Annotated in this window: 114 protein-coding genes, 1 tRNA gene and 1 pseudogene (1 of these 116 cut by a window edge); 46 read left to right on the forward strand and 70 right to left on the reverse strand. The window is 66.9% G+C overall.

The annotated features are described in order from the left end of the window. On the reverse strand, positions 1-16 hold the beginning of the coding sequence (locus ACZYVJ_RS11320; RefSeq protein WP_463831074.1) for a VOC family protein. 383 nt of this gene lie to the left of the window's left edge; only the first 16 of its 399 coding nucleotides appear in the window; its start codon is at positions 14-16; the stop codon falls past the left edge of the window. Between the two features lie 155 nt (positions 17-171). On the opposite strand from ACZYVJ_RS11320, the gene ACZYVJ_RS11325 reads away from it, so the two are divergent. Then, complete coding sequence (locus ACZYVJ_RS11325; RefSeq protein WP_463831075.1) at positions 172-993, forward strand: Rv0792c family HTH-type transcriptional regulator; 822 nt, start codon at positions 172-174, stop codon at positions 991-993. Positions 994-1,086: 93 nt separating this feature from the next. Further along, complete coding sequence (locus ACZYVJ_RS11330; RefSeq protein ID WP_463831076.1) at positions 1,087-1,554, forward strand: hypothetical protein; 468 nt, start codon at positions 1,087-1,089, stop codon at positions 1,552-1,554. A gap of 12 nt (positions 1,555-1,566) precedes the next feature. Here the strand turns inward: ACZYVJ_RS11330 and ACZYVJ_RS11335 are convergent, their stop codons facing one another. Continuing rightward, positions 1,567-2,640, reverse strand: coding sequence for an NAD-dependent epimerase/dehydratase family protein (locus ACZYVJ_RS11335; RefSeq protein WP_463831077.1), 1,074 nt, complete (start codon positions 2,638-2,640; stop codon positions 1,567-1,569). A gap of 148 nt (positions 2,641-2,788) precedes the next feature. On the opposite strand from ACZYVJ_RS11335, the gene ACZYVJ_RS11340 reads away from it, so the two are divergent. Both ACZYVJ_RS11340 and ACZYVJ_RS11345 read left to right on the forward strand, forming a co-directional pair. Then, positions 2,789-3,604 (forward strand): lysophospholipid acyltransferase family protein, encoded by an 816-nt coding sequence (locus ACZYVJ_RS11340; RefSeq protein ID WP_463831078.1) that lies wholly within the window; start codon positions 2,789-2,791, stop codon positions 3,602-3,604. A 27-nt stretch (positions 3,605-3,631) separates the two neighbouring features. Beyond that, positions 3,632-5,047 (forward strand): WS/DGAT/MGAT family O-acyltransferase, encoded by a 1,416-nt coding sequence (locus tag ACZYVJ_RS11345; protein ID WP_463831079.1) that lies wholly within the window; start codon positions 3,632-3,634, stop codon positions 5,045-5,047. Here ACZYVJ_RS11345 and purQ read toward each other — a convergent pair. The 3 genes from purQ to ACZYVJ_RS11360 all read right to left on the reverse strand — a co-directional run bounded on the left by purQ (position 5,014) and on the right by ACZYVJ_RS11360 (position 6,721). After that, the gene (gene purQ, locus ACZYVJ_RS11350; RefSeq protein ID WP_463831080.1) at positions 5,014-5,688 is read right to left on the reverse strand and encodes a phosphoribosylformylglycinamidine synthase subunit PurQ; all 675 of its coding nucleotides are present in this window, start codon (positions 5,686-5,688) and stop codon (positions 5,014-5,016) included. The two genes, ACZYVJ_RS11345 and purQ, sit on opposite strands and share 34 nt — an antisense overlap. Further along, positions 5,685-5,924 (reverse strand): phosphoribosylformylglycinamidine synthase subunit PurS, encoded by a 240-nt coding sequence (gene purS, locus ACZYVJ_RS11355; protein ID WP_044487430.1) that lies wholly within the window; start codon positions 5,922-5,924, stop codon positions 5,685-5,687. The genes purQ and purS overlap by 4 nt, the downstream gene beginning before the upstream one ends. 62 nt (positions 5,925-5,986) lie before the next feature. After that, positions 5,987-6,721 carry an ATPase gene (locus ACZYVJ_RS11360; protein WP_463831081.1) on the reverse strand — a complete coding sequence of 245 codons (735 nt, stop codon included), beginning with the start codon at positions 6,719-6,721 and terminating at the stop codon, positions 5,987-5,989. Here ACZYVJ_RS11360 and ACZYVJ_RS11365 point away from each other — a divergent pair. Continuing rightward, positions 6,698-7,336: an MBL fold metallo-hydrolase gene (locus ACZYVJ_RS11365; protein ID WP_463831082.1), complete on the forward strand. Its 639-nt coding sequence runs from the start codon at positions 6,698-6,700 to the stop codon at positions 7,334-7,336. The two genes, ACZYVJ_RS11360 and ACZYVJ_RS11365, sit on opposite strands and share 24 nt — an antisense overlap. A 22-nt stretch (positions 7,337-7,358) precedes the next feature. Here the strand turns inward: ACZYVJ_RS11365 and ACZYVJ_RS11370 are convergent, their stop codons facing one another. Both ACZYVJ_RS11370 and ACZYVJ_RS11375 read right to left on the reverse strand, forming a co-directional pair. Further along, positions 7,359-9,026 carry an FAD-binding dehydrogenase gene (locus ACZYVJ_RS11370; RefSeq protein WP_463831083.1) on the reverse strand — a complete coding sequence of 556 codons (1,668 nt, stop codon included), beginning with the start codon at positions 9,024-9,026 and terminating at the stop codon, positions 7,359-7,361. 47 nt (positions 9,027-9,073) lie between these two features. Continuing rightward, positions 9,074-9,778 carry a DUF2334 domain-containing protein gene (locus ACZYVJ_RS11375; protein ID WP_463831084.1) on the reverse strand — a complete coding sequence of 235 codons (705 nt, stop codon included), beginning with the start codon at positions 9,776-9,778 and terminating at the stop codon, positions 9,074-9,076. Between the two features lie 157 nt (positions 9,779-9,935). On the opposite strand from ACZYVJ_RS11375, the gene ACZYVJ_RS11380 reads away from it, so the two are divergent. Together ACZYVJ_RS11380 and ACZYVJ_RS11385 are read left to right on the forward strand one after the other, a co-directional pair. After that, positions 9,936-11,555, forward strand: coding sequence for a DHA2 family efflux MFS transporter permease subunit (locus ACZYVJ_RS11380; RefSeq protein ID WP_463831085.1), 1,620 nt, complete (start codon positions 9,936-9,938; stop codon positions 11,553-11,555). 139 nt (positions 11,556-11,694) lie between these two features. Next, positions 11,695-13,308 (forward strand): DHA2 family efflux MFS transporter permease subunit, encoded by a 1,614-nt coding sequence (locus tag ACZYVJ_RS11385; protein WP_463831086.1) that lies wholly within the window; start codon positions 11,695-11,697, stop codon positions 13,306-13,308. A 41-nt stretch (positions 13,309-13,349) separates the two neighbouring features. On the opposite strand, the gene ACZYVJ_RS11390 is transcribed toward ACZYVJ_RS11385, so the two are convergent. Both ACZYVJ_RS11390 and ACZYVJ_RS11395 read right to left on the reverse strand, forming a co-directional pair. Then, positions 13,350-15,473, reverse strand: a complete 2,124-nt coding sequence (locus ACZYVJ_RS11390) for a S9 family peptidase (protein WP_463831087.1) — start codon at positions 15,471-15,473, stop codon at positions 13,350-13,352. Then, a complete protein-coding gene (locus ACZYVJ_RS11395; RefSeq protein ID WP_463831088.1) occupies positions 15,470-16,360 on the reverse strand; it encodes a phosphoribosylaminoimidazolesuccinocarboxamide synthase in 891 nt (296 codons plus the stop codon). The genes ACZYVJ_RS11390 and ACZYVJ_RS11395 overlap by 4 nt, the downstream gene beginning before the upstream one ends. A gap of 52 nt (positions 16,361-16,412) precedes the next feature. Between ACZYVJ_RS11395 and ACZYVJ_RS11400 the strand changes: the two genes are divergently transcribed. Continuing rightward, positions 16,413-17,033, forward strand: coding sequence for a hypothetical protein (locus tag ACZYVJ_RS11400; protein WP_463831089.1), 621 nt, complete (start codon positions 16,413-16,415; stop codon positions 17,031-17,033). Here the strand turns inward: ACZYVJ_RS11400 and ACZYVJ_RS11405 are convergent. From ACZYVJ_RS11405 to purB, 3 genes are read right to left on the reverse strand one after another with little or no spacing between them, the layout of a single operon-like run. Further along, positions 16,998-18,020 carry a tellurite resistance/C4-dicarboxylate transporter family protein gene (locus tag ACZYVJ_RS11405; protein ID WP_463831090.1) on the reverse strand — a complete coding sequence of 341 codons (1,023 nt, stop codon included), beginning with the start codon at positions 18,018-18,020 and terminating at the stop codon, positions 16,998-17,000. The two genes, ACZYVJ_RS11400 and ACZYVJ_RS11405, sit on opposite strands and share 36 nt — an antisense overlap. Further along, on the reverse strand, positions 18,017-19,285 hold the full coding sequence (locus tag ACZYVJ_RS11410; RefSeq protein WP_463831091.1) for a cytochrome P450: 1,269 nt from the start codon (positions 19,283-19,285) through the stop codon (positions 18,017-18,019). The genes ACZYVJ_RS11405 and ACZYVJ_RS11410 overlap by 4 nt, the downstream gene beginning before the upstream one ends. After that, a complete protein-coding gene (purB, locus tag ACZYVJ_RS11415; RefSeq protein ID WP_463831092.1) occupies positions 19,282-20,700 on the reverse strand; it encodes an adenylosuccinate lyase in 1,419 nt (472 codons plus the stop codon). Before purB ends, ACZYVJ_RS11410 begins: the two co-directional genes overlap by 4 nt. Before the next feature lie 49 nt (positions 20,701-20,749). Here purB and ACZYVJ_RS11420 point away from each other — a divergent pair, with 49 nt between their 5' ends. Beyond that, entirely contained in the window at positions 20,750-21,496 is a 747-nt protein-coding gene (locus tag ACZYVJ_RS11420; RefSeq protein ID WP_463831093.1) for a DUF429 domain-containing protein, read from the forward strand. Between the two features lie 7 nt (positions 21,497-21,503). On the opposite strand, the gene ACZYVJ_RS11425 is transcribed toward ACZYVJ_RS11420, so the two are convergent. Continuing rightward, positions 21,504-22,121 carry a TetR/AcrR family transcriptional regulator gene (locus ACZYVJ_RS11425; RefSeq protein WP_463831094.1) on the reverse strand — a complete coding sequence of 206 codons (618 nt, stop codon included), beginning with the start codon at positions 22,119-22,121 and terminating at the stop codon, positions 21,504-21,506. A 61-nt stretch (positions 22,122-22,182) separates the two neighbouring features. Here ACZYVJ_RS11425 and ACZYVJ_RS11430 point away from each other — a divergent pair, with 61 nt between their 5' ends. Together ACZYVJ_RS11430 and ACZYVJ_RS11435 are read left to right on the forward strand one after the other, a co-directional pair. Continuing rightward, a complete protein-coding gene (locus tag ACZYVJ_RS11430; RefSeq protein ID WP_463832957.1) occupies positions 22,183-23,100 on the forward strand; it encodes an alpha/beta hydrolase-fold protein in 918 nt (305 codons plus the stop codon). An 18-nt stretch (positions 23,101-23,118) separates the two neighbouring features. After that, positions 23,119-24,702 carry a gamma-glutamyltransferase family protein gene (locus tag ACZYVJ_RS11435; RefSeq protein ID WP_463831095.1) on the forward strand — a complete coding sequence of 528 codons (1,584 nt, stop codon included), beginning with the start codon at positions 23,119-23,121 and terminating at the stop codon, positions 24,700-24,702. On the opposite strand, the gene purD is transcribed toward ACZYVJ_RS11435, so the two are convergent. Then, complete coding sequence (gene purD / locus ACZYVJ_RS11440; protein WP_463831096.1) at positions 24,699-25,967, reverse strand: phosphoribosylamine--glycine ligase; 1,269 nt, start codon at positions 25,965-25,967, stop codon at positions 24,699-24,701. The genes ACZYVJ_RS11435 and purD overlap by 4 nt on opposite strands. A 53-nt stretch (positions 25,968-26,020) precedes the next feature. Next, positions 26,021-26,428: a MarR family winged helix-turn-helix transcriptional regulator gene (locus ACZYVJ_RS11445; protein ID WP_463831097.1), complete on the reverse strand. Its 408-nt coding sequence runs from the start codon at positions 26,426-26,428 to the stop codon at positions 26,021-26,023. Positions 26,429-26,502: 74 nt separating this feature from the next. On the opposite strand from ACZYVJ_RS11445, the gene ACZYVJ_RS11450 reads away from it, so the two are divergent. Further along, entirely contained in the window at positions 26,503-27,594 is a 1,092-nt protein-coding gene (locus tag ACZYVJ_RS11450) for an aldo/keto reductase (RefSeq protein WP_463831098.1), read from the forward strand. Between the two features lie 13 nt (positions 27,595-27,607). On the opposite strand, the gene ACZYVJ_RS11455 is transcribed toward ACZYVJ_RS11450, so the two are convergent. From ACZYVJ_RS11455 to ACZYVJ_RS11470, 4 genes are all read right to left on the reverse strand, one after another. Further along, complete coding sequence (locus tag ACZYVJ_RS11455; RefSeq protein WP_044487447.1) at positions 27,608-28,036, reverse strand: carboxymuconolactone decarboxylase family protein; 429 nt, start codon at positions 28,034-28,036, stop codon at positions 27,608-27,610. Continuing rightward, on the reverse strand, positions 28,036-28,893 hold the full coding sequence (locus tag ACZYVJ_RS11460; protein WP_463831099.1) for an NAD(P)-dependent oxidoreductase: 858 nt from the start codon (positions 28,891-28,893) through the stop codon (positions 28,036-28,038). Before ACZYVJ_RS11460 ends, ACZYVJ_RS11455 begins: the two co-directional genes overlap by 1 nt. A 99-nt stretch (positions 28,894-28,992) precedes the next feature. Next, on the reverse strand, positions 28,993-29,742 hold the full coding sequence (locus ACZYVJ_RS11465) for an SDR family oxidoreductase (RefSeq protein WP_463831100.1): 750 nt from the start codon (positions 29,740-29,742) through the stop codon (positions 28,993-28,995). A gap of 29 nt (positions 29,743-29,771) precedes the next feature. Beyond that, positions 29,772-31,241 carry an aldehyde dehydrogenase gene (locus ACZYVJ_RS11470; protein WP_463831101.1) on the reverse strand — a complete coding sequence of 490 codons (1,470 nt, stop codon included), beginning with the start codon at positions 31,239-31,241 and terminating at the stop codon, positions 29,772-29,774. Positions 31,242-31,451: 210 nt separating this feature from the next. Here ACZYVJ_RS11470 and ACZYVJ_RS11475 point away from each other — a divergent pair, with 210 nt between their 5' ends. From ACZYVJ_RS11475 to ACZYVJ_RS11515, 9 genes are all read left to right on the forward strand, one after another. Next, positions 31,452-32,087: a TetR family transcriptional regulator gene (locus tag ACZYVJ_RS11475; RefSeq protein ID WP_463831102.1), complete on the forward strand. Its 636-nt coding sequence runs from the start codon at positions 31,452-31,454 to the stop codon at positions 32,085-32,087. Further along, positions 32,087-33,304: a cytochrome P450 gene (locus ACZYVJ_RS11480; RefSeq protein WP_463831103.1), complete on the forward strand. Its 1,218-nt coding sequence runs from the start codon at positions 32,087-32,089 to the stop codon at positions 33,302-33,304. The genes ACZYVJ_RS11475 and ACZYVJ_RS11480 overlap by 1 nt, the downstream gene beginning before the upstream one ends. Next, positions 33,305-34,120 carry an SDR family oxidoreductase gene (locus ACZYVJ_RS11485; protein ID WP_463831104.1) on the forward strand — a complete coding sequence of 272 codons (816 nt, stop codon included), beginning with the start codon at positions 33,305-33,307 and terminating at the stop codon, positions 34,118-34,120. Between the two features lie 4 nt (positions 34,121-34,124). Beyond that, positions 34,125-35,477, forward strand: coding sequence for a cytochrome P450 (locus ACZYVJ_RS11490; protein WP_463831105.1), 1,353 nt, complete (start codon positions 34,125-34,127; stop codon positions 35,475-35,477). A 12-nt stretch (positions 35,478-35,489) separates the two neighbouring features. Next, the gene (locus ACZYVJ_RS11495; RefSeq protein WP_463831106.1) at positions 35,490-35,711 is read left to right on the forward strand and encodes a ferredoxin; all 222 of its coding nucleotides are present in this window, start codon (positions 35,490-35,492) and stop codon (positions 35,709-35,711) included. Beyond that, positions 35,708-36,262, forward strand: coding sequence for a nuclear transport factor 2-like protein (locus ACZYVJ_RS11500; RefSeq protein ID WP_463831107.1), 555 nt, complete (start codon positions 35,708-35,710; stop codon positions 36,260-36,262). Before ACZYVJ_RS11495 ends, ACZYVJ_RS11500 begins: the two co-directional genes overlap by 4 nt. Before the next feature lie 146 nt (positions 36,263-36,408). Beyond that, a complete protein-coding gene (locus tag ACZYVJ_RS11505) occupies positions 36,409-37,536 on the forward strand; it encodes an NDMA-dependent alcohol dehydrogenase (protein WP_463831108.1) in 1,128 nt (375 codons plus the stop codon). Between the two features lie 24 nt (positions 37,537-37,560). Next, the gene (locus ACZYVJ_RS11510) at positions 37,561-39,615 is read left to right on the forward strand and encodes an oxidoreductase (RefSeq protein WP_463831109.1); all 2,055 of its coding nucleotides are present in this window, start codon (positions 37,561-37,563) and stop codon (positions 39,613-39,615) included. Between the two features lie 19 nt (positions 39,616-39,634). Then, the gene (locus ACZYVJ_RS11515) at positions 39,635-40,054 is read left to right on the forward strand and encodes a ketosteroid isomerase family protein (protein WP_463831110.1); all 420 of its coding nucleotides are present in this window, start codon (positions 39,635-39,637) and stop codon (positions 40,052-40,054) included. A 27-nt stretch (positions 40,055-40,081) separates the two neighbouring features. Here ACZYVJ_RS11515 and ACZYVJ_RS11520 read toward each other — a convergent pair whose 3' ends face one another. Next, positions 40,082-40,741 (reverse strand): dihydrofolate reductase family protein, encoded by a 660-nt coding sequence (locus ACZYVJ_RS11520; protein WP_463831111.1) that lies wholly within the window; start codon positions 40,739-40,741, stop codon positions 40,082-40,084. A 158-nt stretch (positions 40,742-40,899) separates the two neighbouring features. Between ACZYVJ_RS11520 and ACZYVJ_RS11525 the strand changes: the two genes are divergently transcribed. Next, positions 40,900-41,304, forward strand: coding sequence for an HIT family protein (locus ACZYVJ_RS11525; protein ID WP_459966699.1), 405 nt, complete (start codon positions 40,900-40,902; stop codon positions 41,302-41,304). Here ACZYVJ_RS11525 and ACZYVJ_RS11530 read toward each other — a convergent pair. Both ACZYVJ_RS11530 and phoP read right to left on the reverse strand, forming a co-directional pair. Continuing rightward, positions 41,292-42,734 carry a sensor histidine kinase gene (locus tag ACZYVJ_RS11530; RefSeq protein ID WP_463831112.1) on the reverse strand — a complete coding sequence of 481 codons (1,443 nt, stop codon included), beginning with the start codon at positions 42,732-42,734 and terminating at the stop codon, positions 41,292-41,294. The genes ACZYVJ_RS11525 and ACZYVJ_RS11530 overlap by 13 nt on opposite strands. 26 nt (positions 42,735-42,760) lie before the next feature. Continuing rightward, on the reverse strand, positions 42,761-43,480 hold the full coding sequence (gene phoP, locus ACZYVJ_RS11535) for a two-component system response regulator PhoP (RefSeq protein WP_463831113.1): 720 nt from the start codon (positions 43,478-43,480) through the stop codon (positions 42,761-42,763). A gap of 158 nt (positions 43,481-43,638) precedes the next feature. Between phoP and ACZYVJ_RS11540 the strand changes: the two genes are divergently transcribed. After that, positions 43,639-44,355 carry a hypothetical protein gene (locus tag ACZYVJ_RS11540; RefSeq protein WP_463831114.1) on the forward strand — a complete coding sequence of 239 codons (717 nt, stop codon included), beginning with the start codon at positions 43,639-43,641 and terminating at the stop codon, positions 44,353-44,355. Between the two features lie 27 nt (positions 44,356-44,382). Continuing rightward, positions 44,383-44,454 (forward strand) — tRNA-Thr (locus tag ACZYVJ_RS11545). Positions 44,455-44,586: 132 nt separating this feature from the next. On the opposite strand, the gene ACZYVJ_RS11550 is transcribed toward ACZYVJ_RS11545, so the two are convergent. From ACZYVJ_RS11550 to ACZYVJ_RS11560, 3 genes are all read right to left on the reverse strand, one after another. Next, positions 44,587-45,087, reverse strand: coding sequence for a DUF309 domain-containing protein (locus tag ACZYVJ_RS11550; protein ID WP_463831115.1), 501 nt, complete (start codon positions 45,085-45,087; stop codon positions 44,587-44,589). Positions 45,088-45,157: 70 nt separating this feature from the next. After that, on the reverse strand, positions 45,158-45,421 hold the full coding sequence (locus ACZYVJ_RS11555) for a hypothetical protein (RefSeq protein WP_463831116.1): 264 nt from the start codon (positions 45,419-45,421) through the stop codon (positions 45,158-45,160). Between the two features lie 164 nt (positions 45,422-45,585). Next, a complete protein-coding gene (locus ACZYVJ_RS11560; RefSeq protein WP_463831117.1) occupies positions 45,586-46,380 on the reverse strand; it encodes a DUF732 domain-containing protein in 795 nt (264 codons plus the stop codon). Positions 46,381-46,535: 155 nt separating this feature from the next. On the opposite strand from ACZYVJ_RS11560, the gene ACZYVJ_RS11565 reads away from it, so the two are divergent. Continuing rightward, entirely contained in the window at positions 46,536-47,480 is a 945-nt protein-coding gene (locus ACZYVJ_RS11565) for a lytic transglycosylase domain-containing protein (protein WP_463831118.1), read from the forward strand. 8 nt (positions 47,481-47,488) lie between these two features. On the opposite strand, the gene ACZYVJ_RS11570 is transcribed toward ACZYVJ_RS11565, so the two are convergent. The 5 genes from ACZYVJ_RS11570 to ACZYVJ_RS11590 all read right to left on the reverse strand — a co-directional run bounded on the left by ACZYVJ_RS11570 (position 47,489) and on the right by ACZYVJ_RS11590 (position 51,192). After that, a complete protein-coding gene (locus ACZYVJ_RS11570) occupies positions 47,489-47,728 on the reverse strand; it encodes a hypothetical protein (RefSeq protein WP_463831119.1) in 240 nt (79 codons plus the stop codon). A 111-nt stretch (positions 47,729-47,839) separates the two neighbouring features. Next, on the reverse strand, positions 47,840-48,862 hold the full coding sequence (locus ACZYVJ_RS11575; RefSeq protein ID WP_463832959.1) for an MAP_0585 family protein: 1,023 nt from the start codon (positions 48,860-48,862) through the stop codon (positions 47,840-47,842). A gap of 40 nt (positions 48,863-48,902) precedes the next feature. Then, on the reverse strand, positions 48,903-49,376 hold the full coding sequence (locus ACZYVJ_RS11580; RefSeq protein WP_463831120.1) for a lipoprotein LpqH: 474 nt from the start codon (positions 49,374-49,376) through the stop codon (positions 48,903-48,905). Between the two features lie 183 nt (positions 49,377-49,559). After that, positions 49,560-50,228: a S1 family peptidase gene (locus tag ACZYVJ_RS11585; protein WP_463831121.1), complete on the reverse strand. Its 669-nt coding sequence runs from the start codon at positions 50,226-50,228 to the stop codon at positions 49,560-49,562. Positions 50,229-50,316: 88 nt separating this feature from the next. Continuing rightward, positions 50,317-51,192 carry an alpha/beta fold hydrolase gene (locus ACZYVJ_RS11590; protein ID WP_463831122.1) on the reverse strand — a complete coding sequence of 292 codons (876 nt, stop codon included), beginning with the start codon at positions 51,190-51,192 and terminating at the stop codon, positions 50,317-50,319. A gap of 119 nt (positions 51,193-51,311) precedes the next feature. Here ACZYVJ_RS11590 and ACZYVJ_RS11595 point away from each other — a divergent pair, with 119 nt between their 5' ends. After that, positions 51,312-52,805: an amidase gene (locus ACZYVJ_RS11595; RefSeq protein WP_463831123.1), complete on the forward strand. Its 1,494-nt coding sequence runs from the start codon at positions 51,312-51,314 to the stop codon at positions 52,803-52,805. Positions 52,806-52,822: 17 nt separating this feature from the next. Here the strand turns inward: ACZYVJ_RS11595 and ACZYVJ_RS11600 are convergent, their stop codons facing one another. Then, positions 52,823-52,999: a hypothetical protein gene (locus tag ACZYVJ_RS11600; RefSeq protein WP_463831124.1), complete on the reverse strand. Its 177-nt coding sequence runs from the start codon at positions 52,997-52,999 to the stop codon at positions 52,823-52,825. Between the two features lie 304 nt (positions 53,000-53,303). Then, positions 53,304-53,468 (reverse strand): annotated as a pseudogene (locus ACZYVJ_RS11605) (C4-dicarboxylate ABC transporter); the annotation flags it as partial. Between the two features lie 61 nt (positions 53,469-53,529). Here ACZYVJ_RS11605 and ACZYVJ_RS11610 point away from each other — a divergent pair. Both ACZYVJ_RS11610 and ACZYVJ_RS11615 read left to right on the forward strand, forming a co-directional pair. Beyond that, entirely contained in the window at positions 53,530-53,772 is a 243-nt protein-coding gene (locus ACZYVJ_RS11610) for a hypothetical protein (RefSeq protein WP_463831125.1), read from the forward strand. A 346-nt stretch (positions 53,773-54,118) separates the two neighbouring features. Then, positions 54,119-55,699 (forward strand): LCP family protein, encoded by a 1,581-nt coding sequence (locus ACZYVJ_RS11615; RefSeq protein ID WP_463831126.1) that lies wholly within the window; start codon positions 54,119-54,121, stop codon positions 55,697-55,699. Between the two features lie 7 nt (positions 55,700-55,706). Here the strand turns inward: ACZYVJ_RS11615 and ACZYVJ_RS11620 are convergent, their stop codons facing one another. The 5 genes from ACZYVJ_RS11620 to ACZYVJ_RS11640 all read right to left on the reverse strand — a co-directional run bounded on the left by ACZYVJ_RS11620 (position 55,707) and on the right by ACZYVJ_RS11640 (position 60,041). Further along, the gene (locus ACZYVJ_RS11620; RefSeq protein WP_463831127.1) at positions 55,707-56,498 is read right to left on the reverse strand and encodes an SDR family NAD(P)-dependent oxidoreductase; all 792 of its coding nucleotides are present in this window, start codon (positions 56,496-56,498) and stop codon (positions 55,707-55,709) included. Between the two features lie 14 nt (positions 56,499-56,512). Beyond that, on the reverse strand, positions 56,513-57,343 hold the full coding sequence (locus tag ACZYVJ_RS11625; RefSeq protein ID WP_007772518.1) for an SDR family oxidoreductase: 831 nt from the start codon (positions 57,341-57,343) through the stop codon (positions 56,513-56,515). A gap of 101 nt (positions 57,344-57,444) precedes the next feature. Next, the gene (locus ACZYVJ_RS11630; protein ID WP_463831128.1) at positions 57,445-58,380 is read right to left on the reverse strand and encodes an enoyl-CoA hydratase; all 936 of its coding nucleotides are present in this window, start codon (positions 58,378-58,380) and stop codon (positions 57,445-57,447) included. A 108-nt stretch (positions 58,381-58,488) separates the two neighbouring features. After that, positions 58,489-59,277: an ABC transporter permease gene (locus ACZYVJ_RS11635; RefSeq protein WP_463831129.1), complete on the reverse strand. Its 789-nt coding sequence runs from the start codon at positions 59,275-59,277 to the stop codon at positions 58,489-58,491. After that, entirely contained in the window at positions 59,277-60,041 is a 765-nt protein-coding gene (locus ACZYVJ_RS11640; RefSeq protein WP_463832960.1) for an ABC transporter ATP-binding protein, read from the reverse strand. Before ACZYVJ_RS11640 ends, ACZYVJ_RS11635 begins: the two co-directional genes overlap by 1 nt. 80 nt (positions 60,042-60,121) lie before the next feature. On the opposite strand from ACZYVJ_RS11640, the gene ACZYVJ_RS11645 reads away from it, so the two are divergent. The 3 genes from ACZYVJ_RS11645 to ACZYVJ_RS11655 all read left to right on the forward strand — a co-directional run bounded on the left by ACZYVJ_RS11645 (position 60,122) and on the right by ACZYVJ_RS11655 (position 62,432). Further along, positions 60,122-60,286 carry a hypothetical protein gene (locus ACZYVJ_RS11645; RefSeq protein ID WP_007772513.1) on the forward strand — a complete coding sequence of 55 codons (165 nt, stop codon included), beginning with the start codon at positions 60,122-60,124 and terminating at the stop codon, positions 60,284-60,286. Further along, positions 60,287-61,759: an alpha,alpha-trehalose-phosphate synthase (UDP-forming) gene (locus ACZYVJ_RS11650; protein ID WP_463831130.1), complete on the forward strand. Its 1,473-nt coding sequence runs from the start codon at positions 60,287-60,289 to the stop codon at positions 61,757-61,759. A gap of 94 nt (positions 61,760-61,853) precedes the next feature. Then, complete coding sequence (locus ACZYVJ_RS11655; protein ID WP_463831131.1) at positions 61,854-62,432, forward strand: hypothetical protein; 579 nt, start codon at positions 61,854-61,856, stop codon at positions 62,430-62,432. Between the two features lie 15 nt (positions 62,433-62,447). Here ACZYVJ_RS11655 and ACZYVJ_RS11660 read toward each other — a convergent pair whose 3' ends face one another. The 12 genes from ACZYVJ_RS11660 to ACZYVJ_RS11715 form a co-directional block, all read right to left on the reverse strand. Next, positions 62,448-62,939 (reverse strand): mammalian cell entry protein, encoded by a 492-nt coding sequence (locus ACZYVJ_RS11660; protein ID WP_463831132.1) that lies wholly within the window; start codon positions 62,937-62,939, stop codon positions 62,448-62,450. Next, positions 62,939-63,646 carry a mammalian cell entry protein gene (locus ACZYVJ_RS11665; protein ID WP_463831133.1) on the reverse strand — a complete coding sequence of 236 codons (708 nt, stop codon included), beginning with the start codon at positions 63,644-63,646 and terminating at the stop codon, positions 62,939-62,941. Before ACZYVJ_RS11665 ends, ACZYVJ_RS11660 begins: the two co-directional genes overlap by 1 nt. Continuing rightward, positions 63,646-65,373 carry a virulence factor Mce family protein gene (locus ACZYVJ_RS11670; RefSeq protein ID WP_463831134.1) on the reverse strand — a complete coding sequence of 576 codons (1,728 nt, stop codon included), beginning with the start codon at positions 65,371-65,373 and terminating at the stop codon, positions 63,646-63,648. Before ACZYVJ_RS11670 ends, ACZYVJ_RS11665 begins: the two co-directional genes overlap by 1 nt. Before the next feature lie 13 nt (positions 65,374-65,386). Beyond that, entirely contained in the window at positions 65,387-66,541 is a 1,155-nt protein-coding gene (locus ACZYVJ_RS11675) for a virulence factor Mce family protein (protein ID WP_463831135.1), read from the reverse strand. After that, positions 66,538-67,980, reverse strand: coding sequence for a virulence factor Mce family protein (locus tag ACZYVJ_RS11680; RefSeq protein ID WP_463831136.1), 1,443 nt, complete (start codon positions 67,978-67,980; stop codon positions 66,538-66,540). The genes ACZYVJ_RS11675 and ACZYVJ_RS11680 overlap by 4 nt, the downstream gene beginning before the upstream one ends. Beyond that, entirely contained in the window at positions 67,977-69,041 is a 1,065-nt protein-coding gene (locus tag ACZYVJ_RS11685) for a virulence factor Mce family protein (protein WP_463831137.1), read from the reverse strand. Before ACZYVJ_RS11685 ends, ACZYVJ_RS11680 begins: the two co-directional genes overlap by 4 nt. Continuing rightward, positions 69,031-70,083, reverse strand: a complete 1,053-nt coding sequence (locus tag ACZYVJ_RS11690) for a virulence factor Mce family protein (protein WP_463831138.1) — start codon at positions 70,081-70,083, stop codon at positions 69,031-69,033. The genes ACZYVJ_RS11685 and ACZYVJ_RS11690 overlap by 11 nt, the downstream gene beginning before the upstream one ends. Beyond that, complete coding sequence (locus tag ACZYVJ_RS11695; RefSeq protein ID WP_463831139.1) at positions 70,083-71,285, reverse strand: virulence factor Mce family protein; 1,203 nt, start codon at positions 71,283-71,285, stop codon at positions 70,083-70,085. The genes ACZYVJ_RS11690 and ACZYVJ_RS11695 overlap by 1 nt, the downstream gene beginning before the upstream one ends. A 20-nt stretch (positions 71,286-71,305) precedes the next feature. Then, positions 71,306-72,148 carry an MlaE family ABC transporter permease gene (locus ACZYVJ_RS11700; protein ID WP_064951958.1) on the reverse strand — a complete coding sequence of 281 codons (843 nt, stop codon included), beginning with the start codon at positions 72,146-72,148 and terminating at the stop codon, positions 71,306-71,308. A gap of 19 nt (positions 72,149-72,167) precedes the next feature. Beyond that, on the reverse strand, positions 72,168-72,932 hold the full coding sequence (locus ACZYVJ_RS11705) for an MlaE family ABC transporter permease (RefSeq protein WP_463831140.1): 765 nt from the start codon (positions 72,930-72,932) through the stop codon (positions 72,168-72,170). 235 nt (positions 72,933-73,167) lie between these two features. Continuing rightward, the gene (locus ACZYVJ_RS11710) at positions 73,168-74,082 is read right to left on the reverse strand and encodes a 3-oxoacyl-ACP reductase (protein WP_463831141.1); all 915 of its coding nucleotides are present in this window, start codon (positions 74,080-74,082) and stop codon (positions 73,168-73,170) included. Positions 74,083-74,126: 44 nt separating this feature from the next. After that, complete coding sequence (locus tag ACZYVJ_RS11715; protein WP_463832961.1) at positions 74,127-74,318, reverse strand: ferredoxin; 192 nt, start codon at positions 74,316-74,318, stop codon at positions 74,127-74,129. Between the two features lie 212 nt (positions 74,319-74,530). On the opposite strand from ACZYVJ_RS11715, the gene ACZYVJ_RS11720 reads away from it, so the two are divergent. The 5 genes from ACZYVJ_RS11720 (at position 74,531) to ACZYVJ_RS11740 (ending at position 79,492) form a co-directional block, all read left to right on the forward strand. After that, positions 74,531-75,712: an acyl-CoA dehydrogenase gene (locus tag ACZYVJ_RS11720; RefSeq protein WP_463831142.1), complete on the forward strand. Its 1,182-nt coding sequence runs from the start codon at positions 74,531-74,533 to the stop codon at positions 75,710-75,712. Between the two features lie 29 nt (positions 75,713-75,741). Beyond that, positions 75,742-76,839 carry an acyl-CoA dehydrogenase family protein gene (locus ACZYVJ_RS11725; RefSeq protein WP_463831143.1) on the forward strand — a complete coding sequence of 366 codons (1,098 nt, stop codon included), beginning with the start codon at positions 75,742-75,744 and terminating at the stop codon, positions 76,837-76,839. Between the two features lie 5 nt (positions 76,840-76,844). Then, on the forward strand, positions 76,845-78,356 hold the full coding sequence (gene fadD17 / locus ACZYVJ_RS11730; RefSeq protein WP_463831144.1) for a long-chain-fatty-acid--CoA ligase FadD17: 1,512 nt from the start codon (positions 76,845-76,847) through the stop codon (positions 78,354-78,356). Positions 78,357-78,416: 60 nt separating this feature from the next. Next, the gene (locus ACZYVJ_RS11735) at positions 78,417-78,647 is read left to right on the forward strand and encodes a hypothetical protein (RefSeq protein ID WP_463831145.1); all 231 of its coding nucleotides are present in this window, start codon (positions 78,417-78,419) and stop codon (positions 78,645-78,647) included. A 131-nt stretch (positions 78,648-78,778) separates the two neighbouring features. After that, positions 78,779-79,492 carry a serine hydrolase gene (locus ACZYVJ_RS11740; RefSeq protein WP_463831146.1) on the forward strand — a complete coding sequence of 238 codons (714 nt, stop codon included), beginning with the start codon at positions 78,779-78,781 and terminating at the stop codon, positions 79,490-79,492. Here the strand turns inward: ACZYVJ_RS11740 and ACZYVJ_RS11745 are convergent. From ACZYVJ_RS11745 to ACZYVJ_RS11760, 4 genes are read right to left on the reverse strand one after another with little or no spacing between them, the layout of a single operon-like run. After that, a complete protein-coding gene (locus ACZYVJ_RS11745; protein WP_463831147.1) occupies positions 79,478-81,028 on the reverse strand; it encodes an acetolactate synthase large subunit in 1,551 nt (516 codons plus the stop codon). The genes ACZYVJ_RS11740 and ACZYVJ_RS11745 overlap by 15 nt on opposite strands. Continuing rightward, positions 81,025-81,852, reverse strand: coding sequence for an amidohydrolase family protein (locus ACZYVJ_RS11750; RefSeq protein ID WP_463831148.1), 828 nt, complete (start codon positions 81,850-81,852; stop codon positions 81,025-81,027). Before ACZYVJ_RS11750 ends, ACZYVJ_RS11745 begins: the two co-directional genes overlap by 4 nt. Before the next feature lie 35 nt (positions 81,853-81,887). Next, complete coding sequence (locus ACZYVJ_RS11755; protein WP_463831149.1) at positions 81,888-82,655, reverse strand: fructosamine kinase family protein; 768 nt, start codon at positions 82,653-82,655, stop codon at positions 81,888-81,890. Positions 82,656-82,685: 30 nt separating this feature from the next. Beyond that, positions 82,686-84,338 carry an acyl-CoA synthetase gene (locus ACZYVJ_RS11760; RefSeq protein WP_463831150.1) on the reverse strand — a complete coding sequence of 551 codons (1,653 nt, stop codon included), beginning with the start codon at positions 84,336-84,338 and terminating at the stop codon, positions 82,686-82,688. 64 nt (positions 84,339-84,402) lie between these two features. On the opposite strand from ACZYVJ_RS11760, the gene ACZYVJ_RS11765 reads away from it, so the two are divergent. Beyond that, on the forward strand, positions 84,403-85,245 hold the full coding sequence (locus ACZYVJ_RS11765; RefSeq protein WP_463831151.1) for a crotonase/enoyl-CoA hydratase family protein: 843 nt from the start codon (positions 84,403-84,405) through the stop codon (positions 85,243-85,245). 79 nt (positions 85,246-85,324) lie between these two features. Here ACZYVJ_RS11765 and ACZYVJ_RS11770 read toward each other — a convergent pair whose 3' ends face one another. After that, positions 85,325-86,548, reverse strand: coding sequence for a cytochrome P450 (locus ACZYVJ_RS11770; RefSeq protein ID WP_463831152.1), 1,224 nt, complete (start codon positions 86,546-86,548; stop codon positions 85,325-85,327). A gap of 42 nt (positions 86,549-86,590) precedes the next feature. Between ACZYVJ_RS11770 and ACZYVJ_RS11775 the strand changes: the two genes are divergently transcribed. Further along, positions 86,591-87,313 (forward strand): acetoacetate decarboxylase family protein, encoded by a 723-nt coding sequence (locus ACZYVJ_RS11775; protein ID WP_463831153.1) that lies wholly within the window; start codon positions 86,591-86,593, stop codon positions 87,311-87,313. A 146-nt stretch (positions 87,314-87,459) separates the two neighbouring features. Here ACZYVJ_RS11775 and ACZYVJ_RS11780 read toward each other — a convergent pair whose 3' ends face one another. Beyond that, positions 87,460-88,491: an LLM class F420-dependent oxidoreductase gene (locus ACZYVJ_RS11780; RefSeq protein ID WP_463831154.1), complete on the reverse strand. Its 1,032-nt coding sequence runs from the start codon at positions 88,489-88,491 to the stop codon at positions 87,460-87,462. 77 nt (positions 88,492-88,568) lie between these two features. Here ACZYVJ_RS11780 and ACZYVJ_RS11785 point away from each other — a divergent pair, with 77 nt between their 5' ends. From ACZYVJ_RS11785 to ACZYVJ_RS11800, 4 genes are all read left to right on the forward strand, one after another. Next, positions 88,569-89,564, forward strand: a complete 996-nt coding sequence (locus tag ACZYVJ_RS11785; protein ID WP_463831155.1) for a Zn-ribbon domain-containing OB-fold protein — start codon at positions 88,569-88,571, stop codon at positions 89,562-89,564. 15 nt (positions 89,565-89,579) lie between these two features. Next, positions 89,580-90,644, forward strand: a complete 1,065-nt coding sequence (locus ACZYVJ_RS11790; RefSeq protein ID WP_463831156.1) for a thiolase domain-containing protein — start codon at positions 89,580-89,582, stop codon at positions 90,642-90,644. Then, entirely contained in the window at positions 90,644-91,843 is a 1,200-nt protein-coding gene (locus ACZYVJ_RS11795; RefSeq protein ID WP_463831157.1) for a thiolase domain-containing protein, read from the forward strand. The genes ACZYVJ_RS11790 and ACZYVJ_RS11795 overlap by 1 nt, the downstream gene beginning before the upstream one ends. A 72-nt stretch (positions 91,844-91,915) precedes the next feature. Beyond that, positions 91,916-92,323, forward strand: a complete 408-nt coding sequence (locus ACZYVJ_RS11800; RefSeq protein ID WP_463831158.1) for a nuclear transport factor 2 family protein — start codon at positions 91,916-91,918, stop codon at positions 92,321-92,323. Here ACZYVJ_RS11800 and ACZYVJ_RS11805 read toward each other — a convergent pair. Beyond that, positions 92,320-92,844 (reverse strand): gamma carbonic anhydrase family protein, encoded by a 525-nt coding sequence (locus ACZYVJ_RS11805; RefSeq protein ID WP_085289001.1) that lies wholly within the window; start codon positions 92,842-92,844, stop codon positions 92,320-92,322. The genes ACZYVJ_RS11800 and ACZYVJ_RS11805 overlap by 4 nt on opposite strands. A gap of 114 nt (positions 92,845-92,958) precedes the next feature. Between ACZYVJ_RS11805 and ACZYVJ_RS11810 the strand changes: the two genes are divergently transcribed. Both ACZYVJ_RS11810 and ACZYVJ_RS11815 read left to right on the forward strand, forming a co-directional pair. Beyond that, on the forward strand, positions 92,959-94,137 hold the full coding sequence (locus ACZYVJ_RS11810; RefSeq protein ID WP_463831159.1) for a Rieske 2Fe-2S domain-containing protein: 1,179 nt from the start codon (positions 92,959-92,961) through the stop codon (positions 94,135-94,137). Positions 94,138-94,142: 5 nt separating this feature from the next. Continuing rightward, positions 94,143-94,595 carry a hypothetical protein gene (locus ACZYVJ_RS11815; protein ID WP_463831160.1) on the forward strand — a complete coding sequence of 151 codons (453 nt, stop codon included), beginning with the start codon at positions 94,143-94,145 and terminating at the stop codon, positions 94,593-94,595. Positions 94,596-94,699: 104 nt separating this feature from the next. Here ACZYVJ_RS11815 and ACZYVJ_RS11820 read toward each other — a convergent pair whose 3' ends face one another. The 7 genes from ACZYVJ_RS11820 to ACZYVJ_RS11850 form a co-directional block, all read right to left on the reverse strand. After that, positions 94,700-95,845, reverse strand: coding sequence for a sulfotransferase family protein (locus ACZYVJ_RS11820; protein WP_463831161.1), 1,146 nt, complete (start codon positions 95,843-95,845; stop codon positions 94,700-94,702). After that, positions 95,845-96,627: an SDR family oxidoreductase gene (locus tag ACZYVJ_RS11825; RefSeq protein ID WP_463831162.1), complete on the reverse strand. Its 783-nt coding sequence runs from the start codon at positions 96,625-96,627 to the stop codon at positions 95,845-95,847. The genes ACZYVJ_RS11820 and ACZYVJ_RS11825 overlap by 1 nt, the downstream gene beginning before the upstream one ends. After that, positions 96,624-97,751 carry a hypothetical protein gene (locus tag ACZYVJ_RS11830; RefSeq protein ID WP_463831163.1) on the reverse strand — a complete coding sequence of 376 codons (1,128 nt, stop codon included), beginning with the start codon at positions 97,749-97,751 and terminating at the stop codon, positions 96,624-96,626. Before ACZYVJ_RS11830 ends, ACZYVJ_RS11825 begins: the two co-directional genes overlap by 4 nt. A gap of 88 nt (positions 97,752-97,839) precedes the next feature. Beyond that, entirely contained in the window at positions 97,840-98,151 is a 312-nt protein-coding gene (locus ACZYVJ_RS11835) for a hypothetical protein (protein WP_463831164.1), read from the reverse strand. A 62-nt stretch (positions 98,152-98,213) separates the two neighbouring features. Continuing rightward, positions 98,214-99,272: a 4-hydroxy-2-oxovalerate aldolase gene (gene dmpG, locus ACZYVJ_RS11840; RefSeq protein ID WP_463831165.1), complete on the reverse strand. Its 1,059-nt coding sequence runs from the start codon at positions 99,270-99,272 to the stop codon at positions 98,214-98,216. Further along, positions 99,269-100,201, reverse strand: coding sequence for an acetaldehyde dehydrogenase (acetylating) (locus ACZYVJ_RS11845; protein WP_064951985.1), 933 nt, complete (start codon positions 100,199-100,201; stop codon positions 99,269-99,271). Before ACZYVJ_RS11845 ends, dmpG begins: the two co-directional genes overlap by 4 nt. Positions 100,202-100,253: 52 nt before the next feature. Beyond that, positions 100,254-101,039, reverse strand: a complete 786-nt coding sequence (locus ACZYVJ_RS11850) for a 2-keto-4-pentenoate hydratase (protein ID WP_463831166.1) — start codon at positions 101,037-101,039, stop codon at positions 100,254-100,256. A gap of 72 nt (positions 101,040-101,111) precedes the next feature. Here ACZYVJ_RS11850 and kstD point away from each other — a divergent pair, with 72 nt between their 5' ends. Together kstD and ACZYVJ_RS11860 are read left to right on the forward strand one after the other, a co-directional pair. Next, positions 101,112-102,803, forward strand: a complete 1,692-nt coding sequence (gene kstD, locus ACZYVJ_RS11855) for a 3-oxosteroid 1-dehydrogenase (RefSeq protein ID WP_463831167.1) — start codon at positions 101,112-101,114, stop codon at positions 102,801-102,803. 5 nt (positions 102,804-102,808) lie between these two features. Next, on the forward strand, positions 102,809-103,669 hold the full coding sequence (locus ACZYVJ_RS11860; protein ID WP_463831168.1) for a MaoC family dehydratase: 861 nt from the start codon (positions 102,809-102,811) through the stop codon (positions 103,667-103,669). A gap of 65 nt (positions 103,670-103,734) precedes the next feature. Here ACZYVJ_RS11860 and ACZYVJ_RS11865 read toward each other — a convergent pair whose 3' ends face one another. The 7 genes from ACZYVJ_RS11865 to ACZYVJ_RS11895 form a co-directional block, all read right to left on the reverse strand. Then, complete coding sequence (locus ACZYVJ_RS11865) at positions 103,735-104,574, reverse strand: hypothetical protein (protein ID WP_463831169.1); 840 nt, start codon at positions 104,572-104,574, stop codon at positions 103,735-103,737. A 130-nt stretch (positions 104,575-104,704) separates the two neighbouring features. Next, a complete protein-coding gene (locus ACZYVJ_RS11870; RefSeq protein ID WP_463832962.1) occupies positions 104,705-105,874 on the reverse strand; it encodes a lipid-transfer protein in 1,170 nt (389 codons plus the stop codon). Then, entirely contained in the window at positions 105,874-106,275 is a 402-nt protein-coding gene (locus ACZYVJ_RS11875; RefSeq protein WP_463831170.1) for a MaoC family dehydratase, read from the reverse strand. Before ACZYVJ_RS11875 ends, ACZYVJ_RS11870 begins: the two co-directional genes overlap by 1 nt. Beyond that, positions 106,272-107,234 carry a bifunctional MaoC family dehydratase N-terminal/OB-fold nucleic acid binding domain-containing protein gene (locus tag ACZYVJ_RS11880; RefSeq protein ID WP_463831171.1) on the reverse strand — a complete coding sequence of 321 codons (963 nt, stop codon included), beginning with the start codon at positions 107,232-107,234 and terminating at the stop codon, positions 106,272-106,274. The genes ACZYVJ_RS11875 and ACZYVJ_RS11880 overlap by 4 nt, the downstream gene beginning before the upstream one ends. Further along, complete coding sequence (gene fadE29 / locus ACZYVJ_RS11885) at positions 107,231-108,394, reverse strand: acyl-CoA dehydrogenase FadE29 (RefSeq protein WP_064882143.1); 1,164 nt, start codon at positions 108,392-108,394, stop codon at positions 107,231-107,233. Before fadE29 ends, ACZYVJ_RS11880 begins: the two co-directional genes overlap by 4 nt. Further along, on the reverse strand, positions 108,385-109,410 hold the full coding sequence (locus tag ACZYVJ_RS11890; protein WP_463831172.1) for an acyl-CoA dehydrogenase family protein: 1,026 nt from the start codon (positions 109,408-109,410) through the stop codon (positions 108,385-108,387). The genes fadE29 and ACZYVJ_RS11890 overlap by 10 nt, the downstream gene beginning before the upstream one ends. Continuing rightward, on the reverse strand, positions 109,410-110,660 hold the full coding sequence (locus tag ACZYVJ_RS11895) for a cytochrome P450 (RefSeq protein WP_463831173.1): 1,251 nt from the start codon (positions 110,658-110,660) through the stop codon (positions 109,410-109,412). Before ACZYVJ_RS11895 ends, ACZYVJ_RS11890 begins: the two co-directional genes overlap by 1 nt. Positions 110,661-110,708 lie beyond the last annotated feature (48 nt).

The raw sequence follows: 110,708 nt of genomic DNA on the forward strand, positions 1-110,708 counted from the left end.
CCACGGCGATCGACACCTTCGACCCTCCTGACCCGCGCAAAACCGTACCCACCTGCGCTCGGGCAGCTTGCGCGCGAAAACCATTCGCTACCAGAGTAATCCGTCCATGAGGGTCGCCGGGCCCAGGGCCATTGCTTTACGGCCGGCGAATAGAACGTTTTAATACATCTCGTGGCCCCCGATCAGCTGGATCTCGACGTCGCCGACCTCCGGATATCCCGCGGGAGCGTGCCGGCCAGCACTCAGCTCGCCGAAGCCCTCAAGGCGGCCATCGTCAAACAGCGGCTGCCCCGCGGCGCGCGATTGCCCACCGAGCGAGAACTCATCGATCGCACCCGCGTGAGCCGGGTGACCGTGCGCGCGGCCGTCGGGTTGCTCGAACGCCAAGGATGGCTGGTACGAAAGCAAGGACTGGGCACCTTCGTGGCCAACCCGGTCAAACAAGAACTCGGGCCCGGCGTGCGTACCATCACCGAGGTGCTGGCCGGCTCCGGGATCACGCCGAATGTCGACGTCCTGTCGCATCGCGTCGAAGACGCGCCGCAGCGAATCGCCGAAACACTCGGCCTGTCGAAAGTTCTCTGTGTGCACCGACGCTTCCGCGATGGCGACCAGCCGCTGGCCCTGATGATCGCTTACCTGCCACCGGGATTGGGCGAGGCCGTCGAGCCGCTGCTGAAGAGCGCGACCGACGAGCAGACCGCGCAGGCGATGGAAAGCACCTACACCATGTGGGAACTGCGACTGCAGGTTCCCATCTCCCGCGCCAACTATGAGATTCATGCGGCCGGCGCGTCACTGGAAGTGGCCGGCGCGCTGAACCTGCCGCTGGGGTCTCCCGTCCTGGTCCTCGAACGCACCAGCTACGGCCATGACGACAAGCCGCTCGAGGTCGTGGAATTCCACTATCGCCCGGAGAGGTACAGGTTTTCGGTCACGTTGCCGCGCACCGTGCCCAGTCCCGGCGCCGGCATCGTGGAACGGCGAGATTAGGCGACGGCCACTCAGCGAATTCTCAACGAATTCTTCGGTGCCGCATCGCTTGGCTCCAAGCATCTGCAAAGCCATCGGCTGCAACATTTATTCATGACGAATGAGCAGCTGTGCGTGAATCTGGTCGAACGCTACCTGCGCACCCGTGGGCGGCGCTATTTTCGCGGCCACAACGACGGCGAATACTTCTTCGTCACCAGCGGCCCGCGGCGCTTGCACATTCACTTCGAGGTTTCACCCGCGCATGACGACGTGTTGATCATCCGCGTCAACCCGGGGTGCTACTTCCCGGCAGCCGACCGCTCCTGGCTGACATACTTCTCCGACAGGTGGAATCGTCTTGATCGCCAAGTCACCGCGATCGTGCACGGTTCTTCGGATCCGCAGCGCATCGGCGTGATGGCCCGCAAGTCGCAATGGGTCCGCAACGACGTCTCGTTCAGTGACTTCGCGTCCTTCGTCGACCGAACCATCGCAGACGCCACCGAGCTCTTCGATGAATTGGGCCCCACCGTCGAATTGCCTTCCCCGGAGCGGTCATTGCTGCGCGATGCCGGCTGAGGCTCCGGCGGGCTACTCAACCGACGGAGCATCCGGGCGTGGCTCGCCCAGCCTGGCGCGTATGGCGCCCCACGGGTCGGCGTAACGTCCGGGCGTATCCCGATATGCCGCACGACTTTTGAGAAACCGCCGCGCCAGCGGCGAGATCAGCCGCATCGGATAACGCCGCCACCCAGCGGCGGCTCGCATCTCGGTGAGCATGTCCGGCCACGAGTGGTGCTGGAATTGCAGAACCTGCTGGGCGCGAACGGTATCCATCCAGTCCGTGACAAACCAGTCGTCGTCACTGTCCGGATCGCCAGGCCGGCCCCCGGGCAAGACGTCGACCAGACCCCGAGCGGCGGCCAGCGCCTTGCCGACGTCTCCCTGCCGAAGCCGGTGCGACTCGTCACCGGCGATCAGCAGCGTCTCACCGGCGACGTCGGCGGTGACCGCCGCGGCGAACGCGCGCGCGACATCACGCACATCGACGGTGTGAATGCGGCCATCGGTCGGCAGCGCGCTTTCGAAGAACAATGCATCGACACTGAACGGCATCGCGTCCGGTTCCACACTGATCACTCCGGCCAGGCGCAGGATGACCCACTCGAGAGTCGAGGACCGGACGTGCCGTTCGGCTTCGGCCTTATGGGCGCCGTAGAGGTCGGCGGGGTTCATCGGGGAGTCCGGGCGCAACAGCTCGTGGTGGCGGTGTGGGTTGCGCGCGCCGTACACGGCGTTGCTCGACGCCTGAATGAACCGCACCGGGTGCGCCCGCGCCTGCGCCGCGCGCAACAACGTGACGGTCGCGTCGACGTTGACGCGGCGACCCAGCGCGGGCTGGCGATAAATCACCGGTGGGATCACCGCGGCCAGGTGAACGATCGCCGTGGGCGACGTCTCGGCGAGCAGCCGATCAACCTGACCCGGGTCGGTCAGATCCGCCCAGTGCGCCTCGGCGCCCGCCGGTAGCGAACTCGCGGCTTTGCGCTGGGCTGCGGTGCCCAGGTCGGTCGCGACGACGCGCTGACCGTCGGCAACCAGTCGGCGCACCGTTTGCGACCCGACGAGGCCGAAACCCCCAGTAACCAGAACCTTTTCGGACATGCTCCCCCACCGCCCGCTGGTCCGCCAGCAAACGAATATGACATTCTCCTAAATGGAGAGTAGCATATGCTAGCCAGGGCCCGAGGTTTGAGACCGGCGTCACACCGGCAACAAATAGCAAAGAGTGCAGAACAGACAGCGGGGAGCCATGACGGGCAACGGTGTGGACGCGGCCGACAACCACGAAACCGCCAAATGGGATCCGGCCTTCACCGAACAGGTCGCCAAAGTGCTCGGGCCGGCCATCAAACGGTATTACCGCGCCGAGGTCCGAAACATCGAGAACGTCCCGCCCTCGGGCGGCGCCTTGGTGGTGTCGAACCACTCGGGCGGCATGCTGACCCCGGACGTGTTGATTTTCTCGCCCGCCTTCTACGAACACTTCGGCTACGACCGACCGGTCTACACACTGGCCCACTACGGCCTGTTCATCGGCCCATTGGATGGCTGGCTACGCCGGCTCGGGGTCATCGAGGCCAGCCGGGAAAACGCCGCCACCGCCCTGCATTCCGGCGCGGTGGTACTCGTGTTCCCGGGTGGCGACTACGACTCCTATCGGCCGACCTTCAGTGCGAACACGATCGACTTCAATGGCCGCACCGGCTACGTGCGGACCGCCATCGAAGCCGGTGTGCCCATCGTGCCGACCGTCTCCATCGGCGCCCAGGAGACCCAGCTGTTCCTGACCCGGGGCAACTGGCTGGCCCGCAAGTTGGGGTTGACCAAGGCGCGGATGGACATCCTGCCGATCAGCGTCGGGTTCCCGTTCGGGCTGAGCGTGATCTTCCCGCCCAATGTGCCGCTGCCGGCAAAGGTCGTCACCGAGGTCCTCGAGCCGATCGACATCACCGCCCGCTTCGGCAATGACCCCGACGTCGACGAGGTCGACGCCCACGTACGCGCCGTCATGGAAGCCGCGCTGCAGCGGCTCGCCGGTGAGCGCCGGTTCCCGATCCTGGGCTGACGGCGCCCGGGCCGCTGGAGGTGGCGTGTGAAAAGACTCAACGGCATGGACGCGATGCTGCTCTACAGCGAGACGCCCAACCTACACACGCACACGCTGAAGGTGGCCATCATCGACCCCGCCGACTTCGACGGCGAATTCGGTTTCGAGGTGTTCCGGCGCCATGTGCGCCGCCGGCTCCATCTGCTAGAACCGTTGCGCTACAAGCTCGTTGACATTCCCTGGCATTTGCATCACCCCATGTGGCAGGAGAACTGCGACGTCGACCTGGACTACCACCTGCGGCGGGTACGGGTGCCCGCGCCGGGTGGCCGGCGCGAGCTCGATCGGGTGATCGGCGAAGTGGCGTCCACTCCGCTGGACCGCAGTCGCCCGCTGTGGGAGTTCCACTTCGCCGAGGGGCTGGCCGGGGGCCGATTCGCGTTGATCGGCAAGGTTCACCACGCGCTGGCCGACGGTATCGCGTCGGTCAACCTGCTGGCCCGCGCGATGGATCTGCGCGACGGGCCCACCGACGAGCGCGACAACGACGAGGCCGGCGTCACCACGTCCAATGCCGACCTGTTGCGTGCGGCGGCGCGCGACCACGTCCGGCAGATCGGTGAACTGCCGGGGCTGCTCAAGGATGCGGCCGTCGGCATGATGCGGGTGCGCCGCCGGTCCAGAGAGCGCGGGGCTCACCCCGACCTGGCCGACGCATTCGACGCACCGCCGACGTTTCTCAACCATGTCGTCTCGCCGCGGCGCTGGTTCGCCAGCACGTCGTTGTCGCTGCCGGAGGTGAAGGCGACGGCAAAGGCGTTGGGCGTCACGGTGAACGACGTGGTGCTGGCGATGGCGGCCGGCGGACTGCGGACACTGTTGCTGGCGTATGACGGCGCGGCCGAGCGCCCGATCATCGCCTCGGTGCCGACGGCCACCGACAAGTCGGACCGCATCACCGGCAATGAGATCAGCGGGCTGATGATCTCGCTGCCGGTCCATATCGCCGACCCCATGGAGCGGACCCGGCTGGTCGCCCTGGCCACCAAGATCGCCAAGGAAGACCACGAGGTCCTCGGGCCGGAGCTCTACGGGAAAATGATGGCCTACCTCCCGACCGCCTTCGCACCCGCCGCATTCCGGTGGCTGGGCCTGCGCGACGCGCCGAACAAGCTGATGAACGTCGCGGTGTCCAGTGTGGTGGGGCCGCGCGAGCGCGGGCACTTCGGCGGCGCGGCGGTCAGCGAGATCTATTCCACCGGTGTGCTGTCGCCCGGCGCCCCGGTCAACATCACCGTGTGGAGTTACGTGGACCGACTCGGCGTGGCCGTGCTCACCGACGACTGCACGTTCAACGACCCGCACGAGGCGACGGATGCCATCGCGGCGTCATTCGCCGAATTGCGCGATGCCGCAGGCGTTTCCGCTCAGCCGGCGAGCACGCCGTCCAGCACCGAATAGAACAGGCCCAGGCCGTCGTCGGAAGGCCCGGTCAGTGCCTCGATGGCGTGCTCCGGATGCGGCATGAGGCCAACCACGCGGCCGTTGGCGGAACTGACCCCGGCGATGTCGTGCAGCGACCCGTTGGCGTTCTCGTGGTACCGGAACACCACCCGCCCCTCGCCCTCGAGCTCTTCGATCACCTCGGTCGGCGCCACGTAGCGTCCCTCACCGGACTTCAGCGGGACCAGCAGATCGGCGTCGGGCTCGAATCGCGACGTCCACGCCGTCGACGTCGAGGCCACCCGCAGCCACACGTCGCGGCAGATGAAGTGCAGACCCACGTTGCGCGTCAGCGCCCCGGGCAGCAGTCCAGCCTCGCAGAGCACCTGAAAACCGTTGCAGATGCCCAACACTGGCATGCCGCGCCGAGCGGCCTCCACCACCTCGGCCATCACCGGGGCGAACCTGGCGATCGCACCGGCTCGCAGGTAGTCGCCGTAGGAGAAGCCGCCGGGCACCACCACGGCGTCCACGCTTCGCAGATCGGCGTCGGCATGCCACAGGTTCACCGCCTCGGCGCCGACCCGCCGCGCCGCGCGGGCGGCGTCCACGTCGTCGAGTGTGCCGGGGAAGGTGATGATCCCGATGCGTGCCGTCACTGCGTCTCCCGGCTGATCGTCCAGTCTTCGATCACGGTGTTCGCCAGCAGCGATTCCGCAATCTCGGCGAGCGCCGAATCGTCGACACTGTCGTCCACTTCGAGCTCAAAGCGCTTGCCTTGCCGAACTTCTGAGATTCCCGGATGTCCGAGGCGACCCAGCGCACCCACAATCGCTTGACCTTGCGGGTCGAGAATCTCCGCTTTGGGCATCACGCTCACGATCACCCGGGCCACCGGCGCTCCTCCTCAGTTGGCGTTTTCGGCGCCAACTCTACCGGCGAAAGCGCAGCTCGGGGTTACAGGCACGAGCCAATGTAGGCCTCGCACAGGGGTGCGCTCATGGCATTGAGCACCGGATCGTCCGCCATCGCGGGCCAAGCCGTCTGCGGCGGGGCCGTCGACCAGAGCGTGACCTCGCTGATCGTGCTGCTGGCCGGGTGGGCGAACAGATAGGTGTGCATGACCACCGGGCCGCTGATCACGGCGGCCATCCGAGTCGATTCGTCGCTGGTCAGCGACGGCGACTCCTGCGGTGCACGCTGCTGGCAGGCCCGCAGCGCGATGACGGCGTTGCTGAACGCCGTGGTCGCGGTCGCGCCACCGTGGGAGGTGTCACCGCGCCAGTGCAGGACCTGGGCCTGCAGTTGCCACTGTCCGTCCGGATGCTGCAGCGTCGCGCGGGCCGCGACGGCCGAGTCGCGGGGATCCTGGGGTATCGCCGGCGCGGCGCACAGCTCCTCGAACCGGAACCGAGGACCGGGCGCCGAACCGGTCGTCTGCGCGGCCTGGCCGGGCAGGGAGGGCCAGTGGTACACGGAGTCCAGCGGGACGGCGTGCTGATCGATCCACGCGGTGTTCGGGATCCGGTCGCACAGCCCCGGGCAAGTCTCCGGCTCGGCGTGCGCAGGAACAACGACGATCAGAGCAACTGCGAAACTGCCGGCGACCAGCATCGTGGCCAGGATCACGCGGATCGGCAGCTTGTCCATCAAGGCACAATCGTAGATATGCAACTGACGCATTTCGGCCATTCGTGCCTACTTGCCGAATTCGACCACGCCCGCGTGCTCTTTGACCCCGGTACCTTCGCACACGGATTCGAGGGAATCACCGGCTTGACCGCCATCTTGATCACCCATCAGCATCCCGACCATGTCGACACCAAACGGCTGCCGGCATTGCTCGAGGGTAACCCGGATGCGGCGCTCTACGCGGATCCGCAGACCACCGCGCAACTGGGCGAACCCTGCCGCGAGGTCCACGTTGGCGACGAGCTGCACATCGGTGAACTGACGGTTCGCGCGGTCGGCGGCAAACACGCTGTCATCCACCCGGAAATCCCTGTGATAGAGAACATTTCGTTTCTGGTGGGCGATGCCGACCATCGCGCCCGGCTGATGCATCCCGGTGACGCGCTCTTCGTGCCCGACGAGCCGGTGGACGTCTTGGCCACTCCGGCCGCCGCGCCGTGGATGAAGGTGTCCGAGGCCGTCGATTACCTGCGTGCCGTGGCTCCGGAGCGCGCCGTTCCCATTCACCAGGGGATCATCGCCCCGGATGCCCGCGGCATCTACTACGGACGCCTGACCGAGATGACCAGCACCGACTTCCAGGTGCTGCCCGAGGAAGACGCCGTCACGTTCTAACGCCGGTTGGCCTCGCCCCCGGCTAAATGATGTCGTCGGCGGCGCCGCGTCCGGCGGCGCGGCCGGAAAAGATGCAGCCGCCCAGAAAGGTGCCCTCCAGGGCACGGTAGCCGTGCACGCCGCCACCGCCGAACCCGGCCACCTCGCCGGCGGCGTACAGACCGCTCAGCGGCGTGCCGTCGGCCTTCAATACCCGTGAGGCAAGGTCGGTTTCAATGCCGCCCAACGTTTTTCTGGTCAGGATGTGCAGCTTGACCGCGATCATCGGTCCCGCCTTCGGATCGGTGAGCCGGTGCGGCGCCACCACCCGGCCCAACCGGTCGCCCAGATAATTACGCGCGCCGTGTATCGCCGTGATCTGCCCGTCCTTGCTGAACTTGTTGGCCACCTCCCGATCCCGGGCGGTGACCTCGGACTCCACCGTCGCGTAGTCCAGCGGCTGCACGTCGGGCAGCTTGTTCATCGCGGTCACCAGGTCGCGCAACGAGTTCGCGCTGACGAAGTCCACACCCCGGTCGACAAACGCCTGCACCGGCCCAGGCGGCCCGGAACGCGCCCGGTTTCGCAGCAGCTCGCGGACGCTCTGGCCGGTCAGGTCGGGATTCTGCTCCTGCCCGGACAGCGCGAACTCCTTCTCAATGATCTTGGCGTTCAACACAAACCAGGTGTAGTCGAACCCGGATTTTGTGATGTGCTCCAAGGTCCCCAGCGTGTCGAATCCGGGGTAGAGCGGGACCGGCAACCGCCTGCCGCTCGCGTCCAGCCACAGCGACGACGGACCCGGAATGATCCGGATCCCGTGCAGCGGCCAGATCGGGTCGTAGTTGGTGATGCCCTCGGTGTAGTGCCACATCCGGTCGGGGTTGATCACTCGCGCGCCGGCCCGCTGCGAGATGGCGATCATCCGGCCGTCGACGTGGGCCGGCACCCCGCTCAGCAGTTGCTCGGGAACGCGGCCCATGCGCTTCGGCCAGTTCTTGCGCACCAGCTCATGATTGGCGCCGATGCCGCCGCTCGTCACGATCACCGCGTCAGCACGAAATTCGAACTGCCCTACCGATTTCCGCGAGGACGCGACTCCCCTGGGCGTGGCCGAGGACTCCAGCACGGTGCCCCGGACGCCGGTCACCACCCCGCCCTCGAGAATCAGCTCGTCGACCTGGTGGCGGTGCATAAACCGTACCGATGAGCGGTCGCGCAGTTGACGGGCGAAGATCTCGACCAGCGCGGGCCCGGTGCCCCAGGTGATGTGGAAGCGGGGAACCGAATTGCCATGTCCCTGTGCGTCATAACCGCCGCGCTCGGCCCAGCCCACCAGCGGGAAGAGCTTGAGCCCCCGCGACCGCAGCCAGCTGCGTTTCTCCCCTGCGGCGAAATCGACGTAGGCGTGCGCCCATTGGCGTGGCCAGTAGTCCTCGGGACGGTCGAAGGCCGCCGTGCCGAGCCAGTCCTGCAACGCGAGTTCATGGCTGTCGCGGATACCCAACCGGCGCTGCTCCGGGCTGTCGACGAAGAACAGGCCGCCGAAGGACCAGAAGGCTTGCCCGCCCAGGTTGGCGCTGTTCTCCTGATCGACGATGAGTACCCGCAACCCGCGATCCACCAGTTCGCACGCGGCGACCAGGCCGGCCAGGCCCGCCCCGACGACGATGGCATCAGCGTCGAACGCCGCAACCGAAGAATCGCTCATGTCGGACCAGGGTAGTGCCCCGACGAGCAGGTCAGACAGTCGCTTCGTCAGGCGGCGTCGAGCACCGCTTTGGCCGATTCCCAGCGATACACGGTGGGTGTGCATGCGTGCATCAAGGCCAGGTCGACCGCGTCCACCATGGCCTGTAGCGGCCCGGGCTTGCGCAGGTGACGAGCCGCGACCGCAACCCGCACGACGCCGCCGCGGCGAGCGATCCGCTCGGCCGACAGCACCACCATCCGGCACCACCACGGCTCGGTGAGGAAGCCTTCGCCGATGCCGAGGACGCGTGCACGGACGGTGGTGTGGCGGACCAGATCGGTGATCCCATGCAGATCGGCCAGCAAGCGGAATCCGTTGTCCGGCAATGCTTTGACAACGCCAGGTGACACCACCCAGCCGGGCGCGGCGAACAGCCGGGTACGCAGCCCGAGGTGCTCGAGCACGCGGTCGGCGGCCATCAATCGCAGATTGGCCTCGTGCGCCCGCAGGATCGCGAATTCGCCGCGACGTTTCTTGGTGGCGGCGTCGTCGTAGCCGTGCAGCACGATCGCGTCGCCACCGGCGCGACGGGTGGTCAGCCATTCGACGGTTTGCTTGTCGTGGTCGAGCCGGTAGTCACCGGACAGGCGGGGAGCCACCAGCAACGACACCGGTACTTGGCGGGCATCCATTTTCGCGCAGAACGCCTCGACGTCGGGAAGGGTGCGTTCACCGATCCCCGAGACCGAGACGATCAATTTTCCAGACACACCAGCAGTTTGCCGATCCCAAGTGTCGGAATGGTGAAGGACACGCAGACAGCAGGCGTATATGCACTCGCCCTAGCGCGATAACTGATTTCGGCGGCTGTCAGGCCCTGCACAGACCACAACCGCCGCGCGCGTCAGCCGGAGCGATCAATTCGATATGCTAAGCAACGCCATGGATGAGGCCTCGTACGCAGCGGCCAAAAAGCCGCTGCCCCACGCCCACACCGGGCAGCCGGGCGTCGAGGAACGGGAATATCCCGACAAGCTCGATGCCGCGCTGTTGCGGATCTCCGGTGTGTGCATCTTGGCCACCGTGATGGCGATCCTGGACGTCACGGTCGTCAGCGTCGCGCAACGCACCTTCATCGACCAATTCGCGTCCTCGCAGGCCGTTGTGGCCTGGACGATGACCGGCTACACCCTCGCTTTGGCGACCGTGATCCCGATAACCGGGTGGGCTGCGGACCGGTTCGGCACCAAACGGCTCTTCATGGGTTCTGTGGTGGCGTTCATGTTGGGCTCGCTGCTCTGTGCGATTGCCGCAAACATCGTGCAGCTCATTGCGTTTCGCGTGGTGCAGGGAATCGGCGGTGGCATGCTGCTCCCGTTGGGATTCATGATCTTGACCCGCGAAGCGGGCCCGGGTCGGCTGGGGCGCCTGATGTCTATTCTGAGCATCCCGATGCTGCTCGCGCCGATCGGCGGGCCGATCCTGGGCGGCTGGCTGATCGACACCTCGAGCTGGCGGTGGATATTTCTGATCAATGTGCCGATCGGGTTTCTCACCATCGCGCTGGCCTCCCTCATCTTTCCGCGGGATCATCCGGCCCGGTCAGAGACCTTCGACGCCGTCGGCGTGCTGCTGCTCTCGCCGGGCCTGGCGATGTTTTTGTTCGCGGTGTCCTCCATCCCGGGCCGCGGCACCGTTGCCGACCGCCACGTGGTGATACCGGCGGTGATCGGCCTTTCACTGATCGGGGGTTTCGTCGCGCACGCGTGGCATCACGCCGACCATCCGCTGATAGACCTGCGGCTGTTCCGCAACCCCGTGCTCACGCACGCCAACGTGACGATGCTGGTGTTCGCCGGCGCATTTTTCGGCGCCGGCCTGCTGCTCCCGAGCTATTTCCAGCAGGTGCAGCACCAGACGCCGATGCAGGCGGGCGTGCACATGATTCCTCAGGGGCTGGGCGCGATGCTGACCATGCGGCTCACCGGGCCGCTGGTGGACCGGCAGGGCCCCGGCAAGATCGTGCTGATCGGCATCGCGCTGATCACCGCCGGCCTGAGCGCCTTCGCCTTCGGGGTGGCCACCCAGGCCCACTACCTGCCCATCCTTCTGGTCGGACTGGCGGTCATGGGCCTGGGCATGGGCTGCACGATGATGCCGCTGTCGGTCGCCTCCGTGCAGGCGCTGGCGCCCCATCAGATCGCTCGGGGAACGACGCTGATGAGCGTCAGTCACCAGGTGGGCGGCTCGATGGGAACCGCGCTGATGTCGATGATCCTGACAAACCAGTTCAATCGGAGCCCCAACATCGTCGCAGCAAACAAGGTCGCCGCCCTGCATCAGAAGGCGGCGGTGGACGGGGTGCCGGTCGATCAGTCGGCGATACCCCAGCAGTCGCTTGAGCCCGGCTTTCTGAGCAGTGTGGTGCACGATCTTTCGCATGCCTATACAGCGGTATTTGTGATTGCCGTCGTGCTTGTGGTGTGCACCTTCATTCCTGCGTCGTTTTTGCCGAAAAAGCCGGCAAGCGAAACGGCCGGCGAATAACATAATCGCCCGGTAACCGCGCGACCAGGCCGTTTGTCGGTTTAGCAATGATGCAAGTCACAATCTCCGCCGCGCGAATTACACCTGTGCGAATAGCGAATACGAGTAAAAACCCTTCAGCCGGGGCAACCCTGTGGATATGCTCAGCGGCGCCATGCAGAAGACCCGCTCCGCAGCGTTGAGTGTCCCGTTGCCTACCGCCCCGGGATCGGCGCTGCGCTCAGACGAGTACCCCGACAAGCTGGACGCGGCGCTGTTCCGGATCGCAGGGGTGTGTGGGCTGGCCTGCATCATGGCGGTGCTGGACAGCACCGTCGTCGCCGTCGCGCAGCGCACCTTCATCGCCCAGTTCGGGTCCACCCAGGCCATCGTCTCGTGGACGATCGCCGGCTACATGCTCGCGTTCGCCACCGTGATCCCGATTACCGGCTGGGCGGCGGATCGGTTCGGCACCAAACGCCTCTTCATGGGTTCGGTGCTGATCTTCACGCTGGGATCGCTGCTGTGCGCGATCGCGCCGAACATATTGCTGCTCATCCTGTTTCGGGTAGTTCAGGGCATCGGCGGCGGCATGCTGTTGCCGCTGACCTTCGTGATCCTGACGCGCGAGGCGGGACCGAAGCGGGTCGGCCGCCTGATGGCGGTCGGCGGAATCCCGATTCTGTTGGGCCCCATCGGCGGACCCATCCTGGGCGGCTGGCTGATCGGCGCCTACGGCTGGAAGTGGATCTTCCTGATCAACCTGCCTATCGGGCTGATCGCCTTCGTCCTCGCGGCGATCATGTTCCCGAAGGATCGCTCCGCCCCGTCGGAGGCGCTCGACATCACCGGTGCGCTGCTCCTGTCGCCCGGCGTGGCGATCTTTTTGTGCGGAGTGTGTTCCATCCCGGGTCGGCACACGATTGCCGACCGCTACGTATTGGTCCCGGCCCTCCTCGGCCTGGCCCTGATCGCCGCGTTCATCCTGCACGCCTGGTATCGCACCGATCACCCCCTGATCGACCTGCGATTGTTCCGAAACCCGGTGGTCACGCAGGTCAACGTGACGCTCCTGGTGTTCGGCGCCGCCTCGGTCGGCACCGGCCTGCTGGTGCCGAGCTTCTTCCAGATCGTCGGCCACGAGACGCCGATGCAGTCCGGTATGCACATGCTGCCGATCGGGATCGGCGCCGTTCTGACCATGCCGCTCGGCGGAGCCTTCATGGACAAGCGCGGGCCCGGCAACATCGTGCTGATCGGGCTGCCGCTCATGGCACTGGGGTTGGGTGTCTTCACCTACGGCGTCGCCAGGCAGGCCGCGTATTCCCCGGTCTTGGCGACCGGGCTGGCGATCATGGGGCTGGGTATCGGCCTCACCACCACGCCGCTCTCCGCGGCGCTCATGCAGGCGCTGGCCCCGCATCAGATTGCCCGCGGTACGACGCTGATCAGCGTGAACCAGCAGGTTGGCGGGTCGATTGGGGCCGCGCTCATGGCGGTGATCCTGACCAATGGGTTCAACCGCAACGAGGCCCTGATGGCGGCGAACGAGATGGGCGGGGCGCGCGCGGGCGCCGGTCAGCAGGGCCTGCCGGCCGATCCGTCAGCCGTCCCGAGACAGCCGCTTGCCCCCGATCTGGCCAGCCACGTGTCGCACCACCTGGCACACGCCTACACGGCGGTGTTCGTGCTGGCCGTCGTGCTGGTGGCGTTCACCATCATCCCGGCATCGTTCTTGCCGAAGAAGCCGCCGACCCCACCGGTCAGCGAGTAGCGCCGGCACCCCGCGGCGGGCCGTTGGCCGGCCAGGAATGCCTACGTCGACGACTGGGCCCCGGCCGCCGCCAGCAACCACGCGTATTGGAAGGCGGCCTCCTCCCAGCCCTTGTAGCGGCCGCTGACGCCACCGTGCCCGGCGTTCATCTGGGTCTTCAACAGGACCGGACTACCGTCGCCATTGGCATGGCGCAGCGCGGCGACCCACTTGGCCGGTTCCACGTAGTAGACCCTCGTATCATTCAGCGACGTCATAGCCAAAATCGCCGGATACCGCTTGGCCTCGACATTCTCGTACGGCGAGTAGGACTTCATGTAGGAGTAGACATCCTTGTCCGCCAGAGGATTTCCCCATTCGTCCCACTCGGTGACGGTCAGCGGCAAGGAGGGATCCAAGATGGTGGTCAGCGGGTCGACGAACGGAACCTGCGCGAGAATTCCGGCGAAGAGCTCCGGCGCCAGGTTGGCCACCGCGCCCATCAGCAATCCGCCGGCGCTACCCCCCAGCGCCACCAGCTGTCGCGGCCGGGTGACGCCGGACTCCACCAAATGCCGTGCCACCGCGACGAAGTCGGTGAACGTGTTCCTCTTCTCCAACAGCTTGCCGTGCTCGTACCACAGCCGGCCCATCTCACCGCCACCACGCACGTGGGCGATGGCGAACACCATGCCGCGGTCCAGCAACGACAATCGGGCGATGGAGAAGCTCGGGTCCGTGCACAGTTCATAGGCGCCGTAGCCGTAAAGCAATGCGGGCGCCGGAAACTCGATGTCTGCGCGGTGCACGATGGACACCGGGATCCGGGTGCCGTCGTCGGCGACAGCCCAGTCACGCCGTTCCACGTAATCCTCGGGCTGGTAATCGCCGAGTACTGGCTGCTCGCGCAGTAAGGTGCGCTCGCCGGTGGCGAGGTCGATGTCGTAGACCCGCGCCGGAACGACCAGCGATCCCGCCCTGATCCGCAGTTTGGGCGCCCCCCAGTTGGGGTTGCCGGCCGGGCCCGCCGTCATCAGCTCGGAGTCGAACGAAATCTCTTCGGGCTGGGCATATGTGCCGTCGGCGTTGATGGGCCACAGCTGCATCCGGGGCAGCGCCTCGCGCCGGTAGCTGACGACCAGGAGGCCGGCGAAAGCATCGACCGCGTCGAGTCGGACGTCGTCGCGGTGCGGGATCAGGGTGCGCTGCTGGGTTGGATCGCTGACCGGCGCCTCGGTGAGGGTGAAGTTGACCGCGCCGTCGTTGTGCAGGATCAAGAACCGGTCCTGGCCGCCGATGACCGCGTGCTCGACCGCGTACTCGACGCCCTCGCGGCGGGGCAGCACGACGGTGAACTGTGCTTGCGGTTCGGCGGCGTCGGCGTAGCGGTACTCGGAGGTGATCGAGGATCCCGAGGCGATGAAGACGTAGGCCTCGCTGCGGGTGAGTCCCACACCGAGCCAATACTTTTCGTCCTCTTCGTGATAGACCAGCTCACTCTCTTCGCCGGAGCCCACCCGATACCGCCACACTTTGTCGGGGCGGTGCGCGTCGTCCAGGGTCAGGTAGTACACGGTGCGGTTGTCGGCGGCCCAGGTCGCACCGGCACCGATATCGGCGATCTCGTCTTCGAACAGCTCGCCGGTGCGTAAGTCCTTGAAACGCAACGTGTAACGCTCGTCACCGAGGGTGTCGACCGAGTACGCCAGCAGGTTTCCGTCGAGGCTCACCGTCGCGGCCCCCAGGGAGAAGAACTCGTGACCCTCGGCCTCGGCATTGGAATCGAGCAGGATCTGCTCGCCCGGTATCTCGGTGTTCTCGTCCAGGGTCGCCGGGTCCCAGTCGTCGGGACCGCTGATAGGACAACGGCATTGGACTCGGTATTGCTTACCCTCGTAGGTACGCGCGTAGTACCACCACTCGCCCTGCCGGGTGGGCACCGACAGATCCGTCTCCTTGGTGCGCGCCTTGATCTCGTCGAAAATCTGCTGCCGCAGCGGTTCCAGGTGGGCGGTCATCTGATCGACGTAGGCGTTCTCCGCCTCGAGGTAGGCGATGACTTCGGGGTTGGTCTTTTCGCGCAGCCACTCGTACGGGTCGACGAAGACGTCGCCGTGATGCTCACGCCGAGTCTCCACCCGCTTGGCGACAGGGGGCACCGACCCGTCCAGGTGCGTTTCGGTCATGCGCCGGGGCCGATCCAGTCGTTGAAGCTCAGGCCGGAAATGCGTTCGTACGCCTCGATATAGCGGCCGCGGGTGGCAGCGATGATGTGCTCCGGCAGTGGCGGCGGGGGTTTTGATCCGTGGCGGTCCCACCCCGACTCGGGCCCGGTCAGCCAGTTGCGGACGAACTGTTTGTCGAAGCTGTTCTGGACGACGCCGACCTGGTACTCGTCGGCCGGCCAGTACCGCGACGAATCCGGTGTGAAGATTTCGTCGGCGAGTAGCAGGTTGCCGTCGCGGTCGGTGCCGAACTCGAATTTGGTGTCCGCGATGATGATTCCCTTCCGGAGCGCGTGATCGGCGGCCTGCACGTAGATCTGTAAGGTGCGGTCGCGCAGTTGGTTGGCCGGCACGGCACCGACCATCTCGATGACCCGGGCGAAGGGGATGTTCTCGTCGTGGTCGCCCCGTGCGGCTTTCGTCGCTGGGGTGAACAGCGGTTCGGCGAATCTGCTGGCTTCGACCAGTCCCGGCGGCAGCCTGATGCCGCAGACCGTTCCGGTCGCCTGGTAGTCCAGCAATCCCGAGCCGGTCAGGTAGCCTCGCGCCACGCATTCCACCGGAACCATCTCCAGTTGACGCACTACCAGCGCGCGGCCCAGGACCTCGTCGGGGATGCGTGGGTCGTCGGGCGGCCCGGCCAGATGGTTGGGGGCGTCGACGAGACCGAAGAAGAACACGCTCATCGCGGTGAGGATGCGGCCCTTGTCCGGGATGGTGCTGTCCAGGACGAAGTCGTACGCCGAGATCCGGTCGGTGGCGACGAGCAGCAGGTGCTCGTCGTCGACCCGGTACAGCTCGCGGACCTTGCCGCTGGCCAGGTGCTGGTAGTCGGACAGTGCAGGCATCCGGTCAGCCTATCGGGCACCTGCAAACGGGCTTTGTGCTGGGATCGGGGCTATGACACTGCGGTTTCTGCCCTACTCCACCAGGCCCGGCCGGCTGGCCGCCCAGCTGTTCAGCGACTTGGCTGTCGTCGTCTGGACGGTGCTCTGGCTGCTCGTCGGGCTGGCCGTCTACGACGCCATCGCCACCATCGCCGACGCCGGCCGGCAGGTGGAGAGCGGTGCGAAGGGGATCGCCGGCAACCTCGAGTCCGCCGGCCACGGCGCCCAGCACATCCCGGTGGTGGGCGACACGGTCAGCAAGCCGCTCAACTCCGCCAGCCACGCCGCGCTGGACATCGCCGGCGCGGGCCACGATCTGGACAGCGCGGCGAGCTGGCTCGCGGTGCTGCTCGCGATGGCCGTCGTCGCGGTCCCGATCCTCATCGCTGCGCTGCCGTGGTTCCTTCTGCGGCTGCGATTCTTTCGGCGCAAGTTGACGGTTACCGCGCTGGCCGCGACCCCGGCCGGTGCGCAATTGCTTGCGCTGCGCGCCCTGACCAACCGCCCGCCCCGCAAGCTGATCGCCGTCAGCGCGGATCCGGTCGGCGGGTGGCGCCGTGAGGATCCGGCCACCATCGGGGCCCTGGTGGCGCTCGAACTACGGTCGGCCGGTATCGCGCTGCGCGGGAGCTAGCAACAGCGCCCGCGCCACCAGCAGCAGCCCGGCGACGACCACAATGAGCCACGCGGCCAACGCATCCCAGAAGAACACCAGAGAGACGGTGAGCAGCGGGTGCCGGCCGAGCTCGAGAGCCATGGCGAAGCTGGCCGCGGAGTACATGCCCAGCGGGAACACGAAAGCCCACCACACACCGGTGAATTGCAGCATGTTGGGATGGCGCCTGATGCGGTGCAGCGCAAAGTAGATCAGCGGCGGTATCCACAGGGTGGCCGTCACCCAGGTCACGATGCTGAGCTCGCGCACCGGACCGGCCAGCCAGGCGGGAGCCACGGCGTGGATGTTGTCGCCGGCCAGCGTCGCAATCGCCATGCCGCCCATCAGGATCCAGGTGTCCGGTTCGAAGCCGTCGCGGTCCTGGCGTTCGTTGACGACCCGCCAGAGGGTAAGCCAGGTCATCAGGCCGTAGATGCACAGGGCCGCCAGCCACCCGGCCACGGCCACCGCCAGCCACCAGTGATGGCCGGTCTGTCGGGCCGCCCGGGCGATCACGATCGCCAAGCCGGAGGTGCCCACGCTGGCCAGCTGCCACGGGCCGTGGGCGCGGTCGCGTAGCTCCGTCCACCGGTGCGCCAACATGTTTCGCGCGCTGAACAAGATCAGCACCAGCCAGGACGCCAGGCCGACCGCGCCGAGCACCCGCGCCACCCACACGTTGGACGACAAGCGGGTGTCGATCACCGCGCAGGCGGCGACGAAGGTGATCAGGCGCAGGGTGACGTCGGGATCGGTCAGGTCCCACCGCAACTTCTGGCCGGGCGTGGCGACCTTCACGATGACCAGGGCAACCAGAAACAACAGCCCGACAGTCGCGATCACACCCATCGTGTCGCTGATCAACCGGTACCCGTGATCGTGCGCGCCGATCGACAAGATTCCCGTCGCCATCACCGCGGCGAACACATCGGGTGAGGGCTCGACATCGGCGAACCGGATCGTCACGGTTGTTCGTGTAGCTCCACGACGAGGTGCCGAATGCCGGTGTGCCGATTGCTGCGGGCCCATTCGACCGGCCGGACGACCTGGACCCCACCGAACCGAGACAGCAGCTCCTCGAACAGGACACGCAGCTCGAGCCGGGCTAGGTTGGCGCCAAGGCAATAGTGCACACCCTGACCGAACCCCAAGTGCGGGTTGGGCTTTCGGGCGATATCGAACTCGTCGGCATTCTCGAACACGCCGGGGTCGCGATTCGCCGAGCCTTCCCAGATCTGTATCTTCTGCCCGGCCTCGATCGACTGCCCGCCCAACGTGACATCGCGGGTGGCGGTGCGGCGCTTGGAGGGCGACGGCGACGTCCACCGCACCATCTCCTCGACGGCCGTGGGCAGCGCGCCGAGATCGCCGCGCAGTGACCGCAATTGGTGCGGATGGTCGGCCAGCGCCAGCAGGCCGCCCGCGACGGCGTTGCGGGTGGTCTCCGCGCCGGCGCTGAACAACAGGCTGAAGAACAGGTACAGCTCGAGGTCGGACAGGGCCGATCCGTGGTCGCCATCGGGGCCGTCCAGCATCGCGTTCGCCACGACCGACAACATGTCGTCGGTCGGGTTCTCCCGCTTGGCCGCGATCAGCTGCTGACCGTACTCATACATCCGCGACCCGGCCGCTGCGTCTCTTTCGGAGACCGACAGCTGCGATAACGTAGCCTTGCGCGAGCCGCCGAAATCAAACTGCGGCTCGATCGCCTCGAACAACCAATGCCGTTCGGATTCAGGCACTCCCAGCAGGATGCAGATCATCTGCATCGGCAATTCGGCCGCGATGTCGACCAGGAAGTCGAACGGCTCGCCCGGAACCACCGCGTCCAGCAGCCGGCTGGCCCTGGTCCGCAGGTCGTCCTCGACCAGCCGGATCATCCGCGGCGTCAGCCCGGAGCTGACCAGCCGCCGGATCTGCGAATGCCGCGGATCGTCCATCATGTTGAGCACCTGACCCGCGATCGCCAGGTCCTGCAACAGCGTGCCGCCATACGGCCGCGGGCCACCGGTGACCGATGAATATGTCACCGGATCCTTAAGCACCTCAAGTGTTTCCGCGTACGTGGCCACCGACCAGAACCCTTCGCCGTCCGGGGTGTTGTCGGTCGGTGCATGCCAGTAGACCGGCGCTTCACGACGATGGATCGCGAACAGATCGTGCGGAAATCCTCCTGCGAAGTTGTCCAGATCGGTGAAGTCGATCTCCGCGAGCGCGCCGGCCAGCGTCACAGGATCGCACCGGGGGCGTACTTGGCCGCGTCCGGGTACCGGTTCACCAGCGCGTCCACCTGCGCCGCCACCTCGTCCACCTGGTCACCGGCGGCCCCGGTGAACGCCTTCTTGTCGGCGAGGGCGGCGTCCAGCGCCGCCCGGTCCAGCGGCAACCGCTCGTCGGCCGCCAGCCGCTCCAGCAGGTCGGGCTCGGCGCCGTGTTCGCGCATGGCGAGCGCGGTGGCCACCGCGTGTTCCCGGATCACATGATGCGCGGCCTCGCGCCCGACGCCTGCGCGCACCGCGGCGATCAACACCTTGGTGGTGGCCAGGAACGGCAGGTAGCGGTCCAGTTCGCGACTGATCACCGCCGGATAGGCGCCGAACTCGTCGAGCACCGTCAGGAACGTCTCGATCTGACCGTCGATGGCAAAGAAGCTGTCCGGCAACGCCACTCGGCGCACCACCGAGCAGAACACATCGCCCTCGTTCCACTGCGCACCCGCCAGTTCGGCGGCCATCGAGGCGTAACCGCGCAGCACAACCTGCAACCCGTTGACCCGTTCGCAGCTCCGCGTGTTCATCTTGTGCGGCATGGCCGAGGAGCCGACCTGTCCGGGCGCGAATCCCTCGGTGACCAGTTCATGCCCGGCCATCAGCCGGATGGTGTGGGCCAACGACGACGGCCCGGCACCCAGCTGCACCAGCGCCGAGAGCACGTCGTGGTCCAGCGAACGCGGATAGACCTGTCCGACACTGGTCAATACCGTTGCGAATCCCAGGAATTCGGCGACGCGCCGCTCGAGGTCGGCAAGCTTGGCCGTGTCACCGTCGAGCAGGTCGAGCATGTCCTGCGAGGTACCCATCGGGCCCTTGATGCCGCGCAACGGGTACCGGTCGATCAGCTCCCGCAGCCTGGTCAACGCGATCAACGTCTCCTGTGCCGCCGAGGCGAACCTCTTGCCCAACGTGGTGGCCTGCGCGGCGACGTTGTGGCTGCGTCCGGCCATCACCAGGTCGCGGTAGGCCAGGGCGCGCTCCGCGAGCCGCGCGGCGACCGCGACACCGTGACCGAAGACCAGTTCCAGCGAGCGCCGGATCTGCAGTTGCTCGACGTTCTCGGTCAGGTCGCGACTGGTCATGCCCTTGTGCACGTGCTCGTGACCGGCCAGCGCATTGAATTCCTCGATGCGCGCCTTGACGTCGTGGCGCAGCACCCGCTCGCGGTCCGCGATCGACGCCAGGTCGACGTCCTCGATCACCCGCTCGTAGTCGGCGATGGCTTCGGAAGGCACCGATACGCCCAGTTCCGCCTGCGCGCGCAGCACCGCCAGCCACAGCCGCCGCTCGGCGACGACCTTGGCCTCCGGCGTCCAGATCGCGACCATCTCGGCGCTGGCGTACCGAGTGGCCAGCACATTCGGAATGCTCACTTGGTCCTCACGAACACACAGCTTACGGTCGCGGTCATAGCCTATGCGGATGTACTTCGCCGGCGTCGACCTCGCCTGGGCGGGTCGTAACCCGACCGGCGTCGCCGTGGTCGACTCGGGCGGCGCCCTGGTGAGCGTGTGCGCGGTCCGCGACGACGACGAGATCCTGGCCGCGTTGCATCCCTTCGTGCGGGGCGACTGCCTGGTCGCCTTCGACGCGCCCCTGGTCGTGACCAACCCGACCGGCCAGCGTCCCGCCGAGACCGCGCTCAACCGTGACTTCCGCAGGTACCAGGCCGGCGCCCACCCGTGCAACACCGGAAAACCCGAGTTTGCCGACGGCCCGCGCGCCGGCCGGCTGGCCGCGGCGCTGGGCCTGGATCTGGATCCGCGATCGCCGGCCGCCCGGCGCGCCATCGAGGTCTACCCGCACGCGGCGACCGTCGCGCTGTTCCGCCTGGAGCGGACCCTGAAATACAAGGCGAAGCCCGGGCGCACCGTGGACGGACTCAAATCCGAGTTGCTGCTGCTGATGGACGGCGTCGAGCGGCTGGCGCAGGCCCCGGTGCCGCTGTGCGTGGCCGGGCACGCCGGCTGGGTCGCGCTGCGCCGGGCCGTCGCGGCCGCGCAGCGCAAGAGCGAGCTGCGCCGCGCGGAGGATCCGGTCGACGCCGTGGTCTGCGCCTATGCGGGCTTGTACGCGCAGCACAGCCCGGGAAACGTGACGATCTACGGCGACCTGGACACCGGGTACATCGTGACTCCGTCGCTGCCTGCGGATCCGATCCGCACGTAGCGGTCGGTCAGATCTGCACCGGCCGCTGGTCGATGGGCGCGAGCACCTCGATCAGGTCGACCACCGCACCTTGTGCCGCCGCGCGCGGATCGCGGCCCTCCACCAGGGCCGACACCACCGAACCGTCGACCGCGCAGATCAACGTGCACACCAGTTCGATGTGCACCGAACGGCCCGAGCGCTCGATGGCCTCGGCGACCGCCTCGGCGCGCTGGCGCAGGCTGCGGCGCATGGTCTCGCGCAGCGCGGGCAGGCGGGTGCACGCGATGTGTCGCTCGTATCGCGAGATCAGCTGATCGGTGCGGCCCGGGCCGGACACGTCGCCCACGAGCAGATCGGCCAGCACGTCGGCGAGGGTCTCCGGTCCCCGGCGCCGCCGCGACAAGCCGCTGACTCGCGACCGCAACTGCGCCACCTCGATCATCGCGATGTGTTCGACGGCGCGTGCGATCAGATCGTCGAGCGAGGAGAAGTAATACGTGGTGGACGCCAACGGCAATCCGGCCCGTCGGGCAACCGCCCGGTGCCGCACCGCTTCGAAGCCACCCTCGGACAGCAGCTCGGCGGCGGCGCTGACGAGCGCGTACCGTCGACGTTCTCCTTTTGGAGTAACCGCTGCAGTCACGAGTAGCCATCGTGCCAGCCAAAGTGGTACTGCATTGCCATTTCGGCCAAACGGCCAGGGCATAATGGCCCGCATGCCCGACTTGAGCCGACGCGCCCTGCTGGGTCTCGGCGCCAGTGCGGCGGTGGGGGCGGCGGGCGCCTACGGGCTCGACATCCTGTTAGAGCCCCGCACATCTCACGCGATGCCGGCGTCGACGGCCGGTACCCAGATGCCGTTGGCGCCGCCGCCCAGCCCACCTCGCGATCCGGCTCCCTCCGCCGCAGCCGCGCCGACGATGGTGACCGGTTCCTTCGTCTCCGCCGCGCGCGGCGGGGCGAACACCAACTGGGCCATCGCGCGCCCGCCGGGCCAGACGAAGCCGCTGCGACCCGTGATCGCGCTGCACGGCAAGGGCAGTGACGCGTCCACCGTGATGGCGGGCGGCGTCGAACACGGTCTGGCGCAGGCCGTCGATGCCGGACTGCCGCCGTTCGCGGTGGTCGCCGTCGACGGCGGTGGCGGCTATTGGCACAAGCGGTCGTCCGGCGAGGACAGCGGCGCGATGGTGCTCGACGAGCTCATCCCGATGCTGGGCAACCAGAATCTGGACACTTCACGGGTGGCGTTCCTGGGTTGGTCGATGGGCGGCTACGGCGCACTGCTGCTGGGCGGCCGGCTGGGACCGTCCCGCACCGCGGCGATCTGCGCGGTGAGCCCGGCGCTGTGGATGTCCTCGGGTGCGGCCGCACCGGGAGCCTTCGACGGGCCGGACGACTTCGCGGCCAACTCGGTGTACGGCATGCCCGCCCTGGCCTCGATCCCGATCCGGATCGATTGCGGCGACAGCGATCCGTTCTACGCCGCGACAAAGCAGTTCATCGCGCAACTGCCCAATCCGCCGGCCGGCGGCTTCTCGCCCGGCGGCCACGACGGGGCATTTTGGAGCTCGCAGCTGCCCGCCGAGCTGACCTGGATGGCACCGCTGCTGACGGCGTAGCGAGTTACGCTCGCGAAGGTGACCGCACCTTTCGACTGGACCTTCCCGTACGCCTGGCCACGCAAGCCCATCCTGGCGGAAAACGTTGTGTGCACATCGCAACCCCTCGCCGCCCAGGCGGGCCTGCGGATGCTCGCGCAGGGTGGCAGCGCAGTGGACGCGGCCATCGCCACAGCCATCACCCTGACGATCGTGGAGCCGGTGTCCAATGGCATCGGTTCGGACGCCTTCGCCATCGTGTGGGATGGCAAGCAACTTCACGGCCTGAACGCCTCGGGCCGCTCGCCCGCAGCGTGGACGCCGGAATACTTCGGCGGCAAGGGCGTTCCGGTCTTGGGCTGGAATTCGGTGACCGTGCCCGGCGCGGTGTCGGCGTGGACCGAACTGCATGCCAAGTTCGGCAAGTTACCGTTCGAGCGGCTCTTCGAACCCGCAGTATCCTACGGCCGCAACGGCTTTCCGGTCTCACCGACCGTCGCCGAGCAATGGGCGGCGCAGGTGCCGCTCTTTGAAAGTCAGCCCGGTTTCGCCCCCGCGTTTCTGCCCCGGGGGCGGGCCCCGAAACCGGGTGAGCGTTTCAGCTTGCCCGATCATGCCGCGACGCTCGAGACGATCGCCGCGACCAACGGAGAGGCTTTCTACCGCGGGGAACTGGCCGCCAAGCTCGAGGCGCACGCGCTGGGCAACGACGGCGCCATGCGGGCCAGCGACCTGGCGGCTCACCGCGCCGACTGGGTGGGTACCGTCGACGGCGGCTACCGCGGGTACACGGTGCACGAGATCCCGCCCAACGGGCAGGGCATCGTCGCGCTCATCGCCCTGGGCATCCTGGAACACTTCGACATGGCCTCGCTGCCTGCGGATTCCGCTGACAGCGTGCACCTGCAAATCGAAGCGGTGAAGCTGGCGTTCGCCGACGCCCAGGCCTACGTCGGCGACATCGAACACATGCCGCTGGGGCCAGAACGCCTGTTGGACAAGGAGTACCTGAAGCAGCGCGCCGGGCTGATCGACCGCGGACGGGCCAAGCCCGCATCCGCCGGGGCCCCGGCGAGCGGAACCGTCTACCTCACCGCGGCCGACGCCGCGGGGATGATGGTGTCGATGATCCAGTCGAACTACATGGGGTTCGGTTCGGGCGTGGTGGTCCCGGGCACGGGGATCGCTCTGCAAAACCGGGGCGCGAATTTCGTTGCCACCCCTGGACATCCGAATACCGTGGCTCCGAACAAGCGTCCCTACCACACCATCATCCCCGGATTCGTGACCAAAGACGGCGCAGCGGTCATGAGCTTCGGGGTGATGGGCGGCATGATGCAGCCCCAGGGCCACGTACAGGTGCTGGTGCGCATCGCCGACCACGGGCAGAACCCGCAGGCGGCATGCGACGGGCCGCGGTTCCGGTGGGTCGAGGACATGCAGGTCAGCTGTGAAAAGGGTTTCCCGGATTCGACGCTGGACGAATTGCGCCGCCGCGGACACGATCTGGTCGCCGTCGACGACTACAACCAATTCGGCAGCTGTCAGGCGATCTGGCGCCTGGACGGCGGCTACTTCGCAGCCAGCGATCCGCGCCGGGACGGTCAGGCCGCCGCCTTCTAGACGCGGATCTTCCCGTCGGCCGCCAACTGGGCGATGTCGCTGCGGAAATGACTGCCCGGCAGGCGAATTGAACGCACGACCTGGTAGGCGTTGGCCCGGGCGGCCGTCAAGTCGGCGCCCGTGCCCACCACCGACAGCACCCGGCCACCCGACGAGACGATCTCGCCGTCGTCGCGCCGCGCCGTTCCGGCGTGCAGTACCCCGTCGGCCTCCGAGCCCACGATGACGTCTCCCACACGGGGGCGTCCGGGATAGCTCTCCGCGGCCACCACCACCGTCACGGCCGCGCCCTCGCGCCAGCGCAGCTCGCCGAAGTCCGCCAAGGTGCCACTGGCCGCCGCCTGCAGAAGCTGGCCCAGCGGCGATTCCAGCAGCGCCAGCACCGCCTGGGTCTCGGGATCGCCGAAGCGACAATTGAATTCGACCACCGCGGGGCCGTTCGCGGTGATCGCGAGTCCGGCATAGAGCAAGCCGCTGAACGAGCTGTCCCGCGCAACCATTTCGGCCGCAACGGGTCCGATGATGTTGCTGACCACGTCGCGGTACACCTCGTCGGGAAGCCACGGGACCGGCGCGTAGGCGCCCATACCGCCGGTGTTGGGCCCGCTGTCGCCGTCGCCGACCCGCTTGAAGTCCTGCGCCGGCAGCAGCGGCACCACGGTTGCGCCGTCAACGACGCAGAACAGCGACACCTCGGGGCCGTCCAAATAGGACTCCAACAGCACCGGGTGCCCCGCCTCGAGCAGCCCGGCGGCGTGCGCGCGTGCGACACCGCGATCCGCGGTCACCACGACGCCCTTACCGGCGGCCAAGCGGTCGTCCTTCACCACCCAGGCCGCATCCCCCGCCGGCGGACCGAACCGATCCAGGGCGGCGTCTAAATGCGCGGGGCTATCGACGATTTCACTGGTCGCGGTGCGCACCCCGGCCGCGGCCATGACCTCTTTGGCGAAAGCTTTGGAGCCTTCGATGCGGGCGGCGTCCTTGCTGGGACCGAAGCAGGCGACGCCCGCGGCCCGCACCGCGTCGGCCACCCCGAGGACCAGCGGCACCTCTGGTCCGATGACCACCAGGTCGGCGCGGACCTCGCGCGCCAGGGCGACGACGTCGTCGGCCGAGGTGACATCGACGTCGTGCTGGTCGGCCAGCCGCGCGGTGCCGGCGTTGCCGGGAGCGATCGCCAGCCCCGTGACCTCGGGGTCTTTGCGAAGCGCCAGCAGCAACGCATGCTCACGGGCACCGGAACCAATCACCAGGACGCGCACGACACGTCAGACTAGCCCGGTCAAACGGCCCACGCCCACAGTCCCCGGAGGATTCAGACGATTTTCTCCAGCAGCGCCCTGAGGTCGTTGCGCTGCGCGACGGTGAGGCGTCCGAGGCGCTTGTCGAACTCGTCGGAGAGCAGGGTCAGCCCTTTCCTCGCGGCCTGGCGTCCGGCCGGGGTGAGCAGTAGCCGGTGGCGACGCAAATCGCACGGGTCGATTTCACGGCGCACGAACCCCGCGGCCTCGAGCCGCTTGAGGTACAGCGTCACCGTCGCCTTGGGCATGCTCAGCGTCGCGGCCAGTTCGGCCGGATAGGGATGCTCGTCGATCTCGGCCAGCAGGAACAGTTCCTTGGACTCGAGGCCCAGCGCGCAGATATCGGCCTCGGCGCACGAGATGACCGAGAGCAGCACCCGGTAGTTCAGTGACCAGATCTTGGCCGCATCGACTGCAGACATTCGACTTGCCAGATCGTTCAGCTATGAACTAGTTTTGTTATGAACAACCTCATAGCCGAACAATCTACCAGGAAGTGGGCATCATGCCGCTGGATCAATACGTGACACTCGGGCGATCCGGTCTGCGTGTCAGCCCTCTGTGCCTGGGCGCCATGACGTTCGGCGAAGACCTCGGCTGGGGCACCAGTGTGGAAGAGTCCCAACAGATCATCGATCGATACCTCGAGCTCGGCGGTAACTTCATCGACACCGCCAACTTCTACACCCGAAGCCACTCCGAGAAGATCATCGGCGACCACATCGGGCGCCACCCCGCCCGCCGCGATCGGCTGGCGATCGCGACCAAGTTCAGCGGTAACCTGTATCCGGGTGATCCCAACGGCGGCGGCTCGGGCCGCAAGTCGCTGATCAACGCCTGCGAGAACTCGTTGCGGCGCTTGCAAACCGACTACATCGACCTGTACTGGCTGCACATCTGGGACTCCAACACCCCCATCGAGGAGACCATGGCGGCGCTCGAGGACCTGGTCCGGGCCGGCAAGGTGCGCTACATCGGGGTTTCGGACACCCCGGCGTGGAAGATCGCCCAGGCCAACCTCATCGCCCAATTCCGCGGCTGGTCGTCGTTCGTCGGGTTGCAGGTCGAATACTCACTCCTGGAACGCGCCATCGAACAGGACCTCGTCCCGATGGCCTCCGAATTCGGCCTCGGCATCACACCGTGGTCGCCGTTGAAGGGTGGCGTCCTCAGCGGCAAGTACACCCGCGCCAACAGCGGCCGGCACAACGCCGACCGCGGCGCCATGGTCGACGCCTTTCTCAACGAGAAGACCTACGCCGTTATCGACGAACTCGAGGACATCGCGAAGGCGCACGAGACCAACGTCGCCAGCGTTGCGCTGGCCTGGGTGCGCGCGCAGCGCGCCGTCTCCTCCGTCATCATCGGGGCCCGCCGGCCCGCCCAGCTCGAGGACAACGTCCGGGCCGTCGACGTCAATCTGAGCGCCGAGGAGCTCGCCCGGCTCGACACGCTGACCAAGCCGCGGTTCGGATTCCCGCACAACATGCTGGAGATGGCGCCGGGCATCCTCAACGGCGGAACAACGGTCAACGGGATCGCCGGGCCGATCTCCGAGTATGTGATGCCCGAAGGCGTTCAGCCGTAATGAGACTGGCGGGTTACTCGCCCGAGTGCATCTTCAACGCGGCATCCACGTTGGCCTTCTTGTCCTCGCCGGAACCCTTCGCCGCGGCCTTCTTGCGCTTGGCAACCACGGCGTCGACCGCACCGTTGAGCGCCGAACCCAACGGGAAGCCGAGATAGTGGGTGAGGAAGACGGCCATCTCCTTCAGTTCGGTCTCGGTGAGCTCGCCGTTGAGAAGTGCGGCGTTGATTTGGATTTCGGCCAGGTCGCGATTTCCGATCGCGGTCACCGCCGTCAGCGTCATGATGCGCTTGTCGCGCATCGACAATCCCGGTCGCGTCCAGATGCTGCCGAACAGATGGTCCACGGTCAGGTCGAAGTACGCGTCGCCTTCGATGTTGGGCATCTCCCAGCCGTAGACCTCGTTCATCTTCGCAAGGCCCTTGCTGCGCAGCTCGTCCATCACGCCTCTTTCTCTGTGTGCGGCACACCAAGTCCCGCTGCCAATCCCTGGTACGCCAGCCGGGCAAGCGGCAGGTCGACCGACACCGACTCGCCGAGTGCCAGCGCCAGGCTCAAGTCCTTCTCGCCCAGGCCACGGGCGTGCACAAAGGACTGGTACAGGAAGTTATCCGGCTCAATGTCTTTCATATCTTCGCGCACCATGATCGCCCCCGGACCGCTGGTGAGCGCGTCGGTGTGGCGGACCACCCGCCCAAGCGCCTGCAGGTCGAGCCCGGCCGCCTCGGCCAGCTTCATGGCCTCACACGCCGCGACGTACGAGGTGAATGTCAACATGTTGCGCGCCAGCTTCATTCGGGTTCCCGCACCCGGCTCGCCGGCGTGGACGACCATCGCCGCCCAGTGTTTGAACGCCGGCTTGATCTTCTCGTAGACCTCCCGCTCGGCGCCCACCATGGTGGCGAGCTCACCCTTCGCCGCCGCCGCGGCCCCGCCGCTGACCGGCGCGTCGACGATGTGGATGCCCTGGGGCTTGTATTCGGCCGCGAGCTCGACCGCCGTGGTGTCGCTGATGGTCGAGTGGATCGCGATGACGGTGCCGGGTTTCGCGTTGGCCGCGAGTTCGCCGACGACCTCACGCACCTGGGCGTCGTTGAGGACGGTGATATGGATGATGTCGGCCGCGGCGACGTCGGCGACGCTGTCGGCCAGGCTGGCGCCCTTTTCGACCAGCGGGGTCATCGCCTCGGTGCGGATGTCGTAAACCGTTACCCCGCCAGGCCATTCGGTCATCTTCGTGGCCATCGGCGCGCCCATATTGCCCAGCCCGATGTAGCCGAGCTTCACATCGTCACTCATGGCGCCGCTCCTCTCCCCCGCCAGCGGGTGGGGGTACCTCCCACTTGTGGGGGCTTGCCCCCACATCGCTCTTTTGCTCTGCATCGTCGACGGTGCGACTCATGATCGGATTATCTGCCCGCCGTCAACGTTGAAGATCTGTCCGGTGATCCACGACGCCTCGTCGGAGAGCAGGAACAGGCACATGCCGACCAGATCCGCAGGCGTGCCCATCCGCGACAGCGGCAGACCCTTGACGATGTCGTCGACCATCTCTTTGGGGGTGGTGGTCCGGTTGGCCTCGGTGTCGATGGGGCCGGGGGCGATCGCGTTGATCCGGATATTCTGGCCACCCAGTTCGCGGGAGAGTTGTTGCGTCAGCCCGTTGAGCCCGACTTTGGCCAGCCCGTAGTAGTTCGCGTAAAGCCAGGCGGCGGTAGACGACTGGTTGACGATCGCTCCGCCGCCGCGCTTGGCCATCTTCTTGTACACCGCGCGGGTGCACCACAGCGCCCCGTCCAGGTTCACGCTCATGAACTTGCGGTAATACTCCGGGTCGATGGTGAGCAAGAAGTCGAGCTTCATGCCGCCGAAGATCGCGGCGTTGTTGACCAGGTAGTCGATGCCGCCGAATTCGGCCAGCGTGCGGTCGGCCATCTCCTTCGCGGATGCGGGGTCGGACACGTCGACCGGGATGCTGATGGCGGTTCCGCCGTCGGCGACGATCTGCTTGGCGACGGCATCGGCGGCCTCGGCGTTGATGTCGGCGACCACCACCGCCGCGCCCTCTCGGGCCAGCGCCTCGGCGTACGCCTGCCCGATGCCGCCACCGGAACCGGTGACGATGCCGACTTTATTCTCGAATCGCATGTTTTCCTCTCGGTCGCCTGTTGGCGCGGTCACTGCACAGCTGTGGCAATGGTTTTGATCTCCAAGTACTCCTCGAAGCCGGCCAGGCCCATTTCGCGTCCGTTGCCGGATTGCTTGTAGCCGCCGAACGGCGCGTCGGCGGAGTACCAGACACCGCCGTTGACATTGACGGTGCCCACCCGCATCCGCGCGGCGAAGTTGGCCGCACGCTCGGGGTCGGCACCGAACACCGTGCCCGACAGGCCATATGGAGAGTCGTTGGCGATGCGCAGCGCGTCGTCTTCGCCGTCGTAGGCGATCACGGTCAGCACCGGCCCGAAGATCTCCTCACGGGCGGGCCGCGCGTCGTTGGTCAGACCCGCGATGACGGTGGGTTCGATGAAGAACCCGCGATCTTTGTCCGCCGGACGGCCACCGCCGCAGGCGAACGTCCCACCCTCGGTGATCGCCAGATCGAGGTAGCTCTGCACCCGGTCCCGCTGCCGCGCGGAAATGACTGGCCCGCAGACGGTTCCGGAGTTGTCGGGGTCGCCGGGCTTGATCGAGCCCATGGTGCCCGCGGCGATGGCGACGGCTTCGTCGTAACGGGCCCGCGGCACCACCAGCCGGGTCGTGATGGCGCAGCCCTGGCCGGCGTGCATGGCCGCGGTGAACGCCGACATCGAGCACGCCCCGCCCAGGTCGGCGTCGTCAAGAACGACGAACGCCGACTTGCCGCCCAGCTCCAGGAACACCCGCTTGATGGTCGCGGCGGCATCGCCCATGACGCTGCGGCCGGTCGCCGTCGACCCGGTGAACGAAACCATGTCCACCCGAGGGTCTTTCGAGAGCAGCGCCCCCAGCCGGTGGTCGTTCGATGTGATGATGTTGACGACGCCGGGCGGGAAGTCGGTGTGCTCGGCGATGATTTCGCCGAGCACGGCGGCACACCAGGGGGTGTCCGGTGCGGGCTTGAGCACCACGGTGTTGCCGGCGGCCAGCGCGGGCCCCAGTTTGGCGAGATTGATCTGGTGCGGGAAGTTCCACGGGGTGATTGCGCCGACGACACCGACGGCCTCCCGCGCGATCGTGCGCCGGGTCGGGATGCCCATCGGCGATGCCTGGCCGAGGTCGGAGTTCCACTCGTAGGACTCGGCGGTGTCGGCCGCGAAGCTGAGGTCGCCGACCGGTCCCTCCAACTGGGCGGCCGACGTGAGCATCCGGGGTGCGCCGACCTCGGCGATGGTGATGTCGCGCAGTTCTTCGATGTGGTCGCGCATCGCGTCGCGCAGCTGCCGTATGCACCGCACCCGCAATTCGGTGTTGCGCGACCAGTCCGTCTCGTCGAAGGCGCGCCGCGCGGCGTCGATGGCGCGGTCCAAGTCGGAGGCGTCGGCGTTGGCCGCGACGCCCAGCACCTCTTCGGTCGCCGGGTTCACCGTGGGGAAGTTGCCGGCGCTGCCGGCCGACAGCTTGCCGTCGATGAAGAGCTCACTCACGCCGTCGGCCAACAAGGCCATGTCCCGCTCCCGTCTGCGCGCGTCCACTCCGGCGCGCCAATATGGTGGACAGTTGTCCGATAATGTCCGATCGAACCATAGTCGCCAGGTCGCCGAAGGTGCAAGGGCCGATCTCGAACGGCGTGGAGATTGCTCTAAAAAATAGTCATTACACTGCGTATTTGTGTCACGGGCTTGCTTCACGCCGTTTCGATCCACTAGCTTGGACATGTGTCCAGCGACGCACTGGTGACGATCACATCCGACGGCGACCGCCAGACCGGTCAGCCGGCGCGCAACCGTCGCCAGGAGGAGACCTTCCGCAAGGTGCTCGTGGCCGGCATCGAAACCTTGCGCGAGAAGTCCTACGCCGACCTGACCGTGCGCGCGGTCGCTGCCCGGGCCAAAGTCGCTCCGGCCACCGCGTACACCTACTTCTCGTCGAAGAACCACCTGATCGCCGAGGTCTACTTGGACCTGGTGCGGCAGGTTCCGTTCTTCACCGACGTCAACGACCCGATGCCGGTCCGGGTGGACCAGGTGTTGCGTCACCTGGCGCTGGTGGTCGCCGACGAGCCCGAGGTGGGTGCCGCGTGCACGACGGCATTGCTCGGCGGCGGGACCGATCCTGCGGTGGGTGCCGTGCGCGACCGCATCGGCGCGGAGATCCACCGGCGCATCGCGACGGCGATCGGGCCCGGCGCCGACCCGAAGACGGTGGCCGCGCTCGAGATGATGTTCTTCGGCGCATTGGTACAGGCCGCGAGCGGCCAGTTCACCTATCACCAGATCGCCGACCAATTGGCCTATGTAGTGAGCCTGATCCTGCCCGGCCCCGGGAACACAAGCCAGGAGACAAGAACTTAATGACCGTCCATGTGGGCGACCACGAGCTGGTCCTCGATCCCTACGACTACGACTTCCACGAAGATCCGTACCCCTACTACAAGCGGCTGCGCGACGAGGCCCCGCTGTATCGTAATGACGAGCTGAAGTTCTGGGCGCTGTCGCGGCACCAGGACGTGTTGCAGGGATTCCGTAACAGCACAACGCTTTCCAACAAGTACGGCGTCTCGCTGGACCCGGCATCGCGAGGCCCGCACGCCAGCAAGACGATGTCCTTCCTGGCGATGGACGATCCCGCCCACCTGCGGCTGCGCACGCTGGTCTCGAAAGGCTTCACCCCGCGCCGGATTCGCGAACTCGAGCCCCGGGTCACCGAGATCGCGACACAGCATCTCGACACCATGCTGGCCAAGGCCAAGGACGGTACGGTCGACTACGTCGACGAGTTCGCCGGCAAGCTGCCCATGGACGTCATCTCCGAGTTGATGGGCGTCCCCGAGCCGGATCGGGACCAGGTGCGGGCCTGGGCCGACGGGGTGATGCACCGCGAGGAGGGCGTCAACGACGTGCCGCCCGAGGCGGTGGAGGCCTCCCTCAACCTGATCGTGTACTACCAGGGCATGGTGGCCGAGCGACGCGAGAAGCTGAGCGACGATCTGACCTCGGCGCTGCTGGAGGCCGAGATCGACGGCGACCGGCTCACCGACGATGAGGTGCTCGGCTTCATGTTCCTGATGGTGATCGCCGGCAACGAGACCACCACCAAACTGCTTGCCAATGCCGCATTTTGGGGTCACAAGAACCCGGATCAACTGACACCGGTCTACGAGGACCAGTCGCGGGTGCCGCTGTGGGTCGAGGAGACCCTGCGCTACGACACCTCCAGCCAGATCCTGGCTCGCACCGTGTCCGGCGAGCTCACCCTCTACGACACCACCATTCCCGAGGGCGATGTCCTGCTGCTGTTGCCCGGGTCCGGGCATCGCGACGAGCGGGTCTTCGACAACCCCGACGACTACCTGATCGGGCGCGAAATCGGGCCCAAACTACTGAGTTTCGGTAGCGGCGCGCACTTCTGCCTTGGCGCGCATCTGGCGCGAATGGAAGCCCGGGTGGCGCTCACCGAGTTGTTCAAGCGAATCCGCGGATACGAGGTGGACGAGGCCAACGCCGTCCGCGTCCACTCGAGCAATGTCCGCGGATTCGCTCACCTACCAATGAGCGTGGAGGTCCGCTGAATGCCCCGGTTTGAACCCCTGCCCGAACGCCGGCCCGCCATCGTGGCCGGAGCATCCTCCGGCATCGGGGAGGCAACCGCGATCGAACTCGCGGCACACGGATTCCCGGTCGCCCTGGGGGCCCGCCGCGTCGAGAAGCTCGACGACATCGTCGGCAAGATCAATGCCGACGGCGGCGAGGCGGTCGGATTCCACCTGGACGTCACCGACCCGAACTCGGTGAAATCCTTTGTCGCACAGTCGACCGAGGCGCTCGGCGACATCGAGGTGCTGGTGGCAGGTGCCGGAGACACCTACTTCGGCAAGCTCGCCGAGATAACCACCGACGAGTTCGAGTCGCAGCTGCAGATCCACCTGGTCGGCGCCAACCGGCTGGCCACCGCGGTGCTGCCCGGCATGCTCGACCGGCAACGCGGCGACCTGATCTTCGTGGGTTCCGACGTGGCCCTGCGGCAGCGCCCCCACATGGGCGCCTACGGCGCGGCCAAGGCAGCGCTCGTCGCGATGGTCACCAACTTCCAGATGGAACTCGAGGGCACCGGCGTGCGGGCCTCGATCGTGCATCCGGGCCCGACCAAGACGTCGATGGGCTGGAGCCTGCCGGCCGAGAAGATCGGCCCCGCACTGGAGGACTGGGCCAAGTGGGGCCAGGCCCGGCACGACTACTTCCTGCGCGCGGCGGATCTCGGGCGGGCCATCACGTTCGTCGCCGAGACACCGCGCGGCGGCTTCATCGCGAACATGGAGCTTCAGCCCGAAGCCCCGTTGGCCGACAACAAAGATCGCCAGAAACTCGCACTCGGCGGGGGAGAGTGAGCACATGACTACCGCTATCGTGCCGCGGGTTTCCGGCGGCGAAGAAGAGCACGGCCACCTCGAGGAATTCCGCACCGACCCAATCGGTTTGATGAATCGCGTCCGCGACGAGTGCGGTGACGTCGGCTGGTTCCAGCTGGTCGACAAGCACGTCATCCTGCTCTCCGGCGCCGGTGCCAACGAGTTCTTCTTCCGGTCCGCCGACGAGGACCTGGACCAGGCTGCGGCGTACCCATTCATGGCGCCGATCTTCGGTAAGGGTGTGGTGTTCGACGCCAGCCCGGAGCGGCGCAAGGAGATGCTGCACAACTCGGCGCTGCGCGGTGAGCAGATGAAGGGCCACGCCGCGACCATCGAGGCTCAGGTGAAGGGGATGATCGCCGACTGGGGCGACGAGGGTGAGATCGAGCTGCTCGACTTCTTCTCCGAGCTGACCATCTACACCTCGACGGCCTGCCTGATCGGCGTGAAATTTCGCAACCAGCTCGACCACCGGTTCGCCGAGTACTACCACGAGCTGGAACGCGGCACCGACCCGCTGTGTTACGTCGACCCCTACCTGCCGATCGAGAGCTTTCGGCGCCGCGACGAGGCCCGCGTCAAACTCGTTGCGCTGGTGCAGGAAATCATGAACCAGCGGCTGGCCAACCCGCCGAAGGACAAGGCCGACCGTGACATGCTCGACGTGCTCGTCTCGATCAGGGACGAAGAGGGCCGGCCCCGCTTCTCTGCCGACGAAGTCACCGGGATGTTCATCTCGCTGATGTTCGCCGGGCACCACACCAGTTCGGGGACCTCGGCGTGGACCCTGATCGAGTTGATCCGGCACCCCGATGTGTACGCCGAGGTGCTGGCCGAGCTCGAGGAGCTCTACGCCGACGGCCAGGAGGTGAGTTTCCATGCGCTGCGGTCGATTCCGAAGCTGGACAACGTGGTCAAGGAGACGCTGCGGCTGCACCCGCCGCTGATCATCCTGATGCGGGTGGCCCAGGGCGACTTCGAGGTCGAGGGCTTCCCGATTCACGCCGGCGATTTCGTCGCGGCGTCGCCTGCGATCTCGAACCGGATTCCAGAGGACTTTCCCGACCCGGATGAGTTCAAGCCGGACCGCTACAACAAGCCCGAGCAGGCCGACATCGTCAACCGGTGGACCTGGATCCCGTTCGGCGCGGGCCGGCACCGCTGCGTCGGCGCCGCCTTCGCCCAGATGCAGATCAAGGCGATCTTCTCGGTTCTGTTGCGCGAGTATGAATTCGAGATGGCGCAGCCCGCGGACAGCTATCACAACGACCACTCCAAGATGGTCGTGCAGCTGGCCCGGCCGGCCAAGGTCCGCTACCGCAAGCGCAGCGCGTAAGGAGTAAGTCCGATGGGCGGATTCAGAATCGAAGCGGATCTGGATTTGTGTCAGAGCCATGCCATGTGCGAACTGGAGGCGCCCGACTACTTCCGGGTGCCCAAGCGGGGCAAGGTCGAGATCCTCGACCCCGAGCCGCCCGAAGACGCCCGCGACGAAGTTGAGCGCGCGGTCGATATGTGCCCAACGCAAGCACTTTTCATCAAGGAAATAAAGGAGACTGAGGGCTCATGAACTCACAGGCGTCACACTCGCGCGAAGATCTCGAGGCATGGGTCGACCGCTGGCTGCAGGCCAACAAGGACTGCGAGAAGGCCGGTGACTGGCGACCGTTGGCGGACTTCTACACCCAAGACGCCACTTACGGCTGGAATATCGGCCCCAAGGAAGACGTGATGTGCGTCGGCGTCGACGAGATTCGCGACGTCGCCCTGGGCCTGGAGATGGAAGGCCTGGAGAACTGGGTGTACGAGTACCAGAAGGTGCTCATCGACGAGAAGCAGGGCGAGATCGTCGGCTTCTGGAAGCAGATCGTCAACAAGACCGACGGCACCCAGGACGAGATCTACGGCATCGGCGGCAGCTGGTTCCGGCTCAATGCCGACCAGCAGATCGAATGGCAGCGCGACTTCTTCGACTTCGGCCACGTCGCGTACATGTTCGGCAAGCTCATCGAGTCCGGCGACCTGAGCGCGGGCATGCAGAAGCGGATCGAGCGCAGCATCGCCGGTGAAAAGCTGCCCGGCTACTACCCGCTTGGCGAGGCCCCCGTCCCCATCTGGTGACAGCGGGAGCCAACCAAGCATTTGATTTGTTGCACGCGCTATGCTGACGCGACAAGGGTGCCTGTGGCACCCGTCACCTAGCTGGCCGGCATGAAGGGGCCGGTCAGCGCTGATCAATTCAAAGGCGAAATGGGGTCAGGACCATCGTGAAGACAAAAGGCGCACTGATCTGGGAGTTCAACCAGCCCTGGTCCATCGAGGAAATCGAGATCGGCGACCCGCAAGCGCATGAGGTCAAGATCCAGATGGAAGCGGCGGGCATGTGCCACTCCGACCATCACCTGGTCACCGGGGGCATTCCGATGGCCGGATTCCCGGTGCTGGGCGGCCACGAGGGCGCGGGCATCGTCACCGAGGTCGGTCCGGGCGTGGAAGACATCGCCCCGGGTGACCACGTCGTGCTGTCGTTCATCCCGTCGTGTGGGCAGTGTCCGACCTGTCAGGCGGGCATGCGCAACTTGTGCGACCTGGGCGCCGGCCTGCTCGGCGGCGCCGCGGTATCCGACGGCACCTTCCGCATCCAGGCCAAGGGCCAGAACGTCTACCCCATGACACTGCTGGGCACGTTCTCCCCGTACATGGTCGTGCACCGCAGCTCGGTGGTGAAGATCGACCCGTCCGTCCCGTTCGAGGTCGCCGCGCTGGTCGGCTGCGGCGTCACCACCGGCTACGGTTCGTCGGTCCGCACCGCGGACATCCGGCCGGGCCAGGACGTCGCCATCGTCGGCGTCGGCGGGGTCGGCATGGCAGCGCTCCAGGGAGCCGTCAACGCCGGCGCCCGCTACATCTTCGCGATCGACCCGGTTGAGTGGAAGCGCGACCAGGCGCTCAAGTTCGGCGCCACCCACGTCTACCCCGACATCTTCGCCGCGATGGCGGGCATGGCCGAGGTCACCTACGGCCTGATGGCCCACAAGGTCGTGGTCACCGTGGGCGAGCTGCATGGCGCCGACGTCGACAACTACCTGAACATCACCCAAAAGGGCGGCACCTGCGTGCTGACCGCCATCGGTAGCCTGCTGGACACCAACGTCAACCTGAACCTGGCGATGCTGACCCTGATGCAGAAAAACCTGCAGGGCACCATCTTCGGCGGCGGCAACCCGCAGTACGACATCCCGCAGCTGCTGTCGATGTACAAGGCCGGCAAGCTGAACCTGGACGACATGATCACCCGCCAGTACAAGCTGGAGCAGATCAACGACGGCTACCAGGACATGCTGGACGGCAAGAACATTCGCGGCGTCATCCGGTTCACCGACGCCGACCGGTAACCACCTATCAGCCGCGTCCGCTCAGTGACCGGCTTCGGCCACCTCATGGCGCCGGGACGCATCGGCGCCATGAGCGTGCGCAACCGCCTGGTCATGTCTCCGATGGAGACGATGTACGGCACTCCCGACGGGCTGCCGTCGGAGCGCACCCGCGACTACTTCGCGGCACGCGCCCGCGGCGGGGTCGGGCTGATCACGTTGGGCGCCACCGGGGTTGACCACCATCACCCCGAGACTCCCGGCGGGCTGCACCTGGGTACCGACGACGCCGTGAGCGCGCATCGGGCGCTGGTGGAGGTGGTGCACGAGCACGGTGCCAAGATCCAGCCCCAGATCGTGCATGCGGGGCCCGACGGCCTGGGGCCGGAGATCTTCGGCGTCGAATCGTTGGGGCCCTCGGTGATTCCCTCCTACCTCACCGGGCGCCCGTCGACCGAGATCAGCACACAGCAGCTGACCGAGGTGTTCGATCTGTTCAAGGCCGCGGCCAGGCGTGCCGTCGAGGCCGGCTACGACGGCATCGAGCTGCACGCCGCGCACGGCTACATGCTGCTGGGTTCCTTCCTTGCTCCGCAACGCAATCGGCGCACCGACGACTATCGCGGTGACTCGGCGCGCGGCCGGGTGCGGGCGGTGCTCGAGGCGCTGGCCGCGATTCGCTCCGAGATCGGTGATGCCATGCCGATCACACTGCGCATCTCCGGGTACGAACGCGTCGCCGGCGGCCGAGCCAGCTACGAAACCGCATGGCTGGCACCCGAACTCGTCGCCGCCGGCGTCGACGCCTTCCACGTCAGCGGCGGGGTGATCGACCGGCTGGTCACCGGCATGGTCAACGGCGCCGACGACGGCGACGAGCTCAACGTCGGCGCCGCGGCCGCGGTCAAGCAGGTGGTCGATGTGCCGGTGATCGCCGTCGGCCGCATCCACGACCCCGCCCGGGCCGAACAGATCCTGGCCGACGGCCGGGCCGACTTCATCGCCATGGGCCGTCCGCTGCTGGCCGACCCCGACCTGCCACGCAAGATTGCATCCGGCGAGGCGCACCGGGTCCGTAAGTGCATCTCGTGCGAAAACTGCATCGACGCAATGGAACAGCGCTTCGCCGTCGACTGCGCGGTCAACCCGCGCACCGGCAAGGAACGTCAGCTGTCCGCGGCCCGCGCCGACCGCGCGAAACGGGTGGTGGTGGTCGGCGGCGGGCCGGCGGGACTGGAGGCGGCGCGCGTCGCCGCCGAACGTGGCCACCACGTCACGCTGTTCGAGCGCGGCGTGCAGCTGGGCGGGGCGTTGCGCTGGGCGTCGGTACTGCACCCGGAGAACCAGCCGTTTCTGCGCTATCTGTGCGACGAGCTCAGGGCGGGCACCACCGAGGTGCGGCTGGGCCACCCGGCGTCGGTGCACGACGTCGTCACGGCCGCCCCGGACGCGGTGGTGGTGGCCACCGGCGGCCGCGTCGTCGTGCCCCCGATTCCCGGGGCCGACCGCGCACACGTGCACACCGGGCCCGGACTACGCGAATTACTCAGTGGCCGTGCACAATCCAGCGCCCCGGCCTGGCAACGCATCGGCGCCTCGGCGTTGTCCGGCTGGCCGCAGCGGCTGTTGCGGCCAGCCGCGATCCGGCTGGCCAGCCGGGCCTGGATGCCGATAGGACGCCGCGTCGTCATCGTCGGCGGCGACCTGGTCGCCCTCGAATTGGCCGAATTCCTTGCCGGCCGGGGCCGGTTGGTGGCCATACTCGAAGCCGGCAAGGACATCGCTCCCGAAGTGGGCAACAAGCGCAAGACCGAACACATGGACCGTCTCGACCGGCTGGGCGTCACCGTGCACGTCCGCGCGGCCACCGAACGCATCACCGCCGATGCGGTGGAATTCACCCCCGCGGGCGGAACCACCCGGCGGCTGGCCGCCGACAGCGTCGTGCTGGCCGGCACGGTCGAGGCGGACACCGCCCTGTTCAATGCGATCGTCGACGCTTTGCCGGGCGCCGAGGTGCACGCCGCCGGCGACTGCACGGGACTCGGCCTGATCCGCAAAGCCACCGAGGAAGGCGCGCGCGCCGCGTGTGCCATATGAGAAGACAGGAGAAACAACGATGACCCAAACCGCCCAATCCCCCGCCCTGACGGCGTCGCAATCGTCCTGGCGTTGCGCGCAGGCCAAGGACCGCGAGGGCTGGCTCGCGCTGATGACCGACGACGTGGTCATCGAGGACCCGATCGGCAAGTCAGTCACCAACCCCGACGGCACCGGGGTGCGCGGCAAGGCGGCCGTCGGCGAATTCTTCGACAACAACATCGCGCAGAACCAGCTGACCATCACGTGCGAGGAGACCTTTCCGTCGAGTTCGCCCGACGAGATCGCTCATATTCTGGTGCTGCAGAGCACGTTTGAAGGCGGAGTCACCAGCAAGGTGCGCGGTGTGTTCACGTACAAGGTCAACGAAGTCGGGCTGATCACCAACATGCGCGGGTACTGGAACCTCGACGTGATGGAGTTCGGCAAGGAGGACTGAGTCGACCCGCGACCAACAGCGATGTCCCTAGTGGCGCGTGAAGATCAGATGCGTGACGCCGCTGGGGCTGCTCACCGACTCCACCGCGTCGAATCGCTGTTCGAGGTCCTCCAGCCCCTCCCACACAGACTCCCCGCGCCCCAAGATGATCGGCACCACCGCGATGTGCAAATGGTCGACAAGGTCCGCGGCAAGGAATTGGCGGACACTCGACGGTCCCCCACCGAGGCGAATATCGCTGTCGCCCGCGGCTTTTCCTGCAATCCGCAGAGATTCGACGGGGCTGGCGTCGATGAAGTAGAAAGTGGTGCCACCTTCCATCTCGATCGAGGGGCGAGGGTGGTGGGTGAGTACGAAGACCGGGGTGTGAAATGGCGGCTCCTCGCCCCACCAGCCTTTCCATTCCGCACCGCTCGCGTCGCCGCTCCATGGTCCGCGCTGCGGCCCGAACTTGTTGCGTCCCATGATTTCTGCGCCGATGCCCGGCGCCCATTGGCTGGCGAAGGCGTCGTCGATGCCGGTGGTCCCGCCCGACTCGCCGTGCATTGCGCGGAAGGTCCGCGTCCCTAAAAACCACTCGTGCAGCCGTCCGCCGGCGTGCCCGAACGGCGCATCCATGGCTTGGCCGATGCCCGTACCGAAGCCGTCGAGGGACACCGAAAAGTTGTGCACGCGCACTCGTGACATGTGAAATCTCCTGAATCCGTCCGCCTGATGGGTCGTCGCAGGATTGACCCGCGACACCGGCCAAACTCATCGGTACGTCGCCGAGATTGCCTTGCGGGTCGTGGTCCGAGGGCGACCACAGCCCCTGGCGCAATTTCGGCGCACCTATGCTGGGGCCCATGGCGTCGATCTTCACCAAGATCATCAACCGTGAACTACCCGGCCGCTTCGTCTACGAGGACGACGACGTCGTCGCGTTCCTGACGATCGAGCCGATGACGCAGGGGCACACACTCGTCGTGCCGCGCGCCGAAATCGACAACTGGCAGGACGTCGACGGCCCGGCATTCGCCCGGGTCATGGAAGTGAGCCAGTTGATCGGCAAGGCGGTGAGCAAGGCCTTCAGAACCGAGCGGTCCGGCCTGATCATCGCCGGGCTGGAGGTGCCGCACCTGCACGTGCACGTCTTCCCCACCCGCAGCCTCAGCGACTTCGGCTTCGCCAACGTCGACCGCAACCCGTCGGCGGAATCGCTGGACGAGGCGCAGGCCAAGATCAAGGCGGCGCTGGCTCAGTTGGCGTGAACCGGCTCGTGCGCCGACACGTCACTGATGCGCGGCAGCGTCACCCGGAAGCGGCAGCCCTCGCCGGGCGCGGTGGTCACGCTGACGGCACCGCCGTGCGCGCGCACCAACGACTCGACGATGGATAGCCCCAGTCCGGTACCGCCGCTGGCCCGTGCCCGCGACGAGTCGGTGCGATAGAACCGCTCGAAGACGCGCGACGCATCCTCCTGGTTCATGCCGGGCCCCCGGTCCGCCACTTCGAGCACCGCGTCGTCGCCGTCCGTGCCGACCCGCACGGTCACATCGGCGCTTTCCGGGGTGTGCTGCAGGGCGTTGGCGACCAGGTTGCTCAGCACCTGGCGGATCCGCGCCTCATCCCCGAGCACCTCCGGTGTGCCGGGGCCGTCGAGGACCTCCATGGTGATGGTGCGCCCGGGGTCTATCGCCTGCCCGTCGTGCACGGCATCGCTGGCCAGCGCCAGCAGGTCCACCCGATGGTGTTCGAGCGGTCTTTGTACGTCGAGGCGGGCCAGCAGCAGCAAGTCGTCGACCAGCAGGCCCATCCGGGACGCCTCGTTCTCGATCCGCGACAACAGCATCGCGACGTCGCGGGCGGCGCCCTGCCGGTACAGCTCAGCGAAGCCGCGGATCGTGGTAAGCGGGGTGCGCAGTTCGTGGCTGGCGTCGGTGATGAACCGGCGCATCCGGTCCTCGGAGCCGCGGGCCGTCTCCGCGGAGGACTCCGAGGACGCCAGCGCCTGCTGAATCTGCGCGAGCATCCCGTTTAGCGCCTGGGACAGCCGGCCCACCTCGGTCCGCGGATCTCGTTCCGGCACACGGCGATCCAGCTGCCCGGAGGCGATCGCCGCGGCCGTCCGCTCGACCTCGACCAGTGGCCGCAGGCTGCGCTGCACCACCGCGAAGCTGGCGATCCCGACCACGGCCAGCACCGCCACCCCGATGCCCATCTGTAACCAGACCAGCGAGGTCAGCGTGTGCTGGACGTCGGACAGGTCGATCGCGACCGTCGTCATCCCATGCGGGCCGTGCACCGAGACAGCGCGCCATTGAATGTCGGAGCCGTTCACCGAGGGCAGCGTCGTCGGGTTGGGGCCCACGTCGTTGTTGGCCGGCAATGCCGGTTCGGCGTTGCGGTCGTTGATGGCGGTGAACGGGGTCCCGTCGGTGCTGACGCCGCGCACATAGAACTTCGACGGTGGCCGGCCCGGGTCGGGACCTTCGTAGGGCGGCGGCGACTGCCGCCGCGGGTTCTGGGCCCAGCCCCGGGACGCGTCGAGCAGCGTGGAGTCGATGCGGCCGACCAGGCTGTGCCGCAGGATCGACGTGACCGCGATGCCGGACACGGCGAGCCCGCAGGCGACCAGGACCAGGGTTGCGGCGACGAGCCCTATCCGAAGGGGCAATCCACGTCGAGGCTTGGTGTCCATTTATCTACTTCTCGCTGCCGCCCGGCTCAGCGCGGTTCCCGCAGTACATAACCCACTCCGCGCAAGGTGTGCAACAGCCGCTTTTCCCCGGTGTCGATCTTGCGGCGCAGGTACGACACGTAGGACTCGACGACATTGACGTCACCTCCGAAGTCGTAGCGCCACACGTGGTCGAGGATCTTCGGCTTGCTCAACACCGTGCCGGCATTGATCACAAAGTAACGCAGCAACGTGAATTCGGTCGGCGACAGCGATACCGACTGACCCGCCTTCCACACTTCGTGGGTTTCCTCGTCGAGCTCGATGTCGGCGAAAGTGAGGCGCGCGCTGCGCTGTTCGGCGCCGCCTTTGCCGGCGCGGCGCAGGATGACCCGCAACCGGGCGACGACCTCTTCGAGGCTGAACGGCTTGGTCACGTAGTCGTCGCCGCCCAGCGTCAGGCCGGCGATCTTGTCCTGCAAGGAATCCCGCGCGGTCAAGAACAGTGCGGGGGCATCGATGCCGTCGGCGCGCAGCCGACGCAGCACCCCGAACCCGTCCATGCCCGGCATCATCACGTCGAGGATCACCGCGTCCGGCCGGGCCTCGCGCGCCCGATCCAGGGCCTGGGCGCCGTTGGTCGCCGTATAGACCTCGAACCCCTGAAACTTCAGACTCACCGAGAGCAGCTCGACGATGTTGGCCTCGTCATCGACCACGAGGACGCGGGCCTCCGGTTTCGTGTCATTGGGGGTTGTCGATGTCATCAGATGCTCATGTCCCTTGCTTGAACGTTTGCTATGTGAAGGTTGTGCAATTCCTGAAAGCTCAGTGCCAACAGACTGATAGTAGTCTGCCAGGAATCATCGCATTGCCTTGGGACGTAAAGGCCTATCCCGGCCTGCGGCGCGAATAGACTCGTGGGATGAACCTCGCCAGAAACATCGTGTCGGCTGCGACCGCGCCCGCCCGGGTGGGTCTTGCCGCCGCGGATGCGGGTCTGGGCGTCGCGAGCGCGGCCGTCGGTGTCGCGAAGCGGGCGCTGGGCGAGGGCGGTGCCGCCGGCACCAACGCCATGACGTCCATGCTGGGGATCGACGACGCGATCGTCCGGGCCAACCGACTGGCCAGGCTGCTCGACGACGACGCCCCACTGGGCCGGGCCATAGCGGCGGACGGCCCGATCGACCGCTTACTGCGCCCCGGCGGTGTGGTGGACATGCTGACGGCGGAGGGCGGCCTGCTGGACCGGCTGACCGCCGAGGGCGGCGCCCTGCACCGCACGCTGCAGCCCGGCGGGCTGGCCGATCAGCTGGTCGCCGAGGAGGGGCTGATCGAGCGGCTGCTGGCCGAGGACGGGCTCGCGGACCGGCTGCTCGCCGAGGGCGGCCTGGTCGACAAGCTGACCGCGAAGAACGGACCGCTGGATCAGCTCGCCGACGTCGCCGACACCCTGGCCCGGCTCACGCCCGGGATGGAGGCGCTCGAGCCCGCCATCGCCACCCTGCAGGACGCCGTCATCGCGCTCACCATGGCGGTAAACCCGCTGAGCAACATCGCGGACCGGATCCCCATACCGGGACGCCGGCGTCCGTCGTCGCGGGCGGTGCGCTCCGCACGCGTGATCGACAGCGACCAGTGACCGATTAGGCTGGGTCCGGTTTGACCCGCCTCCTTAGCTCAGTGGTAGAGCACTCGCCTTGTAAGCGAGCGGTCGTCAGTTCAATCCTGACAGGGGGCTCACCCTGCGGTAGCTGCGCCGACGTGGCGCCAACCGCGCATCGACTGAGTAAGTCAGTGGTCGACAGTGTGCCAACCCCTGCGTGGACGTGGGTCCGCATGGTGCCCCCCGAGGAGGTGTCGACTGGGCAGACTAGCGATGCTGGCTGGTCGGGCCGGACGACACAAGCAGACGAGGTCGCAGGCAGTCCGCTGTGATCTCAGCGCCATCAGCAAGGTAATTGATCAGTACATCCGCGAATTCGGCCAAACCCTCGGCGTCGATAGCGTACGGCGCCGGCACGTCACAGCGCGACAGGCGGCCCGACGCACGACGAAGCAGCGCAAGTGCGCCTTTGGGGTTGCCACGTTGGACGTGGGTGATGCCGACCGCGAGCTGAGCCAGCCCTTGCCAGAGGGTGCGCTCTTCGTCCGGCCCGTTCTTCCATGCGGCCTCAAGCACTTCGTGGGCGTTAAACGCCAGTCCGCGATCTAGCAGATCCTGGGCGTAGGCGAGGGTTTCGACCGGCGGCAGCTCCAGGTCGTCCGGGATACGTGCGATGCCATCACTGCCTGTCGGAAGCGGGCGGCCGAGAGAGTCGCGCGGGCGCCTGCTTCGAGGTCTGCCGGACTCGTCGCGATCACGGTCGGCCATCCGTCCATCATCGCAGGCGAAGCCCAGCCACTACGCGATCTTCCAGCTCGGCCAGGGCGGCGGCCGACGATCATGTCGCGCGCGGGGACCTCACTTCGCGCCGCAGCTCGATCACCTCTTTTTCGAGGTCGATGACACCCTTTGCACACATGGCAGTGAGGCCGATGAGTTTCACAACGGCGGCCCAGAGCGGGTTCTTTCCGGTAAAGGACTGATCGAGGTGAGCGAACCGGTCGCGGAGCTCCTTGCCCACGACCGATTCGGGGTCGAGCTCGATCTCTCTCATCTTGTGAAACGGCGAGAAGTCGGGGAGTGCCTCTGGTTCGGGTGCCATGGCGAAAAAGTGTAGGCCCGGAGTGGCAGAGTCGTGTAGGCCCAGAGTCGCAGAACCCGAGCCGCAGTACAGCATTCGGGGTTCCCGGGTCGGCGAACAGGGCACCGCGCTGCGGGGCGGGCTGTCCGCTGACCTGCTGGCCCGTTGGGTCGCGATAACCCGGATTAGGGGTGGCCCGGGAGGGAGTCCAGGCCACCCTGAATGTCTTGCAGATTCCCCTGAATGCCTTGCAGCTTTCGCTCGATGGCCTGCAGATCGGAGAGCGCGTTCTGATCGGCCTGTGAGATCTGGTTCGAGGCCGCAGGGCGAGACTGAGGGCAGTACGCGACGATGGCGCCCGCGGTGACGGCGGTGCTTTGATTGGCGTCCCAGATCGAGTTCCGCTGCACGAACCCGACCGCATCGGCGAAATTCGGCTGGTGGGCCAGGAAATCGCAGACCGCGTGTCCCTGGTTCGTCACGTATTCCTGACTGGGAACCGGCACGCCCTCCTGCTTCAACGCGCCGACGAACGCCGAGTCGGCGACGTTGACTGCCGGAGCCGGAGCCGACGCCTTCGGCGCGAACGGTGCGGACGGCGCGGCCGACGGTGGGGAGTCCTGCGGCTGCGCCGACAAATCCTGGCGGTGCAGCGCGACCATCACCACCACCGTGCAGACCCCGGCCACCAGAGACAGCGGTAACGCCGCGAACAAACCCACCCGGCGCAGCGCGGCTACCTTCCGCCGCCGAGACGCCAGCGCGCGGGTTTTCCCGCCGCGCGACGGGGTGGCGCCCAGAACCTCGGTCTCCCAGGAATCGAACGCGCGCGGCGCGGACGTCCCCACACCGTGGGCCAAGATCTCGTCGAGCAGCGCGTCGGCCTCCAGGGACGACGGCCGACCGCCCTGCTCACGGATCGCTTGGCGCCGCAGCGCGATGAGCCGCAATTCCGAGTCGATCTTCTCGCGGTCGCGCATATCAATCAGTCTGAGAGCGTCGCGCGATTGTCACAACTCCCGGTGAACAAAAGACCGTCACCGCATTGAAGTCACGCGGTCCGATGCGACAGACTCGCGATGAGCCAACCAACGGCAGCCGTGGGGATTCGAGGCAATGGACGGATGTGATCACCATGAGCCGTGACCGGCGCGCCGCGCTCCTCGTCGTCGTCGCGATCGCATTCGCGCTCGTCGGGTGCTCGGCGCCGCACCCGACCGCCGCGACCGGCCCGACCACATCCGCACGCATCCCGGCGCCGCCACCGCCGACACGCATGGTGCCCGCCGACGCGGGAACGCCCGGCGGCGCGCAGCCGCGACTGGCATCGGATCCCGCGCAGCTGGCCGACGACCTCGTCGCCGACGAGCGAGCGCTGCGCGATCCGGGAACAGCCGAGCCTGCGCTGACGGCGGCGGCGCATCGCGAGCAGGCCGCCTACCGAGCCATCGGACGCCACCCCGAATGGGACGCCACCACCCGCCCGCGCATCCCGCCGGAACTCGTCGATGTCTACGACCGCAACGTCGACGCCCGTCGCCAACTCATCGCGCTGACCCCGACGCGAGAAACGTTGCCGGCATGGCGGATCGAGCCGCCTGCGCCGGCCGGCGAGTTGCTGAACTACTACCACCAGGCGGAAGCGGAATCCGGCGTCAGCTGGAACTACCTGGCCGCGATCAACTTCGTCGAGAGCCGCTTCGGCAGCATCGTCGGGGCGAGCACCGCCGGCGCCCAGGGCCCGATGCAGTTCCTGCCCTCGACGTTCGCCGGCTACGGCCAGGGCGGCGACATCCACTCACCCCACGACAGCATCCTGGCGGCGGGCCGCTTCCTGGCCGCCAACGGCTTCGCCACCGATCGTGATCACGCCATCTACGGCTACAACCATGCCGGCGAATACGTGCGCGCCGTCGACCAGTACGCGGCGCTGATCGCCGCCGATCCCGCGACGTTCGCCGCCTACTACCGGTGGGACGTCTACTGCCTGACGACGGCCGGCGACGTGCTGCTGCCCATCGGCTACGACGAGGCCTCACCGATCCCAGCCGCGGCGTACGTGGCGGCCCATCCCCAGTGAAACGGCGCTCAGAGGTACTTGCGGGCGATGTCCTGCAGGTGCGATCGCACGTCTTGACCGGTGGCCTTCTCGAGCCTGATCCCGAGCTCTCCCGCGAGATTGACGAAGCCCATCAGCAGCATCAGGTCGCCGTCGGGCTCGTCGAGCACGTTGTCCACCAGCCGGCTCCAGGTGAAGTCGGGGCCGCCCTCGGACGACCAAGCCGTCATGACGTCGATGGCCCGGCGAACGTTCTCTCTCACGTCCATGCCCGGAGCCTGCCATGTGCGCGAGCCTGCCGCAGGGTTCGGAACAGTGCGCGGAGACGCGTCAGCGGGCGCGCCGAATAACGGCTGCGCCCGCTGACACTCGATCAACGATCAGTACAGCGGCACCCACACACCGAAGAACCAGTAACCCCAACCCCCGTACTGCCAGTTGAAGACCGGGACGACGGTAAAGGTGTTGTAGTTGAAGGGTCCGAAGTCGCGCCGTCCCGCATCCCAATCACGCGGCGGTCCATCCCACGGCCGGTTCCAGCCTCCCGGAGGCGGCGGACCGTCCCAGCCACCGCGAGGCGGCGGGCCCTCCCAGTGTGGCGGCGGGTGGCCCGGAGCCGGGCCGTCGTTCCAGCCGTAACCGTGCTCGCGCGGTGGCGGGGGCGCCCCGCGGCCAGGGATGCTGAACTGGACGTCCGGACCCGCGGGACCACCGATCTGCGCATTGGCGGTGATCACATCGTGGCGCGGGATGTACGGCGGGTGCGGCGGCTGCGTGGCCGGCGGATTCAGCGCCTCGTACCGCTGCCTGTTGTTCGGCGGCGGGTTCTGGTTCGCCGGCGCATTGGTCTGTCCGCCCTGGGTCGGCGGATTTTGGCCATGCTCGTTGGGCGGGTTGTTCTGCGGGTACTGCCCGTGCTCATTCGGCGGGTTGTTCTGCCCCGTCTGGGCCGGGTACTGCCCGTGCTGGTTGGGCTGCGGGGCGTTCTCGCCGCCCTGCGGCGGGTTGTTCTGACCACCCTGCGGCGGGTTGTCCTGACCACCCTGCGCCGGCGGACTGTTGTGACCGCCTTGCGGCGGGTTGTCCTGACCACCCTGCGCCGGCGGACTGTTGTGACCGCCTTGCGGAGGGTTGTTCTGACCGCCCTGCGCCGGCGGACTGTTGTGACCGCCTTGCGGAGGGTTGTTCTGACCGCCCTGCGCCGGCGGCGTGTTACCGCCGCCCGGCTGCCCACCTGGGTGGCCGCCCGGTCCGCCCGGGTTGCCCCCGCCGCCACCGCCGTGGCAGTTCGGGCACGGGGGCGGCGGGTCGAGCGGGGCGGCGTAGGCCGAACCCGCGCTCAGCGTCGCCGCGGAGATGCTCAGGCCGGCGGCCAACGCGGCGGCGCTGACGACACGTTTCATAGACATAGCTGCGTCCCCTCTTGGGAGTTATTGGCCTGCACTACGGGCAGGTGAGATCCAACTCGAATGGCTTGGTTACCTGCTGCGGTTGCTGCGGGTTGCTCATGTCGGTACCGGTAGCGGTGCCCTTGATCGCCCAGTCCTTGCCGTTGACCGCAGCTCCGGCGCTGCCGCTTTGGTTGGGCGCGGCGTCGGAGAAGCCGAGCGCGACGCCGTTGACGGCGCCCAGCCCGACGGAGTGCACCAGAGGCGGGTTGCCGTTGCTGACCACGGCACCGAGCCCGGCCGTCGGGTCACCGATGCCGATGTTGATGTTGTTGCCCGCGGCTGTGCAGGTGACCTGCCCGCTGATGTTCTGGTTCTGCCCGTCGACGGTGAGCACCGGACCCGCGGCGGCCGCCGCGGCTGAGGACGAACCCGACGACCCGGTACTGGACTTGTTGCTCGAACATCCGGCGCTGGCCCCTACCAGCAGGGCCACGCCGGCTACGCCGACCACGATCCCACGCTTCACTACTGCTTCCCTTCGTGTCGCTGGTTCCGCCGCCTCTTCACGTTGGCCGCGTCAACACAGGTGAACTACCTGACCCTGCGGGCCGACGCGCTACGGCCGGTCCACCTGATACCCGGTACCCGAGAATTGCAAACGCTACGTTACGTGCCCCGGTCGGTCTGATCACAAGCCCGCGGGCGCCTCTCACGGAAGCACACGAAGACCCCACTTGCCCAGCAGCGGGTTGATGAGCATGAAGTAGGTCGTGTAGTCATCACCGTCGGGCGATGACATCAACAGGCCGACCGCGCTGACGGTGCCGTCCGGGTTCATCACGAAGCCGGGACTGCCGCTGTCACCGTCCAGGCTGAACACGCTGGCTTCGACGACGTCACCATTGATGCCTTTGATGGCGCCACACGTCTCACCGGTGACGGCGCCGATCTTGCAGAACGGCATGCCGACCTGAACCTGCTGGCGGCTCAACACATCCCGAACCTGATACCTGCCGCCAACGTCACCCACCGGCATGCCGACGCTGGGCTCCAGCCGGATGATCGCGGCGTCTCGCTTATCGCCGTCGTGCTCGCTGGCCGAGATCCTGCCCAGCGGGGCGTCGTTGCCGTACGTCCATTCGGTGCCGTCGTGCGCGTCGCAGTGCCCGCTGGTCATCAGGTAGTAACTGCCGTCGGAGCCCTGCGCCGCGAATCCGGCTGTACACCTGCCGGATTCGTGATCGACGCCGATGCCCGGCGAGGGCGGGGGCGACGGCAGGGCCGGGGGTGGCGCTGCCAGAGCGGTTTTCGCCACCGCGGGGGCGGCCACCATCACAGCCCCTACAAGCCCCAACCACCGCAACCACCGTATGGTCACGCCGACCCCCTCCGCTTGCGCCCGGCAGATACTAGCAGCGCTGCCGACCTGAAATGAGGTGGCAACCAGTCCGTTTCGTGCACGTGGCTCACCCGGCGTCGACGTGCCGGGCAAGGAAGTCCAGCACAGCGCCGGCGAAGATGTCGTTGCGGTCGCCGGCAACCATGTGCCCGGCGCCACGGACATCGGTGAATTCGACCTGCGGGAAACGCGCGAGGAATTCGTCGGCGCGGTCCTGGCTGACCAGGTCGCTCATCTGGCCGCGGACCAGCAGGATGGGCACCCGGCCGCGCAGGATCGCCTCGACGGCTGCGTGCATCCGGTCGGGGTCTGTGACCTCAAAGGGCGGGAAAGCCGCAGTGCCGCTGATGAATTGCGGATCCCAATGCCAGTACCAGCGGTCGCCGCGGCGACGCAGGTTGGTGGTCAGGCCCTCCAGATCGGTCGGTCGCGGCCGATGCGGATTGTATTCGGCGATCGCGTCGGCGACTTCGTCGAGCGAGCCGAAACCCGACTCCACCCGGTCGGCCATGAAGGCATGGATTCGGTTCGCGCCCGACTGGTTCATGTTCGGCACGATGTCCACCAACACAACCGCACTGGCGATGCCCGGGGACAGCTCCCCGGCGAGCAGCATCGACGTGAATCCGCCCAGCGAGGCACCGACCAACACCGGTTGCGGGGGCAGCGTGCGCAGCACTTCTTGGACGTCGGCGGCGAAACTGACGACGCGGTAATCGCCGTCGCCCGACCAGTCCGATTCGCCATGCCCGCGCAGGTCGACGGTGACGGCCTGCCACCCACGCGCGGCGACAGCGGCTGCCGCCTTTCCCCACGACCGGCGGGTCTGTCCGCCGCCGTGCAGGAACACCACGGCGCGCGCCTGCGGATCCCCGAGGCGGTCAGCGACGATCTGCACCCCGCCGGGGCCCTGGATCGTAAACGGTTCGGCTGCCGTGGGCACCAGGTGATACTAAGGCGCGCCCACGAAATGCTCGCGTTGGCTTAACGTCAAGGGCATGCCGCGGCGTCAATTAAGAGGACGCCGGGCACGCGCACCCGGACCGGAGCCAAGGAGAACGCATGCATCTCGACGAGTACATGTCGCTGGATGCGACCGGCCTGGCCGAGCTGGTCGAGCACAAACAGGTCACCCCGGCCGAGCTGCTCGCCCTGGCGCGACAACGAGCGGACGCCGTGAATCCGCGGCTGAACGCCATCGTCTGCCGCCTCGACGACGTCGCCGACCGCCAGGCCGCCGACCCGAATGTGAGCGGCCCGTTCGCCGGGGTGCCGTTCCTGCTCAAAGACCTCGGCCAGGAATACCGCGGCTTCGCGACGTCGTGCGGGTCCCGCTCGCTGGCCCACGACGTGGCCGACCGGCACGCGCTGGTCACCCAGCGGTTCCTGGACGCGGGGCTGGTGATCTTCGGGAAGACCAACACCCCGGAGTTCGGGGCCAAGGGTGTGACGGAACCCGACTACTGGGGCCCGGCCCGCAACCCGTGGAACACCGTGCACACGCCCGGCGGCTCCTCGGGCGGATCGGGGGCGGCCGTGGCGGCGGGCATCGTTCCCGCCGCCGGCGCCAACGACGGCGGCGGGTCGATCCGCATCCCCGCCGCCTGCAATGGGCTGGTCGGCCTCAAGCCCAGCCGGGGACTGGCGCCCTACGGCCCGCAGACCGGTGAACTGCTGCTGGGCATGGCGACCCAGGGCGTGGTGTCGCGCACCGTGCGAGACAGTGCGGCGCTGCTCGACGCGATCGTCGGACCCCACCCGGGCGCGGCCTATCGGGTTGCACTGCCCGACAAGCCCTTTGCTGAACAGATCAAGCACCGCCCGGGCAGCCTGAAAATCGGCTACTCGGCACGCTCGGCCATCAACGCGCGGCCGGACCGCGAGGCCGTCGCCGCGGTCGAAAAAGCCGCGGCGCTCCTTCGCGAGCTGGGTCATCAGGTCGATGAGGTTGCACCGCCCTACGACGACGCCGCGTTGGGGCGCGACTTCTTGACCATCTGGTTCGCCCAGCTGCACCAGCAAGTCGCCGACATCAAGCAGCGAACCGGCGCGCGCGACAACGACTTTGAGGCCGATACCCTGGCGATCGCCGAACTCGGCCGGTCCGGCGGCGTGCTCACCGTCATGTCGGCGCTGGAACACCGGAACGACTACATCCAGTCCCTCGCGGCGTTCCACGACAACTACGACTTCTTCTTGACGCCGACGCTGGCCACCCCGCCCCTCGCGGTCGGAGCCACGGCGACGTCGGCGGTGTTGCAACGGGTTGCCCGGCTGGTCAGCCGGGTGCGGGCCGGAAAACTGATGGGGCTCAGCGGAATCCTCGAAGACCTCATCCAGGAGAGTTTGGGCTGGGTGCCCTACACGCAGCTCGCCAACCTCACCGGCCGTCCGGCGATCAGTGTGCCGCTGCACTGGACGGACGCTGGGCTTCCGCTGGGTGTGCAATTCGTCGGGAAGCTGGGCGCGGATGGCGATCTGCTGCAGTTAGCGGCGCAGCTCGAAGAGGCGCGCCCGTGGGCCCACCGGCATCCGGCACCCGTGGCACCGAATTAAGTTGTCGCTGAACGGTTTTACGTGGTAGTTCCGGTGTCTTCGCCCCCGCGTTGGCCCCGCCACAAGCTGGCGAAGCGCCGGGCGATCTCACCGAGGCGACCGCCCCCGTGCTGCGAAGCCTTGATGCGGCCGAGAGTTTCCCGTCCCTCGTTCGCGTAATCCTTGACGGTTTCGTCGCCTTCCTCGGCGCGCATGTCTGCTCTCCAATCGTGATCGTTATTCCGGCGCCTGACGTTCAGGTGGTTCTGAGGGCGTCAACCGCTCGGGTGGTTCTGACGGCGTGAGCCGTTCGGGCGTTTCCGTCGGCGTGAGCCGCTCCGGCGTCTCACCGGGAGTGCCCGGCTCCGGGGGCTCCGAATCCTTCGGCCGCTCCGCCGAAAACGGCCTGAGGCTTGTGTCGATCATGCTCAGTCCTTTGCTCGGCTCATGGCCGCGTACCCGTCGCACCCCGGCGGCCAAACGCCCGCGCCGGTACCAGAATTTCCGCGACGGCGATCCCTAGCGGCGGGTGGAGTCCTTATGCGCCTTGATCGGCGCGGTGCTGGGCGGCAGCTTGAGCAGGTTGCCGCGCAGGCTGGCCCGCGCGGTGCGGACCGTCACCAGCAGCCAGGTGAACAGCAGGCCCGCATACGCGATGGCCGCCGCCACCCTGAACGCGGGCAGGCCGCCGGATCTGCCGCTTACACTTCCATCCGTGGTCAATCCGGCGCAGCCGAGGTCGGCAGTGAACAGGGTCCCGCTGATCGTCGGCGTTGCCTTCGTCGTGTTGCTTGCCGTCCTCGCGGCACCCATCAAGCAACGATGCGGTGCGCCGGGGCTTCCGTGCGCGTCGACGCTGGACAACGCCGGCAACCTGCACTTCTACTACGAGGTCGAACCCCTCGGGGTCTACCTCGCCGAAATCGCCACCGACACCAACATCACGCTCTTTTACAACTCGGGTGAGGACCTGGTCAAAGCCCGATAGCCGGGGCCGGCGGTTTGCTGGCCCGGGCGGCGCGGCAGCGGACAACAGACGGTATCCGCTCGATAACAGGTTCGGCTCGATCCGGGCGGCCCTGTGGCCGGAGCGAGACCTCCCGGAGACCACCGCGGCCGAGGCCGGGCAGAACGTGCTGGTAGAGGGGGTACGACGAGCGCGAATCGCCCCTGGCCGGCCGAACGAACGCGCGCGCGCCGACCGCGTGACGGGTGCTCTCGATTCGAGGCTTCATAGCAAGCTAACGCATACTTGTGACCATGCTTGGAGCGACATCACCGCGATGCACCGTTGCGGTGCCCGGTGATGTGCTGGGCGTGGGCAGAGGTTTGTGATGGCGCGCTCGGGCGGCGCCCATCGCCGTCATCGAGCCGTCCGTCAACCCTCCCGATTCCGCAAAGGGGTGACGCGCACCCTGGGCGCGCTCGTCTCGGTGGCGGCCGTGGGGCTCACCGGGGCGGGGTACTACGTGGCGCACGGCGCGCTGGGCGGGATCACCGTCTCGAACGCCCTGCAGCCCGACGATCCCCGATCCAGCGGCGACAACATGAACATCCTGCTGATCGGGCTGGACTCGCGTAAGGACCAGGACGGCAACGACCTGCCCAACTCGATCCTGAAGCATCTGCACGCCGGCGACTCCGACGACGGCGGCTACAACACCAACACGATGATTTTGGTGCACGTCAGCGCCGACAACAAGGTCGTGGCCTTCTCGATCCCCCGCGACGACTGGGTGCCCTTCACCGGGGTCCCGGGATACAACCACATCAAGATCAAAGAGGCGTACGGGCTGACCAAGCAATACGTCGCCCAAAAGCTGGCCAACCAGGGCAACAGCACCCAGAAGGAACTCGAAACCAAGGGACGGGAAGCCGGCCGGGCGGCGACGCTGCGCGCGGTGCGAAATCTGACCGGCGTTCCCATCGACTACTTCGCCGAGGTCAATCTGGCCGGGTTCTTCGATCTGGCGCAGACCCTCGGCGGCGTCGACGTCTGCCTGAATCACCCCGTCTACGACTCGTATTCCGGCGCCGACTTCCCGGCCGGCCGACAGCGGCTGGACGCGTCCGAGGCGCTGTCGTTCGTCCGGCAGCGGCACGGCCTGGACAACGGCGACCTGGATCGCACCCACCGGCAACAGGCGTTCATCTCGTCGGTCATGCAGGAGCTGCAGGCCTCGGGCACCTTCACCAACATCGACAAGCTCAAGAACCTGATGGCGGTGGCGCGCAAAGACGTGGTGCTGTCGGCGGGCTGGAACGACGACATGATCCAACGGCTCGGCGGGCTGGCCGGCGGCAACGTCGAGTTCCGCACGCTGCCGGTGGTGCGCTACGACAACATCGACGGCCAGGACGTCAACATCGTCGACCCGGCGGCGATCAAGTCCGAGGTGGCGGCGGCGATCGGCTCCGACACCTCGACGACAGCGCCGGCCACCACCGCGGTGAAACCCGACCCGTCCACGGTCGTCGACGTGGTCAACTCCGGCAGCATGAGCGGTCTGGCCAGCGAGGTGTCGCGTGCCCTGAAAAAGAAGGGCTACACCCCGGGCCAGGTCCGCGACCGCGAAACCGGCGACCCGACCACCACCACGGTGGAATACGGGGCCGGTGCGCAGACCGACGCGCAGAACCTGGCCAACTTGGTCGGCGTGGACGCGCCCAAGCAGCCCAGCCCCAGCATCGCGGCCGGACACATCCGGCTCACCGTGGACACCAATTTCTCGATGCCCACACCTGACGAGACCCAGATGGACGACTCGACGAGCACCAGCTCCAGCACCAGCACCAGCACCAGCACGACGTCGACCAAGGCCAAGAGCTACTACTACAACGGCACGACCACGACGTATCCGACGCCCGATCAGGGAAAGCCGATCGACGGCGGCGGCGTGCCCTGCGTGAACTAGCCACGCTTCAGGCGTGTGTGCCGCCGTCCATCCGAATTTCGGTGCCCGTGATCCAGGCGCCGTCATCCGAGACCAGCATGGCGATCACACCGGCGACCGCTTCGGGTCCGGCCATCCCCGCGCCGCTGGATTCCGTCGTGGTCGGCAGGATCGGCATCAGCCGGGGAAACAGCGACCAGTCGGCGTCCTTCGGGATGTATCCGCCGGTGGCGTCGGTGATTCCGGACTTGATGCTGCCCGGGGCGACGCATGCCGCGCGCAGACCGTCCTTGGCGTATTCGAGCGCCAGCGAATGAGTGAAAGCCTGAATGCCGCCCTTGCTGGCGGCGTAGGCGGCCATATAGGGATGGGCGAACGAGGCCGACGTGGAGCTGAAGTTCACGATCGCGCTGCTGGGGTTTGCCAGCAGGGACGGCAGCGCTTCCCGAACCACCAGGAAGGTTCCGGTCAGGTTGACGGCGATGATCCGATTCCACTGCTCGAGGGTGGTCTCGTGGGTGTGCCAGGCGCGCAGGATGCCCGCGGCGTTCACCAGTGAATCCAGGCCGCCAAGCTTTTCGACCGCGGAGCCCACGCCGTCGATCACCGAGTCCTCGTTGCCGACGTCCATCGGCATCGTGGTGAGCCGGCCGGCGGTGCCGGCCTCGTCGGCTTGGCCTTGCGTACTGTTCAGACCGTCCGTCGAGACGTCGGCGGCCACCACGCCGGCGCCCTCGCTCAGTAGCCGCAACGTGGTGGCCTGACCGATCCCGGACGCGGCGCCGGTGACCAGGATCCGTTTGCCCTCAAGCCTTTTCATCTAATTCTCCCGGGTCAGACCACTCCACGCAGCGCGTCGGCGCCGAAGGCGGGTTCCAGCATCGCCGAGAAATCCGGGCCGCGACGCAACAGCACCCCGCCGTCGACGTTGATGATCTGCCCGGTCACGTAGCTGGAAGCATCGCTGAGCAGAAACATCGCCACATTCGCGATGTCTTCGACCTCGCCAGGTCGGGGCAGCGGCGTGATGGCCCGGTAGTCCGCGCTCAGCTCGGGCGAATCGAGGATCGGGGCGACCAGCTCGGTGCGAATCAGGCCCGGGCGAATGCTGTTGACCCGCACCCACGACGCTCCGAGTTCGTCGGCGGCCAACTGCATCAAGTGGTCCAGCGCCGATTTGCCGACGCCGTAGGCGCCGAACCAGCGGTGGGTGTTGCTGGCCGCGATCGACGAGATGCCGACGAACGATCCGCCGCCACCGCGCACCAGCTCGCGCGCGGAGTGCTTGAGCACGTACATGGTTCCGTTGACATTGAGGTCGATGGTCCGTCGCCACAACTCCGAGTCGATCTGGGTGATCGGGCCGATGGTCTCCGATCCGCCCGCGCAGTGCACCACGCCGTGCAGCCGGCCATGCCAGGCCGTAACGGCGTCGACGGCGCGCGCCGCCTCCTCTTCGTTGGTGATGTCGGCGGGCTCGTAACGAATGGAGCCGTCGCCGGGCAGGGCCTCGATCTCCTTGACGGCCGCCGCGAGCCGATCGGCGTTACGGCCGACGATCATGACGGAGGCGCCGGCCGCGACCAGCCCGGCGGCCACACCCTTGCCGATCCCGCTGCCGCCGCCGGTGATCAGATAGGTCCGGTCTTCGAACGAAAGCTGCACGCGAGGCCCTTTCAAACTGGAACAAGTTCTAGCTATAGAAGCATGTCCCGTCGGGGTGAATATCGCTACCCCCGGTCTCGTTAGGCGCTCTGCAGGCGGTGCTACGGCGTGTCGCGGCGCGCCACCTTCGTCGGCTTCGCGTCGCGCCAATCCTCGACGTGCGGAGGCTGGCCAACCGGCCACCGGTTCTCGTTGAACGCCGCCCAGTGGGCATGCCCAAGCAGGTGCACGTGGAACGCATGCCGCAGCGCCTCGGTGTAACCCATCGCGTCGGAGGCGGCATTGACCGAATCCTTGATTAGCAGCGACGCCATCGTGGGCCGCTCGGCGATGCGTCGCGCGAATTCGAGTGTCTTTTCCGCTAATTCGTCGACCGGAAAGACCTTCGACACCATGCCCAGCCGGTGCGCCTCGTCCGCGTCGATCGAATCACCGGTCAACAGCAGCTCTTTGGCCTTGCGTGGTCCGAATTCCCAAGGGTGGGCGTAGTATTCGACGCCCGGCATGCCCAGCCGGACCGCGACGACGTCACTGAACTTCGCGTTGTCGGCCGCGACGATCAGGTCGCACGCCCAGATCAGCATCAAGCCGGCCGAGATCGCATTGCCCTGCACCTGGGCGATGGTGATCTTGCGCAGATCGCGCCAGCGGCAAGTGTTTTCGAAGAAGTAGTGCCACTCCTGGTGATACAGCTTCTCCATGATCGGCTCGAGCGTGGCCCCGCGCGACCGGAAGCTCGGATGCTGCCCCGGCCCCGGTGCGCGCTCGGCCAGTGCCTGCTCGGAACCCAGATCGTGGCCGGCGGAGAAGTTCCTGCCGCGGGCCGCCAGGATCACCACGCGAACCGTGTCATCGGCCTCGGCGCGGCCGAACGCCTCGTCGAGCTGGACCAGCAGGCCACGACTCTGCGCGTTGTGGGCATCGGGCCGGTTCAGCCAAATCCGGGCGATGCGGCCCTCGTCGAGGGTTTCGTAGGCCACCAGTTCCGGGGCCTTGGCGTCGGCCGCCCCGGCGTCGGCTTGCTCGGAGACTGTCATTCCGCCCACCTCGTTCGTCGTTGAATTGGCCTTGTTTACAGATTACGGCCAGTGTGTAACCGGCCCCGCGCTGGGGTGATCGGCTGCCGGGCCCGCCGACCATGGTTCTCACCCGGCGGTCTCGGGCCGCGGGCCCAGCGGCAGCAGCCGATGGTCGCGGGTGAACACCAGCCGGACGATGCCCATCGCGACGACCACGGTGGTGGCCGCGACCGAACCCAGGATCAAGAACATCACCACGGCCTGGACCAGCACGGCCTGCAGGGGCGGCACCCCGGCGAGGATGAGGCCGGTCATCGCGCCCGGCAGGAAGACCAGGCCGGTGGCCTTGGTCGTCTCGATCTGTGGAGATATCGCCGAGCGCAAGGCGATTCGCAGGTAGGGCGCCGCGGCATGTCTCGACGGTTGCCCCAGCGCGAGGCGGGCCTCGACCTCGTCGCGTTTGTCGCGCAGCTCGTCGACCAACCGCCGGGCCACCAGCACCATGGCCGTCATCGAGTTGCCGATCATCATCCCGGCGACCGGCACCAGCGTGCGGCCCTGCAGCGGGAACACCCGCAGGCCGAAGATCACCCCCAGCGTCACCACCGCCGCACCGGTGAACGCGGCCACGGCCAGCGGCGCTAACCGCGGCACCTCCGGCGCCCTGCGCCGGGCGACATCCCCGGCATAGGCCACCATTCCGGCGACCCACGCCCACGACCACCACAGCGACCGGCCCGGCTCGAAGAGCAGCGTCAGCGCACCGCCCACGAGCAGCAGCTGCACCAGCGCGCGGGCCGCGGCCCACAGCAGCTGCCGCTCCAAACCCAGCCGCCGCCACAACGAGATCCCGGCCGCGAACGCCACCAGGATCAGCGACGTCGCCAGGCCCACCCAGCCAACTTGACCGTTCATCACGCCACCGGGCCGTCACCGGGCTTGGCGGCGACCGGGCGCAGACCCAGGCTGCGGCCGCACTCCAGGCGCAGTACCCGGTCGGCCGCCCTTTCCACTTGCGCCGAGTCATGGGTGACCCACAGGGCGGGAATGCCGTCGGCGGCCAGTTCGCGCACCGCGCGCTCGATGACTTCGGTCGCCTCGGTGTCGACGGCGGAGGTGGGTTCGTCCAGCAACAGCACCTGGGGCTGTGCCATCAGCGTGCGGGCCAGGCAGACGCGTTGCGCCTCGCCACCCGAGACGGCGGCCACGTCGCGGTCCAACCACGATCCGGTCAGCCCGACGCGGGCCAGCATTTCGTGCATCCGCGCGTCGGACGCGTCGGGATCGGCGGCTCGCAGGTTGTCGGCGACCGTGCCCGGGAACGGCGTCGGGCGCTGAGAGCAGATTCCCACCCGGCGCCGCAGCCACAGCGGGTCGAGCCCGGCGATGTCCGACCCGTAGAAACAGACCCGTCCGCTCGTCGGCAGCTCCAGCCGGTTGCACAGCCGAAGCAGGGTCGATTTGCCCGAGCCCGACGGCCCGAACACCGCCGTCACTCCGTGACCCGGAATGGCGGCGGTCAGCCCCTCCAGAGCCCGCACTCCCTGCCGTTCCACCACGACGTCGACGAACTCGAACACCACGTCGTTATCGGCGCCCTGATCGATCACCTGCCTATCCTGCATCAGCGCAGCGGCCGTCGATCGTGTCTTCGCGAGCGGCGCGGCGAACCCCTGCAAACCAGCCATAAATGCGGTTAGAGCCCGTTAGCTGGTGAGACGGTCTGCGTCCGGTGGTAGGCGTCGCCTACAGTTAAGTCATGCCTACAAAATCTGATCCTGGCGAAATCGGCGATGTCGAGCCGGTGGCTGACGACACTGCGAGTCAGGCCAGGCGGGTCGTCGCGGCGTACGCCAACGACGCTGACGAGTGCCGGGTGTTTCTGTCCATGCTGGGTATCGGGCCGGCGAAACTCGACGCGTAAATGTCTCCCGGGGGAGGGCGAGGCTCGAAGGCGGCCGGATTCGGCAATTCCGACTTCGTCGTTGTCGCCAATCGGTTGCCGGTCGATGAGGAGCGCCTTCCCGACGGCACCACCACCTGGAAGCGCAGCCCCGGCGGACTCGTCACGGCCCTCGAGCCGCTGCTGCGTCGCCAGCGCGGGGCGTGGGTCGGCTGGCCTGGGGTCGTCGACGAGGACACCGACCACGAGGACGAGCCCATCGTTCAGGACGAATTGGAGCTCCGGCCGGTCAAGCTGAGCGCCGACGACGTCGCCGAGTACTACGAGGGTTTCTCGAACGCCACGCTGTGGCCGCTGTATCACGACGTCATCGTCAAACCGATCTACCACCGCGAATGGTGGGATCGCTACGTCGCCGTCAACCGCCGCTTCGCCGAAGCCACCTCCCGCGCCGCCGCCAAAGGCGCGACGGTCTGGGTACAGGACTACCAGCTGCAGCTGGTCCCCGCGATGCTGCGCGAGCTGCGCCCCGACCTGACCATCGGCTTCTTCCTGCACATCCCTTTCCCGCCGGTCGAGCTGTTCATGCAGCTGCCGTGGCGGACCGAGATCGTCGAGGGCCTGCTCGGCGCCGACCTGGTCGGCTTCCATCTGACCGGCGGAGCACAGAACTTCCTGTTCCTTGCGCGGCGGCTGATCGGCGCCAACACCTCGCGCGGGGCGGTGGGGGTGCGGTCGCGATACGGCGAGGTCGAACTCGACTCCCGGGTGGTTCGGGTGGGCGCCTTTCCCATCTCCATCGACTCCAGCTCGCTGGACCAGGCGGCCCGGCACCGCGACATCAAGCGCCGTGCCCGCGAGATCCGGGCCGAGCTGGGCAACCCCCGCAAGGTACTGCTCGGCGTCGACCGGCTCGACTACACCAAGGGCATCGACGTTCGGCTGAAAGCCTTTTCGGAGCTGCTCGCAGAGGGCCGGGTCAAGCGCGACGACACGGTGCTGGTCCAGCTCGCGACACCCAGCCGCGAACGGGTGGACAGTTATCAGCAGCTACGCAACGACATTGAGCGCCAGGTCGGCCACATCAACGGCGAGTACGCCGAAGTCGGGCATGCTGTGGTGCACTACCTGCACCGGCCGGTCCCCCGCGAGGAACTCATCGCGTTCTTCGTCGCCGCCGACGTCATGCTGGTCACCCCGCTGCGCGACGGGATGAACCTGGTCGCCAAGGAGTACGTCGCCTGCCGCAGCGATCTCGGCGGCGCGCTGGTCCTGTCCGAATTCACCGGCGCCGCCGCCGAACTCCGGCAGGCGTATCTGGTCAACCCGCACGATCTCGAGGGCGTCAAGGACACGATCGAGGCCGCGCTGAACCAATCCGCCGAGGACGGACGGCGCCGGATGCGGTCACTGCGCCGCCAGGTCCTCGCGCACGACGTCGACCGCTGGGCGAGGTCGTTCCTCGATGCCCTTGCCGAATCCCCGGCCCGGTGACGCCGATCAGCTCGCGTGGGCGAGACCCCATGGTGTGGAGGCCCGAACGCTGTGATACTCAGGTGCAGCGTCGCACGCGAGGGAGGAGTGTCAGATGAAGCTCCGTCACGGCATGGCCGCGGGTGCCGGCATCTTCACGGCCGTCGCGGTGGGAATAGCGCTGCAATCCGGTGAACCGGCCAAGGCGCTCGGACCACCGGCCGACGGCACCTATAACTTCAACGAGGCGGGCGTGTCCGGGGTGACCTGGACCATCTCGGCGCTCTGTGATCAGCCCTCGGGCACCCGGAACATGAACGACTACAACGACCCGATCGTGTTCGCGATGAATTGCGCGCTGAACATCGTGAGTTCGACGCCCGAGCAGATCAGCGCCGCGGACAAGCAGCAGAACTTCAGCGGCCGGGCCCGGATGTCCAGCATGCTGTGGACCTTCAAGGTCGACAAGGCCGACGGTGTGGCGTGCCCGGGCGGCGGGACCGCGCCCTCCTCCGAAACCTTCGCGTTCAGCGACGAGACGATGAGCGGCACCCACACCACGCTGCACGGCGCCGTGTGCGGGATGCAGCCGGGAATGAAGAAGGAACCGTTCTCGCTGGCGATGATCGGTCCGCCACCCAGCCCGATCAACCGTTACCCGTTGTACTGCAACGGCATTGCGATGTGCTACTGACGTCGACGGGCGAGCTTAGATCGGCGTGATGTAGGCGATCAGCCACTGCTTGCCGACCTTCTTGAAGTCGACCCGCAACCGGCTGCCGTCATACAGCGGCTGGCGTGACTTGTCCGTCACGGTGCGGTTCATGAAGACCATCACCGACGCCGATTCCCGCTTGGCCGACATCACCCCCACGCCAACGACATTGGCCTGCACGACCACTTCACGCTTCTTGGCCTCGGGGATGATCTGGTTGTTCGCGCTCTTCTGGAACTCGGCGCGATACTCGGGGGTCAACAACGGATACGCCGCAGACAGGCTCCGCTCGACCGTTTGGTAGTCGTACGCGAAGACCTCGGGGATTTCCTTAGCCGCCTTGGCGGGCAACACCGCACGCGCCGCCTGCTCGCCGCGGGTCTGCACCCGGTCCCAGTACATCCAGCCGGCCACCGCGGACAACGCGATGAACGCCACGGTAACGAGGTAACCCGCGACGACCAGCAGCCAACGCCGCCATCGCATCAATTACCCCCGTCTGGATATTTCAGGTCGTAGCCGGTCATCTTCCCGCCCTCGTCTTCGTGCACGATGACGCGCAAACGATACGGCATGGACGGTTTGTTGACCCCGTCGATGTCGGCGACGGTGACGCGCACCGAGACCAGCACCGAGGCGTTATCGGTAACGGCGTCAACGCCTTCCAGCGCGGCGCCGTTGATAACGGCCTCCGACGTCGCATTGGTGGAGCGGAACAGGCCCTTGAGGTTCTCGACGTTGTTGTTGGCGCCGAGCATGCCGCGCAGCGGGCCGCTGGTTCCGTTGACGAACCGGTTCACGCTCTCGTCGATGTTGTCCTGCTTGTAGCTGAACATGTTGACCACCGTCTGCGTCGCGGTGTCGACGAAACGCTGATCTCGCGCCTGCGCCGCGGTCGCGTGGCGCTGCTGGATGAGCAGCGCCGCCACACAACCGGCCAGCGCCCCGACCGCCAGCAGTGCCGCCGCGAAGGAGATCCACGCGACCAGGGCCCGGTGCGGCTGCCGTCGTGGCGGCGGCTTGATGGGCTTGAAGGCCTTGCCGGGTTTCGCCGACTGCTTGGGCGCGGCCGGCACATCGGTCTTGACCGTGACGTCCCGGGCCGGGTCACCCTTGGCCGGGCCCGCCGCACGCGAAGCGCGCCGACGCACCCGCGGCGTGGTCTTTGGTTCGTCTGCCACGGCAGGGTTCATTACATCGGCCTTGGATCAAGCATGAGGTCCACCCAGTTCTCGGCGCCGGAGGTACCGGTGGCGCCGGCCGCGAAGATACCAGTCCCACCGGCCGGATCGACAAACGCGCCGGTCTTCTGGTCGTAGGTCGCATATGCCGGCGGCCCGCTGGCCTGCGGCTGCCCTCCGGGCGGCGGACCCCACGGCTTCTCCGGTCCCGGGCCCGCCGGCGGCGGGCTGATGCCCTCCGGCGCAGGGGGCGGGGGCAGCCATTTCGGATACGGAAGCTGCGGCGGCACCGGGGGTATCCCGGGTGGCTGCCACGACGTGAACGGCGGTGGCGGCCCGTTGTCGTTGGGCGGCGGCGGGTCGAAGGCCGGCTGCTTGTTCGGCAGCGGCCCCGGCCCGGGCACCACGCCCGGAGGCGGCGGCCCGACGATGGGTGTACCCGGATCCGGCTCGGCGCCCGGCGGGATATACGGGAACTTGTTGGGCGGCAACACGTTCAAGCCGTTGGTCACCGGGGTGTCATACGGCACCGGCGGGCCGCGCCACGGGTTGCGGCCGACCGGCACGTAGCCCTGCGGGTCACGACAAAGCTGGATCGTCGGGGCACGTTTTCCGGGGAACTCCTGGCACGGGTAGTTGCGCGCGCCGCGCACCGTACTGGGATCGTTTTGCGCCGTCTTGCAGTACATGTCCTTCGGCAGCTCGCGCACCGTCTCGTCGGCCGGGGTGCGCATCACCGGCGGCGGCAGGAAACCGACGGCGCATGGCGGCGGGTCGTTGAGGTCGAGCTTGAAGTCCAGCTTGGCGCCTTCATCCTGCGGGCCGCCGCCCGCGGCGGTGGTGATGGCGGCGAACAGCGCCGGCAGGACGACCAGCAGCTGCTCGATCGACTTGTGGTAGATCACGCCGACCCGGCCGAGATTGGCCAGGCTGGCGGCCAGGGCGGGGAACGAGGGGCGGATGCCGGAGAACGCGGTGCTGGCCTCGTCGGTGGCGCCCGGGGCGGTCGCCAGCGTGTCGCGAAGCTGCGGGTCCGCCTGACGCACCTCGGAGGTGAACCGCGCCAGCCCGTCGGACAGCGACTTGATGTCGCCGCCGGCGCGAATCTGGGCCTGCAGGAACGGGCCCGCCTGATCGATCAGTTGCGAGACTTGCGGATAGTTGGTGTTGGCCTCGTCCACCAGCAGCCGGGCGGACTCGTAGAGCCGGGCCATCTCCGGGCCGGAACCGTTGGCCGCGATGAACGTCTCGTGCAGCAGCTCGCGCAGCCGGGTGTCGCCGAGGCTGTTGACCAAGGTTTCCGAGCGCTTCAACAGCTCGGCGACGTCCTGGCCGATCCGGGTGTTCTGCCGCCCGATGCGAGATCCGTTGCTCAACTTGGTCGATGCCGGCGAGCTCGGGGGCACCAGGTCGATGTACTGCTCGCCGACCGCCGACACACTCTTGACGGTGGCGGTGACGTTCGACGGGATGGTGGTGCCGCTGTTCAGCCGCATGTCGGCGATGACGCCATTGGGGCTCAGGCCCACCGACTCGACGCGGCCGACGGCGACGCCGCGGTAGGTGACGTTGGCGTTCTTGTACAGGCCGCCGCCGGCAACGAAATCGGCGCTCACGCCGTAGGTTCCGATACCGAACGTCGCGGGCAGTCGCAGATAGAAGATCGCCATCACGGTCAGGGTGATGGCCGTGATCACGGCGAAGATCGCCAGCTGGATCTTGGTCAGTCTGTCGTGCATCTGCGCCCGTCCCCTACTGTCCTGAAGCCGTGCCGGGCGGGATCTTGAACGGATCGGCCGCCTGTCCGGACAGGTTGGCCATCTCACCGGTCAAGAAGTCGGGCGGGTTGAGGATCTCGTTCATATGGGCCATGTTCGGGTCGAAATACGCAGTGGTGAAGAACGTTTCACCGAGGCGGCGCAGGGTGAGGTCGAAGGTGGTGAACACGTTGAGGTAGTCGCCACGCACGGCCTGCTTGATACCGAAGTTGGGGAACGGGAACGTCAGCAACAGCTGCAGCGAAGTGACGAAGTTCCTCCGGTTGTCGTTCAGCGCCTTGACGACCGAATACAGGTCCTTCATATCGGCGGCGAAGTCCACCTTGGTTTTTGCCAGGATATTCGAGGTGACATTCGCCAGTTTGTGCAGCGCGCTGAAGGCCTCGACGATGTGGTCGCGGTTCTTGTTGAGCACGCGAATCGCCTCGGGCAGCGTGTCCAGCGCCCGACCCAGGTTGTCCTTGTCGTGCGCCAGGGTCGCCGAGAATCGGTTCAGTCCGTCGACGGCATCGATGATGTCGTTGACCTGACGGTTCAGTCCCGAGGTCAGCTCAGCGAGCCTGGGAATCAAGTCGACGAATTGGTCCTGACGCCCGGCGACCGCCCGGTAGGTCTCGTCGGTGATCTCTTCCAGGGCACCGACGTTGCCCTTATTCACCACCACGCCGAGCGCCGAGAGCACCTCTTCGGTGGTGGGATAGCGGCCGGTGTTGGCCTCCGCGATCTTCGACCCGTCCTTCAGCTTGCCGACGCCCGGTTTGTCCTTCGGGCGGGCCAGGTCGATGTGCATCGAACCGAGCAGCGAGGTCTGGGCGACCGTCGCGGTCGCGTTGGCGGGCAGCACGACATTCTTGTCGAGGGCCAATTTCACTGCCGCATAGAACGATCCGTCGGCCCGCTGTTCGGCCGCGATGCCCGCGACACTGCCGACCGTGACGTCGTCGACCATGACCGGAGAGTTCTGCGGCAGGGTCGCCACGTCGGGCAGTTCGACGGTGATCGAGTAGGCGCCGCTGCCGTGACCGGCGGTGCCCGGCATCGCCAGCGAGTTCAGCCCACTGAATTGGCAGCCGGCCAGCAGCATGCTGCCGGTCGCCAATCCGCTGGCGCGCAACCACATTTGGCTCATCCCCCACCGCCCAAGTCGGCTGCCGGCCCGCCGGGTGTCTGGCCCGGAGCCGGACCCGGCAGCGGACCGAACGCGCTTCCGGCAGCGGGGCCGGGCGCGGGAGCGGCACCCGCCGGCGCCGGTTGGCCCGGCCCCGGAGCGGCCTGCGGGGCCGTCGGGACCAGCAGGGCCTGCAGATCCGCCGGGTTCTGGGCGGCGGGTGGCGTCTGGGCACCCTTGGCCGGGACCCAGGTCAGTTGCGGCACCGGGGTCGCCGACTTGGCCTGCGTCTCCGGGGTGTCGTAGATGATCTGGCCCTTGTACGCCGTAATCGTGTTCAGCGGGTGGAACATCAGCGGCGGGTAGTTCGCGGTGAGCCGGCGCAACACCGGTCCCAGCCGCTCGCGACAGAGTTCGGCGCGCTTGAAGTAGTCGGGCGCCCGGGGACCGGCGGCGGTTTCGAAGGATCCACCGCAGATGAACTGCACCGGGTTGGCGAATTCCGGTATCGACAACAGACCGTTGAGCGTGCCCTGTGCGGGGTCATAGATGTTGTAGAAGTTGGCGATACCCGGGCCCGCGACGTGCAGCACCTGCTCGATGTTGTCGCTCTGGTCGCTGAGCGTCTTCGCGAAGTCGTTGAGGTTGTTGACCGTATCGACGATCGTCGAGTTGTTCTCGTGCAGGAAACCCCGGATGTCCGACAGCGCCTTGTTGAGGGTGCCCAGCGTGGTGTCGAGGTGGCGCGAGCTGTCAGCGAGCACCTGCGACACCGAGGCGACATTGCCGGCGAACTGCACGATCTGCTCGTTGCTGGACGAGAGCGCGTTGACCAGTACCTGCAGGTTCTTCACCGTGCCGAAGATGTCGCCGCGCGAATCCCCCAGCCGCCCCGCGGCTTGCGACAGCTCGCGCAACGCGTTGTGAAAGGACTGGCCCTTGCCGTCGAAGGTGTCGGCGGCCTGGTTGATCGCGGCACCCAAGGGGCCCTGCATCGATCCGGCCGTGGGTCCGAGCTGCACGGCCAGCTGGGTCAGCGACTCCTTGACTTCGTCCCATTCCACCGGGACCGCGGTGCGGCCTGGGCCGATGCTGGCGCCGTCGGCCATAACCGGGCCGCTGGTGTACGCCGGTGTCAGCTGAATGAACCTGGCCGCCACCAGGTTTGGCGACATGATGATCGCCTTGGCGTCCTTCGGGATCTTCACGTCCTTGCTCACCGACATGGTGATCTTCACGTCGGAGGGCCGCGGGTCGATCGTGTCGATGGTGCCGACCGGGACACCCAAGATGCGCACCTGGTCACCGGGGTACAGGCCGACCGCGGAGGCGAAGTAGCCGACGATCTTGCGGTTGTTCGCTTGCGACGAAAGCACATACACGCCACCCACCAGCACCGCGACGAGAGCGATGATGGTGGCGTAGCGCAGCCCCCTGCTGCGGAGGATCCGCTGCGTCATGGCGACTTCGGCCTGATGACCCAGCGTTCCTGAATCAGGCCACGCAGGTAGTCGGCGAGGCTGGCAGGCATCTTGCCGGGCTGATAGAAGAAGTCGAACATGGTGGCAAGCAACGGCGCCGGGATCACGCCGTAGACGTTGACGTTGAATCCGGGACCCGAACCGACGACCTCGCCCAGCTCGGTGGCGTAGGTGGGCAGCCGCTTGAGGGCCTCGGTGATGTAGTCGCGGCGCTCGTTGAGGTTGGACAGCACGTCGTTGAGCTTGTTCAGGGCCGGACCGAATTCCTTGCGGTTATCGGCGACGAAGCCCGATATCTGTGTGGAAAGGTCCTGGATCCCCGAGATCAGCTGACTCAGGGCGCTGCGCCGTTCGTCGAGGGCGGCGAACAACTCGTTCCCGTCATCGACCAGTTTGTTGACCTGGTCGGCCCGCTGCGACAACACGCCGGTGACCGACTTCGCGTGTGCCAGCAGGCTTTGCAGCGCCTCATCGCGGCGGTCCAGCGTGCGCGACAGGGACGTCACGCCGTCCAGTGCACCGCGCAACTGCGGGTTGGCGTCGTGCAGCGTGTCGGTCAGGACATTCAGCGCCTTCTCGAACTGCGGCTTGTCCAGGTTGTTGGCGTTCTGGCCCAGATCCTCGAGCGCGCCGGCGAGCGTATACGGCGTCGTCGTGCGGCTGAGCGGGATGGTGGTCGACTTGCCGCCGCCGGCCGGGGTCACCGAGATGGAGCGCTCACCGAGGATGGTGTCGGTGCGGATCGCGGCCAGTGACTGGTCGCCGACCGCGACGTGGCGGTCGACGCTGAAGCTGATCTTGGCGCTGTCGCCGGCCAGACCCACCGAGGTCACCTTGCCGACCTTGAAGCCCGAAACATAAACGGCGTTGCCGGGATTGATGCCGCCGGCGTCGGTGAAGTAGGCGTCGTAGATCTTGCCCTGGGGCCAGAACGGTAATCCGGAGTAGCCGAACGCAATGAGCACGACACACACCACCAGCACCACGCCGAAGATGCCGGTGCGCAGTGGATCGCGCTCATGCCTTGAGTTACTTGGCAAAAGCGCACCTCCCCTTGCTGGGATCCACCTGGCCACCGAGCGGCAGCAGGATGTCGCTGCCGGCCGGGCCGTTGATCTTGATCGTCACGGAGCAGAAGTAGATGTTGAAGAACGACCCGTAGGCGCCGAGGGCGGACAACCGCAGATAGTCCTCGCCCAGCTGCTCGACATCGTTGTTCACCTCGGCCTTGCGGTCGTCCAACTCGGTGGCCAACGGGCGGGTGTTCTCCAGGATGCCCTGCAGCGGGCGGCGCGAATTCTTCAGCAGCTCAGTCAGATCCGTCGTCGTCGATGCCAGCGGTGGAATGGCGCCGGCGATGTCGTCCTTGTGCTGGGCCAGCCCCGTGATCAGTTGTTGCAGCTGATCCACGCTGGTCGAGAATTGTGCGCTGCGTTGGTCCACGGTCGTCAGCACCGCGTTGAGGTTGTTGATCACGTCGCCGATGAGCTGGTCGCGCTGCCCCAGCGCCGAGGAGAACGCACTGGTGTCGGCCAGCACATCGGACAAAGCGCCGCCCTGGCCCTGCAGCAATTGGATGACCGCGCTGCTGATGGTGTTGACCTTGTCCGCGTCAAGGCCTTTGAGCACCGGTCGCAGTCCGCCCAGCAGCGCGTCGAGATCCAGTGCGGGCTGGGTGTGTTGGCTGTTGATCGTCGCGCCGGCCGGTAGCTTCCGCAGTTCCCCGGGGCCCGACGTGATCTCCAGGAATCGGTCGCCGACCAGATTTTCGTAACGGATCACCGCGCGCGTGGACGAATACAGCGTGTAACGCTTGTCGACCCCGAACTTCACGTCGATGGTGTTGTCGGGGTTGAGTTTGATGCCCGACACCGCGCCGACCGGCACCCCGGCGATGCGCACCTTCTGGCCGGACTTCAGCCGTGACACGTCGGTAAACGTTGCGTGGTAAGTGCTTTCGGGGCCGAAGCGGAAATCACCGAAGACCACCACCAGCCCCGCGGACACCAGTAGCATGGCCACCGCGAAGATGCTGACCTTGGTGATCATTTCGCGGTGCGACGGCATCCCCGAATCGGCCATCAGAAGTCGTCCCGTTCCGCGAAGGCCCCGTGGAACAAGAACTGCAACGTGGAGGGCGCGTCGAACTGCAGCTCGGTGAACGGCTCGTACGGGATGTTCGCGTTGTCGGTCACCAGGAACGGGGACCGGAAGAACGATCCGCCGGTCTGCTTGGTCGGAATGTCAGGCAACCCACGGCAATTAGGGCCGCCGGAGGCGTTCACGATCGGCAGCGATTCCGGGTAGGTGTACGACGGCGCACCCAGCACGAAGCTCGACGACGTGAACAGGCCCGCCTTGCGCACACCGAGCAGCGGGGCGAATTCCTTGATACCGCGCTCCACGCCGGCGAACAGGCAGCCGAGTTCCGGCGAATAATCGGCGGCCACCTTGAGTGGGGCCCGCAGCCGGTTGATGGTGGCGATGAAGTCCTCTTCGGCCGGCGCCAACGTGTCATACGCGTTGTTCGACAGGCCGATCGTGGCCAACAGCGTGCTGTCCAGGTTCTTCTGCTGGTCCACCACCGTCTTGTTGATCGTCGGCAGGTTGTCGATCACGGTGGTCAGGTCGGGCGCGGCGTCGGCGTAGACGTTGGCCACCACCGCGGCCTTGCGGAAGTCCTCCTGCAGCGCGGGCAGCTTCGGGTTCGCCTGGCGCGTCAGCGTATTCAGGCCGGTCAGGATGCCGCCCAGGTCGTCGCCGTGACCGCGAAGGCCTTCCGCGAACGCGCTCAGCGTGCCGTTGAGTTCGACGGGGTCGATCTTGTGCAGCAAGTCCATCAACGACTGGAACAAAGTGTTGACTTCCAGCTGCACCGAAGAGGCCGCCACATGCGCGTCCGGACGCAGAGAGGTCGGCGAGGGCGCCTGCGGCGGAATGAATTCCACGGACTTGGCACCGAAGATCGTGTTGCCCGCGATGTGCACCGTCGCGTTGGACGGGATGAAGTGCATGTCGTCGCTGTTGATGCCCAGCGTCAGCCGCGCCTGATCACCGGAATAGTCGATGGTTTCGACCTTGCCGATCTGGATACCCCGGTACTTGACCTTGGCGCCCTTCTCCATCACCAGCCCGGCCCGGGGCGCCGACACCGTGACGGTGTCGATCGACGCGAAGGCTGCTGTGTACGAAAGGTAAGTCAGCACAGCGAAAGCCACCATCAGGCTGGCCAGCACTGCTGCTGCCAGCCGGACGGTTTTGCGTCGCGTGTCTGTTTCTGCCATGTCCCTTTTGAGCGGTCCTCTTATCCGGAGAGGTTGAAGTTACCGGACGCCCCATACACAGCGAGCGAGATGAACAATGTGATGACGACGACGACGATCAACGAAGTCCGCACGGCCTGGCCGACCGCGATCCCGACGCCGACCGGACCACCGTGGGCGTTGTAGCCGTAATAGGTATGGACAAGCATCACCGCTATAGACATCACGATGGCCTGTAGGAACGACCACAACAGGTCCGATGGAATAAGGAACGTGTTGAAGTAGTGGTCGTAGAGGCCCTTTGACTGCCCGTTGATGTACACCGTGGTGAAGCGGGCGGCGAAGAACGCGGCCAGCACCGACAGCGAGTACAGCGGGATGATCGCGATGAGGCCGGCGATCAAGCGGGTCGACACCAAATAGGACACCGAGTGCACCGCCATGCATTCGACGGCGTCGATCTCCTCGGACACCCGCATGGCACCCAATTGGGCGGTGGCGCCCGCGCCGATGGTGGCCGCCAGCGCGATACCCGCGATCACCGGCGCGACGACCCGGACGTTCAGGAATGCCGACAGGAATCCCGTCAGCGCCTCGATGCCGATGTTGCCCAGCGACGAATACCCCTGCACGGCAATGACACCGCCGGAGGCCAGGGTCAGGAAGGCCGCAACACCGACCGTGCCGCCGATCATGACGAGCGCTCCCGCGCCCATCGTCATCTCGGCGATCAGCCGGATGGTCTCCTTGCGGTAGCGGGTGAGCGCATTGGGGACATACCGCATGGTCTGCCCGTAGAACAACGCCTGCTCGCCGAAGTCGTCGACCGGCTCTTGCAGCCGGGTGAAGATGCGGCGGAACCGCAGTGTGGCGTCGTAACTCATGGCGTGCGCACCCGTCCCATCACTTCGCCGAGATCCGCACGCCGACCGCGGTCATCACCACGTTGATCACGAACAGACAGATGAAGGCGTAGACCACGGTTTCGTTGACCGCGTTCCCGACGCCTTTGGGCCCACCCTTGACCGTCAGGCCCCGGTAGCAGCCCACCATACCGGCCATCACGCCGAACAGCAGTGCCTTGACCTCGGCCAGCACCAGCTCGCGCAGGCCGGTCAGCACGGTCAACCCGTTGATGAACGCGCCGGGGTTGACGCCCTGCAGGAAGACGGAGAACACGTAGCCACCGGAAAGACCGATGGCGCACACCAATCCGTTGAGCAGCAGGGCTACCACCGTGGAGGCCAGCACGCGGGGCACGACCAGCCGCTGGATCGGGTCGATGCCGAGCACCCGCATCGCGTCGATCTCTTCGCGGATGGTGCGGGCGCCGAGGTCGGCGCAGATCGCGGTGGCACCGGCACCGGCCACGACGAGCACCGTCACCACGGGCCCCAGCTGGGTGATAGTGCCGAATGCCGTTCCGGCGCCGGACAGGTCGGCGGCCCCGATCTCACGCAGCAGAATGTTGAGGGTGAAGGCCACCAGCACGGTGAAGGGGATGGACACCAGCAGCGTGGGGACCAGCGATACGCGCGCGATCATCCACGTCTGTTCCAAAAATTCGCCCAATTGGAACGGCCGGCGAAAAGTTGCCCGGCCGGTATCCAACATCATTTCGAAAAATCCGCCGACGGCGCGGGCGGGGACCGCGAGCTGTTCCCTCAACGCGGTTCCCCCCTCGGTTTGGTCTCGGCGAAGTCTATGTCTGGCCTTTGCGTCGTCTACGGTCGCACGTGGCTCGGTGTGAGCCGGATCATATTAACTCAGAACAAGTTCACCGTGTCAATGAACAGCGCTTCTTATCCGAACCGTTAATTCGCCAGGTCAGACGCACTTGTCATGTGTCAAACTGACACACGTTCTACCTGGTGATCCCCCCAAATCAACCAGCCTTTTGTGGCTATTGCTCCATCAGCGCGGCAGCCGAGAAATTGTGCTCAGGATCACGGCCAGCAAAGTAATCCTGCAGTGTCGAACTCAGCTGCGCGGGATCCCAAGCGACGCCGTCGGCGCTGAATTTCCGCTCCACGGTCGGCGCGGCGACCAATGTCACCTGTGGACCGTAGACGATGAACACCTGACCATTCACCTCGGCGGCGGCCGGGGACGACAGGAACTTCACCAGACTGACCACATGCTCGGGCGACAACGGGTCGACGCCGCCCGCTTCCACCTCGGGTGCGTCGCCGAACACGTCGGCGGTCATCGCGGTGCGCGCGCGGGGGCAGATGGCGTTGGCGCACACCCCGTAGCGGCCCAGCGCCCGTGCGGCCGTGAGGGTCAGCGAGATGATGCCCGCCTTGGCGGCGCCGTAGTTCGCCTGACCGACCGGGCCGACCAGGCCGGCCTCCGACGCCGTGTTGACGATGCGCCCGAAGACCTGGCCACCGGCGTCCTTGGCCTTGGAGCGCCAGTAGGTCGCCGCGTTGCGGGTCAGCAGGAAGTGCCCACGCAGGTGCACCGCGATGACGAGGTCCCACTCCTCGTCGGACATGTTGAACAGCATCCGGTCGCGAGTGATCCCGGCGTTGTTGACCACGATGTCGAGGCCCCCCAGCGAGTCGGCCTGAGCAACCAGTTCGTCGGCGGTCGCGCGTTCGCTGATGTCGCCGGCCACCGCGACGGCCTTCGAACCGGCGGAGTTGATTTCGTCGATGACGTCGGAGGCGTCCAACGCCGCGGCGATGTCGTTGACGACGACGGTCGCGCCCTGGCGCGCCAGGCCGAGCGCCTCGGCGCGCCCCAGGCCCGCGGCCGCACCGGTCACCACCGCGACCTTGCCGGAGAGATCGGTCGCGTTCGTGCTGCTAGTCAATTTATGAATACCTCTAGTTTCGGGTTACGCGCTCGGGGCTGGGATTAGTCGGCGCGCTGAAGCGCCGCGCGCGGGCATTCGGCGATCGCCTGCTCGGCCAGTTGCTCCTGATCGCCGGGAATCGGGTCGAGCTTCACCACGGCGTAATCCTCGTCGTCCAGGTCGAAGATATCTGGCGCAATTCCCAAGCACACCGCGTTACCTTCGCACCGGTCACGGTCCACGATCACCCGCACAGCACCCTCCTTGAGCCTGGCCTTCACCGAAGGACTCGCCTCATCAGTATGTAGGTCCACCATAGGGCCCTGACACCTCTGGCGAAACGGTCGCTGGATTCCCAGACTAGAACGTGTTACAACCGGGGAGGCGAACGGGTAGCCGTTGGTCGAGCTGCAGCCTATGACGAGGCTTGTTACTCCGAACGTCGTTAACTTCAAGGACGGCCGAAATGCGTATCAGTTACACCCCGGAACAAGAGGAGCTGCGTCGCGAGCTGCGGTCGTACTTCACCCAGCTGATGACCTCCGAGCGCCGGGAGGCGCTGACCTCGTCGGGCGGCGGCGAGGTCGGCACCGGCACCGCGTACCGCGACACCGTCGCGCAGATGGGCAAGGACGGGTGGCTCACCCTGAATTGGCCCAAGGAGTACGGCGGCCAGGACCGCTCCCCGATGGACTCGCTGATCTTCACCGACGAGGCCGCCATCGCCGGCGTGCCGGTGCCGTTCCTGACCATCAACAGCGTGGCGCCGACCATCATGGCGTTCGGCACCGAGGAACAGAAGAAGTTCTTCCTGCCCAAGATCGCGGCCGGTGAACTGCACTTCTCCATCGGCTACTCCGAGCCCGGCGCCGGCACCGACCTGGCGAACCTGCGCACCACGGCGGTGCGCGACGGTGACGACTACGTCATCAACGGCCAGAAGATGTGGACCAGCCTGATCGCCTATGCGGACTGGGTGTGGCTGGCGGTGCGCACCAACCCCGAGGCCAAGAAGCACCGCGGCATTTCGATGCTGACCGTGCCGACGACCGCCGAGGGATTCTCCTGGACACCGGTGCACACCATGGCCGGCGTGGACACCAGCGCCACTTACTACTCCGATGTGCGCGTCCCGGTGACCAACCTGGTCGGCGAGGAGAACGGCGGCTGGAAACTGGTGACCAACCAGCTCAACCACGAGCGGGTCGCGCTGGTCTCGCCGCAACCGATCTTCCTGGCCCTGCGCGAGGTTCGTGAATGGGCGCAGAACACCAAGGACGCCGGCGGCGCCCGGCTGATCGACTCGGAATGGGTGCAGATCAACCTGGCCCGCGTGCACGCCAAGGCCGAAGTGCTCAAGCTGATCAACTGGGAACTCGCCTCGGCGGCGAACGAGGCGCTGTCGCCCGCCGACGCGTCGGCGGCCAAGGTGTACGGCACCGAGCTGGCCACCGAGGCCTACCGGCTGCTGATGGAGGTGCTGGGTACCGCCGCGACGGTGCGCCAGAATTCGCCGGGCGCGTTGCTGCGTGGCCGGGTCGAACGGATGCACCGGGCCTGCCTGATCCTGACGTTCGGCGGCGGCACCAACGAAGTGCAGCGCGACATCATCGGCATGGTCGCCCTCGGTCTGCCCCGGAACCGCTGAGCCGCTACGTAATAGAAGGACGGACGTTCATGGATTTCACCACCACCGAAGCGGCGAACGACCTCGGCAACCTGGTCGACACCATCGTGGACTCGGTATGCACCCCCGAACACCAGCGTGAGCTCGACGGGCTCGATCAGCGGTTCGACCGCGACCTGTGGCGCAAGCTGATCGACGCCGGCATCCTGTCCAGCGCCTCGGCTTCGTCGCTGGGCGGCGACGGCTTCGGCGCGCTCGAGCAGATCGCGATCCTGGTTGCGCTGGGACACCAGCTGGCCGCGGTCCCCTACCTGGAGTCGGTGGTGCTGGGCGCCGGTGCGCTGGCCCGGTTCGGCTCCGAAGAGTTGCAACAAAGCTGGGGCGTGCCCGCGGTCAACGGCGAGAAGACGCTCGCGGTCGCCCTCGACGGCGAGATGGGCGACGGCCCCGTGCAGGCCGCCGGCGCCGGCGGCGGGTACCGGCTGACCGGAACCCGCACCCAGGTCGGCTTCGGCCCGGTGGCCGACGCGTTCCTGGTGCCCGCCGAAACGGAGTCCGGCACCGCGGTTTTCCTGGTCGCCGCCGACGACCCCGGCGTCACGGTGACCGCACTGGAGACCACCGGCCTGGGCAGCGTCGGGCACCTCGCCCTGGAGGGGACCGAGGTGGACGAAAGCCGCAAGGTCGGTGGCGCCGAGGTCGTGACGTGGCTCGGCACGCTGGGCACCTTGGGCCGCAGCGCTTTCCAGCTCGGGGTGCTCGAGCGGGGACTGCAGATGACGGCCGAATACGCGCGGGAGCGTGAACAGTTCGACCGCCCGATCGGCAGCTTCCAGGCGGTGTCGCAGCGACTGGCCGACGGCTACATCGACGTCAAGGGGCTGCGGCTCACCCTCACCCAGGCGGCCTGGCGGGTCTCGGAGGACATTCCGGCCGAAATCGACGTCGCCAGTGCGGCGTTCTGGGCGGCGGACGCCGGCCACCGGGTGGCGCACACCATCGTGCACGTGCACGGCGGCGTCGGCGTCGACACCGATCACCCGGCGCACCGCTACTTCCTGGCCGCCAAGGAGACCGAGTTCGCTCTGGGCGGTGCTACCGGACAGCTGCGCCGGATCGGCCGGGAGCTGGCCGAGACACCCGCTTAGGCGCAATGGATCTCACCGATGACCTGACGGTCACCAAGCTGCTGGCGCCGCTGACCGAGATCGACGATCGGGGCATCTACTTCGAGGACTCGTTCACCAGCTGGCGCGATCACCTGCAGCATGGTGCCGCCATCGCCGCTGCGTTGCGGGCGCGGCTCGACCCCCGCCGGCCGCCGCACGTCGGCGTGCTGCTGGAGAACACACCGTTCTTCTCGGCGATGCTTACGGCGGCGGGAATGTCGGGGATCGTGCCGGTGGGGCTCAACCCGGTGCGCCGCGGCGAGGCGCTGCAACGCGACATCGCAAGGGCCGACTGCCAACTGGTGCTGGCCGACTCGAAGTCGGCCGAGACGCTGGGCGACATCGAGCACGTCAACGCCGACTCGCCCGAGTGGGCCGACGAGATCGCCGCGCATCGCGACGCACCGATCTCCTTTCAGAACGCCTCGCCGGCGGACCTGTTCATGTTGATCTTCACGTCGGGCACCAGCGGCGAACCCAAGGCGGTCAAGTGCAGCCACGGCAAGGTCGCGATCGCCGGGGTGACGATGTCACAACGCTTCGACCTCGGCCGCGACGATGTCTGCTACGTATCGATGCCCCTGTTTCACTCCAACGCGGTGCTGGTCGGCTGGGCGGTGGCGGCGGCCTGCGAGGGCTCGATGGCGTTGCGGCGCAAGTTCTCCGCCTCGAACTTCATCGTCGACGTGCGCCGCTATGGCGCCACCTACGCGAATTACGTGGGCAAGCCGCTGTCGTACGTGCTCGCCACGCCCGAGCGGCCCGACGACGCGGACAACCCGCTGCGCGCGGTCTACGGCAACGAGGGCGTACCCGATGACCTCGAGCGCTTCGGGCGCAGATTCGGCTGCGTCGTGCAGGACGGGTTCGGTTCGACCGAAGGCGGCGTGGCCATCGCACGCACGCCCGATACGCCGGCAGGTTCACTTGGCCCACTTCCCGACGGCATCGACATCATCGACCCCGATACCGGCGCGTCATGCCCGCCCGGCGTGGTCGGCGAACTGGTCAACACCGCGGGGCCGGGGCGTTTCGAGGGTTACTACAACGACGAGGCCGCCGAGGCTGAGCGGATGGCCGGCGGGGTGTACCACAGTGGCGATCTCGCCTACCGCGACGACGCCGGCTATGCGTACTTCGCTGGGCGGCTGGGCGATTGGATGCGGGTCGACGGCGAGAACCTCGGTGCCGCCCCGATCGAGCGGGTGTTGCTGCGCCATCCCGACGTCACCGAGGTCGCGGTCTACCCGGTGCCGGACGCGATAGTCGGCGACCAGGTGATGGCCGCCGTGGTACTGGCGCCGGGGGCCGAATTCGACGACGGGAAATTCCGCGCGTTCCTGGCCGAGCAGCCGGACCTGGGACCCAAACAGTGGCCGTCGTACGTGCGGATCAGCACCGAACTCCCGCGGACGGTGACGTTCAAAGTGCTGAAGCGACAGCTGGCCGCCCAGGGCGTCGACTGCGGCGACCCGGTGTGGACGATCCCCCGTTAGGCGCCCGAGGGCCCGGCATTGCCGCCTGAAGCGGGGTCCTGGCAGTAAACTCAGCGCTTGATGAAAATCCGCGAAGTGATCGCCGGCTCGATCCTGGTCGGGTCGCTGGGTGCCGCCGCGCTAGGGCTGGGTGGCGGTTTTGCCGCGGCGGAGCCGCCCCCGCCGCCTCCGCTGCCGCCCCCGCCGCCGCTGGTGTGGTCACCGCCCACCCCGGATCCCGAGCCGTGGGAAGCTCCTCCCCCGCCCGAGCAAGGGCCGCCGCTGCCGCCGCTCCCGCCGCCGGCGGGCTGACGACCTTGCCCCGCACACACCGCGGAGGAATGCGGGGCCGCAATGAAAATGCCGCTAGGACAAGGAGACGCGATGGTGGATGCGCCGGTCGCCGCCGTCGGCGTCACGCGCACGGCTAGTGAAATCAGCGCATGACCGCACGTCCTCTCGAACTCGCGCTCCAAGCCAGCTTCGAACAGCTCTCCGCCGCGGCGCCGGCGAACGTCGGCGTCGCGATCGCCCGGCCGGACCGAACGTTTTCCCTGGGCAGCTGGTGGTCGGGCGTCGCATGGTCGACCATCAAGGTGCCGCTGGCGATCGCGGCGCTGCGCAACGATTGGCTGGGCTCGCGCGAGTTGGTGGTGAAGGCCATCACCGAATCCGATAATCGCGCCTCCGAACAGTTGTGGTCGCAATTGGGCGAGCCGATGGACGCGGCGCGGAGGGTGCAGGTCGTGGTCGCCGAAGGCGGTGACAGCGCGACGGTGGTCGAATCGCGGCGACTTCGCCGTGGTTTCACCGCTTTCGGCCAAACCCAGTGGAGCCTGCAGCGCCAAGCGCGATTCGCCGCGGAGCTGTCGACCATTCCCGACGCCGTGGAAGTGATCGACCTGATGCAACGGCTGGTCGCCGGCGACCAATGGGGACTGGCCGCCAAAGGCCATGCCGCAAAGGGTGGTTGGGGCCCGGGCGTGCATGGCGGGTATCTGGTCCGCCAGTTCGGCATCGTTCCGACACCGTCCGGCCAATGGGGCGTTGCGCTGGCGGCGGACGCGGACGACGGCGCGTTCGAAACGGGCGTCGACGTGCTCAATACGCTGACGGACTGGCTGCTGAGCCGGCTGCCGACCCTAGCCCGTTATTGACGGCACCACCGCGTCGATCAGATGCGGTCCGGGCTCGGCGAAGGCGGCGCGCAACGCGTCGGCCAATTCCTCGGCGGTGGTGACGCGCCGCGCGGGCACTCCCATGCCTTCGCTGATCTTCACGAAATCCATTGTGGGGTCAGATAAATCGAGCAAAGCGAGCGCCTCGGGCCCGGGCGCGGACCCGGCGCCGACGCGCTGCAGCTCAATCCGGAGGATGTCGTAGGCGCTGTTGTTGTACAGCACGGTCGTCACGTCGAGGTTCTCGCGGGCCTGGGTCCACAGTCCCGAAATCGTGTACATCGCCGAACCATCGGATTCCAGGCACAGCACCGGACGGTGCGGGGCGGCCACCGCGGCGCCCACCGCGGCCGGGATGCCGTAGCCGATCGCACCGCCGGTCAGGGTCAGCCAGTCGTGCGCCGGCGCCCCGGCGGTCGCCCCGGCAAGCAACACACCGGACGTGTTCGACTCGTCGACCACGATCGCGCCTTCGGGCAACAGCGCCCCGATCACGTCGGCGGCCGACGCGGAGGTCAGCGCACCCGTCGGCAGCTGGGGACGCGATGCGGGCGCCACCGCCGCTTCGGTGCCCGGCGCCACCTGATCGGCCAGGGCGATCAAAGCCTCTGCTGCCCCGCTGTATTCGGCGAGCACATGCACCTCGCAGCCGGCCGGTACCAGATCGCTGGGCATGCCCGGGTAGGCGAAAAACGACACCGGCGACTTGGCACCCGCCAGCACCAGATGCTTGGCGCCGTCCAGCTGGGCCGTGGCCGCTTCGGCGAAATACGCCAGCCGGTCGACCGCGGGGACACCGGCGCCGCGCTCCAACCGGGTCGGGAAGGTCTCGCACAGCACCCGGGCACCGGTGGCAGCCGCGATGCGGGTGGCCGCCGCCAGCCCCGCGTGGCGGGTGGCGTCGCCGCCCACCATGATCACCGTCGGCTCACCGGAGCGAAGCACCTCGAGCACCTCGGGCGCCAGCAGCGGATCGGCGCCCGTCGGCTGCGCCTCCAGGTTGGAGAACAGCTGGGCACCGTCGGACCAGGAAACGTCGGCGGGCAGGATCAGCGTCGAAATCTGCGAACCCCACCGGCTGGCCGCGACGCCCTCGACGGCGTCGGCCGAGACCTGGGAGGCGTCAGCGGTTCGGCGCACCCATCCCGAGACGCTGCCGGCGAGCGCGTCGATGTCGGATTCCAGTGGGGCGTCGTACTTTTTGTGATAGGTGGCGTGGTCGCCGACGACCACCACCATCGGCACCCGCGCGCGGCGGGCGTTGTGCAGGTTGGCCAGGCCGTTGCCCAGTCCGGGGCCCAGGTGCAGCAGGACCGCAGCAGGCCGATCGGCGATGCGGGCATAACCGTCGGCCGCGCCGGTGGCGACCCCCTCGAACAACGCCAGCACGCCGCGCATCCGCGGCACGGCGTCCAGCGCGGCGACGAAGTGCATCTCCGATGTGCCCGGGTTGGCGAAACACACGTCGACGCCACCGTCGACCAAGGTGTTGATCAGGGCCTGGGCACCGTTCACTTGATTGCCTCCAGTCGGAAAACTCGTTCGGCGTTGCCGCGCAGGAAATCTCGGCGGGCCTCGTCGGTCAGCCCGAGTTCGTCCAGTCCCGCCAGCGCGTGCTCGTGGGTGATCATCGGATAATTGGTGCCGAACAACACTTTTCGTTGCCCGGTTCCGGTCTTCATGAATCGGACGAGTTCGTCCGGCAACCGCTTGATCGTGTAGGCAGAGGTGTCGATGTAGACGTTTTCGTGCTTGCGGGCCACCGCGACCATCTCCTCGGTCCACGGGTAGCCGACGTGGCCGCAGACGATCACCAGCTCCGGGAAGTCCAGCGCCACCTGGTCGATGTAGGGAATCGGCCGGCCGGTCTCGGACGGGCGCAGCGGGCCGGTGTGGCCGACCTGGGTGCAGAACGGGACGCCGGATTCCACACACTGGGCGAACAGCGGGTAGTAGCGGCGATCGGTGGGCGGGGCGTTCCACAACCAGGGCACCACCCGCAGGCCCACGAATCCCCCGTCGGCTATCCGGCGCCGCAACTCCCGGACGGCTTCCATCGGGCGGTCCAGGTCGACGGTGGCCAGGCCGGCGAGCCGGTTCGGGTGCGCGGCAATCCATTGCGCCACCTCGTCGTTGGAGACGAGGTCCGCTCCGCCCGGCCCCCGCCAGGCGCTGAGCACACCCAGTTCGACGCCGGCGGCGTCCATCGACGCCAAGGTCGTCTCGATGGGGATGTCGGCGTCGGGAATTGTCCCGCCCGTCCACCGCCGCAGGGATGCCAGCATGTCGCTGCGCAGGAACCGCGCAGTCGGATGCTGCATCCAGACATCGATCGTCATGCGATTCGACTCTAGACCGGGGTCCGCCGCGGAGGTCAGATGGTCAGCGCGGCGCGGGCGCAGGCGTGCGTCTGCTGCGCGTACCCGCCACCGAACAGCACGACGTGCGCCAGCAGCGGGAAGAGCTGGTGCAGCCCGATGCGGTTACGCCAGCCGGGCCGTAGCGGTCGCACCTCCTGGTAGCCGGCGATCACCGTGTCGTAGTGCGGACAGCCGAACAATGCGAGCATCGCCACGTCGGTCTCGCGGTGACCGGCGTGCGCGGCCGGGTCGATCAGCACCACGCCGTCGGGCGTCCACATCACGTTCCCGCTCCACAGATCGCCGTGCAGCCGGGCCGGCCGGTCGTCGTCGTCGAAATCTCCCGCACGGCAACGCGCCACGACGGAGTCGACGGCGTCGCGGGTGCCGGCATCCAGGCGCGGGGCCGCGAGTTCGGCCATCGGGGCCAGCCGTTCCTCGGCGTAGAACCCGCCCCAGTCGCGGTGCCGGCGCAGCGACATCGGCAGGGGCTGCGACAGCGGGCCGAAAAAGCCCGGCCCGTCCCAGCCGTCCGGCCCTGCCCCGAACGCAGGGGCGCCGGCGTCGTGCGTGACGGCCAGCCGGACGCCGAACCTGCGCGCGGCCTCGGGGGTCGGGCCCACCGATTCCAGGCGCCGCAGGGTCAGGCTCGCGTCGTCCACGGCGATGACCTGCGCGCACGGCACACCGCCCTCGACGGCCGAAAGCCATTGCAGCCCCGCAGCTTCGGCCGCGAAGAAGCCGGCTGGTGCGCCCGCACGATGTTTGACGAAGTCGGTCACACTGCGTGAGGGCCTAGCGCTGAAAACGCATCACGCAGTGGCGTGGGCGGCGTGCACATCGTCGGCGGGGCGGGCCTCGGTCTGCTCCTTGGCCCAGCGGTAGTCGGGCTTACCCGCGGGTGAGCGCTTGACCTCGTCGACCAGCCACAGGCTGCGCGGCACCTTGTAGCCCGCGATCTCGGAGCGCACGAAGCTGTCCAGCTCCGACAGCGCGGGCCGGGTGCCCGGCCGGGGCTGTACGACGGCGGCGACGTGCTGGCCGTACCGGGGGTCGGGCACGCCGACCACCAGGGCGTCGAAGACATCGGGGTGGCCCTTGAGCGCCGCCTCGACCTCCTCGGGATAGATCTTCTCGCCGCCGCTGTTGATCGACACCGAGCCGCGGCCCAGCATCGTGACCGTGCCGTCGGCCTCGACCTCGGCGAAGTCACCGGGGATGGCGTACCGCACGCCGTTGAAGGTTTTGAACGTCTCGGCGGTCTTCTTCTCGTCCTTGTAGTAACCGACGGGGATGTTGCCCTTCTTCGCGATGAATCCGCGCACACCGGAGCCCGGCTTGACCTCGTTGCCCTCCTCGTCGAGGACGACGGTGCGGTGGTCGATCGTCACGCGCGGGCCACCGGCGTGCGGCGCGTCCTTGGCGACGATGCTGGTGCCGCCGAACCCGGTTTCCGAAGATCCGATGGAGTCGGTGATGACCCGGTTGGGCAGCAGTTCGAGGAACTTCTCCTTGATGCTCGGCGAGAACAGCGCCGCGGTGGAGGCGAGCAGGAACAGCGACGACAGGTCGTATTCGTTGCCCTTGTCCTGGTGGGCCAGCAGGGCGTCCAGCAGCGGCCGCGCCATCGCGTCGCCGGTGAAGAACAGCAGGTTCACCTTATGGTCGTGGATCGTGCGCCAGACCTCGTCGGCGTTGAATTCCGGTGCCAGCACGGTGGTTTGGCCCGAGAAGATCGACATCCAGGTGGCCGACTGGGTGGCGCCGTGGATCATCGGCGGAATCGGATGGCGGACCATCGGCGGGTTGGCGGCGGCGGCCTTGGCCAGGTCGTACTCGTCCTTGACGAATTCGCCCGTGGCGAAGTCGGTTCCGCCGAACAGCACCCGGTAGATGTCCTCGTGACGCCACATCACGCCTTTGGGAAAGCCCGTCGTGCCACCCGTATACAGCAGGTAGATGTCGTCGGCGCTGCGCTCGCCGAAGTCGCGCTCGGGCGAGCTCTGCGCTATCGCCGAGTAGAACTCGACACCGCCGTAGCGGCTGAAGTCGTTGTCGCTGCCGTCCTCGACCACCAGGACCGTCTTGACGTCGGGGGTCTCCGGCAGCACGTTGGCCACCCGGTCGGAGTACTGGCGCTCGTGGACCAGCGCGACCATGTCGGAGTTCTCGAACAGGTAGCGCAGCTCGCCCTCGACGTAGCGGTAGTTGATGTTCACCAGGATGGCGCCGGCCTTGACGATGCCGAGCATCGCGATGACGATCTCGATGCGGTTGCGGCAGTACAGCCCGACCTTGTCGTCCTTTTTCACCCCCTGCTCCAACAGGTAGTGAGCCAGGCGGTTGGCCTTCTCCTCTAGCTGGGCATAGGTCAACTTCTCGTCGCCGCAGATCAGGGCGACACGATCGGGCACAGCGTCGATGGCGTGCTCTGCAAGGTCGGCAATATTCAAGGCCACGGCCACCAAATTAGAACGTGTTACATTTCGAGGCAAGCTCGTACCCAATGTCGAGGGAAAGGCGGTAGCCGTGTCCGTGGAGAATGCCGGAACCCCAGCAAACACCGAAAACGGGGAAACCGGACCCTCTGAAGCCGATGCGCTGGTGGAACAGCGTGGTCATACCCTCATCGTGACCATGAACCGGCCGCACCGCCGCAACGCCCTGAGCACGGAAATGATGGAAATCATGGTCCAGGCCTGGGACCGCGTCGACAACGACGACGACATCCGCTGCTGCATCCTGACCGGCGCCGGTGGCTACTTCTGCGCGGGCATGGACCTCAAGACAGCAACCCAGAAGCCACCGGGTGAGTCGTTCAAGGACGGCAGCTACGACCCGTCGCGAATCGACGCCCTGCTCAAGGGCCGCAGGCTGAAAAAGCCACTGATCGCCGCCGTCGAGGGCCCGGCCATCGCCGGGGGCACCGAGATCCTGCAGGGCACCGACATCCGGGTCGCCGGTGAGAGCGCCAAATTCGGCATCTCCGAGGCCAAGTGGAGCCTGTACCCGATGGGCGGCTCCGCCGTCCGCCTGGTGCGCCAGATCCCCTACACCGTGGCCTGCGACCTGCTGCTGACCGGACGGCACATCACCGCCGCCGAGGCCAAGGAGATGGGTCTGATCGGCCACGTCGTTCCCGACGGCCAGGCGCTGACCAAGGCGCTGGAGATCGCCGAGGTCATCGAGAACAACGGGCCCCTGGCCGTGCAGGCGATCCTCAAGACGATCCGCGAGACCGAGGGCATGCACGAGGAAGAGGCCTTCAAGCCCGACACCGCCAACGGCATTCCGGTGTTCCTCTCCGAGGACTCCAAGGAAGGCCCGCGGGCTTTCGCCGAGAAGCGCAAGCCCAACTTCAAAAACCGCTAGACGCTTTCTTTCGCCGAACGTGCACTCAGGGCGAGAAACACGCCGAGATTTCGCCGTGAGTGCACGTTTGGCGCAGAGATCAGCTCAGCAGCGGCGCGCTCGGGGTGAACACCACCGGCATCGCTTCCAGGCCGCTGACGAAGTTCGCCGGCCGCAGCGGCAGTGTCGAGTCGTCGTCGGCCAGCCGCAGATCCGGCAGCCGCTTGAGGACCCGCTCGGTCATCATCGAAAGTTCCAGGCGGGCCAGCTGGTTCCCCAGGCAGAAGTGCGTGCCGAAACCGAAAGCCATGTGGCTGTTGGGGTTGCGCCGGATGTCGAAGTTGTCCGGGTCCTCGAACACCGACTCGTCGAAGTTGCCCGACTCGAACAGCAGCATGATCTTCTCGCCCTCACGCAGTGAGGTGCCGTGGAATTCGGTGTCGGCGGTCAGGATCCGGCACATGTTCTTCACCGGCGACGTCCAGCGCAGCATCTCCTCGATGGCGCCGGGCAGCAGCGATGGATCGCGCACCATGGCATCCCACTGGTCGCGGTGCCGCACCAGCTGCTCGGTGCCCCCGCTCAGTGTGTGCCGGGTGGTCTCGTCGCCGCCGATGAGGATGAGCAGCGTCTCCATGACGATCTCGTCGTCGGACATCCGCTGACCCTCCACCTCGGCGTTCACCAAAATGGAGAACAGGTCGTCGGTGGGCTCGGCTCGCCGCTTGGTGATGATGTCCATGGTGAACGCGGTGTAGGCGGCGAAAGCGTTCATCACGCTCTGGGCGACCTCCGATTCCGGATCGATGTGCGAGCTCAGCCCGCACACCAGGTCGTCGGACCACTTCAACAACATGCCGCGTTCGGAGGGCAGCACGCCCAGCATGTCGCCGATCACCGCCATCGGCAGCGGGGCGGCGATGTCGCGGACGAAGTCACACTCGCCGCGCTCACACACCGCGTCGATCAGGGTGTCGCACAGCTTGGCGATGGACGGCTCCTTCTCCTTCACCCGCTTGCGGGTGAAGCCGGCGTTGACCAGCTTGCGCCGCACCAGGTGTGCCGGATCGTCCATGTCGATCATGTAGGGCATGCCGGGCTGATCGGGACGGATGCCGCCCGTGCTGGAGAACAGTTCCGGATTGCGCTCGGCGTCGAGGATGGCTTGATAGGTGGTGGCACCGGCCAGTCCGTTGCGATCACGAAACACCGGCTGGTTGGCGCGCATCCAGCGATAGGCCTCGCGCGACGTGCGACCGTCGGCGTAGAAGTTGCCGTCGGTCAGATCGATGTTCGAGATTGCTTCGGGGATGGTCGAAGTCATTCACAGCCTCCAAATATTGACGAGCGGATTACAGTAACCGGCATGCCTGAGTCACAACACGTAGTTGCGGGGACAGTCCTCACCATGCCGGTGCGGATACGAAAAGCGGACGTACACACCGCGATGTTTTCGGTGGATGCGCAAGCGGCACAACGCCTTATCGACTACAGCGGTCTGCAGGTCTGCCAACCGCGCCCCGGCCGGGCGGTGGTGAACCTGATGCTGGCGCGCTACATCGACGGCGATTTGGGGCAGTACCACGAATTCGGTACCTGCGTCATGGTCAACCCGCCCGGTTCGACGGCGCGCGGCTGGCGGGCCCTGGGCGATGCGGCCGCGTTCATCCACCATCTGCCCGTCGACCAGATCTTCACCCTGGAAGCCGGGCGCTCGATCTGGGGATTCCCGAAGATCATGGCGGAGTTCACCATTCGCGAGCACGGCCGGTTCGGATTCGACGTCAGCGCCGACGGCGCGCACATCGCGGGCATCGACTTCGCCCGCGGGGTGCCGGTGCCCTCGATGTTCACGTCGCGGCCGCAGGTGCTCAAGACCTATACCTTCGCCGACGGCACCACCCGGGAAGTGCCCTGGGAGATGCGGGTGCGTGGGCTGCGCGGTCAGCTCGGCGGCGCGAAGTTGCGACTGGGCGATCACGCCTACGCCGAGGAGCTGGCGTCGCTGGGCCTGCCAAAGCGGGCGATGGTCTCTGGATCTGTCGGCCACGTCGAGATGACATTCGGCGACGCCCACCCGCTCGGCTGACCGGCCGGGCCGCTGTCGATTGCCCGAATCCACATCGCGCTGCGCGCTTTGCGTCGTCACCGGGCGGGCCATCCGGACAATCTAGAACGCGTTCTAAGCCCCTGGCAAGAAAAATAGAACGTGTTCTAGTTTGGCGTGGGCAGGTGTCAGATCAGCGTCGCCAGCTCGCGGACCTGCTCGGTACTGCGGCCGGACACCACCATCATGGTGACGCCGGCGGCCTCCCATGCCTTGATCTGCTTACGCACGTAGTCGAGGTCGCCGACGATTGCGGCATCGTCGATCACCTCGTCGGGGATGATTTCGGCGGCCTTGTCCTTCTGGTTGCTGCGGAACAGCTTGGTCACGTCGTCGACCACTTCGGCGTAGCCCATCCGGCGGTAGACGTCGGCGTGGAAGTTGGTGTCCTCGGCGCCCATCCCGCCCATGTAGAGCGCGATGTAGGGCTTCATGGCCGCGAAGGCGGCGCTGCGGTCCTCGGTGATGACGATGTTGGCCGTCGCGCAGATCTCGAAGTTCTCGCGGCTACGGCGTGCGCCGGGGCGAGCGAATCCCTCATCCAGCCACTCGTTGTAGGTGTCGGCCATGCGCGGCGTGTAGAAGATCGGCAGCCAGCCGTCGCAGATCTCGGCGGCCAGCGCGACGTTCTTCGGTCCCTCGGCGCCCAGCATGATCGGGATGTCGGCCCGCAGCGGATGGGTGATGGGCTTGAGTGGCTTGCCCAAACCCGTTGCGCGCTCCCCGGTCAGCGGCAACGGGTAGTGCGGCCCGGCGCTGGTCACCGGGGCCTCGCGCGCCCACACCTGCCGGATGATGTCGATGTATTCACGGGTGCGGGCCAGCGGCTTGGGGAACGACTGGCCGTACCAGCCCTCGACCACCTGCGGGCCGGAGACGCCGAGGCCGAGGACGTGCCGCCCGCCGGACAGGTGGTCGAGCGTCAGGGCCGCCATGGCGCAGGCCGTCGGGGTACGGGCGGACAGCTGGACCACCGAGGTGCCCAGCCGCACCCGCGACGTCGACGAGCCCAGCCAGGCCAGCGGTGTGTAGGCGTCCGAACCCCAGGCCTCGGCGGTGAAGACGGCGTCGTATCCGGCCTCCTCGGCCGCGGCGACGAGCTCACCATGGTTCTGCGGCGGCTGAGCGCCCCAATATCCCAGCTGCAATCCCAGCTTCATCGTCTTTGCCCTTCCGGTGGTCGTCCCGATCCAAGAAAGATTTGAATCCGTTCTTAGAACCTGTTCTACTCGATGGCGTGACAGCCAGCTCGAGTAGCCCGCCCCTGATGGATCACCCTGAGCCACCGCTCGCCGCACCACTGACGTTGTCGTTCGACTACACCCGTTCAGTCGGCCCCACGTTGAGCAAATTCTTCACCGCGCTGCGTGACCGCCACGTCCTGGGTGTGCGCGGATCGGATGGTCGGGTGCACGTGCCGCCGGCGGAATATGACCCGGTCACCTATGAGCCGCTGGGCGAGATGGTACCGGTGTCCAGCGTCGGCACCGTGGTCTCGTGGGCCTGGCAGCCCGAACCGATCGAGGGCCAGCCGCTGGACCGGCCATTCGCCTGGGCGCTGATCAAGTTGGACGGCGCCGATACCCCGCTGATCCACGCCGTGGACGTGGGTGAGCCGAAGGCCATCAAGACCGGCACCCGGGTGCATGTGCACTGGGTGGACGAGCCGGTGGGCGCCATCACCGACATCGCCTATTTCGCGCTCGGCGACGAAGCCGAGACCGTGACCGAGCAGGCGGACGGCGACAAAGACCCGGTCACCATGATCGTCACCCCCGTGTCGCTGACCATCCAGCACAGCGCCTCGCACGAGGAGAGCGCCTATCTGCGGGCCATCGCGCAGGGCAAGCTGCTCGGCGCGAAGACGGGCGAGAACGGCAAGGTCTATTTCCCGCCGCATGGCGCCGATCCGGCCACCGGTCAGCCGACGACGGAGTTCTTGGAGCTGCCGGACAAGGGCACCGTCACGACGTTCGCCATCATCAACATCCCGTTCCAGGGCCAGCGCATCAAGCCGCCCTATGTGGCGGCCTACGTGCTGCTCGACGGAGCCGACATCCCGTTCCTGCATCTGGTCGCCGACATCGACGCCCACGAAGTGCGGATGGGCATGCGCGTCGAGGCGGTGTGGAAACCCCGCGAGGAGTGGGGATTCGGCATCGACAACATCGAGTACTTCCGGCCGACCGGGGAACCCGACGCCGACTACGACACCTACAAGCACCACCTGTAAAGGGCCTACCTGCACATGAGCGCTCGCAACGTTGCGGTCGTCGGCTTTGCCCACGCCCCACACGCCCGCCGCACCGACGGCACCACCAACGGTGTCGAGATGTTGATTCCGTGCTTCGCCCAGCTGTACGAGGAGCTGGGCATCAGTCGGACCGACATCGGCTTCTGGTGTTCCGGATCATCCGATTACCTTGCCGGACGGGCTTTTTCGTTCATTTCGGCGATCGACTCGATCGGTGCCGTTCCGCCGATCAACGAGTCGCACGTCGAAATGGACGCCGCCTGGGCACTTTACGAGGCCTACATCAAAATCCTCACCGGCGAGGTGGACACCGCGCTGGTGTACGGCTTCGGCAAGTCCTCGGCCGGGATCCTGCGCCAGATCCTGACGCGACAGACCGACCCCTACACCGTCGCGCCGTTGTGGCCCGATTCGATATCGATGGCCGGGCTGCAGGCGCGCATCGGGCTCGACACCGGCAAGTGGACCGAGGAGCAGATGGCGCGGGTTGCCTTCGACTCCTTCGCCAATGCGCGCCGGGTGGACAATGTCGAGGGGTCTATCAGTGTGGCCGAACTGCTCGACCGGCCGTTCTTCGCCGACCCGCTGCGCCGGCACGACATCGCACCGATCACCGATGGCGCCGCGGCCATCGTGCTCGCGGCCGGCGACCGGGCGCGTGAGCTGCGCGAAAACCCGGCCTGGATCACCGGAATCGAGCATCGCATCGAAACCCCGTCGCTGGGCGCGCGCGACCTCACCGAGTCTCCGTCGACCGAGGCCGCCACGCGCGTGGCCACCGGCGGCCGGACCGACAACCTCGACGTGGCCGAGATCTGCGCGCCCTTCACCCACCAGCACCTGATCATCGCCGAAGCCATCCGGATACCGGGGCCGACCAAGGTCAACCCATCCGGCGGCGCGCTGGCGGCCAACCCCATGTTCGTCGCCGGTCTCGAACGCATCGGCTTTGCGGCACAACACATCTGGAACGGCTCGGCTGAGCGGGTGCTGGCGCACGCCACCAGCGGGCCTGCGCTACAACAGAACCTGGTCGCGGTGATGGAAGGAAAGAACTGATGGCCGGTGCAGGGCCAAACGTTGCTGCGGTACTAGGTACCGGACAGACGAAGTACGTCGCCAAACGCCAAGATGTTTCGATGAACGGCCTCGTTCGTGAGGCGATCGACCGGGCGCTGGCCGACTCCGGCAGCACCTTCGACGACATCGACGCCGTCGTGGTCGGCAAGGCGCCGGACTTCTTCGAGGGCGTCATGATGCCCGAGCTGTTCATGGCCGACGCCATGGGCGCCACGGGCAAGCCGCTGATCCGCGTGCACACCGCCGGATCGGTCGGCGGGTCCACCGGCGTGGTGGCCGCGAGCCTGGTGCAGTCCGGCAAGTACCGGCGCGTGCTCGCGATGGCCTGGGAGAAGCAGTCAGAATCAAATGCCATGTGGGCGTTGTCGATTCCGATCCCCTTCATCAAGCCGGTGGGTGCCGGCGCGGGCGGCTACTTCGCGCCGCACGTGCGTTCGTACATCCGCCGGTCCGGTGCGCCGACGAACATCGGTGCCATTGTCGCGGTCAAGGACCGGCTCAACGGCAGCAAAAACCCGCTGGCGCACCTGCACCAGCCCGACATCACCGTCGAGAAGGTGATGGCGTCGCCGATGCTGTGGGACCCGATCCGTTACGACGAGACCTGCCCGTCGTCCGACGGTGCCGCCGCCGTGGTGATCGGCAACGAGGAGGCCGCCGAAGCCCATCTGGCGCAAGGACATCCGGTGGCCTGGATTCACGCCACCGCGTTGCGCACCGAGCCGCTGCAGTTCTCCGGACGCGACCAGGTCAGCCCGCAGGCAGGCCGTGACGCGGCCGCGGCGCTGTGGACGGCGGCCGGCATCGAGAGCCCGATCGACGAGATCGACGCCGCGGAAATCTACGTGCCGTTCTCCTGGTTCGAGCCGATGTGGTTGGAAAACCTGGGCTTTGCCGCCGAGGGCGAAGGGTGGAAACTCACCGAAGCCGGCGAAACCAAGATCGGCGGCCGGCTGCCGGTGAACCCGTCGGGCGGCGTGCTGTCGTCGAACCCGATCGGCGCCTCCGGCCTGATTCGCTTCGCCGAAGCCGCGATTCAGGTGATGGGCAAGGGCGGCGACCACCAGGTGCCGGGCGCGCGAAAGGCCCTGGGCCACGCCTACGGCGGTGGCTCGCAGTACTACTCGATGTGGGTGGTGGGCGCCGACAAGCCCGCGGCCCAGAAGGTCGATGCGTGAGCGCGTCGACGACGATGCAGCGCGCAGCGATGAGGTGGGGGCACCTCCCGCTTGCGGGGGAGAGCGGCGCAGTTGACTGAGCATCCCGCGCACGAGGCCGGCCGCCGCTCCCGCGAGGCGGTGGCGGCCCGGGACAAGGACGCCTGGCTGGCGGTGTTCGCCGACGACGCCATCGTCGAGGACCCGATCGGGCCTTCGGTTTTCGACCCCGAAGGCCTGGGGCACCGCGGCCGCGACGCGATCTCGGCCTTCTGGGATAAGGCCATCGCCCCGACCACGAAGATCGAGTTCTTCTTCCGCGACACGTATCAGTGCGGCAACGAGGAAGCCAACGTGGGGCACATCCTGATCACGACGGGTGAGTACCAGACGACCGCCGAGGGCGTCTTCACGTACCGAGTCAACAGCGAGGGCAAGATGGTCGCCCTGCGCGCCTACTGGGAGATGGAGCGCGCGGCGGCCAACACGCGCAAGGTCTAGAGCGGTTCCAGCCCGGCCAGATGCCGCTGGGCGAGGTCGCGGTAGGCCTGCGGGTTCACCTTGACCCACATCTCGGCGCCCGTCCCGGCGACAGGTCCCCTGATCTGAGCCGGCGCGCCGACGGCCAGCATGCCGGGCGGAATCTGGGTGCCGGCCGTCACCAACGAGTGCGCGGCGACCAGGCTGCGCGCGCCGATCACCGCGCCGTCCAGAACGGTGGCGTGGTTCGCGATCAGAGCCTCCTGCCCGACGTGAACCCCGTGAATGACACACAGATGCGCGACCGTCGCGCCGGGACCGATGTCGACGGGGATACCGGGAGGCGCGTGCAACACCGACCCGTCTTGGACGTTGGCGCCCTCGCGCACCACGATCGGTCCGTAGTCGCCGCGCAATACGGCGTTGAACCAGACCGAGGCCCCCGCCTCCACCACGACGTCGCCGATCAGCGTGGCCGTCGGGGCGACGAAAGCGGTCGGATCGACCCGTGGCGCGCGGCCCTCGAACGCAAACAGCGGCATCGTTTAGATATACCCCAGTGCGCATATGTAATGGCCAGGCTCGCCGTCGTTGCCGCCCCCGCCGCAAAACTGTAACGTGTTCTAGTTAGAGGCCCAGTGAGTTGGAGGTAACAGGTGAGTACCGACACCAAGGCGGTCGGCATCCGGGAAATCGATCCCGGCGACTTGCCGACCAGATACGCCCGCGGCTGGCACTGCCTGGGCGTTGCCAAAGACTTCCAGGACGGTAAGCCGCATTCGATCGAGGCGTTCGGCACCAAGCTGGTGGTGTTCGCCGACTCGCAGGGCGACATCAAGGTCCTCGACGGGTACTGCCGCCACATGGGCGGGGACCTGTCGGAGGGCACCATCAAGGGCGACGAGGTCGCCTGCCCGTTCCATGACTGGCGCTGGGGCGGCGACGGCCGCTGCAAGCTGGTCCCTTACGCCAAGCGCACACCCAAGACCGCGCGCACCCGATCCTGGACGACCGACGTGCGCGGCGGCCTGCTGTTCGTCTGGCACGACCACGAGAACAATCCGCCGGACCCCGCCGTGCGCATCCCGGACATCCCGGAATCCCACAGCGACGAGTGGACCGAGTGGCGGTGGAACAGCATCCTCATCGAAGGGTCCAACTGCCGCGACATCATCGACAACGTCACCGACATGGCGCACTTCTTCTACATCCATTTCGGGTTGCCGACGTACTTCAAGAACGTTTTCGAGGGCCACATCGCGTCGCAGTACCTGCACAACGTGGGCCGGCCCGACGTCAACGACCTCGGCACCTCGTACGGTGAGGCGCACCTGGATTCCGAGGCGTCGTACTTCGGGCCGTCGTTCATGATCAACTGGCTGCACAACAGCTACGGCGGCTACAAGGCCGAGTCGATCCTGATCAACTGCCACTATCCGGTGACCCAGAACTCGTTCATGCTGCAGTGGGGTGTCATCGTCGAAAAGCCCAAGGGCATGGACGAAAAGATGACCGACAAGCTGTCCAAGGTGTTCACCGAGGGCGTCAGCAAGGGCTTCCTGCAGGACGTCGAGATCTGGAGGCACAAGACCCGCATCGACAATCCGCTGCTGGTCGAGGAGGACGGTGCGGTCTACCAGCTGCGCCGCTGGTACCAGCAGTTCTACGTCGACGTGGCCGACATCGAGCCGGAAATGGTGGAGCGCTTCGAGATCGAGGTGGACACCACCCGCGCCAACGAGTACTGGAATGCCGAGGTCGAGGAGAACCTCAAGGCCAAGGACGCCGAGGCCGACGAGCCGGTCACCGACGACGTGCCGGCCGAGCAACACTAGGAATCATGGGCGACGATCAGCCGGCGGTACCTGACGTCGATCAGCTTGCGCGGTCGATGTTGTTGCTGCATGGCGATCATCACGACCACGACGAGCATCCGGCCGGTCCCGGCAGCAAGGGCGGATCCTGGTCGAAATCAAGGGATTTCGCCAACGACCCCCAGCGTGCTGCGGCGGTTGCCGAAGCCAGTCGCGCCGACCGCGAGCAATACCTGAACTCGGGTCTGCTGCCGGTGGACTGCCGGTTCTGCCACGTGCGGGTGACCGTTCGCAGGCTCGGGCCTGGACACACCGCGGTGCAGTGGAACACCGAAGCGTGGCAGCGCTGCGCGTACTTCACCGAGGTGCGCGAGTCCGGGGGCGACACCGCGCGCACGAGGTCGTGCCCGAAACTCGGTGACAGCATTGAACACGCGGTCGCCGAGGGTTATCTCGACGACGAGCCAGACGACGACTGAGCGACCGTCGCGGCCGGCCCGCGTCCAGCCCGCGCCTGGTCAGCCTCCGCCCGAAGCATTGGTGAGGTGCCCGCCAATCCAGAAACCCTTGTGGCGCCTTCGACTTACAGGCCCGCGAACCGCTCCTTGACCGTTTCGGTGCTGAGGCCGTAGTCGGCCAGCGAGTAGGTGTGCTTGGGTGCCCGTGCCCCCGACTGGCTCTCGGCGTGCGCCTTTTCCATGGCCGCCTTGGCCTCTTCGGTCAAGGTCAGCCCGAAGTGGCGGTAAATGTCGGCCACCGTGCCCATCGGGTTGGCGATCAAGTCCTTGTAGTCCACGTCGTAGAACTGCGACGGGCTGTACTTGGCCCGCGCGGTGTTGAACCGCTCCAGCCCCCGCGACCATGTTTCCATTGCGTCGGCGCCGATTTGGGCGCCGGTGAACGACGTCGACCATCCCTCGGCGGTGTGCTGCGCCAGCGAGCACATCGAGGCCATGATGGTTTCGACCGGACGATGGGTCTGGATCACCAACGCGTCCGGATAGGTCGCCATCAACGCGTCCAACGCGAACAGGTGGCTGGGATTCTTCAGCACCCACCGCTTGTCGGCGTCGTTGAGTCCGATCAGCTGAAGGTTGCGGCGGTGCCGCTGATATGACGGCGTCCAGTCCTGCCGCGACAGCCACTGCGAGTAGGTGGGCAGGTGCGCCAGCGTCTCGTAGGACGCCGAATGCAGCGACTGCCGCAGCAGCTGCCAGCACTCCTCCAGCTCGTACGCAGCCATGAAATGCAGACCCGTGTAGTCCGGATTTTCGGCATGGTGCTTGTTGAACTGCGCGTTCAGTTGGCTGTAAAACGGGTTGGAATCCCAGGTTTCACGAGGCGGACGCGGCTGCGGAAATTCGGCCAACCACAGGTGCAGGCCCTGGTGCGCGGGATCGGCGCCAAGCAGCCGATGCAGGGCAGTGGTGCCGGTGCGCACCAGCCCGGTGACGAAGATCGGCCGCTCGATGACGACGTCCGCGTGCTGCGGGTATTGCTTCCAGGCGGCTTCGGAAAGCAGCCTGGCCACCAGCGCACCCCGCAGGAAGAAGCGATTCATCTTGCTGCCCAACGGCGTCAAGTCGGCGTCGCGTCGGTAGGAGTCCAGCAGCACTTCCAGCGCTTCGAGGTAGTTGTCGTCGTTGCTACCGAAATCGTCCAGCCCGATCATCTTGCTGGCCGACGCCTTCAGGTCGTCAACGGTGCCGACATCGGTGCGCTCTGCCATTAGGTGTGGTACTCCCCGCAATTGACGTCCAGGGTCTGCCCGGTGATGCCGCTGGACAGGTCGCTGGCCATGAATAGGATCGCCGAGGCCACCTCGTCCTCGGTCGGCAGCCGCTTCAGGTCGGAGTCGGCCGCGGTGGCCTGGTAGATCTGCTCGGCCGTGGTGCCGTACTTGCCGGCCTGGTGGTTGAAGTAGCCCTGCAGTGTCTCTCCCCAGATATAGCCGGGCGCAACGGAATTGACCCGGATCCCCTGCTCACCCAGCTCAGTGGCCAGCGAATGCGACATGGACAGCAGCGCGGACTTGGCCATCTTGTAGGCGCCGTACTTCGCCTGCGAGTGCCGCAGCACCATGGAGTTGACGTTGACGATCGAGCCCTTCGACTCGGCCAACGCCGGCGTGAACCCCTGGATGAGCCGCAGTGCGCCGAGCGCGCTGAGTTCGATCGCATCGCGAATATGTTGAAAGCTGGTGCCCGAGAACGGTTTCAGCGACGGCACTCGGAACGCGTTGTTGATCAGCACGTCGACCTTGCCGTAGGCCTCCAAGGTGGCGTGGACCAGGTTGCTCACCTGGTCGTCCTCGGTGATATCGGTGGGCACCGTCGTCGCACGGCCTCCGAGGTCGGCGATCTGTTTGGCAACGTCGTCCAGGCGTTCCGCCGTGCGGGCCGCCAGCACCAGGTCGGCACCTTCTCGCGTGCATCGGTGCGCCAGTGTCGTGCCCAGACCCGGGCCGACGCCGCTGATCACCACCACCTTGCCGTCGAGCAACTTCGTCATCCCAGCATCCTTGCCTGAATCTGTTTGTGGCGCAGAGCGATTCGGGTGCGCCAGTCGTCCTCGGAAATCTTGTTCTGGTCGAAGTACGGTAACGCGGCCGGAACCTTGTCGATGTCGACCACCTCGACCGTGGGACCGTCGGCGTCGGTGAGCTCACGCGACACCCGCTGCCAGCGGAACTGCAGGAAGCCCCGCCGATGGCCAAGCGTCTCCACCCAGTTGGTCACTCCCGGGTTCTGGTCGGCGACGACGATGCGCACCTTTCCGTCCGGATCCGCCTGCGCCTGAGTGTTGTTCAGGGAGGTCTGGTGGTTGATGTAGTCCAGCGAGATGTACCAGAGGCTGCCCAGTTGGAAGCCGAGGTAGGGCGCGTCGGTGACCGGGATGGTGATGACCATCGCCTGATCGGGCCGCAGGTCGAAGTGCCCGACCGACGAGTATTGGGTGGCCAGGCCGCCCGGAGTCAGTCGCGGCGGGACCATGGTGTTGACCGGGAGGTCCAGATAGAACCACTGCGGGAACTGCAGCCACGTCTTCACCCGCTGCACTAGCTGCTTGGCCGCTGTGGCATAACGCTTTTCGATGAGCTCACGCGTCAACGGCGGCGGTGCGGTGCCCGCCGTGTCGAGCCGGGCGATGGCCAGCGTGCCGCGCTGCGCCGACCAGTCGCCGTACACCTCGCGGATCACCAGTTGCCCGGGGCTCGTGGGCCGCACCCGCCACTCGAAGCTACCGTCGGGGGCGATCTCGAGCTCGCGGTCGTCGAACGCGGCCTGGCTGACGGGCACGAAGTCGTCCGTGTACTCGCCGCCGAGTAGCTGGAAACTCAGGTCGGTGGTGGTCCCGCGCCTGCCCGTGACCACGTAGTCGTGGTTTGCGTGCACCCGGGTACCGAAGTAAAGGGTGTCGGGGTTGTCCAGGCCCATCTTGGTGAACGGCCCGGTGCCCGACTGCAGGAAGGGATGGTCGCGGTCGTAGTCGACGGCCAGATGGATGCAGGCCGAGATACAACCGGCCAGATACTGCAACCCTTCGAGCAGGTCGGCTTCGGTCTCGATGAACGGCGCGTCGGCCACCAACTGCTCGGCCTCTGCGATCGCAGCGGTAAGGGGATCAGAGAACACGCCTAGACGCTAGAACGTGTTCTACTTTTTCGTCAATGGCGAACATTCCCGCGCGTCGGCCACAGCGTTCAGGGACGACGCCGGCTCACTAGGGTGGGCACGAGTGGGAAAGGTCGATCAGGTGCTGACGGACGTCGGGATGCCGATTGAGGTAGTCGATGACGTTGCCGTTACCGCCCTCCGCCTGCGACCTGGCCTGCAGCTGCTGGTGGAGGTCGGGATGCTTCTGCAGGTACGAATCGATGGATGAACCCACGTCCTGATTGCATTGCGGAGCCGCGTTGGCTATGCCCGCCACGGGTAGCGCGATCACCGTTGCGGCGGTAGCGGTCATTAATCCCCCGGCGAGCAGGCCGTACAGCCCGCGGCGACGGGCGCCGACTGTCTTGGATGTGCTCATAGGTGCCAGACTACTCGCGGTACCTTTGCGGCGCCTGTGCGTGGCCCGGGCGAAGTGGCAGGTCAGCGAGCGGGGGCGGCGCCGCTTTCTTGCTCGCGCTTGATTTCCAGCGCGATGTCGATGAGCTGGTCCTCCTGGCCGCCGATGAGCTTGCGCTGGCCGGCGCGGTGCAACAGCTCATGCGGCGGGACGCCGTAGCGCTCGCCTTGGCGGATGGCGTGCTTGAGGAAGCTCGAATACACCCCGGAGTAGCCCATGATCAGGGCGTTGCGGTCGAGCACGCACTCGGCCGGCATGGCCGGGGCGACCACCTCCTCGGCGGCGTCGGCGATGTCGAAGAAGTCGATCCCGGTCTTCACGCCGATCTTGTCGAACACCCCGATCAGCGCCTCGACGGGCGCGTTGCCGGCGCCGGCGCCGAAGCGGCGGCACGAGCCGTCGATCTGCTTGGCGCCCGCGCGGACGGCCTCGACGCTGTTGGCCACGCCCAGCCCGAGGTTCTCGTGGCCGTGGAAGCCGACCTGGGCGTCGTCGCCGAGTTCGGCGACCAGTGCGGCGACTCTGTCACGCACGCCCTCGAGGACCAGCGCCCCGGCCGAATCGACCACGTAGACGCACTGGCAGCCAGCGTCGGCCATGATGCGGGCCTGGGCGGCCAGCTTCTCGGGCGAGATGGTGTGGCTCATCATCAAGAACCCGACGGTCTCCAGGCCGAGTTCGCGGGCCAGGCCGAAGTGCTGGATCGACACGTCGGCCTCGGTGCAGTGCGTGGCGATCCGGCAGATCGAGCCGCCGTTGTTCTGGGCCTCTTTGATGTCTTCCTTGGTGCCCACACCGGGCAGCATCAAGAACGCGATCTTGGCCTCTTTGGCCGTCTCGGCGGCCAGCTTGATCAGCTCCTGCTCGGGGGTCTTGGAGAACCCGTAGTTGAAGCTCGAGCCGCCCAGGCCATCGCCGTGGGTGACCTCGATGACGGGCACCCCCGCGGCGTCCAGGGCGGCCACGATCGCGCCCACTTCGTCGGCGGTGAACTGGTGGCGCTTGTGATGGGAGCCGTCCCGCAGCGACGTGTCGGTCATCCGGACGTCCCAGATCGGGTTGAAGAAGATGTCGGTGGTCATGATTGCGCTCCTCCGGCCGTCGCGCTCAAGGATTCCTTGGCGATCTCCTCGCCAACCTTGGTCGCCGCGGCGGTCATGATGTCCAGGTTGCCCGCATATGGCGGCAGGTAATCGCCAGCGCCCTCGACCTCAACGAAGGTGGTGACCAGCGCCTGGCCGCCGGAGTTGATCGACGGGTCGTCGAACTGGGGCTCGTTGAGCAGCCGGTAACCCGGCACATAAGTCTGCACCTCGGCCACCACGTCGTGGATGGACTTGGCGATCGCGTCCCGGTCGGCGTCCTCCGGGATGGCGCAGAAGATGGTGTCGCGCATGATCATCGGCGGGTCCGCCGGATTCAAGATGATGATCGCCTTGCCACGCTTGGCGCCGCCGATGGTCTCCACACCCCGGCTGGTGGTCTTGGTGAACTCGTCGATATTGGCGCGGGTGCCGGGGCCGGCCGACAGCGAGGCGACCGAGGCGACGATCTCGGCATACGGCACGCCACCGAGGTCGGCGACGGCGCGTGACACCGCGTAGACGATCGGGATGGTCGCCTGGCCGCCGCAGGTGATCATGTTGACGTTCGGCGCGTCCAGGTGCTGGCGCAGGTTGGCCGGCGGGATCACCGCGGGGCCCACTGCGGCCGGCGTCAGGTCGATGGCCCGGATGCCGGCGGCCTCGTACTTGGGGGCGGCATCGCGGTGCACGTAGGCGCTGGTCGCCTCGAACACCAGGTCGGGCTTCTCCGACTGGGCCAACAGCCAGTCCACACCCTCGTGGGTGGTCTCCAGACCCAGCTTGCGGGCCCGGGCCAAGCCCTCGCTTTCCGGGTCGATGCCGACCATCCAGCGCGGTTCCAGCCAGTCCGATCGCAGCAGCTTGTAGAGCAGGTCAGTGCTGATGTTCCCCGACCCGACAATGGCCACAGTCGCCTTAGTCGGCATGATGCCCCTTTTCGAAGCGTTTGAGATTTAAGTTAGATGATTTAAATCGAGCTTATTCGAACGATAACCGCACCGAACCGAGGCCCGCGAAGTCGGCGACGAAGTTGTCACCGGGGTGTGCGTCGATCGCCCGCGTGCACGATCCGGGCAGCACCACGTCGCCCTTGCGCAGGCGGACACCGAAGCCGTCCACCTTGCGGGCCAGCCAGGCCACCGCAGTGACCGGGTTGCCCAGCACCGCGTCGGTACGGCCTTCCGCGACGACCTCACCGTTGCAGCGCAACACCGCGTCGATCCCCTTGACGTCGATGTCACGGGGGGAAACGCGCGCCTCACCGAGCACGAAACCCGCCGACGACGCGTTGTCGGCGATGGTGTCGCACAGTTCGATCTTCCAGTCGGTGATCCGGGTGTCGATCAACTCGATCGACGGGACCAGCGCCTCGGTCGCCGCCAGCACGTCGTCCTCGGTGCAACCCGCTCCCGGCAGGTCCGCGTTCAGGACGAACCCGACTTCGACCTCGACCCGCGGATAGAGGTAGCGGTTCGCCTTGACCGGGGTGTCCTCGAACAGCTGCATCTCGTCGAGCAGGTGTCCATAATCCGGCTCGTCGACGCCCATCATCTGCTGGATCGCCAACGACGACAGCCCCACCTTGTGGCCCAGCACGCGGGCCCCCTCCGCGACTCTCTGGCGGATGTTGATCAGCTGAATCTCGTAGGCATCGACGACGTCGATGTCCGGATAGGCGGCGGTAAGCGGGGCGATCGGCTCTCCGCTCCGCTCGGCTTGCGCCAAGTCGGCAGCTAGCTCGTCGCGCGTGGCAACACTGAGCATTTTTTCAAGTCTCCTCGTACTGTCGACCGGGCCAGTAGCGGCCGCCCAGGGCAATTCTATAACGTGTTCTACATGTCAGCGCAGGAGTACGACGTCGTCGTGGTCGGGAGCGGCGGGGCCGGCATGGTGGCCGCCCTTACCGCCGCTCACCGGGGTCTTTCCACCATAGTCATCGAGAAGGCCCCGCACTTCGGCGGTTCGACCGCACGCTCAGGCGGCGGCGTTTGGATCCCAAATAACGAAGTCCTCAAGCGTGACGGGGTCCGCGATACCGCCGAGGCCGCCCGGACCTATCTGCACGGGATCGTCGGCAACGTCGTCGAGCCGGAACGCATCGACACCTACCTCGAGCGCGGGCCCGAGATGCTGTCGTTTGTGCTGAAGCACACCCCGCTGAAGATGTGCTGGGTGCCGAAGTACTCCGACTACTACCCCGAGTCGCCGGGGGGCCGCGCCGAGGGCCGATCGATCGAGCCGAAGCCGTTCAACGCCCGCAAGCTCGGCGCCGACGAAGCCGGTCTGGAGCCGGCCTACGGCAAGGTCCCCCTCAACGTCGTGGTGATGCAACAGGATTACGTGCGGCTGAACCAGCTGAAGCGTCACCCGCGCGGTGTGCTGCGCAGCCTGAAGGTCGGGGCACGCACCATGTGGGCCAAAGCGACCGGCAAGAACCTCGTCGGCATGGGTCGGGCGTTGATCGGGCCGCTGCGGATCGGGTTGCAGCGGGCCGGGGTTCCGGTGGTGCTCAACACCGCCCTCACCGACCTCTACGTCGAAGACGGTGTGGTGCGCGGTGTTTATGTGCGCGGCGCCGGCGATGCCGAATCGGGTGAGCCTCAACTGATCCGGGCCCGGCGCGGCGTGATCCTGGCATCGGGTGGGTTCGAGCACAACGAACAGATGCGGGTGAAATATCAGCGCGCGCCGATCACCACCGAGTGGACCGTCGGAGCGGTGGCCAACACCGGCGACGGGATCCTGGCGGGCGAAAAGCTCGGCGCCGCACTGGACATCATGGAAGACGCCTGGTGGGGGCCGACCGTCCCGCTGGTGGGTGCGCCGTGGTTCGCGTTGTCCGAGCGCAACTCGCCGGGGTCGATCATCGTCAACATGTCGGGCAAGCGGTTCATGAACGAGTCGATGCCCTACGTCGAAGCCTGCCATCACATGTACGGCGGCGAATACGGTCAGGGACCTGGCCCGGGCGAGAACATCCCCGCCTGGCTGGTGTTCGACCAGCAGTACCGGGACCGCTATATTTTCGCCGGATTGCAGCCAGGACAACGCATACCGCGCAAGTGGCTGGAGTCGGGCGTCATCATCCAGGCCGACACGCTTGCGGAGCTGGCCCAGAAGGCCGGGCTTCCGGTGAGCGAATTCACCGCGACCGTGGAGCGTTTCAACGGCTTCGCGCGCTCGGGCATCGACACCGACTTCCAGCGCGGCGAGAGCGCCTACGACAGGTACTACGGCGACCCGACCAACAAGCCGAACCCGAACCTGGGCGAGATCAGTCACGCGCCGTACTACGCGGCCAAGATGGTGCCCGGTGACCTGGGCACCAAGGGCGGCATCCGCACCGACATCCACGGCCGGGCGCTGCGCGACGACGGCAGTATCATCGAAGGCCTATACGCCGCGGGCAACGTCAGCGCCCCGGTGATGGGCCACACGTACCCCGGTCCAGGTGGCACCATCGGCCCGGCCATGACGTTCGGCTACCTGGCGGCGTTGCACATCGCCGGCGGAGCCGGGGAAAGGTAACCGCGATGCCCATCGACGTAGACGTCGCGCTGAATAGCGAGCTGGATCCCATCGAATTCTCTTGGGCGAGCAGTGATGTGCAGCTCTACCACCTCGGGTTGGGCGCCGGCGCCGATCCGATGGACCCGCGCGAGCTGCGCTACCTGATCGACGACACCCCGCAGGTGCTGCCGACGTTCGGCAACGTCGCCGCCACCTTCCATGTGACGAAGCCGCCGACCGTCAAGTTCCCCGGCATCGACATCGAGCTGAGCAAGGTGCTGCACGCCAGCGAGCGCGTCGAGGCGCCCGCCCCCCTGCCGCCGTCGGGTTCGGCCAAGGCCGTCACCCGGTTCACGGACATCTGGGACAAGGGCAAGGCCGCGGTGATCTGGAGCGAGACGACGGTGACCGCGCCGGACGGCACGCTGCTGTGGACGCAGCGCCGGTCCATCTTCGCCCGCGGCGAAGGCGGCTTCGGCGGCGAGCGTGGGCCTTCGACGTCAGACAGCGCGCCCGACCGTGCCCCCGATCTCGAGGTGGACGTGCCGATCCTGCCGCAGCAGGCGCTGCTCTACCGGCTGTGCGGCGACCGCAACCCGCTGCACTCCGATCCCGAATTCGCCGCTGCCGCAGGCTTTTCCCAGCCCATCCTGCACGGGCTGTGCACCTACGGCATGACCTGCAAGGCGATCACCGATGCGCTACTCGACGGCGACACCGCAGCGGTGGCGGCCTACGGCGCACGTTTCGCCGGGGTCGCGTTCCCCGGCGAAACCCTCAAGGTCGGCATCTGGAAGGACAACGGCCGCTTCCTGGCCAGCGTTGTCGCGCCCTCGCGCGACAACGCCGTCGTGCTGTCGGGCGTCGAACTGGTGCCCACCTAGGGGTTGGCCCCGTTTCGCCGAGTGTGAAGTTAGTTTCACGTTGGGCGACGAGCGTGAAACTAACATCACATTCGCCGAGCGCGAGCCGCGTGCACCCGGCGAACGATCTCTGCCGGCCGGTCGCCTGCGACTACCCGCACTATGATCCAGCCGAGACGCTGCAGCATTTCTGAGCGACGAATATCCCATCCATACTGACGCCGATCCGTCCGATGATGATCACCGTCATACTCGACCGCGACCTTCATTTCTTCCCAGCCCATGTCGAGATATGCGATGAGATCGCCGAGCTCATCGGTGATAGGGATCTGCGTCTGCGGTGGCGGTAAGCCGGCTTGTACCAGCACAATCCGCAGCCACGACTCCTTCGGAGACTGCGCCCCACTGTCGAATAATGCGATGGCCTTGCGCGCCTGCACGATGCCCCGGCGGCGCGAGTACCTTTCTGCGAGCAGCTCGACGTCGGCCGCCTTGATTCGCGTCGCGCGGGCTAACGCATCGATGCCGGCAACCGCGGCAGTGGTCGAATACCAGCAGCCCATATCGAGGGCTGTCCTGGCTGCCGAGGTCACCGAGATTCCTCCTATGACGGAGATCTCGTCGTCCTCGATACGGTCTCCGTGCGCTCTGATTCCAGCCTGGGGATGGCGATTCTCGTGAATGAGGTCCACCACCGTCAAGCCGTCGACCCATTTGCTCCCGTGTAGCGCCGCGGCGGCGAACCCGGCGACCACGCCTTGGCGCCCGGACCACAACCAGCCCGCCCTCGCTCGCAGCGCCGCTGTGATGTCTGCATCCCGACTGACGTAAACGTCTCGGAAAAGCCGCACATACCCTGTGCTTAAACGGCCCCTGGTCAATGTGCCTCGAGCAACGGCTTCGCTGCCGAGGAACGGCTCTCCCATGGCAGCAGCGTCGCACGAGTCGCTCGTAACGTCACTTCAGTCGTCGAGCGTGAAGTTAGTTTCACGCTCGACGGCGAATGTGAAGCTAACTTCACACTCGGCTGGAAGCCGGACCCAACGACCGAAGCGGCTAGCCGAGGATCAGGCCCGACGTCGGCACGCCGGTACCGGCGGTGACGAGGACGTGCTCAACGTCGGGCACCGGGTTGACGGAGGTGCCCCGCAGTTGCCGCACGCCTTCGGCGATGCCGTTCATGCCGTGGATGTAGGCCTCGCCCAGCTGCCCACCGTGGGTGTTGATCGGCAGCCGCCCGCCGATCTCGATGGCGCCGTTGGCGATGAAGTCCTTGGCCTCGCCCTTGCCGCAGAACCCCAACTCCTCCAACTGAATCAGGGTGAACGGCGTGAAGTGGTCGTACAGGATGGCGGTCTGGATGTCGGTCGGCTTCAACCCCGACTGCCCCCAGAGCTGCTGGCCCACGACACCCATCTCGGGCAGGCCGAGCTCGGGCCGGTAGTAGCTGACCATCGTGTACTGGTCGGGGCTGGAACCCTGGGCCGCCGCCTCGATGATCGCCGGTCGCTGCTTGAGGTCCTTCGCGCGCTCCGGCGACGTCACCACGATCGCGACCGCGCCGTCCGTCTCCTGGCAGCAATCCAGCAGCCGCAACGGCTCGGCGATCCACCGCGAATTCTGGTGGTCCTCAATGGTTATCGGCTTCTCGTAAAAATACGCCTTGGGGTTCTTGGCCGCATGCTTGCGGTCGGCCACCGAAATCGCACCGAAGTCCCGGCTGCTGGCACCGGACAGATGCATGTAGCGCTGAGCGATCATCGCGACCTGCGCGGCCGGCGTGGACAGCCCGTGCGGGTAGGAGAACGAATTGTCCGCCGCTGTCGAATCAGCCTGCACGCCTGCGTTTCCCACGAACCGGGTCTGCACCTGACCGAACCGCATGCCCGATCGCTCGTTGAACGCCCGGTACGCCACGACGACGTCGGCCACCCCGGTGGCCACGGCGAGCGCCGCCTGCTGGACGGTCGCGCACGCGGCACCGCCGCCGTACCCGATCTGCGAGAAGAACTTCAGGTCACCGACGCCGGCCGCGCGCGCGACGGCGGTCTCGTTGTTGGTGTCCATCGTGAACGTGGTCAGCCCGTCGACGTCGGACGGGCTCAACCCGGCGTCGTCCAGCGCATCCAGGACCGCCTCCGCCGCGAGCCGCAGCTCGCTGCGGCCGGAGTCCTTGGAGAAGTCGGTGGCGCCGATGCCGACGATCGCGGCCTTACCCGACAACATCATGCGCCCCCGATGGTCAGCGTTACGTTGGCGATGACGTGGTCGCCAAGGCTGTTGCGGCCGAACACCTTCAGCGTGATCAGGCCGTCATCGACGGCGGTCACCTCGCCGGAGAAGGTGACGGTGTCGTAGGCGTACCACGGCACACCGAGGCGCAGGCCGATCGATTTGATCAGCGCCGTCGGGCCCGCCCAATCGGTGACGTAACGCTGCACCAGACCGGTGTCGGTGAGGATGTTGACGAAGATGTCCTTGGAGCCTTTGGACTGGGCCAGGTCCCGGTCATGGTGGACGTCCTGGAAGTCCCTGGTGGCCAGGGCCGTTGAGATGATGAACGTCGGCGTGCCCTGCAACTTGAGCTCGGGCAGGGTCGTGCCCACTTCAACAACGGGTGCGCTCATGCTCCGTCTCCCACGGGCTCCCAGGCGTAGAGGCTCCACTCCGGGCCGGACTCACCGGCCGGGAAGTCGATATAGGTTGCGCGGACCGGCATTCCGATCTTGATCTCGGCGTGGTCGACGTTACGTAGCTCGCTGAGCATCCGAACACCCTCGTCCAGTTCGATCAGTGCGATCACGAACGGCAGCGTGCGACCGGGCACCTTCGGCGCGTGGTGCACCACGAAGCTGAATACGGTGCCGCGGCCGCTGGCCACCGCGTAGTCGATGGGTTCGGCCTTGTCCTGCCACACCGCAGGCACCGGCGGGTGCTGAAGCGTGCCGTCGGCGAGGCGCTGGATGCGCAGCTCGTGCGCTTTGACGCCCTCCCAGAAGAACGCGGTGTCGCGCGACACCGCGGGACGCATCATCGCGTCGGCGTCCAGGTCCTGCGGTACGGAGGCGGCGGCGCCGGAATCCTCGCGGGGCCGGAATTTCAGGATGCGCCAGGCCATCTCGGCGACGTCCTCGTCGCCGACCCGCCAGGTGATGTGCTGGTTGATGAACCAGCCCTCGCCGAGCCCGGTCTGCTTGGGGCCCACCACGTCGCGCATCTCGGAGTGGACGGTGACCCGCTCGCCGGGGCGCAGATACCGGTGGTAAGTCTGCTCACAGTTGGTCGCGACCACGCCGATGTAGCCGGCGTCGTCGAACAGCTGCATGATCGGGCCCATGGGGTCGTCGGTCGGGCGCTCGCCGCCCAGTCCGAACATGGTCCACACCTGAATCATGGCCGGTGGTGCGACGATTCCGGGATGACCGGCGGCTTTGGCGGCGGCCTCGTCGACGTAGATCGGGTTGGCATCGCCGAGCGCCTCGACCCAGTTGTTGATCGTCGGCTGGTTCACCGGATCCCGGGCATCCCGCGGCTTGGCGACGACGGTGGCGGTGATTTCCGCGACCGCTTCCTTGATATCGGTCATCGAGGCACCCTCGGCACTTTGAGGCCGGACGCGGCGATCATCTCGCGCATCACTTCGTTCACGCCCCCGCCGAAGGTGATGACCAGGTTGCGCTTGGTCTGGGAATCCAGCCAGTTGAGCAGGTCGGCGGTGTCCGAGTCGGCGGGGTTGCCGTACTTGCCCACGATTTCCTCGGCGAGCCGGCCGATGTACTGGATGCGCTCGGTGCCAAAGACTTTCGTCGACGCGGCGTCGGCCACGTTGATGTCCTCGCCCGCGGCGGCCACCTGCCAGTTGAGCAGCTCGTTGATCCGCCACATCGCGTGGATCTCACCGAGGGCCCGCTTGACGTCCTGGTGGTCGATCGGCGTGACGCCGTCGCTGCCCGGCTTGGACGCCCAGGCGTGCACCCGGTCGTAGATGCCGGCGGTGCGGCCCGCGGGGCCCAGCATTACCCGCTCGTTGTTGAGCTGAGTGGTGATCAGCCGCCAGCCGCCGTTCTCCTCGCCGACCAACATGTCGGCGGGCACCCGTACATCGTTGTAGTAGGTGGCGTTGGTGTGGTGCGCGCCGTCGGACAGGATGATCGGCGTCCAGGAGTAACCGGGATCCTTGGTGTCGACGATCAGGATCGAAATGCCCTTGTGCTTCACGGCTTCCGGGTCGGTGCGGCAGGCCAGCCAGATGTAGTCCGCGTCGTGGGCGCCGGTGGTGAAGATCTTCTGCCCGTTGACGATGTACTCGTCGCCCTGGCGCACGGCAGTGGTCCGCAGCGAGGCCAGGTCGGTGCCCGCCTCGGGCTCGGTGTAGCCGATCGCGAAGTGGACTTCGCCCGCCAGGATGGCCGGCAGGAACTTCTTCTTCTGCTCATCGCTGCCGAACTGTTGCAGAACCGGGCCGACCGTCTGCAAAGTCACCGCGGGCAGCGGCACGTCGGCCCGGTGCGCCTCGTTGACGAAGATCGACTGCTCGATCGGACCGAAGCCCAAGCCGCCGAACTCCTTTGGCCACCCGACGCCGAGCTTGCCGTCGCGGCCCATCCGCCGGATCACCGCGCGGTAGGCCTCGTTGTGACGATCCTGCTCCATCGCCTTCATCTCGTCGGACGAGATCAGGTTCGAAAAGTATTCCCGCAGTTCCGCTTGCAGCTGGCGCTGCTCTGGAGTCAGGTCTATGAACATTGCGCTCCCACCAGATCGAGACGATGAGAAGGACCGCCCAGCAGCCGGGACAGGTCCTTGATCGTGGAGTAGTACCGGTGCATCGGGTAGGTGATGTCCATTCCCATCCCGCCGTGCAGGTGATGGCAGATCTGCATGACCGGCGGCGCTTGCGAGGTGATCCAGTAGCCGAGGACATCCAGATCGTCTTGGACCTGAGGGGCGGATCCGCCCCTTTCCGACAGCCCCCAGGCCACCGACTTCGCCACCAAATCGATGGTCCGCGAGGCGATGTAGACCTCGGCGAGCTGGGCGGCCACGGTTTGGAACGTCGACAGCGGCTTGCCGAACTGCTTGCGGTTGGCCACGTAGTCGGCGGTGAGGCGCAGTGCCCCTGCCACCAGCCCGTCGGTGTAGGCGCCGATGGCGGCCAGCACCAACTGGTTGACCCGGGAAGCCGTCGCGCCGGCCAGAACGTCGGAGTCTTCGACCGCGACGTCGGCGAACGTGACCGTGTACTCCTCGGAGCTGTTCGAGGTCGGCGTTTGGACCAGCTCGACCCCGTTGGCCTTCGACGACACCACCACCACCGCGCTGTCGGCGGTGACGATGATCCAATCCGCTTGTCCGGCATAGCCGACGCCGACCTTGGTGCCCGACAACCGCCCGTCGGCGAACGTGGTCGAGGGCCGGTCCGGCAGTGCGGTCCCGGGCTCGTTGAGGGCCGCGGTCAGGACCGTACCCTTGGCGACGCCGGCCAAAAACCGGTCCTGCTGTTCGTCGGAGGCCAGATCAAGCAGCGGCAGAACGCCGAAACCCAGCGTGGCCAGCGCCGGCGTGATGGCGCCGTGGCGGCCGATCTCGGTGAGCACGGTGGCGACCTCGGGCAGACCCACGCCGTCCCCGCCGAGACGTTCGGGCACCGGAAGCGCCGTAACGCCCCCGCTGACCAAAGCGTCCCAGTTCAATTCGCGCTCGGACACCGACGTCACCACATCAGCGACGGCCTGTTGCGTCGCGGTGAGATCGAAATCCATCAGGACGTCACCGCCGGCTTGCCGGCGTAGTCGACCTGCCAATGCTTGATGCCGTTCAGCCAACCCGACCGCAACCGCTCGGGCTCGCCGATCGGCTTGAGGTCCGGCATGTGATCGGCCACCGCGTTGAAGATCAGGTTGATCGTCATACGGGCCAGGTTCGCACCGATGCAGTAATGGGCTCCGGTGCCGCCGAATCCGACGTGCGGGTTCGGGTCGCGCAGGATGTTGAAGCTGTGCGGGTCTTCGAAGACCTCTTCGTCGAAGTTGGCCGACCGGTACGACATCACCACCCGCTGGCCCTTCTTGATCTGCACGCCACTCAACTCGGTGTCCTCGTTGGCGGTGCGCTGGAAGGCCGAAACCGGTGTGGCCCAACGGATGATCTCGTCCGCAGCGGTCGCTGGGCGCTCCTTCTTGAAGAGCTCCCATTGATCGGGGTTGTTCGCCATCGCGATCATGCCGTGGGTGATCGAGTTCCGCGTGGTCTCGTTGCCCGCCACGGCCAGCATCACCACGAAGAAGCCGAACTCGTCGTCGGAGAGCTTCTCGCCGTCGATGTCGGCCTGGATGAGCGTGGTGACGATGTCGTCGGTGGGGTTCTGGTTGCGCTCCGCCGCCATCGCCATCGCGTACATGATCAGTTCCATCGACGACTGGGCGGGGTCGACGGTGGCGTACTCGGGGTCGGTACCACCGGTCATCTCGTTGGACCAGCGGAAGAGCTTGTCGCGATCCTCCTGCGGAACGCCCAGCAGACCCGCGATGGCCTGCAGGGGCAGCTCGCACGACACCTGTTCGACGAAGTCACCGCTGCCCTCTTTCGCGGCGGTCTCGGCGATTTTCTGGGCGCGCTGGGCCAGCTCGGCTTCCAGCCGTCCGATGGCCCGCGGCGTGAACCCGCGGGAGATGATCTTGCGCAGCCGGGTGTGGTGCGGCGCGTCCATGTTGAGCATGACGCTGCGCTGCAGCTCGACCTGCTCGCGCTTCATCTCCGGCGGCCAGGTCGGGATGGCGCCGTTCATCCAGCTGGAGAAGATGTCGCTGCGCTTCGACACCTCCTTGACGTCGGCGTGCTTGGTGACGATCCAGTATCCGTGGTCCTCGAACCCGCCCGCGCCATTCGGGATGTCAACCCAGTGGATCGGCTCTGCCTTACGCAGCTGGGCGAGTTCCTCGACGGGCAAGCCGGCGAGGTTGACGTCGGGGTCAAGAAAGTCGAAGTCGGCGGGAATGTTGGGGGGTGCCATGTAGAGTGCGCTCCTTTTACAACACTAATTGCAACGTGTTCTAGTGCC

It is taken from the genome of Mycobacterium sp. IDUB_3, assembly GCF_055419585.1.

Coding starts and splice junctions, on each gene's coding strand:
- kstD (WP_463831167.1), top strand. CDS start 101,112: ATGTCAGCGCAGGAGTACGACGTCGTCGTGGTCGGGAGCGGCGGGGCC.
- ACZYVJ_RS11835 (WP_463831164.1), bottom strand. CDS start 98,151: ATGAGCACATCCAAGACAGTCGGCGCCCGTCGCCGCGGGCTGTACGGC.
- ACZYVJ_RS11845 (WP_064951985.1), bottom strand. CDS start 100,201: ATGCCGACTAAGGCGACTGTGGCCATTGTCGGGTCGGGGAACATCAGC.
- ACZYVJ_RS11570 (WP_463831119.1), bottom strand. CDS start 47,728: ATGGACGTGAGAGAGAACGTTCGCCGGGCCATCGACGTCATGACGGCT.
- ACZYVJ_RS11635 (WP_463831129.1), bottom strand. CDS start 59,277: ATGAACGGTCAAGTTGGCTGGGTGGGCCTGGCGACGTCGCTGATCCTG.
- ACZYVJ_RS11370 (WP_463831083.1), bottom strand. CDS start 9,026: ATGAGCGATTCTTCGGTTGCGGCGTTCGACGCTGATGCCATCGTCGTC.
- ACZYVJ_RS11780 (WP_463831154.1), bottom strand. CDS start 88,491: ATGAAGCTGGGATTGCAGCTGGGATATTGGGGCGCTCAGCCGCCGCAG.
- ACZYVJ_RS11500 (WP_463831107.1), top strand. CDS start 35,708: ATGAACTCACAGGCGTCACACTCGCGCGAAGATCTCGAGGCATGGGTC.
- ACZYVJ_RS11515 (WP_463831110.1), top strand. CDS start 39,635: ATGACCCAAACCGCCCAATCCCCCGCCCTGACGGCGTCGCAATCGTCC.
- ACZYVJ_RS11695 (WP_463831139.1), bottom strand. CDS start 71,285: ATGGCAGAAACAGACACGCGACGCAAAACCGTCCGGCTGGCAGCAGCA.
- ACZYVJ_RS11700 (WP_064951958.1), bottom strand. CDS start 72,148: ATGAGTTACGACGCCACACTGCGGTTCCGCCGCATCTTCACCCGGCTG.
- ACZYVJ_RS11560 (WP_463831117.1), bottom strand. CDS start 46,380: ATGCGCGACCGCGAGAAGATCGACTCGGAATTGCGGCTCATCGCGCTG.
- ACZYVJ_RS11870 (WP_463832962.1), bottom strand. CDS start 105,874: ATGTTGTCGGGTAAGGCCGCGATCGTCGGCATCGGCGCCACCGACTTC.
- ACZYVJ_RS11645 (WP_007772513.1), top strand. CDS start 60,122: ATGCCTACAAAATCTGATCCTGGCGAAATCGGCGATGTCGAGCCGGTG.
- ACZYVJ_RS11620 (WP_463831127.1), bottom strand. CDS start 56,498: ATGAAAAGGCTTGAGGGCAAACGGATCCTGGTCACCGGCGCCGCGTCC.
- ACZYVJ_RS11540 (WP_463831114.1), top strand. CDS start 43,639: ATGAACCTCGCCAGAAACATCGTGTCGGCTGCGACCGCGCCCGCCCGG.
- ACZYVJ_RS11630 (WP_463831128.1), bottom strand. CDS start 58,380: ATGACAGTCTCCGAGCAAGCCGACGCCGGGGCGGCCGACGCCAAGGCC.
- ACZYVJ_RS11690 (WP_463831138.1), bottom strand. CDS start 70,083: ATGGCCGATTCGGGGATGCCGTCGCACCGCGAAATGATCACCAAGGTC.
- ACZYVJ_RS11390 (WP_463831087.1), bottom strand. CDS start 15,473: ATGACCGAAACGCACCTGGACGGGTCGGTGCCCCCTGTCGCCAAGCGG.
- ACZYVJ_RS11770 (WP_463831152.1), bottom strand. CDS start 86,548: ATGACTTCGACCATCCCCGAAGCAATCTCGAACATCGATCTGACCGAC.
- ACZYVJ_RS11575 (WP_463832959.1), bottom strand. CDS start 48,862: ATGAAACGTGTCGTCAGCGCCGCCGCGTTGGCCGCCGGCCTGAGCATC.
- ACZYVJ_RS11550 (WP_463831115.1), bottom strand. CDS start 45,087: ATGGCCGACCGTGATCGCGACGAGTCCGGCAGACCTCGAAGCAGGCGC.
- ACZYVJ_RS11735 (WP_463831145.1), top strand. CDS start 78,417: ATGAAAATCCGCGAAGTGATCGCCGGCTCGATCCTGGTCGGGTCGCTG.
- ACZYVJ_RS11890 (WP_463831172.1), bottom strand. CDS start 109,410: ATGGATTTCGATCTCACCGCGACGCAACAGGCCGTCGCTGATGTGGTG.
- ACZYVJ_RS11465 (WP_463831100.1), bottom strand. CDS start 29,742: ATGCGATTCGAGAATAAAGTCGGCATCGTCACCGGTTCCGGTGGCGGC.
- ACZYVJ_RS11815 (WP_463831160.1), top strand. CDS start 94,143: ATGGGCGACGATCAGCCGGCGGTACCTGACGTCGATCAGCTTGCGCGG.
- ACZYVJ_RS11750 (WP_463831148.1), bottom strand. CDS start 81,852: ATGACGATCGATGTCTGGATGCAGCATCCGACTGCGCGGTTCCTGCGC.
- ACZYVJ_RS11525 (WP_459966699.1), top strand. CDS start 40,900: ATGGCGTCGATCTTCACCAAGATCATCAACCGTGAACTACCCGGCCGC.
- ACZYVJ_RS11820 (WP_463831161.1), bottom strand. CDS start 95,845: ATGGCAGAGCGCACCGATGTCGGCACCGTTGACGACCTGAAGGCGTCG.
- fadD17 (WP_463831144.1), top strand. CDS start 76,845: ATGGATCTCACCGATGACCTGACGGTCACCAAGCTGCTGGCGCCGCTG.
- ACZYVJ_RS11340 (WP_463831078.1), top strand. CDS start 2,789: ATGACGGGCAACGGTGTGGACGCGGCCGACAACCACGAAACCGCCAAA.
- ACZYVJ_RS11520 (WP_463831111.1), bottom strand. CDS start 40,741: ATGTCACGAGTGCGCGTGCACAACTTTTCGGTGTCCCTCGACGGCTTC.
- ACZYVJ_RS11660 (WP_463831132.1), bottom strand. CDS start 62,939: ATGCGATGGCGGCGTTGGCTGCTGGTCGTCGCGGGTTACCTCGTTACC.
- ACZYVJ_RS11365 (WP_463831082.1), top strand. CDS start 6,698: ATGCAACTGACGCATTTCGGCCATTCGTGCCTACTTGCCGAATTCGAC.
- ACZYVJ_RS11600 (WP_463831124.1), bottom strand. CDS start 52,999: ATGCGCGCCGAGGAAGGCGACGAAACCGTCAAGGATTACGCGAACGAG.
- ACZYVJ_RS11490 (WP_463831105.1), top strand. CDS start 34,125: ATGACTACCGCTATCGTGCCGCGGGTTTCCGGCGGCGAAGAAGAGCAC.
- ACZYVJ_RS11790 (WP_463831156.1), top strand. CDS start 89,580: ATGAGCGCTCGCAACGTTGCGGTCGTCGGCTTTGCCCACGCCCCACAC.
- ACZYVJ_RS11360 (WP_463831081.1), bottom strand. CDS start 6,721: ATGGCCGAAATGCGTCAGTTGCATATCTACGATTGTGCCTTGATGGAC.
- ACZYVJ_RS11675 (WP_463831135.1), bottom strand. CDS start 66,541: ATGAGCCAAATGTGGTTGCGCGCCAGCGGATTGGCGACCGGCAGCATG.
- ACZYVJ_RS11665 (WP_463831133.1), bottom strand. CDS start 63,646: ATGAACCCTGCCGTGGCAGACGAACCAAAGACCACGCCGCGGGTGCGT.
- ACZYVJ_RS11615 (WP_463831126.1), top strand. CDS start 54,119: ATGGCGCGCTCGGGCGGCGCCCATCGCCGTCATCGAGCCGTCCGTCAA.
- ACZYVJ_RS11680 (WP_463831136.1), bottom strand. CDS start 67,980: ATGACGCAGCGGATCCTCCGCAGCAGGGGGCTGCGCTACGCCACCATC.
- ACZYVJ_RS11875 (WP_463831170.1), bottom strand. CDS start 106,275: ATGAGCGCACCCGTTGTTGAAGTGGGCACGACCCTGCCCGAGCTCAAG.
- ACZYVJ_RS11480 (WP_463831103.1), top strand. CDS start 32,087: ATGACCGTCCATGTGGGCGACCACGAGCTGGTCCTCGATCCCTACGAC.
- ACZYVJ_RS11825 (WP_463831162.1), bottom strand. CDS start 96,627: ATGACGAAGTTGCTCGACGGCAAGGTGGTGGTGATCAGCGGCGTCGGC.
- ACZYVJ_RS11670 (WP_463831134.1), bottom strand. CDS start 65,373: ATGCACGACAGACTGACCAAGATCCAGCTGGCGATCTTCGCCGTGATC.
- ACZYVJ_RS11880 (WP_463831171.1), bottom strand. CDS start 107,234: ATGACCGATATCAAGGAAGCGGTCGCGGAAATCACCGCCACCGTCGTC.
- ACZYVJ_RS11330 (WP_463831076.1), top strand. CDS start 1,087: ATGACGAATGAGCAGCTGTGCGTGAATCTGGTCGAACGCTACCTGCGC.
- ACZYVJ_RS11470 (WP_463831101.1), bottom strand. CDS start 31,241: ATGGCCTTGTTGGCCGACGGCGTGAGTGAGCTCTTCATCGACGGCAAG.
- dmpG (WP_463831165.1), bottom strand. CDS start 99,272: ATGACCACCGACATCTTCTTCAACCCGATCTGGGACGTCCGGATGACC.
- ACZYVJ_RS11595 (WP_463831123.1), top strand. CDS start 51,312: ATGCATCTCGACGAGTACATGTCGCTGGATGCGACCGGCCTGGCCGAG.
- ACZYVJ_RS11485 (WP_463831104.1), top strand. CDS start 33,305: ATGCCCCGGTTTGAACCCCTGCCCGAACGCCGGCCCGCCATCGTGGCC.
- ACZYVJ_RS11455 (WP_044487447.1), bottom strand. CDS start 28,036: ATGGACGAGCTGCGCAGCAAGGGCCTTGCGAAGATGAACGAGGTCTAC.
- ACZYVJ_RS11420 (WP_463831093.1), top strand. CDS start 20,750: ATGTACTTCGCCGGCGTCGACCTCGCCTGGGCGGGTCGTAACCCGACC.
- ACZYVJ_RS11895 (WP_463831173.1), bottom strand. CDS start 110,660: ATGGCACCCCCCAACATTCCCGCCGACTTCGACTTTCTTGACCCCGAC.
- ACZYVJ_RS11395 (WP_463831088.1), bottom strand. CDS start 16,360: ATGCCTGCACTGTCCGACTACCAGCACCTGGCCAGCGGCAAGGTCCGC.
- ACZYVJ_RS11720 (WP_463831142.1), top strand. CDS start 74,531: ATGCGTATCAGTTACACCCCGGAACAAGAGGAGCTGCGTCGCGAGCTG.
- fadE29 (WP_064882143.1), bottom strand. CDS start 108,394: ATGTTCATAGACCTGACTCCAGAGCAGCGCCAGCTGCAAGCGGAACTG.
- ACZYVJ_RS11335 (WP_463831077.1), bottom strand. CDS start 2,640: ATGTCCGAAAAGGTTCTGGTTACTGGGGGTTTCGGCCTCGTCGGGTCG.
- ACZYVJ_RS11445 (WP_463831097.1), bottom strand. CDS start 26,428: ATGTCTGCAGTCGATGCGGCCAAGATCTGGTCACTGAACTACCGGGTG.
- ACZYVJ_RS11865 (WP_463831169.1), bottom strand. CDS start 104,574: ATGGGAGAGCCGTTCCTCGGCAGCGAAGCCGTTGCTCGAGGCACATTG.
- ACZYVJ_RS11460 (WP_463831099.1), bottom strand. CDS start 28,893: ATGAGTGACGATGTGAAGCTCGGCTACATCGGGCTGGGCAATATGGGC.
- ACZYVJ_RS11655 (WP_463831131.1), top strand. CDS start 61,854: ATGAAGCTCCGTCACGGCATGGCCGCGGGTGCCGGCATCTTCACGGCC.
- ACZYVJ_RS11650 (WP_463831130.1), top strand. CDS start 60,287: ATGTCTCCCGGGGGAGGGCGAGGCTCGAAGGCGGCCGGATTCGGCAAT.
- ACZYVJ_RS11850 (WP_463831166.1), bottom strand. CDS start 101,039: ATGCTCAGTGTTGCCACGCGCGACGAGCTAGCTGCCGACTTGGCGCAA.
- ACZYVJ_RS11795 (WP_463831157.1), top strand. CDS start 90,644: ATGGCCGGTGCAGGGCCAAACGTTGCTGCGGTACTAGGTACCGGACAG.
- ACZYVJ_RS11400 (WP_463831089.1), top strand. CDS start 16,413: ATGACACTGCGGTTTCTGCCCTACTCCACCAGGCCCGGCCGGCTGGCC.
- ACZYVJ_RS11385 (WP_463831086.1), top strand. CDS start 11,695: ATGCTCAGCGGCGCCATGCAGAAGACCCGCTCCGCAGCGTTGAGTGTC.
- ACZYVJ_RS11555 (WP_463831116.1), bottom strand. CDS start 45,421: ATGGCACCCGAACCAGAGGCACTCCCCGACTTCTCGCCGTTTCACAAG.
- ACZYVJ_RS11860 (WP_463831168.1), top strand. CDS start 102,809: ATGCCCATCGACGTAGACGTCGCGCTGAATAGCGAGCTGGATCCCATC.
- ACZYVJ_RS11740 (WP_463831146.1), top strand. CDS start 78,779: ATGACCGCACGTCCTCTCGAACTCGCGCTCCAAGCCAGCTTCGAACAG.
- ACZYVJ_RS11805 (WP_085289001.1), bottom strand. CDS start 92,844: ATGCCGCTGTTTGCGTTCGAGGGCCGCGCGCCACGGGTCGATCCGACC.
- ACZYVJ_RS11565 (WP_463831118.1), top strand. CDS start 46,536: ATGAGCCGTGACCGGCGCGCCGCGCTCCTCGTCGTCGTCGCGATCGCA.
- phoP (WP_463831113.1), bottom strand. CDS start 43,480: ATGACATCGACAACCCCCAATGACACGAAACCGGAGGCCCGCGTCCTC.
- ACZYVJ_RS11495 (WP_463831106.1), top strand. CDS start 35,490: ATGGGCGGATTCAGAATCGAAGCGGATCTGGATTTGTGTCAGAGCCAT.
- ACZYVJ_RS11725 (WP_463831143.1), top strand. CDS start 75,742: ATGGATTTCACCACCACCGAAGCGGCGAACGACCTCGGCAACCTGGTC.
- ACZYVJ_RS11775 (WP_463831153.1), top strand. CDS start 86,591: ATGCCTGAGTCACAACACGTAGTTGCGGGGACAGTCCTCACCATGCCG.
- ACZYVJ_RS11380 (WP_463831085.1), top strand. CDS start 9,936: ATGCTAAGCAACGCCATGGATGAGGCCTCGTACGCAGCGGCCAAAAAG.
- ACZYVJ_RS11530 (WP_463831112.1), bottom strand. CDS start 42,734: ATGGACACCAAGCCTCGACGTGGATTGCCCCTTCGGATAGGGCTCGTC.